At 51.4% G+C, this 113,363-nt stretch carries 115 protein-coding genes (2 of these 115 running past the window's edge); 66 read left to right on the top strand and 49 right to left on the bottom strand.

Translation table 11 applies throughout. The features are described from left to right. Positions 1–2: a 2-nt sliver of a potassium channel family protein gene (locus EDD53_RS07995; RefSeq protein WP_123792711.1), read on the bottom strand. It extends 661 nt beyond the left edge of the window; just 2 of its 663 coding nucleotides fall inside the window; only part of the start codon is in view: it crosses the left edge, with 2 bases visible at positions 1–2; its stop codon lies beyond the left edge, outside the window. A gap of 375 nt (positions 3–377) precedes the next feature. On the opposite strand from EDD53_RS07995, the gene EDD53_RS07990 reads away from it, so the two are divergent. Next, positions 378–1,163: an HAD-IIB family hydrolase gene (locus EDD53_RS07990; RefSeq protein ID WP_123792710.1), complete on the top strand. Its 786-nt coding sequence runs from the start codon at positions 378–380 to the stop codon at positions 1,161–1,163. Positions 1,164–1,175: 12 nt separating this feature from the next. Further along, the gene (locus EDD53_RS07985; RefSeq protein WP_123792709.1) at positions 1,176–2,396 is read left to right on the top strand and encodes a glycosyltransferase family protein; all 1,221 of its coding nucleotides are present in this window, start codon (positions 1,176–1,178) and stop codon (positions 2,394–2,396) included. Positions 2,397–2,451: 55 nt separating this feature from the next. Here the strand turns inward: EDD53_RS07985 and EDD53_RS07980 are convergent, their stop codons facing one another. The 4 genes from EDD53_RS07980 to EDD53_RS07965 all read right to left on the bottom strand — a co-directional run bounded on the left by EDD53_RS07980 (position 2,452) and on the right by EDD53_RS07965 (position 7,416). After that, complete coding sequence (locus EDD53_RS07980; protein ID WP_123792708.1) at positions 2,452–4,200, bottom strand: sugar phosphorylase; 1,749 nt, start codon at positions 4,198–4,200, stop codon at positions 2,452–2,454. A 192-nt stretch (positions 4,201–4,392) separates the two neighbouring features. Continuing rightward, the gene (locus tag EDD53_RS07975; RefSeq protein WP_123792707.1) at positions 4,393–5,412 is read right to left on the bottom strand and encodes an ABC transporter substrate-binding protein; all 1,020 of its coding nucleotides are present in this window, start codon (positions 5,410–5,412) and stop codon (positions 4,393–4,395) included. Beyond that, on the bottom strand, positions 5,391–6,758 hold the full coding sequence (locus tag EDD53_RS07970; protein ID WP_123792706.1) for a sensor histidine kinase: 1,368 nt from the start codon (positions 6,756–6,758) through the stop codon (positions 5,391–5,393). The genes EDD53_RS07975 and EDD53_RS07970 overlap by 22 nt, the downstream gene beginning before the upstream one ends. After that, entirely contained in the window at positions 6,751–7,416 is a 666-nt protein-coding gene (locus EDD53_RS07965; RefSeq protein ID WP_123792705.1) for a response regulator transcription factor, read from the bottom strand. The genes EDD53_RS07970 and EDD53_RS07965 overlap by 8 nt, the downstream gene beginning before the upstream one ends. 107 nt (positions 7,417–7,523) lie before the next feature. Between EDD53_RS07965 and EDD53_RS07960 the strand changes: the two genes are divergently transcribed. From EDD53_RS07960 to EDD53_RS07945, 4 genes are all read left to right on the top strand, one after another. After that, the gene (locus EDD53_RS07960; RefSeq protein WP_123792704.1) at positions 7,524–8,510 is read left to right on the top strand and encodes a Bug family tripartite tricarboxylate transporter substrate binding protein; all 987 of its coding nucleotides are present in this window, start codon (positions 7,524–7,526) and stop codon (positions 8,508–8,510) included. Between the two features lie 71 nt (positions 8,511–8,581). Continuing rightward, on the top strand, positions 8,582–9,064 hold the full coding sequence (locus EDD53_RS07955; RefSeq protein ID WP_123792703.1) for a tripartite tricarboxylate transporter TctB family protein: 483 nt from the start codon (positions 8,582–8,584) through the stop codon (positions 9,062–9,064). 1 nt (position 9,065) lies between these two features. After that, positions 9,066–10,577 carry a tripartite tricarboxylate transporter permease gene (locus EDD53_RS07950; RefSeq protein WP_123792702.1) on the top strand — a complete coding sequence of 504 codons (1,512 nt, stop codon included), beginning with the start codon at positions 9,066–9,068 and terminating at the stop codon, positions 10,575–10,577. Positions 10,578–10,798: 221 nt separating this feature from the next. Next, positions 10,799–11,932 (top strand): Gfo/Idh/MocA family protein, encoded by a 1,134-nt coding sequence (locus EDD53_RS07945; protein WP_123792701.1) that lies wholly within the window; start codon positions 10,799–10,801, stop codon positions 11,930–11,932. Positions 11,933–11,962: 30 nt separating this feature from the next. On the opposite strand, the gene EDD53_RS07940 is transcribed toward EDD53_RS07945, so the two are convergent. Beyond that, on the bottom strand, positions 11,963–12,766 hold the full coding sequence (locus EDD53_RS07940) for a helix-turn-helix domain-containing protein (RefSeq protein WP_123792700.1): 804 nt from the start codon (positions 12,764–12,766) through the stop codon (positions 11,963–11,965). A gap of 107 nt (positions 12,767–12,873) precedes the next feature. Between EDD53_RS07940 and EDD53_RS07935 the strand changes: the two genes are divergently transcribed. Then, entirely contained in the window at positions 12,874–13,617 is a 744-nt protein-coding gene (locus EDD53_RS07935; protein WP_123792699.1) for an aspartate/glutamate racemase family protein, read from the top strand. Continuing rightward, a complete protein-coding gene (locus EDD53_RS07930; RefSeq protein ID WP_123792698.1) occupies positions 13,614–14,462 on the top strand; it encodes an asparaginase domain-containing protein in 849 nt (282 codons plus the stop codon). The genes EDD53_RS07935 and EDD53_RS07930 overlap by 4 nt, the downstream gene beginning before the upstream one ends. 46 nt (positions 14,463–14,508) lie before the next feature. On the opposite strand, the gene EDD53_RS07925 is transcribed toward EDD53_RS07930, so the two are convergent. The 3 genes from EDD53_RS07925 to EDD53_RS07915 form a co-directional block, all read right to left on the bottom strand. Continuing rightward, entirely contained in the window at positions 14,509–15,879 is a 1,371-nt protein-coding gene (locus EDD53_RS07925; protein WP_123792697.1) for an aspartate ammonia-lyase, read from the bottom strand. 48 nt (positions 15,880–15,927) lie between these two features. Further along, positions 15,928–17,361, bottom strand: coding sequence for an alanine/glycine:cation symporter family protein (locus EDD53_RS07920; RefSeq protein WP_123792696.1), 1,434 nt, complete (start codon positions 17,359–17,361; stop codon positions 15,928–15,930). 262 nt (positions 17,362–17,623) lie between these two features. Beyond that, positions 17,624–17,914 carry a DUF2218 domain-containing protein gene (locus EDD53_RS07915; RefSeq protein WP_123792695.1) on the bottom strand — a complete coding sequence of 97 codons (291 nt, stop codon included), beginning with the start codon at positions 17,912–17,914 and terminating at the stop codon, positions 17,624–17,626. A gap of 87 nt (positions 17,915–18,001) precedes the next feature. On the opposite strand from EDD53_RS07915, the gene EDD53_RS07910 reads away from it, so the two are divergent. Then, positions 18,002–18,277, top strand: coding sequence for a sulfurtransferase TusA family protein (locus EDD53_RS07910; protein WP_123792694.1), 276 nt, complete (start codon positions 18,002–18,004; stop codon positions 18,275–18,277). Here EDD53_RS07910 and mobA read toward each other — a convergent pair. Next, the gene (gene mobA, locus EDD53_RS07905) at positions 18,246–18,920 is read right to left on the bottom strand and encodes a molybdenum cofactor guanylyltransferase MobA (protein ID WP_246002292.1); all 675 of its coding nucleotides are present in this window, start codon (positions 18,918–18,920) and stop codon (positions 18,246–18,248) included. The genes EDD53_RS07910 and mobA overlap by 32 nt on opposite strands. A 141-nt stretch (positions 18,921–19,061) precedes the next feature. On the opposite strand from mobA, the gene EDD53_RS07900 reads away from it, so the two are divergent. The 3 genes from EDD53_RS07900 (at position 19,062) to EDD53_RS07890 (ending at position 20,837) form a co-directional block, all read left to right on the top strand. Further along, entirely contained in the window at positions 19,062–20,027 is a 966-nt protein-coding gene (locus EDD53_RS07900) for a glycosyl transferase family protein (protein ID WP_123792693.1), read from the top strand. 129 nt (positions 20,028–20,156) lie between these two features. After that, positions 20,157–20,465 (top strand): hypothetical protein, encoded by a 309-nt coding sequence (locus tag EDD53_RS07895; RefSeq protein ID WP_123792692.1) that lies wholly within the window; start codon positions 20,157–20,159, stop codon positions 20,463–20,465. 45 nt (positions 20,466–20,510) lie between these two features. Continuing rightward, positions 20,511–20,837, top strand: coding sequence for a hypothetical protein (locus EDD53_RS07890; protein ID WP_123792691.1), 327 nt, complete (start codon positions 20,511–20,513; stop codon positions 20,835–20,837). A 21-nt stretch (positions 20,838–20,858) separates the two neighbouring features. Here EDD53_RS07890 and EDD53_RS07885 read toward each other — a convergent pair whose 3' ends face one another. The 11 genes from EDD53_RS07885 to ffh form a co-directional block, all read right to left on the bottom strand. Beyond that, complete coding sequence (locus EDD53_RS07885) at positions 20,859–21,671, bottom strand: division plane positioning ATPase MipZ (RefSeq protein ID WP_123792962.1); 813 nt, start codon at positions 21,669–21,671, stop codon at positions 20,859–20,861. A 207-nt stretch (positions 21,672–21,878) separates the two neighbouring features. Next, positions 21,879–22,100, bottom strand: a complete 222-nt coding sequence (gene rpmE / locus EDD53_RS07880) for a 50S ribosomal protein L31 (RefSeq protein WP_123792690.1) — start codon at positions 22,098–22,100, stop codon at positions 21,879–21,881. Between the two features lie 11 nt (positions 22,101–22,111). Next, positions 22,112–22,486 carry a 50S ribosomal protein L19 gene (rplS, locus tag EDD53_RS07875; protein WP_123792689.1) on the bottom strand — a complete coding sequence of 125 codons (375 nt, stop codon included), beginning with the start codon at positions 22,484–22,486 and terminating at the stop codon, positions 22,112–22,114. Positions 22,487–22,753: 267 nt separating this feature from the next. Next, positions 22,754–23,977: a DUF2254 domain-containing protein gene (locus EDD53_RS07870; RefSeq protein ID WP_123792688.1), complete on the bottom strand. Its 1,224-nt coding sequence runs from the start codon at positions 23,975–23,977 to the stop codon at positions 22,754–22,756. Positions 23,978–24,060: 83 nt separating this feature from the next. After that, on the bottom strand, positions 24,061–24,885 hold the full coding sequence (gene trmD, locus EDD53_RS07865) for a tRNA (guanosine(37)-N1)-methyltransferase TrmD (protein ID WP_123792687.1): 825 nt from the start codon (positions 24,883–24,885) through the stop codon (positions 24,061–24,063). Between the two features lie 39 nt (positions 24,886–24,924). Then, entirely contained in the window at positions 24,925–25,701 is a 777-nt protein-coding gene (locus EDD53_RS07860; RefSeq protein ID WP_123792686.1) for a hypothetical protein, read from the bottom strand. Between the two features lie 3 nt (positions 25,702–25,704). Further along, positions 25,705–26,214, bottom strand: coding sequence for a ribosome maturation factor RimM (gene rimM, locus EDD53_RS07855; protein ID WP_123792685.1), 510 nt, complete (start codon positions 26,212–26,214; stop codon positions 25,705–25,707). A 27-nt stretch (positions 26,215–26,241) separates the two neighbouring features. Further along, positions 26,242–26,880 (bottom strand): 5,6-dimethylbenzimidazole synthase, encoded by a 639-nt coding sequence (bluB, locus tag EDD53_RS07850; protein ID WP_281277946.1) that lies wholly within the window; start codon positions 26,878–26,880, stop codon positions 26,242–26,244. 5 nt (positions 26,881–26,885) lie between these two features. Then, complete coding sequence (rpsP, locus tag EDD53_RS07845) at positions 26,886–27,272, bottom strand: 30S ribosomal protein S16 (RefSeq protein ID WP_123792684.1); 387 nt, start codon at positions 27,270–27,272, stop codon at positions 26,886–26,888. 45 nt (positions 27,273–27,317) lie between these two features. Next, the gene (locus EDD53_RS07840) at positions 27,318–27,614 is read right to left on the bottom strand and encodes a chorismate mutase (RefSeq protein ID WP_123792683.1); all 297 of its coding nucleotides are present in this window, start codon (positions 27,612–27,614) and stop codon (positions 27,318–27,320) included. Then, positions 27,614–29,119, bottom strand: a complete 1,506-nt coding sequence (gene ffh, locus EDD53_RS07835; protein ID WP_123792682.1) for a signal recognition particle protein — start codon at positions 29,117–29,119, stop codon at positions 27,614–27,616. The genes EDD53_RS07840 and ffh overlap by 1 nt, the downstream gene beginning before the upstream one ends. Positions 29,120–29,449: 330 nt before the next feature. Here ffh and EDD53_RS07830 point away from each other — a divergent pair, with 330 nt between their 5' ends. The 3 genes from EDD53_RS07830 (at position 29,450) to EDD53_RS07820 (ending at position 32,083) form a co-directional block, all read left to right on the top strand. After that, positions 29,450–30,175 carry a hypothetical protein gene (locus tag EDD53_RS07830; RefSeq protein WP_123792681.1) on the top strand — a complete coding sequence of 242 codons (726 nt, stop codon included), beginning with the start codon at positions 29,450–29,452 and terminating at the stop codon, positions 30,173–30,175. 83 nt (positions 30,176–30,258) lie between these two features. Further along, the gene (locus tag EDD53_RS07825) at positions 30,259–31,146 is read left to right on the top strand and encodes a LysR family transcriptional regulator (protein ID WP_123792680.1); all 888 of its coding nucleotides are present in this window, start codon (positions 30,259–30,261) and stop codon (positions 31,144–31,146) included. Next, on the top strand, positions 31,139–32,083 hold the full coding sequence (locus EDD53_RS07820; RefSeq protein ID WP_342772300.1) for a DMT family transporter: 945 nt from the start codon (positions 31,139–31,141) through the stop codon (positions 32,081–32,083). The genes EDD53_RS07825 and EDD53_RS07820 overlap by 8 nt, the downstream gene beginning before the upstream one ends. 2 nt (positions 32,084–32,085) lie before the next feature. Here EDD53_RS07820 and EDD53_RS07815 read toward each other — a convergent pair whose 3' ends face one another. Beyond that, entirely contained in the window at positions 32,086–32,442 is a 357-nt protein-coding gene (locus EDD53_RS07815; RefSeq protein ID WP_123792679.1) for an ArsR/SmtB family transcription factor, read from the bottom strand. A gap of 230 nt (positions 32,443–32,672) precedes the next feature. On the opposite strand from EDD53_RS07815, the gene EDD53_RS07810 reads away from it, so the two are divergent. From EDD53_RS07810 to EDD53_RS07790, 5 genes are all read left to right on the top strand, one after another. Then, a complete protein-coding gene (locus EDD53_RS07810) occupies positions 32,673–33,053 on the top strand; it encodes an AtpZ/AtpI family protein (RefSeq protein ID WP_123792678.1) in 381 nt (126 codons plus the stop codon). A 2-nt stretch (positions 33,054–33,055) separates the two neighbouring features. Continuing rightward, a complete protein-coding gene (locus tag EDD53_RS07805) occupies positions 33,056–33,886 on the top strand; it encodes a F0F1 ATP synthase subunit A (RefSeq protein WP_123792677.1) in 831 nt (276 codons plus the stop codon). 61 nt (positions 33,887–33,947) lie between these two features. Continuing rightward, entirely contained in the window at positions 33,948–34,184 is a 237-nt protein-coding gene (locus EDD53_RS07800) for a F0F1 ATP synthase subunit C (RefSeq protein WP_123792676.1), read from the top strand. Positions 34,185–34,291: 107 nt separating this feature from the next. Further along, positions 34,292–34,816, top strand: coding sequence for a F0F1 ATP synthase subunit B' (locus EDD53_RS07795; protein WP_123792675.1), 525 nt, complete (start codon positions 34,292–34,294; stop codon positions 34,814–34,816). Positions 34,817–34,820: 4 nt separating this feature from the next. Next, the gene (locus EDD53_RS07790; RefSeq protein ID WP_123792674.1) at positions 34,821–35,378 is read left to right on the top strand and encodes a F0F1 ATP synthase subunit B; all 558 of its coding nucleotides are present in this window, start codon (positions 34,821–34,823) and stop codon (positions 35,376–35,378) included. Between the two features lie 73 nt (positions 35,379–35,451). Here the strand turns inward: EDD53_RS07790 and EDD53_RS07785 are convergent, their stop codons facing one another. The 4 genes from EDD53_RS07785 to EDD53_RS07770 all read right to left on the bottom strand — a co-directional run bounded on the left by EDD53_RS07785 (position 35,452) and on the right by EDD53_RS07770 (position 38,721). Beyond that, on the bottom strand, positions 35,452–36,219 hold the full coding sequence (locus EDD53_RS07785; RefSeq protein ID WP_123792673.1) for a FadR/GntR family transcriptional regulator: 768 nt from the start codon (positions 36,217–36,219) through the stop codon (positions 35,452–35,454). Positions 36,220–36,331: 112 nt separating this feature from the next. Beyond that, positions 36,332–36,982, bottom strand: coding sequence for a YiaD family glycine zipper/OmpA-like lipoprotein (locus EDD53_RS07780; protein ID WP_123792672.1), 651 nt, complete (start codon positions 36,980–36,982; stop codon positions 36,332–36,334). Positions 36,983–37,081: 99 nt separating this feature from the next. Next, positions 37,082–37,918 carry a methylated-DNA--[protein]-cysteine S-methyltransferase gene (locus tag EDD53_RS07775; RefSeq protein ID WP_123792671.1) on the bottom strand — a complete coding sequence of 279 codons (837 nt, stop codon included), beginning with the start codon at positions 37,916–37,918 and terminating at the stop codon, positions 37,082–37,084. Positions 37,919–38,013: 95 nt separating this feature from the next. After that, a complete protein-coding gene (locus EDD53_RS07770; RefSeq protein ID WP_123792670.1) occupies positions 38,014–38,721 on the bottom strand; it encodes a Hint domain-containing protein in 708 nt (235 codons plus the stop codon). Positions 38,722–38,864: 143 nt separating this feature from the next. Here EDD53_RS07770 and nth point away from each other — a divergent pair, with 143 nt between their 5' ends. Both nth and EDD53_RS07760 read left to right on the top strand, forming a co-directional pair. Beyond that, positions 38,865–39,512, top strand: coding sequence for an endonuclease III (gene nth / locus EDD53_RS07765; protein ID WP_123792669.1), 648 nt, complete (start codon positions 38,865–38,867; stop codon positions 39,510–39,512). 19 nt (positions 39,513–39,531) lie between these two features. Then, entirely contained in the window at positions 39,532–40,491 is a 960-nt protein-coding gene (locus tag EDD53_RS07760) for an adenosine kinase (RefSeq protein WP_123792959.1), read from the top strand. A 331-nt stretch (positions 40,492–40,822) separates the two neighbouring features. Here the strand turns inward: EDD53_RS07760 and polA are convergent, their stop codons facing one another. The 3 genes from polA to EDD53_RS07745 all read right to left on the bottom strand — a co-directional run bounded on the left by polA (position 40,823) and on the right by EDD53_RS07745 (position 44,485). After that, positions 40,823–43,636, bottom strand: a complete 2,814-nt coding sequence (gene polA / locus EDD53_RS07755; protein WP_123792668.1) for a DNA polymerase I — start codon at positions 43,634–43,636, stop codon at positions 40,823–40,825. A gap of 104 nt (positions 43,637–43,740) precedes the next feature. Further along, positions 43,741–44,163, bottom strand: coding sequence for a globin domain-containing protein (locus EDD53_RS07750; RefSeq protein WP_123792667.1), 423 nt, complete (start codon positions 44,161–44,163; stop codon positions 43,741–43,743). Between the two features lie 136 nt (positions 44,164–44,299). Then, positions 44,300–44,485: a zinc-finger domain-containing protein gene (locus EDD53_RS07745; protein WP_123792666.1), complete on the bottom strand. Its 186-nt coding sequence runs from the start codon at positions 44,483–44,485 to the stop codon at positions 44,300–44,302. Positions 44,486–44,667: 182 nt separating this feature from the next. Between EDD53_RS07745 and EDD53_RS07740 the strand changes: the two genes are divergently transcribed. Continuing rightward, a complete protein-coding gene (locus EDD53_RS07740) occupies positions 44,668–45,603 on the top strand; it encodes an ABC transporter ATP-binding protein (RefSeq protein WP_123792958.1) in 936 nt (311 codons plus the stop codon). Positions 45,604–45,667: 64 nt separating this feature from the next. Here EDD53_RS07740 and EDD53_RS07735 read toward each other — a convergent pair whose 3' ends face one another. Together EDD53_RS07735 and EDD53_RS07730 are read right to left on the bottom strand one after the other, a co-directional pair. Beyond that, positions 45,668–46,045: an HIT domain-containing protein gene (locus EDD53_RS07735; protein ID WP_123792665.1), complete on the bottom strand. Its 378-nt coding sequence runs from the start codon at positions 46,043–46,045 to the stop codon at positions 45,668–45,670. 17 nt (positions 46,046–46,062) lie between these two features. Beyond that, positions 46,063–47,640 (bottom strand): DUF5928 domain-containing protein, encoded by a 1,578-nt coding sequence (locus EDD53_RS07730; protein ID WP_123792664.1) that lies wholly within the window; start codon positions 47,638–47,640, stop codon positions 46,063–46,065. A 132-nt stretch (positions 47,641–47,772) separates the two neighbouring features. Between EDD53_RS07730 and EDD53_RS07725 the strand changes: the two genes are divergently transcribed. Next, positions 47,773–48,591, top strand: a complete 819-nt coding sequence (locus EDD53_RS07725) for a sulfotransferase family protein (protein WP_123792663.1) — start codon at positions 47,773–47,775, stop codon at positions 48,589–48,591. 53 nt (positions 48,592–48,644) lie between these two features. Here EDD53_RS07725 and EDD53_RS07720 read toward each other — a convergent pair whose 3' ends face one another. Both EDD53_RS07720 and EDD53_RS07715 read right to left on the bottom strand, forming a co-directional pair. Beyond that, complete coding sequence (locus EDD53_RS07720) at positions 48,645–49,403, bottom strand: hydroxypyruvate isomerase family protein (protein WP_123792662.1); 759 nt, start codon at positions 49,401–49,403, stop codon at positions 48,645–48,647. Continuing rightward, a complete protein-coding gene (locus EDD53_RS07715) occupies positions 49,403–49,975 on the bottom strand; it encodes a DUF1285 domain-containing protein (protein WP_123792661.1) in 573 nt (190 codons plus the stop codon). Before EDD53_RS07715 ends, EDD53_RS07720 begins: the two co-directional genes overlap by 1 nt. A 120-nt stretch (positions 49,976–50,095) precedes the next feature. On the opposite strand from EDD53_RS07715, the gene EDD53_RS07710 reads away from it, so the two are divergent. The 4 genes from EDD53_RS07710 to EDD53_RS07695 are packed head-to-tail and all read left to right on the top strand — an operon-like array spanning position 50,096 to position 56,815. After that, on the top strand, positions 50,096–51,082 hold the full coding sequence (locus EDD53_RS07710; protein ID WP_425464050.1) for an AAA family ATPase: 987 nt from the start codon (positions 50,096–50,098) through the stop codon (positions 51,080–51,082). Then, positions 51,079–51,981: a DUF58 domain-containing protein gene (locus EDD53_RS07705; protein WP_246002291.1), complete on the top strand. Its 903-nt coding sequence runs from the start codon at positions 51,079–51,081 to the stop codon at positions 51,979–51,981. The genes EDD53_RS07710 and EDD53_RS07705 overlap by 4 nt, the downstream gene beginning before the upstream one ends. Next, positions 51,981–54,752, top strand: a complete 2,772-nt coding sequence (locus EDD53_RS07700; RefSeq protein WP_123792659.1) for a DUF4159 domain-containing protein — start codon at positions 51,981–51,983, stop codon at positions 54,750–54,752. Before EDD53_RS07705 ends, EDD53_RS07700 begins: the two co-directional genes overlap by 1 nt. After that, positions 54,749–56,815 (top strand): hypothetical protein, encoded by a 2,067-nt coding sequence (locus EDD53_RS07695; protein WP_123792658.1) that lies wholly within the window; start codon positions 54,749–54,751, stop codon positions 56,813–56,815. The genes EDD53_RS07700 and EDD53_RS07695 overlap by 4 nt, the downstream gene beginning before the upstream one ends. A 6-nt stretch (positions 56,816–56,821) precedes the next feature. On the opposite strand, the gene EDD53_RS07690 is transcribed toward EDD53_RS07695, so the two are convergent. Next, positions 56,822–57,517 (bottom strand): DUF599 domain-containing protein, encoded by a 696-nt coding sequence (locus EDD53_RS07690; RefSeq protein ID WP_123792657.1) that lies wholly within the window; start codon positions 57,515–57,517, stop codon positions 56,822–56,824. Between the two features lie 492 nt (positions 57,518–58,009). On the opposite strand from EDD53_RS07690, the gene EDD53_RS07685 reads away from it, so the two are divergent. The 5 genes from EDD53_RS07685 to EDD53_RS07665 all read left to right on the top strand — a co-directional run bounded on the left by EDD53_RS07685 (position 58,010) and on the right by EDD53_RS07665 (position 62,007). Next, on the top strand, positions 58,010–58,813 hold the full coding sequence (locus tag EDD53_RS07685) for a trypsin-like serine peptidase (RefSeq protein ID WP_123792656.1): 804 nt from the start codon (positions 58,010–58,012) through the stop codon (positions 58,811–58,813). A gap of 121 nt (positions 58,814–58,934) precedes the next feature. Then, positions 58,935–59,408 (top strand): Hsp20 family protein, encoded by a 474-nt coding sequence (locus EDD53_RS07680; RefSeq protein ID WP_123792655.1) that lies wholly within the window; start codon positions 58,935–58,937, stop codon positions 59,406–59,408. 226 nt (positions 59,409–59,634) lie between these two features. After that, positions 59,635–60,849 (top strand): aminotransferase-like domain-containing protein, encoded by a 1,215-nt coding sequence (locus EDD53_RS07675; RefSeq protein ID WP_123792654.1) that lies wholly within the window; start codon positions 59,635–59,637, stop codon positions 60,847–60,849. A 235-nt stretch (positions 60,850–61,084) separates the two neighbouring features. Continuing rightward, positions 61,085–61,351, top strand: a complete 267-nt coding sequence (locus tag EDD53_RS07670) for a hypothetical protein (protein ID WP_123792653.1) — start codon at positions 61,085–61,087, stop codon at positions 61,349–61,351. Between the two features lie 11 nt (positions 61,352–61,362). Further along, on the top strand, positions 61,363–62,007 hold the full coding sequence (locus tag EDD53_RS07665) for a DUF1523 family protein (RefSeq protein WP_123792652.1): 645 nt from the start codon (positions 61,363–61,365) through the stop codon (positions 62,005–62,007). A gap of 59 nt (positions 62,008–62,066) precedes the next feature. Here the strand turns inward: EDD53_RS07665 and EDD53_RS07660 are convergent, their stop codons facing one another. Next, positions 62,067–64,400 carry an aldehyde dehydrogenase family protein gene (locus EDD53_RS07660; protein WP_123792651.1) on the bottom strand — a complete coding sequence of 778 codons (2,334 nt, stop codon included), beginning with the start codon at positions 64,398–64,400 and terminating at the stop codon, positions 62,067–62,069. Positions 64,401–64,450: 50 nt separating this feature from the next. Continuing rightward, positions 64,451–65,449 (bottom strand): deoxyribose-phosphate aldolase, encoded by a 999-nt coding sequence (gene deoC / locus EDD53_RS07655; protein ID WP_123792650.1) that lies wholly within the window; start codon positions 65,447–65,449, stop codon positions 64,451–64,453. 202 nt (positions 65,450–65,651) lie between these two features. Here deoC and rpe point away from each other — a divergent pair, with 202 nt between their 5' ends. Then, positions 65,652–66,353 carry a ribulose-phosphate 3-epimerase gene (gene rpe, locus EDD53_RS07650; RefSeq protein ID WP_123792649.1) on the top strand — a complete coding sequence of 234 codons (702 nt, stop codon included), beginning with the start codon at positions 65,652–65,654 and terminating at the stop codon, positions 66,351–66,353. Between the two features lie 60 nt (positions 66,354–66,413). Here rpe and EDD53_RS07645 read toward each other — a convergent pair whose 3' ends face one another. From EDD53_RS07645 to EDD53_RS07635, 3 genes are read right to left on the bottom strand one after another with little or no spacing between them, the layout of a single operon-like run. Continuing rightward, positions 66,414–67,316 carry a hypothetical protein gene (locus EDD53_RS07645; protein WP_123792648.1) on the bottom strand — a complete coding sequence of 301 codons (903 nt, stop codon included), beginning with the start codon at positions 67,314–67,316 and terminating at the stop codon, positions 66,414–66,416. A gap of 40 nt (positions 67,317–67,356) precedes the next feature. Next, the gene (locus EDD53_RS07640) at positions 67,357–69,585 is read right to left on the bottom strand and encodes a glycosyltransferase family 2 protein (RefSeq protein WP_123792647.1); all 2,229 of its coding nucleotides are present in this window, start codon (positions 69,583–69,585) and stop codon (positions 67,357–67,359) included. Next, the gene (locus EDD53_RS07635; RefSeq protein WP_246002289.1) at positions 69,578–70,585 is read right to left on the bottom strand and encodes a glycosyltransferase family 2 protein; all 1,008 of its coding nucleotides are present in this window, start codon (positions 70,583–70,585) and stop codon (positions 69,578–69,580) included. Before EDD53_RS07635 ends, EDD53_RS07640 begins: the two co-directional genes overlap by 8 nt. 248 nt (positions 70,586–70,833) lie before the next feature. Between EDD53_RS07635 and EDD53_RS07630 the strand changes: the two genes are divergently transcribed. Genes EDD53_RS07630 through aroQ form a run of 5 tightly spaced genes read left to right on the top strand, consistent with a single transcriptional unit; the run spans position 70,834 to position 74,746 of the window. After that, complete coding sequence (locus EDD53_RS07630) at positions 70,834–71,835, top strand: glycosyltransferase family 32 protein (RefSeq protein ID WP_123792646.1); 1,002 nt, start codon at positions 70,834–70,836, stop codon at positions 71,833–71,835. Positions 71,836–71,848: 13 nt separating this feature from the next. Then, a complete protein-coding gene (locus tag EDD53_RS07625; protein ID WP_170162717.1) occupies positions 71,849–72,619 on the top strand; it encodes a sulfotransferase family 2 domain-containing protein in 771 nt (256 codons plus the stop codon). Continuing rightward, complete coding sequence (locus EDD53_RS07620) at positions 72,620–73,528, top strand: phosphoadenosine phosphosulfate reductase (protein ID WP_123792644.1); 909 nt, start codon at positions 72,620–72,622, stop codon at positions 73,526–73,528. It begins immediately after the preceding gene. Positions 73,529–73,556: 28 nt separating this feature from the next. After that, complete coding sequence (locus EDD53_RS07615) at positions 73,557–74,270, top strand: GntR family transcriptional regulator (RefSeq protein ID WP_123792643.1); 714 nt, start codon at positions 73,557–73,559, stop codon at positions 74,268–74,270. A gap of 38 nt (positions 74,271–74,308) precedes the next feature. After that, a complete protein-coding gene (gene aroQ / locus EDD53_RS07610; protein WP_123792642.1) occupies positions 74,309–74,746 on the top strand; it encodes a type II 3-dehydroquinate dehydratase in 438 nt (145 codons plus the stop codon). 8 nt (positions 74,747–74,754) lie between these two features. Here the strand turns inward: aroQ and EDD53_RS07605 are convergent, their stop codons facing one another. Beyond that, positions 74,755–75,819 carry an AbrB family transcriptional regulator gene (locus EDD53_RS07605; protein ID WP_123792641.1) on the bottom strand — a complete coding sequence of 355 codons (1,065 nt, stop codon included), beginning with the start codon at positions 75,817–75,819 and terminating at the stop codon, positions 74,755–74,757. 295 nt (positions 75,820–76,114) lie between these two features. Between EDD53_RS07605 and nadA the strand changes: the two genes are divergently transcribed. The 9 genes from nadA to EDD53_RS07560 all read left to right on the top strand — a co-directional run bounded on the left by nadA (position 76,115) and on the right by EDD53_RS07560 (position 87,132). Further along, entirely contained in the window at positions 76,115–77,155 is a 1,041-nt protein-coding gene (gene nadA, locus EDD53_RS07600) for a quinolinate synthase NadA (protein WP_425464049.1), read from the top strand. Positions 77,156–77,163: 8 nt separating this feature from the next. After that, positions 77,164–78,738 carry an L-aspartate oxidase gene (locus EDD53_RS07595; RefSeq protein ID WP_123792639.1) on the top strand — a complete coding sequence of 525 codons (1,575 nt, stop codon included), beginning with the start codon at positions 77,164–77,166 and terminating at the stop codon, positions 78,736–78,738. Continuing rightward, positions 78,735–79,583: a carboxylating nicotinate-nucleotide diphosphorylase gene (gene nadC, locus EDD53_RS07590; protein ID WP_123792638.1), complete on the top strand. Its 849-nt coding sequence runs from the start codon at positions 78,735–78,737 to the stop codon at positions 79,581–79,583. The genes EDD53_RS07595 and nadC overlap by 4 nt, the downstream gene beginning before the upstream one ends. Before the next feature lie 177 nt (positions 79,584–79,760). Next, entirely contained in the window at positions 79,761–82,064 is a 2,304-nt protein-coding gene (locus EDD53_RS07585) for a molybdopterin-dependent oxidoreductase (protein WP_123792637.1), read from the top strand. Positions 82,065–82,224: 160 nt separating this feature from the next. Further along, on the top strand, positions 82,225–83,286 hold the full coding sequence (locus EDD53_RS07580; RefSeq protein ID WP_123792636.1) for a Hint domain-containing protein: 1,062 nt from the start codon (positions 82,225–82,227) through the stop codon (positions 83,284–83,286). A 273-nt stretch (positions 83,287–83,559) separates the two neighbouring features. Continuing rightward, positions 83,560–84,180, top strand: coding sequence for a 30S ribosomal protein S4 (rpsD, locus tag EDD53_RS07575; protein ID WP_123792635.1), 621 nt, complete (start codon positions 83,560–83,562; stop codon positions 84,178–84,180). A 176-nt stretch (positions 84,181–84,356) separates the two neighbouring features. Beyond that, positions 84,357–85,445 carry a histidinol-phosphate transaminase gene (gene hisC / locus EDD53_RS07570; RefSeq protein WP_123792634.1) on the top strand — a complete coding sequence of 363 codons (1,089 nt, stop codon included), beginning with the start codon at positions 84,357–84,359 and terminating at the stop codon, positions 85,443–85,445. Next, positions 85,442–86,362, top strand: coding sequence for a prephenate/arogenate dehydrogenase family protein (locus EDD53_RS07565; protein WP_123792633.1), 921 nt, complete (start codon positions 85,442–85,444; stop codon positions 86,360–86,362). The genes hisC and EDD53_RS07565 overlap by 4 nt, the downstream gene beginning before the upstream one ends. Then, positions 86,359–87,132, top strand: a complete 774-nt coding sequence (locus EDD53_RS07560) for an extensin-like domain-containing protein (RefSeq protein ID WP_246002288.1) — start codon at positions 86,359–86,361, stop codon at positions 87,130–87,132. Before EDD53_RS07565 ends, EDD53_RS07560 begins: the two co-directional genes overlap by 4 nt. A gap of 2 nt (positions 87,133–87,134) precedes the next feature. Here EDD53_RS07560 and EDD53_RS07555 read toward each other — a convergent pair whose 3' ends face one another. Next, complete coding sequence (locus EDD53_RS07555) at positions 87,135–88,136, bottom strand: DUF2125 domain-containing protein (RefSeq protein WP_123792632.1); 1,002 nt, start codon at positions 88,134–88,136, stop codon at positions 87,135–87,137. A 152-nt stretch (positions 88,137–88,288) separates the two neighbouring features. Here EDD53_RS07555 and EDD53_RS07550 point away from each other — a divergent pair, with 152 nt between their 5' ends. From EDD53_RS07550 to EDD53_RS07540, 3 genes are all read left to right on the top strand, one after another. Next, positions 88,289–88,837, top strand: coding sequence for a gamma-glutamylcyclotransferase (locus EDD53_RS07550; protein WP_123792631.1), 549 nt, complete (start codon positions 88,289–88,291; stop codon positions 88,835–88,837). Between the two features lie 77 nt (positions 88,838–88,914). Beyond that, positions 88,915–90,084, top strand: a complete 1,170-nt coding sequence (locus EDD53_RS07545; RefSeq protein WP_123792630.1) for a biopolymer transporter ExbB — start codon at positions 88,915–88,917, stop codon at positions 90,082–90,084. A 2-nt stretch (positions 90,085–90,086) separates the two neighbouring features. Further along, a complete protein-coding gene (locus EDD53_RS07540) occupies positions 90,087–91,730 on the top strand; it encodes a peptidoglycan -binding protein (protein WP_123792629.1) in 1,644 nt (547 codons plus the stop codon). Between the two features lie 2 nt (positions 91,731–91,732). Here EDD53_RS07540 and EDD53_RS07535 read toward each other — a convergent pair whose 3' ends face one another. The 3 genes from EDD53_RS07535 to gloB form a co-directional block, all read right to left on the bottom strand. Next, complete coding sequence (locus EDD53_RS07535; RefSeq protein WP_123792628.1) at positions 91,733–92,713, bottom strand: M23 family metallopeptidase; 981 nt, start codon at positions 92,711–92,713, stop codon at positions 91,733–91,735. A 10-nt stretch (positions 92,714–92,723) separates the two neighbouring features. After that, entirely contained in the window at positions 92,724–95,057 is a 2,334-nt protein-coding gene (gene clpA, locus EDD53_RS07530) for an ATP-dependent Clp protease ATP-binding subunit ClpA (RefSeq protein ID WP_123792627.1), read from the bottom strand. A 235-nt stretch (positions 95,058–95,292) separates the two neighbouring features. Then, a complete protein-coding gene (gene gloB / locus EDD53_RS07525) occupies positions 95,293–96,078 on the bottom strand; it encodes a hydroxyacylglutathione hydrolase (RefSeq protein WP_123792626.1) in 786 nt (261 codons plus the stop codon). A 63-nt stretch (positions 96,079–96,141) separates the two neighbouring features. On the opposite strand from gloB, the gene EDD53_RS07520 reads away from it, so the two are divergent. The 7 genes from EDD53_RS07520 (at position 96,142) to EDD53_RS07490 (ending at position 103,112) form a co-directional block, all read left to right on the top strand. Next, the gene (locus EDD53_RS07520) at positions 96,142–96,891 is read left to right on the top strand and encodes a class I SAM-dependent methyltransferase (RefSeq protein WP_123792625.1); all 750 of its coding nucleotides are present in this window, start codon (positions 96,142–96,144) and stop codon (positions 96,889–96,891) included. Between the two features lie 116 nt (positions 96,892–97,007). Continuing rightward, a complete protein-coding gene (locus EDD53_RS07515) occupies positions 97,008–97,742 on the top strand; it encodes a hypothetical protein (protein WP_123792624.1) in 735 nt (244 codons plus the stop codon). A 405-nt stretch (positions 97,743–98,147) separates the two neighbouring features. Then, positions 98,148–98,708, top strand: a complete 561-nt coding sequence (locus EDD53_RS07510) for a F0F1 ATP synthase subunit delta (protein ID WP_123792623.1) — start codon at positions 98,148–98,150, stop codon at positions 98,706–98,708. Continuing rightward, complete coding sequence (atpA, locus tag EDD53_RS07505; RefSeq protein WP_123792622.1) at positions 98,708–100,243, top strand: F0F1 ATP synthase subunit alpha; 1,536 nt, start codon at positions 98,708–98,710, stop codon at positions 100,241–100,243. Before EDD53_RS07510 ends, atpA begins: the two co-directional genes overlap by 1 nt. 21 nt (positions 100,244–100,264) lie before the next feature. Then, positions 100,265–101,137 (top strand): F0F1 ATP synthase subunit gamma, encoded by an 873-nt coding sequence (locus EDD53_RS07500; RefSeq protein WP_123792621.1) that lies wholly within the window; start codon positions 100,265–100,267, stop codon positions 101,135–101,137. An 18-nt stretch (positions 101,138–101,155) separates the two neighbouring features. Next, a complete protein-coding gene (gene atpD, locus EDD53_RS07495) occupies positions 101,156–102,580 on the top strand; it encodes a F0F1 ATP synthase subunit beta (RefSeq protein ID WP_123792620.1) in 1,425 nt (474 codons plus the stop codon). A 127-nt stretch (positions 102,581–102,707) separates the two neighbouring features. Beyond that, a complete protein-coding gene (locus tag EDD53_RS07490; protein WP_123792619.1) occupies positions 102,708–103,112 on the top strand; it encodes a F0F1 ATP synthase subunit epsilon in 405 nt (134 codons plus the stop codon). 147 nt (positions 103,113–103,259) lie between these two features. Here EDD53_RS07490 and EDD53_RS07485 read toward each other — a convergent pair whose 3' ends face one another. Both EDD53_RS07485 and EDD53_RS07480 read right to left on the bottom strand, forming a co-directional pair. After that, the gene (locus EDD53_RS07485; RefSeq protein ID WP_170162716.1) at positions 103,260–103,613 is read right to left on the bottom strand and encodes a phage holin family protein; all 354 of its coding nucleotides are present in this window, start codon (positions 103,611–103,613) and stop codon (positions 103,260–103,262) included. A gap of 11 nt (positions 103,614–103,624) precedes the next feature. After that, positions 103,625–103,951, bottom strand: coding sequence for an ElaB/YgaM/YqjD family protein (locus EDD53_RS07480; RefSeq protein WP_123792617.1), 327 nt, complete (start codon positions 103,949–103,951; stop codon positions 103,625–103,627). A 159-nt stretch (positions 103,952–104,110) separates the two neighbouring features. On the opposite strand from EDD53_RS07480, the gene EDD53_RS07475 reads away from it, so the two are divergent. Further along, entirely contained in the window at positions 104,111–104,284 is a 174-nt protein-coding gene (locus EDD53_RS07475; RefSeq protein WP_123792616.1) for a DUF1328 domain-containing protein, read from the top strand. Between the two features lie 197 nt (positions 104,285–104,481). Here EDD53_RS07475 and EDD53_RS07470 read toward each other — a convergent pair whose 3' ends face one another. Continuing rightward, the gene (locus EDD53_RS07470; protein ID WP_123792615.1) at positions 104,482–105,294 is read right to left on the bottom strand and encodes a response regulator; all 813 of its coding nucleotides are present in this window, start codon (positions 105,292–105,294) and stop codon (positions 104,482–104,484) included. 107 nt (positions 105,295–105,401) lie between these two features. On the opposite strand from EDD53_RS07470, the gene EDD53_RS14830 reads away from it, so the two are divergent. The 3 genes from EDD53_RS14830 to EDD53_RS07460 are packed head-to-tail and all read left to right on the top strand — an operon-like array spanning position 105,402 to position 107,879. Then, a complete protein-coding gene (locus EDD53_RS14830; protein ID WP_170162715.1) occupies positions 105,402–105,551 on the top strand; it encodes a NepR family anti-sigma factor in 150 nt (49 codons plus the stop codon). Next, a complete protein-coding gene (locus EDD53_RS07465) occupies positions 105,544–106,134 on the top strand; it encodes an RNA polymerase sigma factor (protein WP_123792614.1) in 591 nt (196 codons plus the stop codon). Before EDD53_RS14830 ends, EDD53_RS07465 begins: the two co-directional genes overlap by 8 nt. 2 nt (positions 106,135–106,136) lie before the next feature. After that, positions 106,137–107,879: a sensor histidine kinase gene (locus tag EDD53_RS07460; protein ID WP_123792613.1), complete on the top strand. Its 1,743-nt coding sequence runs from the start codon at positions 106,137–106,139 to the stop codon at positions 107,877–107,879. Between the two features lie 144 nt (positions 107,880–108,023). Here EDD53_RS07460 and EDD53_RS07455 read toward each other — a convergent pair whose 3' ends face one another. Further along, positions 108,024–108,626 carry an exopolysaccharide biosynthesis protein gene (locus EDD53_RS07455; protein WP_123792612.1) on the bottom strand — a complete coding sequence of 201 codons (603 nt, stop codon included), beginning with the start codon at positions 108,624–108,626 and terminating at the stop codon, positions 108,024–108,026. 204 nt (positions 108,627–108,830) lie between these two features. After that, a complete protein-coding gene (locus EDD53_RS07450; RefSeq protein ID WP_123792611.1) occupies positions 108,831–109,871 on the bottom strand; it encodes a LacI family DNA-binding transcriptional regulator in 1,041 nt (346 codons plus the stop codon). Between the two features lie 139 nt (positions 109,872–110,010). Between EDD53_RS07450 and iolG the strand changes: the two genes are divergently transcribed. From iolG to EDD53_RS07430, 4 genes are all read left to right on the top strand, one after another. Beyond that, positions 110,011–111,009, top strand: coding sequence for an inositol 2-dehydrogenase (gene iolG, locus EDD53_RS07445; protein ID WP_123792610.1), 999 nt, complete (start codon positions 110,011–110,013; stop codon positions 111,007–111,009). A gap of 103 nt (positions 111,010–111,112) precedes the next feature. Then, positions 111,113–112,033 (top strand): sugar ABC transporter substrate-binding protein, encoded by a 921-nt coding sequence (locus tag EDD53_RS07440; protein WP_123792609.1) that lies wholly within the window; start codon positions 111,113–111,115, stop codon positions 112,031–112,033. A gap of 71 nt (positions 112,034–112,104) precedes the next feature. After that, entirely contained in the window at positions 112,105–113,211 is a 1,107-nt protein-coding gene (locus tag EDD53_RS07435; protein WP_123792608.1) for an ABC transporter permease, read from the top strand. A gap of 1 nt (position 113,212) precedes the next feature. Next, positions 113,213–113,363: the beginning of an ATP-binding cassette domain-containing protein gene (locus tag EDD53_RS07430; RefSeq protein ID WP_123792607.1), read on the top strand. Its footprint extends 668 nt past the window's final position; the window shows 151 of its 819 coding nt (coding positions 1–151); the start codon lies at positions 113,213–113,215; the stop codon falls past the right edge of the window.

Here is a 113,363-nt window from a genome sequence, read left to right as displayed (position 1 = left end):
AATGCGTTGCGCCCATCCAATTCAACTGTCGCGGAACATTGCCGCAATACAAAAAGATGTCAATATGGGCTCGAATTCGACCTCGGTGGGGGGCCGCAGCCGTTCATCGCAGCTGAATTTAGTTTTTATCGCGCAGGGTGTCGGCGCAGGGGCAAGTCAGAGGCACGCGCATAAAAAGACTGCCACGAGGTGGGACGAAAAGGCCATGATGCGCACCCTGATTGATTTTGCTTCATGTCGGGTGCAGTTAAAAGAGGGCGGCCATTTGCCTTTAGTCTGTTTTTTACGCATTTGCTTGTATTTTACGCAAAATATTCGTGCTATCTGGCAGCGTATGCGCGCTTGTGGTCGCTCTAAGCCTATGTAAACATCCTCCTATGAAAGACAGGCTAAGCCTTTTGATCTTTACAGATCTTGATGGAACTTTGATCGACCATGACACATATCAATGGTCTCCCGCGTTTGACGCTTTGAATGCTTTGAAGGCAGCGCAGGCTGGTGTGGTACTGGCCAGCAGTAAAACAGGTGCTGAAATTTCTGTTTTACGTGATGAACTTGGCCTGAACGCATGGCCTGCGATTGTTGAAAATGGAGCAGGCTTATTGGCAGCTCATGCAACTGTGACGCAAACGAATACCGATTACCGCAAATTGCGTAACTGTTTAAATCAGATCCCGAAACAGCTGCGCCAATCGTATGTGGGCTTTGGTGATATGACGACCGACGAGGTGGTGCAGGCCACAGGCCTAGACGCAGAAAGTGCAAAACTGGCGCAGCAACGCATGTATTCCGAACCAGGCCTGTGGCATGGAACACAGGAAGATAAACATAGATTTTTGGCACAGCTCAAGACACATGGAATTTCTGCGCAACAAGGTGGGCGGTTCTTAACGCTCTCTTTTGGCACTAATAAAGTTGATCAAATGCAGCGCCTCACGGCAGATTTTATGCCGCGCCACACGATTGCTTTGGGGGATGCGCCCAATGATATTGCGATGATTGAGGCCGCGGATTTTGGTGTTGTCATAGCCAACCCTCATCGATCCGCATTAAAGCCTTTAAAAGGCGAGGCCGAGGGCCGTATTCGTAGAACGCAGGCGTCAGGTCCGCGTGGGTGGAATACGGCGATCCTTGACCTTCTCACACAACTCGAGCTGACGTAAGGATACTACTGAATGGCAGATTTTAACCAAAACGGTAACATAACGACACTTCATAACCTGCGTACACGTTCGGCGGATGATCTGGCGCAAGAACTCAATGCGTTTTCGTCCACGCGTAAAATTTCATTGATTTTGCCCTGTCTGTATTCAGAACTTGAAGGTGAGGCGATGCCCCATATTCTATCTGAATTGTCCAAAGTAAGTTACCTTCACAGGATCATTATTGGATTGGACCGTGCTGACGAACAGCAGTTTCGTCACGCCAAAGAATTTTTCAAAGGTCTCAATCAAAACCATATCGTGATTTGGAACGATAGCCCGCGTATGCTTGAGCTGGAAAAACGATTGGAAAAAATGGGTCTTGCACCAGCAGAACAAGGCAAGGGAAAAAATGTTTGGGCCTCTCTGGGATATTTGATCGGTTGTGCGGATAGCTCCGTGATGGCGATCCATGATTGCGATATTTTGACCTATGATCGCGAGATGTTGGCGCGTTTGGTTTACCCTGTGACCAATCCCGATTTCCCGTATCAAGTCGCCAAAGGGTATTACCCCCGCATTGGCGGTGACAAGTTGAACGGTCGAGTCACGCGCTTGCTGGTCAGCCCGCTGTTGATTGCGCTAAAGCGTGTGATTGGCGATCGCGACTATCTCGATTATCTGCGCAGTTTTCGCTATCCTTTGTCGGGCGAGTTCGCGATGCGCACTGCGATCCTACCCGATCTGCGTATTCCATCTGACTGGGGGCTGGAAATCGGAGTGTTGTCCGAGGCATGGCGCAACCTCGCGCCGAAAGCTGTCTGTCAGGTCGAGATTTCCGACGCCTATGATCATAAACATCAAAAACTTAGCGCGGATGATGCAGAAGCAGGTCTCAGCCGCATGTCTACCGACATTTGCAAAGCTATTTTTCGCAAACTGGCAGCAGATGGCACGATCTTTACGCCCAATGTCTTTCGCACTCTTAAAGCGACCTATTACAGAAGCGCCTTGGACTTGCTTGAAAGCTATTACAATGACGCCAAGATGAATGGGTTGACCATTGACCGCCATAGTGAGGAACGGTCGATCGAATTGTTTGCTGAAAATATCATGCGCGCTGGGCAAATCTTTATCGATAATCCGCATGAAACGCCGTTTATTCCAACATGGAATCGTGTGCATTCAGCAGACCCAAGCTTTTTGCCCGATATGCATGCGGCCGCGCGTGCGGATGACGAAGAATATGTTTAACCGCTTTTGAACAAAGCCCCAGCTTTTAAACAGGCTGGGGCTTTTGCCATTTTAACTAGTGCCTGTTGGTGATCCAGCGACATTGATAAGGCGCGAGCGATACGTGAGTTGCGCTCAGATCAATGGTCTCGCCTGTTAACAGGTCGACCCAGTCTTCGTCATCGATTAAGTTCATCTGCGTCAATGCGACTTGCATGTCCTTGGCGCTGACGTTGTGCAATGCAAAAATGGATTGGTGCCGATCTAAACTTTGACGCCAGATTCCAAAGACTTCATCGCTCAGCGCCATGGTGAATTGGGTTGCATTTGGATGGAATGCAGGCTGCTTGGCCCGAATTTTCAGGTATTCTGTCAGCCGACCAAGCACACGCGCATGTATTGTTTCAGGGTCATCCAACAAGGCGTTTAGCGTGGGGTAATCCCAATTGTGCCTGTTGATCCCTCGGTTCATGCCGCGTCGTTCGACTTGGTCTAAATCATTCGGGGTGGCCAACATCGCATGGATGTAAAAGGCAGGAATACCTTCGAGTGACATCACAATGGTTTGCGAACATATAAAGCGTTCAAAGTGATAATCGTCAGCACCGTTAAAGGTGTTTTTTGTCGCTTCGAAAAAGGTTGTGTTGATCTCGTAAGGGGCTTCCCCTCCATCAGGCAAGGCGCGCATCGAAACCAAGCCGCCGACATCTTTGACGGTTTCAATCATTTTGTCTTGCTCGCTATGCGGCAAAATCCCTTCGACAGGGCGCATGCCGATCCCATCGTGACTGGCGGTAAAGTTGAGATAAGCACACCCCAGCTGTGCGGGCGGCATGCCACTTTGCCATTGGCGCAGATAGTTGGCAGATCCCGACATCATTGCATGCAAAATCAACGGCGGTAGTGGAAAATTATAGATCGCATGCGCTTCGTCACGGTTGCCGAAATAACTCAGGTTCTCAGCTTTGGGCACATTGGTTTCGGTGAGCAAAATAATGGTCTCGGGCGCATAGTCGCATAGCATCCGCATCAGCTGAACAATCGCATGGGTCTGGGGCAAATGCACAGACGGCGACCCCACCTCTTTCCACAAAAATGCGACTGCATCCAAGCGGATGATCTGGACGCCATTATCGACGTGAAGCCGTATAATCCGCAAGAATTCACACAACACTTCTGGGTTGCGAAAATCCAGATCAATCTGATCGTGACTGAATGTACACCAGACATGGCGCGGCCCGTTGGTGGTTTCGATTTCTTGCAACAGCGGTGTCGTTCTGGGGCGGACCACCATACTCAGATCGTCATCGGGGGAGGCTTCAAAAAAGAATTTGTCATAGGGCGCTTGGCCCTGACGGTAGGCATTGAACCATGTTCCTTGACTGGACACATGGTTCAGGACCAAATCGGACATCAGATGAAACGCGTCCCCGATCCGATTGATATCGGCCCAATCACCCAGTTGCGGATTTACGGATCGAAAGTCCGATACGGCGAAACCATCATCGGATGTAAAAGGAAAGAACGGCAGAATATGGACGCCGTTGACCACCCCTTTCATCCGCCGCAGCAAAAAATCATTCAATAAATCAAGCGGCTTATGAGCTCCATCAATGATCGAATTCCCGTAGGTGATCAAAAGCGCATCCTGTTCGGTCCACAAGTTATTGCTGGGTTGGCGTCCTCGTTTACGTGGCTTTGTGCCCTCAGGCCAAAAGGCATCCACAATCATGCTGGTTAAAATGGATGTGTCCAGATCAGGGTAAATTTCACGCACAAGCGCAGAAAGGCGCGCGTTAAAGGCATTGGGGGAAGTGGAGGGCATAAAGTCTAAATCCGATGCGTTTCTGTGTCCTTTTAGACAAACATTTTTCAGCGCTGACCGCCCGTCAAAATTGGAAAAAACAGTGGCCTATGGCGCAGGGAAGATGCGTTTGCCTAGTCATTAGGCATTCCAGCTTCGGCAATTGCGGCAAAAGATCCCTTTGCTACAGTGTAAAAGATCGCGGCAGAGGTTTTAGTTTTGGATGATGGCGTTTGACCATTCTTGAATAAACGTAGCGCGTTTCAAATCGTCGAGATAGGTCATTAAAGCGGGCGTCAAATCTATCGTCGATTGGCCGTTTGGATCTTGCCGTGACATCAACGACGGCAAAGTGAGTGCATTTTCATATGCACCACCCGCTTGTATAGTCAGCAAATGCCGCAGAAAATTCTTTGCTTTTTCAGGGTTTTGCGCGGCGCGAGAGATTAATGCAGTTCGCATCATTGTCGTCGGAAAATCTGACGGAAGAATGATTTCTAAGGTTTTAGATGTCTTTGCGCGCGCTGCTGCATAGCTGCCCAATACATTATAGGCGACCGCGATTTTCCCGCTTTCCAAATCATCAATCATATCGCCCGAACAACAATACAATCGAGCTTGCAAGCTGCCCATCACTTCCATCAACCGCCAATATGTTTCTGATAGACGGGCGTCTTGCGTGGCAAACAAATACCCAACGCCGGATTTGCGCACGTCATAGGTTCCAATACGTTCGCGAAAAAAATCAGGACGTGCGCGCAGCGCAAGTATCAAATCTTGTCGGCTTTGCGGAATGGGCTGTGCGCTAAACGCGTTTTTATTGATAACAATCGCTGCGGGTTCAGTTGTGAAGGCAAATAGGCTTTGCTGCCATTGCGCCCAGTCGGGGTGCGGCAGATTCGCCACTTTCATCGCATACCCGTCATTTGTCAGCTTGAACTGCAAATCCATAGCGCTGGAAATAACGACATCAAATGCCTTGGGTGTCTGGCGAAAAATTGTATCCAGATCGGATGTACTTGAGACAAAGTATTCGACCGTCACGGTCGGATCATCCTGCAAATAGCTTTCTATTATAGGTTCAAAAAATGCAGTGTCTGTGCTGGACAAAATGCGCAGGACACGGCTTGGCGAGGCGCCTGAAAACACGCGTTGATCTTCCCAATCGACGGCCATAATTGGCGAGGCCAATAGGCCGAAAATGACTGTGGCTAAAAGGTAAAAGTAACGCATGCGCCCCCCTCGGGTTTATTGGATAACTCCAAAGTTCCACCATGCGCGGTCGCAACTTCTTGTGCGATGGTCAGGCCAAGACCCGATCCGATGATGCCATTCGCATTGCTTCCCCGTGCGAACCGTTTTGTAAGATCGCCGATTTGCGTCGCAGGAAAGCCTGGGCCTTGGTCTTGAAAGGTGATACTAATGGTCTCGCCCGTCTGAACGGTGATCGAAATTACGCTATCGTTGGGGGCGTATTTTAACGCATTGTCTATGATGTTGCGCATCGCATTTTGCAGTAGAATGGGATCGCCTGCGATTGAAACATCGCTATCGGTTTTCAGATCAAATGTCACATCGCGCATGTCAGCTATTGGGCTTAGATTGCGTACCATTTCGCGAACTTGTTCGACTAAATCAATCTCTTGCAAATCAATATGGTCGGCCCTGAATGTGATCATCGCATGATCCAAAAGTTGCCCTGCTGCGCGTGAACTTTCATCAATGGCATGTACCATGGATCGTAACGCCTGCCTGTTTTCTTCGCGGCTCACCCGTTGCAAAGTGGCCTCGGCATAGGCGCGTACGGTCGCAAGCGGCGTTCTGACGCGGTGGGCTGCCTCTGCAATAAAATCTTCGGACCGCTTCAAAGACTGATCCAAGCGCCCCATTAATGTGTTCAAAGACGTCACCAAAGGCACCATCTCAACGGGAACTGGTTTGTCGACTGGTGTTAAATCTTGAGGTCCGCGGCGCGTGATCGATGTGGTCAAACGGGTCAATTGGTCGATAGTTTTCGATGTCGCCCAAAACGACAAAAGTGCGGATAAAACAAAGAACCCCAAACCAAAAAGGGCAACGGTACGAGAAATCGTATTCAAGGTGACTGACAGCGCATCTTGAGTTTGGGCCACGGTGACGAAGACTTCAGTCCGCAGATTTTCCCCCACCAAAACACGGCTGATGCGGATCAGTCGCAGGGTTTCATCGCGGAAACGTTCTGTGACGATTGTCTTGGTGTCTTGAGGTTGGATGTGAGGTTGCGGTAAATTTTGATAGCCTGACAAAAGTGTGCCGTCGCGGTGAATGGCATAGAACACGCGGTCGTCTTCGGGGGTGTTTAAAATTGAAAAGGCTGAGTAAGGAAAGTCGATTTCTATCTGTCCATTTCTGATCACCGCCGCGTCTAAAATCGAAGCGGCTGAAGCGACCAAAATACTGTCTTGTCCTTGTTGCGCCACTTGAGCGGCATAGGCGCGCACGACAAAGAACAAAAGCACTGCCAGTATTGCAGCGCCGCCGATCAAGGTCACAGCCAATTGGTTGCGCAAAGATCCTGAGAGAGGCAGCACGCTAGACATGGTCCAGCCTATATCCCAACCCGCGCAATGTGGTGATTTGCAAGCTTGAGTCCTTTAGGTGTTTTCGCAATCGGCCGATGTAAACTTCGACCGCGTTTTCCGACACGTCGTCATCATAGGAAAACAAGCGATCAACCAATTTCTGTTTGGCGAATATCTGGCCAGGCGCATTGATCAAGACTTCAAGCAGGCGCAGCTCTCGATTGCGCAATTGCACTGTTTCTTCGCCAATTTGCAAGGTTCCTGCGACTGGGTCAAACCCGACATTTCCAATGCGAATGATGGTTTGCGAGGTGCCCCCTTTTCGCCGTAGAACCGCGCGGCATCGCGCCTCTAATTCGGCGTGATCAAAAGGTTTCGTCACATAGTCATCCGCCCCCAAATCCAGAATGCTGATTCGGTCCGATACCTGCGACCGCGCAGTCAAAACGATGACGGGTGTGTCTTTTTTTCCGTCACGGTGGCGCTGCAAAAAGTCACGGCCATCTCCATCGGGTAACATAATATCAAGCAAGATTAGGTCGTAGTCATCGGTCTGTGAAAAAGCCTGTGCATCTTGAATTGTACTTGCATGATCAATGACATGCCCATCTAGACCCATGCGCGAGCAGATTGCGTGTGCAAGTTGAATATTGTCTTCAATCAATAAGAATTTCATGGGTGTTTCTTAACTTTTTCAGATGGCGTCAGGTTTGTGTCAGGTTGGCGTGATTGTTTTGTTCAACTGAGCCGCTTGGCGGCCGGTTGTCAAATGGGAGGAATATTATGACAACTTTGAAACTGGGCCGTCGCGCCCTGATGCTTGGTGCTGTGGCAGCATTTGGTTTTGCAACATCAGCAATCGCAGATGACCACAAGAAACTCGACAGTATCCACTTCTTGATCCCTGGTGGTGCTGGCGGCGGTTGGGATGGAACTGCACGCGGAACAGGCGAAGCACTGACTGGTTCTGGTCTTGTTGGCACCGCATCTTATGAGAACATGTCAGGCGGTGGTGGTGGTAAAGCCATCGGGTATCTGATCGAAAACGCAGATAGCAACCACGGCACATTGATGGTGAATTCGACACCGATCATTATCCGTTCCTTGACTGGCGTCTTTCCACAAAATTTCCGCGATCTCACATTGATTGCTGGTACAATCGGCGACTATGCAGCCATCGTTGTTGGCAAAGACAGCCCCATCAATTCTATGGCTGACTTGCTTGCAGCATATGATGCAGACCCGTCTAAAACCGCGATTGGTGGCGGCTCTGTGCCAGGTGGTATGGATCACTTGGTGGCCGCCATGGCAATGGAAGCAGCAGGCAAAGATGCGCTTGGCGTGAAATACATCCCTTACGATGCGGGTGGCAAAGCGATGGCGGCCTTGCTGTCAGGTGAAATCGCAGCGCTGTCCACTGGCTTTTCAGAAGCAGTCGATTTGGATGCCGCAGGTGAAATCAAAATCATCGGTGTGACAGCCCCAGAACGGGTGGCTGCCGCACCTGATGCAATGACACTTGTTGAGCAAGGGATCGACACGACCTTTGTGAACTGGCGCGGGTTCTTTGGTGCACCAGGCCTGCCTGAAGACGATGTTGCGGCCTACCAAGAGGTGATCGAAAAAATGTATGACACCCCTGAGTGGGAAACCGTGCGCGCGCGCAACGGTTGGGTCAACATCCACAACTCTGGCGATGACTTCAAAACCTTCTTGGAAGACCAAGAAAAAGTCATCGGTGACCTGATGAAGAAACTCGGCTTTCTCTAAAAATAAGCAATGTTAATACTGCGGCAGGGTGATTGCGCTCTGCCGTTTTTCTTTGAATGGGGGAAGATGCAATGGCTTTGGATCGTTGGATCGCTTTGATTTTGGTGGGGATTTGCCTCGCCTACGGATATACCGCGTGGTTTACGATGGACGCAGGGCTGGCCCCGTTCATGAAACGCAACCCGATTTGGCCCAGCACGTTTCCAAAGGTGCTTTCCATTCTGGGATTGGCCGCGTCTTGCGTGATCTTGTTCAACTTAGAAAAGAATGAACCAGAAGTCGGCGATATCGATTACCGCCGCTTGCATGAATATAAATTGGGTCAAGCGGTGTTGTTATTGACGCTGATGGTCATTTACGCCCTGAGTTTGCGGCCCTTGGGATTTATCGGATCGACTATGGGGTTTTTGATCCTCGGCTCCGCCATTTTGGGCGAACGCAAGTGGCATATCATGGTGCTTGTCGCTGGGATTGCGACTTTTGTTGTGTGGTATTTGGTGTCTCAGGTTCTTGGCATCTACATGCGCCCCTTTCCCAGCTTTATAGGAGGTTAAGATGTTAGAAGGACTTCTTATTGGTCTGCAAACAGCCCTGTCGCTGCAAAACTTACTGCTTGTGATTGGTGGCTGCCTCATTGGCACATTCATCGGCATGTTGCCTGGTCTTGGCCCGATGTCGATCATTTCGATTATGATCCCTGTGGCGATCTCTATGGGCGACCCGTCTGGCGCGCTGATCTTGCTTGCTGGTGTTTACTATGGTGCGATTTTTGGCGGTTCTACATCGTCAATTTTGCTCAATGCGCCGGGGGTTGCGGGCACTGTTGCCAGCGCTTTTGATGGCTATCCCATGGCGCAACAAGGCAAGGCGGGTAAAGCTCTGACCATTGCTGCGGTCTCTAGTTTTGCAGGCGGCACGATTGGCGCCGTTTTGCTGATGATTTTCGCGCCTGCTCTGTCGTCTGTCGCTTTGCTGTTTCATTCGGCTGAATACTTTGCCTTAATGGTTGTCGGCTTGTCTGCGATCGCAGCTTTTGCGGGGTCGGGCCAAGTTGCGAAAGCGATGATGATGACGGTGCTCGGCTTGATTTTGGCCACTGTGGGCGAAGGTGCGCTGTTCAACCTGCCGCGCTTTACAATGGGAATTATGGATCTGCAGTCTGGCTTTGGATTTATCACTTTGGCCATGGCGATGTTTGCCCTGCCAGAAGCCATATTTTTGGTGCTGAAACCGAAAGTGATCGAAGGCGACGGTGGTGAAATCAAGGATCTGCGCATCACCAAGGATGAAGCAAAATCAATTGCCCCAGTGATCGGACGCCAGTCAATCCAAGGCTTTTTCATAGGTGTCTTACCGGGAGCAGGTGCAACGATCGCCAGCTTTTTGGGCTATGCGGTTGAACGCAACCTTTCAACCAAAGAAGAACAAGAAGAGTTCGGAAAAGGGTCAATCAAAGGTTTGGCAGCCCCTGAAACCGCCAATAATGCGGCCTGCACAGGGTCTTTTGTTCCGCTTTTAACACTCGGCATACCGGGGTCAGGGACAACAGCGATTTTGCTCGGCGCTTTGATTGCGTTAAATGTGACACCTGGTCCTCGATTGATGATCGATCAGCCTCAGGTCTTTTGGGCCGTGATCATGTCGATGTTCATTGGCAATTTGATCTTGTTGATCTTGAACCTACCTTTGATCCCATACATTGCGAAAGTGCTGTCCGTTCCGCGCAACTATCTGATCCCTTTCATCCTATTCTTTACTTTGATGGGGGCCTACATCGGCCAAAACAATGCGACTGAGTTGTTGATGTTGGTTGGTTTCGGTGTTTGCGCGACAGCGCTGCGCTTTGCCAATTACCCGCTGGCACCGCTTTTGATTGGCTTCATTTTGGGCGGTATGTTGGAAGATAACTTTGCCCGTTCCATGCAGCTATACGATGGTGTGGCCTTTATTTGGGAACGCCCAATGACATTGGGTTTGTTGGTCTTAGCTGTGATTTTGGTGATTTTGCCAAGTTTCCGCGCTCGCCGTGCAAAGCTAAAACGCAAAGGTGTTGCTGACGGCGATTGATCCGTCTTGCGTGTCGGTGATGAAAAACCAAAACGCCCCATGTGTCTTTTGACCGTGGGGCGTTTTTACTTCGATGATCTGCGTGTTTGGCTTTCTCAAGCGCCTTTATTGTTCAATTTCGGCAATATAGTTTTGCTACGTCACAGATCATAGGGCAGGGTGGCCAGATCAGGTCGCATTGACGCTGAAGGTTTGGATTGAAACATATGGGAGGTATGTGAATGGCGAAACTGAAATGGGGAATGATCGGTGGCGGTGAAGGCAGCCAGATCGGGCCAGCACATCGTTTAGGGGCCTTGGCAGACGGTAAGTTTGAATTTACTGCCGCAGCTTTGGATCACCGTGCAGAGATCGGGCGCGACTATGCGCAGCGTCTGGGCATCGTAAAAGATCGCGCTTACGGGGATTGGCAAGAGATGCTGGCGGGAGAAAAATCCCGCACAGATCGCATCGATTTGGTTACAGTTGCCACGCCCAATGCCACGCATTTCGAGATCACCAAATCCTTCTTGGAAGCGGGTTTCAATGTGCTGTGCGAAAAACCTATGACGATGACGGTAGAAGAGGGCGAAGATATCGTGCGCATCGCGCAGGCATCTGGAAAGATATGCGCTGTGAATTACTGTTATTCGGCCTATCCCATGGTGCGCCAAGCACGCGCTATGGTGCAGGCAGGTGAGTTGGGTCAGCCACGATTGGTTGTGACCAATTTCGCGCACGGGCACCATGCGGACGCCACCGATGCCGATAACCCACGCTTGCGGTGGCGTTATGATCCCGCTTTGGCGGGCGTTTCTGGTCAGTTCGCTGATTGTGGTATTCACGCGTTGCATATGGCCAGTTTTATCTGTGATGATGATGTCACAACCCTATCTGCGGATTTCGTTTCAACTATTCCCTCACGCGTTCTCGAAGACGACGCGATGGTTAATTTCCGCATGGGGCGGGGCACGGTGGGGCGCCTATGGACCTCATCCGTTGCGGTTGGCCGTCAGCATGGATTTGATATCCAAATCTTTGGCGAGACAGGGGGGCTACGCTGGGCTTCTGAGCAGCCGAACCAATTGATCTATACGCCTGTTGGGGGGCGCACGCAGATCATTGAAAAAGGCGAAGCTGGACTATGCGATGATGCAATGCGCCTGTCGCGTGTGCCCATTGCCCATCCAGAAGGTTTTCCTTTGGCTGTGGCTAATATCTATTGTGACCTTGCAGATGCCATCAATGGCGAAGCGCGCGATGCCTTGCCAAGTGCGACTGATGGCTTGCGGTCTATGATGGCGGTTCATACGGCCGTGAAATCAACCAAAGCCAATGGGGCATGGATGGACGCGCGCCCCCCGATGTTTCGGTAAGCGAGCAGTCTGATGAGCAAGGTTTGAGGCTTAGCGCGAATAGGCCTCAAACTTATGCGGCCCGCTGTGGGTGTTGTCGATCATGGCGAGCACATGTTCTGGAATATCTGGACTGTCAAAATCAAATAACCCGCAGTGCCGCAGCACTGACATCATCCGCATGGAATGGGGCGGTCGTTCAAAGACGACCCGCACGGCACAAGGGATATGGCTGCTGTCTGCTGAAACACCCAGTTTGATGCCATGAATTCGTGTCCAGCGCATCGCATAATCGGGGTATAAAACCGTTTGCGTCAGTTCCACTTCGGCGCTGTATTCGTAATCGGACATAAAGATACGGTCACCTGTCATCAGGGCTGCCCCTTGATAGCGAAAATGATGCTTGCACGGTTTGTTATGTGGCCCCATCCGTTCGAGCCTGCGGTAAAACATGTAGTGGTCGTTCTGTTCAAAAACGATCATGTTGCGAATGATCTTACCAGGTTGCGACATAGACGCGTAATATTCCCAAAACATCCCTGTCATATTCTGGATGCGGGGTTGATTGCGTGCCATGATTTTGTTGACATATTGGCGCATCAAGCGCCCCGTGCTGTCGTTATCTAATCCACGCGATTGGATCAATTCTTCAAAACTGCTTTGCGGCAACATCAACTCATGCAGTTCCACGCCGAAATAATCGCAAATCTTACGCATCAAACCCGTACGTGGCGTCGAGGTGCCCGCCAAATACCGATTGAGCTGACTGCGGTTCACGCCTAAATCCCGAGCGACTTGAGAGATTGAGGTTTTAAAGGAACATAAAAGACGTAGGTTTTGGGAAATCTCAGACAACAGGTTCGCTTTCTTGCTATTATAGCATCACAGTGCAACAGATCGCGTTGATTGACGTTATTGTCAAGTCTCGCATCTGTGTCCATTATCACCGCAAGGAGATATCAATGGAACAACGCGCTTATACGATTGGAATTATCGCTGGATCGGGCCCTGAGGCAGGGGTTGACCTATGGTCGAAAATTCTTGTGCACACACAGCAGATTTTGGGCCCCAAGTTCACGGGGGATGTCGATGCAGCCCGCGTGGTGATCGTCTCTGAACCGCAGCTTGGCCTATCTATGGATCTACGCGCGAATGAAGCCGAGACTTGGGCTGCAATGGAAAACGCCCTGTGCCAGATCGCGCCACAGGTTGATGTCTTTGCCATTGCTTGCAACACGCTGAATTGGTTCGAACCCCAGATCGAAGCCTTATTGAAAACGATCCCCAATGCGGGCAAGTTTTTGTCATTTACGTCCGTCTTGCGCGACGCGCTTGAATCGTCGGGCCAACAAAAAGCAGGGCTTTTGGCCGCGGGACCTGTTTTGGCCTTGGATGACTATTCTGTTTATACAGAGCTGTCACGGCACATTCATTTGGAAGTGCCTCAGGCAACCAGTGAATTGCACAAGTTGATCGAAGATGTGAAGCGCAACGATCAAGATCGTGCGGCGTTACGGGCAAGTTTTGTCGAAATTACGCAAAGTCTTGCAGCCGATTACGTACTTTTGGCATGCACCGAACTGCCCTTGATTGCCTGCCCTGTAGAGGGAAAAACGGTTATGGATGTGACAGATGTGGTGGCCCACAGGTTGGCGCAACTTGCCGTGGAAGCCCGTGCAGATGCACCGCAGAGAGTTGCTGTATGAACATTTTATTGATCCATACAGGCGGCACCATTGGCATGGCCGAGACCGCGCATGGGCTCGCGCCAAAAGCTGGTCTTGTCGAGGCGGCGATGACCGCGCGATTGAGCGCAGAACACAGTCTGGTGCAGCATGTATTTGCGCCTTTGATCGACAGCGCAGATATTGGGCCGCAGCATTGGAACAGGATGCTTGATCTGATTGACGCACATCCAGACGCGCCGGTGATCATCACGCATGGCACTGATACAATGTCGTTTACAGGTGCCGCTTTGGCGCAGGCGTTACATGGGGCAGCGCGCCGAGTTGTGTTGTGCGGATCGATGAAACCACTGGGATTTTCAGGGGATGCTGAGGGCAATCTGGATTTGGCACTCAAGACAGCGCTTACTGGCCCTGACCGTGGTGTTTTTCTATGTTTTGCAGGACAGGTTCTGCCTGCAGAGGGATTGGTGAAACAGCACAGCAGTGACTTGGATGCGTTTCAATCCATTCCACAAGCATCTTTGGATTTGCCGCAAACCCGTCGCTTTTTGCCTTTGGACTTGGCTATTCTGACGCTATCGCCTGCGATGTCATCCACAGCGCTGACCGCTATATTAGAGCATTTGGATGGGGCTGTTTTGCGCGTGTTCGGCGCGGGAACTGCTATGTCTGATCCTAAGGTCTTAGATGCGATCAAACGTGCTACAGCGCAGGGAAAACGCATTCGTGCTGTCAGCCAGTGTATGTTTGGCGGGTTGGAACCTGGAACCTATGCAGCGGGTGCCCCGCTTTGGGCCGCGGGCGTTGAAAATGGCGCAGCAGAAACACCAGAGGCCGCATTAATACATCTGTGGTTGAGCTAACATTCGAACGGGTTGGGTGAGCCAAATACAGCCCACCCAACATGCTTTAGGCAAGATAATCGGCCATTTCTTCCAAAGTGCCGATGCCCAGTTTGATGGCGGCTTCAGTAACACTCAGCCCTTCGCTCAATGCGGTTTTCGCGATCTTAGCTGAGGCTTCGTACCCGATATGAGGCACAAGTCGGGTGGCCAAAACCAGAGAATTTTCAAGCTGACCTTCGCATTGCTCCACATCGGCAGTGATGCCCGTGACACAGCGCGTGCAAAGTGTGTCCATTGCTTGCATCAAAATGCGCATGGATTGCAAAACGTTCAAAACGATCACTGGCTCAAAGGCATTCAACTGCAACTGTCCCGCTTCTGCCGCCATTGTGACAGTCAGGTCGTTGCCAATCACTTGGAAAGCCACTTGATTGACCACTTCGGGGATCACAGGGTTCACTTTGCCCGGCATAATGGAGCTGCCAGCTTGCACAGCGGGCAGGTTGATTTCATGAAAGCCAGAGCGCGGGCCTGAGGACAAAAGCCTAAGGTCATTGCAGATTTTCGACAGTTTCACAGAAATGCGTTTGAGTACCCCTGAAAAGGTAACATAAGCGCCTGTGTCAGATGACGCTTCGACCAAATCACTGGCCAATTGTGTCTCAAGCCCGCTGACTTTGCGCAGTTTGGCCACGGCCAGTTCTGCATATCCATCGGGGGTGTTGACCCGTGTGCCAATGGCTGTACCGCCCAAGTTTACTTCAAGCAGCAGGTGCGACAGCCGTTCGATGATCGCGATATCTTCGCGTAGGGTCGCGGCAAAGCCTGCGAATTCTTGCCCCAATGTCATCGGCACAGCATCTTGCAACTGGGTGCGGCCAATTTTGCGGATGTCTTTGAAAGCTTCAGCACGTTCGGCGAAGGCATCGACCAAGCGTTGTTGTGCCGCTTCAAAGGCTTCGCATTGCGATACAATCGCCAGACGCATCGCTGTGGGATAGACGTCGTTGGTGGATTGCGATTTGTTCACGTCATCATTTGGGTGCAGATGCGTGTAATCACCTGGCGCAAATCCCATTTTAATCAAAGCCAAATTGGTAATGACTTCATTTGTGTTCATATTGGTCGATGTGCCCGCGCCGCCTTGGATCATATCAACATTGAAATGTTGGTGGTGTTGACCTGCAATGATTTCGTCGCAGACCTCAGAAATCACATCGGCTTTTTTTGCATCCAAAACATGCAAAGAGCGGTTCGCCTGTGCTGCCGCTTTTTTGACCCAAGCCAATGACCGAATGAATTCGGGGAATAGATTTAGGGGTATGCCTGAAATCGGAAAGTTTTCAATGGCACGGGCTGTGTGAATGCCCCAAATGCAATCTTTAGGTAAGCTCATTGAGCCAAGGCTGTCGTGTTCTATGCGGGAATTTGTCATCGTGTTCTTTCTACATAAAAAGGGCCGCCCGAAGGCGACCCAAAGTTTTTAGTCATTCCAGCGCTTGGTGTCCCAAGCTTCTCGATCCAAGTTCAAGTCTTGGAAATCGTCTGGGTTAAACACAGGCCGTTCAACGCCGTTGCGCAACTGTTTACGGAAGTCATCGACAACGCGCATCGCAGTTGGAAAGAGCATCATCAAGGCAACCAAGTTGACCACAGCCAAGATGCCCATCATCGGATCAGAGAAGAAGAACACTGATGTCGCATTCGGCGCAACAGCGCCCAAAAATACGATGCCCAAGATGGCAACACGCAGACCGATGATTGCTTCTTTTGACTTGGTGATCGCAGCCATCGCATTTTCACCCAAGTATGTGTTGTAGATCACAGATGAGAAAGCAAACAGCAAGATCGCAAAGGTCAAAGCATATTGTGACCATGTGCCAAAATGGCTGACCAAAGACTGGGTTGTCAAAACAACGCCATCAATGCCTTCAGCGCTTGGCACATAGACATCGCCCAAAAGGATGATGAAAGCCGTACATGAGCAAATCAGGATTGTATCGATGAACACAGAAAACGACTGCGTAATACCTTGGCTGACGGGGTGACGCACAAGGGCTGTCGCTGCCACGTTTGGCGCTGACCCCAGACCTGCCTCATTCGAGAACAAACCACGGCGCAAACCCTGCGCGATTGCAGCGCCCATACCGCCTGCAACAGCTTCGTTAAAGCCAAAAGCACTTGAAACGATGTCGCCGAGCACGCGTGGCACTTCGGTGATGTTCAAGATAATGGCCAAGACCGCGAGTGAAATGTAGCCAAGTGCCATCACAGGTACGATTACGTCTGCCGCTTTCGCGATACGTTTGATCCCACCGAAGACAACGAAACCTGTCAAGACGACAAGCGCTAGTCCTGTGTAAAGACGTGGAACGCCAAAGGATTCTTGTACCGCGCCAGCAACTGTGTTGCCTTGGAATGCGTTGAAACCCAAACCGAATGAAGCCAACAAACAGATCGCATAAATTACAGCCAACCAGCCGTAACGCGCGCCAAGACCGCGACGAATGTAATCTGCTGGGCCGCCGCGGAATGCGCTGCTGCCATCAGATTGTTTGTATACTTGCGCTAAGGTACATTCGATCAATGCAGTCGCCATGCCGACAAGGGCAATCATCCACATCCAGAAAACAGCGCCTGGTCCGCCAAGGGTGATCGCAACGGCAACACCAGCGATGTTACCACCGCCAACGCGGCCACCAACAGACACAAGCAAAGCCGCACGTGCAGAGAGCGCATTTGGGTCTTGGTTTTGGTTGTCACCTGATAAAACGCGGAACATGCGCTTGAAAAATTCGATTTGAACAAAGCCGGACATAAGCGTCATAAAGACACCGAAGACGACAAGAATAGGGATCAGTGACCATCCCCATGTGAGATCATTGATGACCCCAAAAAAAGTTTCTAGGTTTTCCATAGTCCCTCCAGACAGAATTTTGGTCTTATGTTATTGGCGTGGCCGCTTGAAATCTCAGCTGAAAACGGATTTTTTCACCCTACGTAGCCTCCAATCTATTGACCAGTCACGAAGGCTGCAACAGGTGATGTAAATTTGTGCGCTTTGCGATACGAAAAGTATCATATGGCCGAGTTTGGTGACGCATCTATGTGAAAAAGCCGCTCTGCCCAAATGAGGACGAGCGGCTTATGCGCATGGGGAGGCCAGTGAGCCTATGGGTTTAAGATTCCCAAGGCATGTTTTTAAACTCTTCACGAAAGGCAAAGCGTTCGAGGTGGCGATCGACCACATCCTTTGCGCGCGCAATGCCCTCCGCGTCTGGCGCGTTGACTTCAATCCAAAGGGATGCAGCATCGGCTTTCAAATTTACAGGCCCAAAGGGAAAGATGATCTTGCCTTCTTCAGGTGTAAAGGTGATGTCCAGCGTGCCTTTGTGGCCAAAGTGCTTGCACAGTTGCTGCAAGTATTTCGACCCATTTTCGGTTTTCAATGTCGCTTGTGACGTTTGCATAATTTATCCTATCGTTTTAATCAGAATAGACCTTTGACGTTTTTTCCGCAATAGACAACCTGAGCACAGGCACCTATGCATAGATGTATGACTTGGGATCAAAATATCGATGCAGTGGGCCTGTTGTGCCCTTTGCCCGTGCTTAAGGCGCGTAAAGCTTTGATGAGTATGCAGGCGGGGCAGGTGGTGCGGCTCGTTGCCAGCGATCCTGCCGCAGTGATCGACGTGCCGCATTTTTGTCATGAGGCGGGGCATGAATTGCTGTCTCAATCACAAGCAAGCCCAGAAGAAGCAGCCCATAGCCCCACGGGTGCTGCACAGGCTTATGTGATTAAATGCGGTCCTGTTCTTGCATCAAAATAGTCTGCGCCAGCGCTAAATCTTCAGGTGTGTTGATGTTGAAAAACGGATCTTGTGTGCCTGTTTTAAATTGGACCGATGTTACGCCTTGAGATCGCGCCCAAGTTATGACCTTACGCGCGCCAGTTTCTAAATCGTCGCGCAATGTATTTCGCAGATCCGTGGCCCATAGGCCGAAAGTCGGCTGTGGCCAGACATGCCCTTGCGCATCCACCGTCGCGGCCATCGCAATCGGCATGTCTGTGCGCTCAGCCACTAAACGTGCGGTTAGATTTTTGGGAAAAAATGGCGTATCGACCGCAATGGTCATCACCTGTGCATGACCTAAATCACAGGCCCAGTCCATTGCCGCCAATATGCCCGCCAAAGGGCCATAATCCGCGCCAATAGTGTCAGCAATAATCGGCAGACCGAAATCCGCATAGTGCCGCGCATCGCAGTTGCTGTTTAGTGCTACGGGGCCGATAGGGCTGTCACCGTTGACATCCTCTTGGTCTTTCAGTCTGCGTAGGCAGTGCTGTACCAAGGGATCCGCATTCAAAATGCGCAGAGCCTTGTCACTGCCCCCTAGGCGCCTGCCACGCCCCCCCGCCAAAATAACGGTAGCAGTGCTTGATGTGGCTTTATCCATTTGCTTTTCTGGCATCATTTATTCCATTCACGCGCCACTGTGACTTTCTCGTTGGTTGAACTCAAGGCGAATATGGCTTTGCCTATGGTCATCACCCGAGAGCTGTCTATGCTTAGCACTATCTTAATGTAATCTTCGCAACTCAAAGGTCACAGCATGTCTATCGCTCCATACGTTCGCCATTTGGGCCGTGGTCCTGGTCGCTCTCGGTCATTGACGCAAGCTGAAAGCTACGATGCCATGCGGTTGATCCTTGCTGGGCGGGCAGCACCTGAATCCGTGGGGGCTCTGCTGATGCTCATGCGTATGAAGGGCGAAGTTGCCGAAGAAATAGCGGGCTTCACCCAAGCGCTGCGCGATCACCTGCCTTTGGTGCCGACACCTGATTTGGATTGGCCAAGCTACGCTGCGGGACGCACCCGTGGGTTGCCTTATTTCTTGTTGTCGGCGCGGCTGGTCGCGCGCGCTGGGTACAGTGTTTTGATGCACGGTTTCAATGGCGAAGGCGAGGCTGCGCAGAGTATTCGTGATGCTTTGCCTTATGCGGGCATTGCTGTTTGTGAAAGTCCAGCTGCCGCAAAAAGCGAACTCGCGAAATCACGTATTGCCTATTTGCCTTTGGAAAACTTCGCGCCAGACCTGTTGCGCTTACTGCAATTGCGCCGCGATTTCGATCTGCGCTCTTGTTTGAACACTGTCAGTCGGATGCTTAACCCAGGTGGTGCGACAGCCAGTGTGCAAGGGGTGTTCCATCCGTCTTATCGTGATCTTCAATCTGATGCATCCAAGCTGCTGGCACTAGATGCTTTGACGGTGATTAAGGGCGGCGGTGGCGAATTTGAGCGAAACCCATCGAAAGACATCGTCGCATTCGGATTGCGCGCGGGGCAAACTTGGGAATATCGCTTTGATCCAACAATTGATGAAACCCGCAAGTTGAATGACGGACATCGTGCCCCCGCACGTCTGGCAGCTCTTTGGACGGGTGATGATCACGATGATTTCGCCGCAGGTATTGTGACGAGCACTGCTGCCTTGGCGCTTGAAACCTTGGGGGTTTCTAAAGCCGATGAGGTTGCGCAGCAGCTATGGGATGACCGCTTGGCTGATGGGATGTCTTGATTTTAAATATGACGTCTGCTGTGAGCCCTACTCAATTTCCCACATTTCTTTCCGTATTCCCGCCCAATTCCTGCCGCGTTTTTTGTGAAAGTTGATCTTAGGTTAATTATCCAATGTGCAGGACATAGAATGAATATTTTTTTACAAGCTAAACATGCATTTTTAACATGGATGAACGAATTGAGCGCGGCTGACAGTGCGCTACTTGGCATTATTGGCTTTGGTCTCATGATCTTTTCTGTCTCGGCATTATTGGTTCAGCGTCATCTTGAAAGTCGTCCAAAGAGCCCGCATTCGGATGCGCACCAGATCAAATCGTCATTACCTTTGCCTGGTTTGCGGGTGGGGCGCCCTCAAGAGCGCCAACGCAAATTTAACGCCTCATGGTTAAAAGCAAAGCAGGATCCATTTCTAACGCGGCTCGAACGTTTGAACTAAGCCAGACATAGTTCTGAACGCGTGAATTAAGGTATAGGTATTTTAATGATTAAGGTTGTTTTGCAGGCCGTCTTATTTTCAGGGGCTGCTTTGTTTTTTGTTTTTGCCAAATCCGACGGGTTGCGCACAGCGTCACAAACTGGCGATATATCTGCGCTGGCAGAGCCTAGGGGCGCAGAAATCCACAAAGGTGCAGGCATAAATTGGGCGCAATATGATCCAAGGGCATTATGGAACAATCGCCCCAAATTCGCGCGCCTCAATGTCAAAACAGTTCAGGCCACCCCAGCAGCAACCGTGCAGGATCCCACAGCGCTTTTAGCTGCGAAAGGTATCAACCCTGCCGAAGTGACGATCATCAAACTCGATTGACCCGGACGTTGTCATCTGACTTTAGAAATTCAATTCGACGCCCGGAAGGTCGAGTGTTTTCATCAAGTCACGTAACTCTTGGCGCGCCGCGACATTGGAAATATTCAGCGCATTTTTGACGCCGATTTCTTTTAGATCCAACAGCGTTAAACCGCGTGGAAAGAGTTCGCGAAAGATAACGCGCTCTGAAAAGCCGGGTGATACACGAAAGCCGATCCGCTTTGATAGATCTTCCATGGCATCGCCGATCTTTTTCTTGTTGTGCATATTTTGCGCCCCCAGACGATTGCGCAAAACAACCCAATCGATGGGTTTCAGTCCAGCGGTGGCACGCAATTGACGCGCGCTCCAAACCATTTCTGCATAGACAGATGGCCCAAGAATCTTGTTCGTTTCCGGATCAACTCGCGCAAGCAAATCGAAGTCGATAAAGCTGTCATTCATCGGGGTGATCAGAGTATCCGCCAAGGAATGCGCGACTTGGCTTAGACGTGTATGTGACCCTGGACAATCGATCAAAATAAAGTCGCAGCTCTCTTCCAAACTCGACACAGCCATCGACAGACGGCGGTCGTAGATGTTTTCACCCTCTGCCAAATCCTTGGGGTCGATGTCAGGGAGTTCGCGGTACTCAGGTGTCGGTAAATCAAAACCTTCACGCAAGCAAAATGCCAAGCGATTTTCCAAGTAGCGACCCATGGTTTTCTGACGCAAATCGAGATCAAGGGCACCAACGCGATAGCCCGAACGGGACAAGGCTGTCGCGACATGCATGGACACGGTTGACTTACCTGCGCCGCCTTTTTCGTTTCCAACAATGATAATATGCGCCACGTTTGGTCCACCTTGTCTTCGCGTGTCTTTTTGCACGCCTGTGTTTCGCTTGGCGTATATATGCCGTTGTTGGTTGGCGCGGCGCAAGACCAATTGCGCGCTGGGCGATAAATCAAATGCACCTGTGGCGCGCGGGTTGTGACGGCCCATAAAAAAACGCTGCTCCGAAGAACAGCGTTTCTTTTAATACAATTGAGGATGTTTGGCTTAGAAACCAAGACCTGCGTATTTGTTTTTGAACTTGGAAACACGGCCGCCTTGGTCGAGAAGGCGCGAGCTGCCACCGTTCCACGCTGGGTGCGCAGATGGGTCGATGTCGAGTGCAAGCTGGTCGCCCTCGGAACCCCAAGTGGATTTCATTTGAACAATAGAACCATCGGTCATTTTGACGTTGATCATGTGGTATTCTGGGTGTGTATCTTTTTTCATGACAGGTCCCCTTACGCCTTAGGCGCTTTGTAGTTGGTGACTTCTGCGATACGCGCAGATTTACCGCGACGATCACGCAAGTAGTAGAGTTTCGCACGACGTACACGACCACGACGGATCACTTCGATGTGATCGATGTTTGTGGAGTGCAGCGGGAACACACGTTCTACGCCTTCACCAAAAGAAATTTTGCGAACTGTAAAAGAACCCGCGATGCCTTTGCCGTTTTTACGTGCAATGCAGACGCCTTCGTAGTTCTGAACACGAGAGCGCGTGCCCTCGGTTACTTTGTATCCAACGCGGATGGTGTCACCCGGTTTGAAATCTGGAATAGTCGCGCCAAGGGCAGCAATCTGCTCGGCTTCCAGCTGTGCGATAAGATCCATCGCTAATCTCCAATCTATGCTCACGGTTTGCCGTGAAGGTTTGCGCGGCCTCAGAACTCTTGGTTTTCTTCCGGGTCCATCATTTGATGCCCGCCAGAGGATCAGGTCGTCTTTCATTTGGTATGTTTGTGGTCCAACCTTGTATTGCACCGAAAAAAGCACAACGACCGAAACACAAAACAGTCCAGTGACTGATTCCAATCCCGAACAGGCGGTGTATAGGCGCGATTTAACGTTGGAGCAAGGGGCAGTTGTACTTAGACTGCGTTAAGTTTTAGCGGCCGCAGGGGCGTCAGTCGTGGTGCCTGTAAAAGCCTTGTGCATTTTGCGCGCTGCTTCAGCAAAATCGGGATCAGGGCAGTTTTCCAAATTGGACAGACCTTTGTACAAACAGTCTTCGACCTCGGAAAAACCTTTTCCATCGCGTGCGATTGCTTCGAAAGCGCGTTCAAAGATCCTGTCGGAATCGACGGTTTTCAATATCACATTCTGTGCACAGGATTCGGGTTCATCCGCTTTGATATGGCTGGCCTCCCATAGCAGTTTGCTGAGGATATTTAGAACTTGCACAGCGGTGCCGGGATCATGAGTTCCCGGCGATAAGGCGCGTGAGGCGATTTCAGACAGGACTTGTAGACCAAACAGTGGGTCTTGTTCAAAACTGCGTTGATCACCGATGGTGAAATTTTCTAAAATCGCACTTAAAGCATCGTCGTCCTGCGTGCCTGAGACCTGCGCCAAAACTGTGTTTTTTAAAACATGGTGACCGGGCCTGCGCAGCACATATGTCGTTGCGCGCTCAGGCGTGCTATTGGACAGGCCATGCACGTCGATGAGTTGTATATATCCAGACTGAGGTGCCAAAATATCAGTACAGGTTTCAGGGATCTGCACATCATCCGCCAGCGGCAATGCGCCATATGCGGGTTGATTGCGGAATGCGGATAGGCGCCGTTTGGTGCGGTCACTGACAAAACGCAATGTGTCATCAAGACTGCCAAGCGTACTGAGATGTTCGATCCAGCGCAGCATCGCGCCGATGACCAACGCAACCACCAAAACCGTGACCACCATGACCGCCAGCAGGGCTTCTTCGGAATAAAATTCCATATTCGTCAGCACGATTGAGGTCAAAGCATAGACAAAAGCGCCGATAAATACGCCCAAAACGGATTGCGTTGTGGTGTCTTCTAACAGCAGGCGGTGCACGCGCGGTGTTGTGTTTAGCGCCGCGGACCGATGCGCTGAAACCATAACATTCAAGGAAAATGTAGACACTGCCAACATGGATGAAGCTAAAATCGTCAGAACCGGTGTCACCGCATCTGCTGATAAAGTCTTTGACCATGCGCTTGGCAATAGGGCTGCACCCCATGGGCCAATCACCGCGATCAAAGCCGCAGCTAAGGCATATAAGCCAACGCGCAGCCAAAGTTTGCGATATAAACGCATCAAAAGCATCGCAGGCACATTCAGAAAACTTAAGGTCATAGAGCACTCCACAGGGCTTTTGCGCGCTGGCTTAGGCGACTATCGCAAGGCAGGCTCAGATGCGCAACTGATGCAATAGTGTCTTAGGTGTCGTTTAAAATGCGCCACATATCCGGCCTGCGCTCTTGGGTGAGTTGCTTGGCCATGTCTTCGCGCCATTTAGCGATTTTACCGTGATGGCCCGACATGAGCACGTCAGGAATTTTATGCCCACGCCACTCGGCAGGGCGTGTGTATTGCGGATGTTCCAGCAAGCCGTTTGAATGGCTTTCCTCTTCGATGCTCTCGGCATTGCCTAAAACACCGGGCAAAAGACGAACGGTGGCATCAATCATCGCTTGTGCCGGAATCTCACCACCCGTTAACACAAAATCACCTAGAGACACTTCTTCGATGTCGAAATGGTTGATGACACGTTCATCTAAACCTTCAAAGCGCCCACAGATCATGGTGATCCCTTCGGCTTTTGACCAGCGTTTGGCTGTGGCTTGATCAAAGCGCTTGCCGCGGGGTGACAGATATACCAATGGCCATTTTTCGCGGTCTTGCGGCAGGCCGTTCATCGCGAAATCTACCGCTTTGCCCATAATATCGGGACGAAGCACCATACCAGCGCCACCGCCTGCGGGCGTGTCATCGACATTGCGATGTTTGCCCTCGCCAAAAATGCGCAAATCAATTGGCTCGATTTGCCACAGGCCATCTTGTAGGGCTTTTCCCGTTAAGCTTTCGCCAAGCATGCCAGGAAAAGCAGTCGGTAGAAGCGTGATGATTTTAGCTTTCCATGTGCCTGCAATATCTGGTGTGTCCACCATCAGGTCGCGCGGCTGCAAGGTCGGGCGTATAGCAATGCGACCGTGTGATTTGGAAAGCGTTTTTTGAGGCTTGTTATCGGGTTGATCTGTCATGGGGCCATATAGCCTGAGCCTGAGCAGAAGGAAAAGGGGTCACGGCTTTTGGCGTAAAATCGCAGCGCGGGCTTTTTTATAGTCTTGCCCCCAAATTTTCTGTCGGTTCAGCGCCAGCAAGTCTGCGCGCGCGGTTTCCCCCAAAGATGTGTTGGCGTTTGGCGGAATGTCTAACTGGGATTTCAAATGCCCAAGATTCAGAATTTCTAATACGGGGTCGACGGGATGAGGCATGTCTTCCAAAGCTTGGGTATGAACGAACTGCGCCCCAAGGCGGGTTTTAATGGTATCAATAATCGCACCGTGGTCAGCTGCCTGTGCGTATTTTTCGCAATACTCCGATAGGCTTAGCATGTTGCGGTTTGTCTTGAGGCGCTGCCAGTGGCAGGATGCCAGCCAGCCTGAGCGGCGCGTGGAATAGTAGACCTCGAAACTGTTCTGGTCCCCTGTTACCTTTGTCCAAGCGTCACGGATCAAGTCTATCGCAATCGGCGCAGGGCCGTATTTGGCGACACCAGCTGAGCCTGGAAAATGCCCTGACAGGCTTTCACTGCTGACAAAAATTGGCCTTGGGTCCGTCAAATCCATCAAAGAGAAAAACAATTCGGCTTGTTCGCTGACCACGGCCTTGGTGTCTTTACAGCGATTGCCCGAAAAACTGAGCACGGCTTGGGCTAAGGATGAAATCAATGCACCGCCTTGCAAGTAAATTTCCACATGGGGCAGCAAAAGCGCGGTGTTTATGCTAAGGGTTTCTTGCAGCGTTTTCGTGCCAGTTTTGTGAAATCCCGCATGGATGATGATCCGTCTGGCCATGCGCTAGTCGAACAAGCCTTCTGGGGGATCGGCGATGATGCGTTTTGCTGCCAGATCGACCGTGGGAACTGCAGCTTTGGTAAAGGGCAGCAGTGCGGGTTCTTTTAGGTTGGCTGTATGCACTTCCAGCAAATCACCCGCGCCATGATCAACGACCAATTGAACCACCCCCAATTTGGTGCCGCCTGTGTCATAGACCTCAAGCCCCACCAGATCGGCGTAGTAAAATTCATCATCAGGCAAGGATGGCAATTGATCGCGGTCGGCAAACAACGTCACGCCTTTTAGGGCGTCTGCCTCTTCTTTGGTCTCAATGCCTGATAGGCGTACAGCAAAGCCATTTTTAATGGAGCGTTCCAAGGTCACTTCAAAGCTGCGGCTGCCGTCTTCTGTGTACAGCGGGCTGTAATCGGCAATGTCTTCAGGCGTGGCGCAAAAGGATTTTAGGCGCACTTCGCCGCGCACGCCAAAGGATCCTGCGATGGCCCCTACGATGATTTTGCTGTCGCTCATGGCTTACTCTCTTTTGGTTGGTTTAGATTACCGCGTCTCAAGATCAGGGCAAGGCAATCGTTCTTCCCAGCCCAGTTTTTCCAATTCAGGATCGAAACCGTCTTGCTCAGGCCAGCCGATACACAGATAGCCAACAAGCTGCCAGTCCTTAGCGATATTTAGATCGGTCTTGAGCTGTTCTGGGTCTAAAATCGACACCCAGCCCAATCCCAAACCGTAACTGCGAAGGGCCAACCAAAATTGCATGATGGCGCAGACAACGGAATAGCGGCGCATTTCAGGCATGGTGCCCGCGCCCAAGCCTTTGCCTTTTTGCGTGCTTTCGTCGCAAAAAACCGCCAGATGAACAGGGGCTTCACGCAGTCCTGCGAGTTTCAAGGTCGCATAGGTTTCGGCATCCGAACCTGTATAACCGCGAAGCGCCCGCGCATTGGCGGTCTCGAAATTATCGAGAACCGCCGCGCGGGCGCTATCACTTTTGACGTTCACAATCTGCCAAGGCTGAGACAGTCCGACAGAGGGGGCCAAAGAAAAGCTCGCAAGGCAGGCGGTCACAAGTTTAGGGTCCACAGGATCAGTGCGAAAGCGACGTACATCACGCCGCACACGCATCAATTTTTCAAACGCATCGCGTTCGGTGGCCGAAAAGGATGTTGCGCCTGCCAAGGGGCTTATTCCTCAGCAGCAGCCTCAGCAGGTGCTGCGGCAGCTTCAGCCGCGTCAGCAGCTTTTTGAGCTTTTTCTTCAGCGCGATCTTGTGCTTTTTTGCCTGGAACAGCTTTTTTCGGGTTGTTGCGCTCAGTTTTCGCGACAACGCCAGCAGCTTCCAACATGCGAACGATACGGTCAGTTGGCTGTGCGCCTTCACCCAACCAGTATTTTACGCGGTCGATATCCATGATCACGCGCTCTTCGGAATCTTTCGGCAAAAGCGGGTTGTATGTGCCGAGTTTCTCGATGAAACGACCATCGCGTGGCATACGTGAATCCGCTGCAACGATACGGTAAAAAGGACGTTTCTTAGAGCCACCGCGGGCAAGACGAATTTTCATAGACATAGTGAATTCTCCTAGGGTTTAATCGATACCGAGCCAGTTGGTCGGTTATTCTTGGTGTTTTTCGTGATGATGAATGACTTCCTGAATGATGAATTTCAGGAAAGCTTTTGCGAATTCCGGATCAAGGTCCGCGCGTTTTGCGAGGTCTTCGAGACGGGCAATTTGTGCGCCTTCACGTGTAGGGTCGGAAGGCGGAAGATCATGCGTGGCTTTCAGTTTGCCAACAGCTTGGGTGTGTTTAAAGCGCTCACCAAGTGTGTAAACAAGGATCGCATCCAAGCGGTCAATGCTTTCACGGTGTTCTTTTAAAACCTCTTGGGCAAAATCAACTGGATTGGTCATTACTTTTTCTTCCCAAACCCAGACAGGCCAGGGGGCAAAGCGCCACCACCCAGACCAGGCAAACCCATGCCGCGCGGCATAGAGCCTTGCAGTGCTTTTGTAGCTTCAGCCATTTTCGCGGGATCCATATCTTCCAGACCTTGCGGGCCGCCTTTGCCGATCATGCCTTTCATGGCCTGTTTCAGCATGCCACCTTTGCCCATTTTGCCCATCTTTTTCATCATGTCCGCCATCTGGCGATGCATTTTCAAAAGCTTGTTCAATTCGGACACTTCAAGACCCGCACCTTTGGCGATGCGTTTCTTGCGCGAAGCTTGCAGCAACGCGGGGTTGGCGCGTTCGCGTTTGGTCATAGATTGGATCAAAGCGATCTGGCGTTTGATTGTTTTGTCTTCGAAGCCGCTGTCTTTGACCTGTTTGGCCATTTTACCCATGCCTGGCATCATCCCCATGAGACCTTCCATGCCGCCCATTTTGAGCATCTGCTCGAGCTGCATTTTCATGTCGTTCATGTTGAACTGGCCTTTGGTGAAGCGCTTCATCATGCGCTCGGCTTGTTCGGCTTCAATCGTTTCTTGGGCTTTCTCAACAAGCGCTACGATGTCGCCCATGCCCAAAATACGACCCGCAATACGGTCAGGCGTGAACTCTTCAATGGCGTCCATTTTTTCGCCAAGACCGACGTATTTGATCGGCTTGCCAGTGACGGCACGCATAGAAAGTGCTGCACCACCGCGTCCGTCACCATCCATACGGGTGAGAATAACGCCAGAAATACCAATGCGGTCGTTAAAGTTTTCAGCTGTATTCACAGCATCCTGACCGGTCAGACCATCAACCACGAGCAATGTTTCGCGCGGGTTGGTCACATCACGGACAGCTTCGACTTCAGCCATCAATTCGTCGTCGATTGACAAACGGCCCGCGGTGTCGAGCATGTAGACATCATAGCCGCCCATGCTTGCCTGCTGCTTGGCGCGTTTGGCGATGTCAGCGGGTTTTTGACCCGCAACGATTGGCAAGGTATCAACGCCAATTTGCTGACCCAAGACTTCAAGCTGGTGCATCGCCGCTGGGCGGTAGACATCGAGCGAGGCCATAAGCACGCGCTTGCCTTGCTTTTCTTTCAGGCGTTTCGCGAGCTTGGCAGTCGTTGTGGTTTTACCACCACCTTGCAGGCCGACCATCAAGATCGGGGCAGGGGGATTGTCGACTTTTAACAGCTCGGTGTCTTCTGTGTCGCCCTTAAGAACATTGACCAATTCGTCATGAACGATTTTCACAACCTGCTGGCCTGGTGTCACGGATTTGGTAACAGCTTGACCCGTTGCACGCTCTTGCACAGCTTTTACAAAGTCGCGCGCTACAGGCAGGGAAACATCGGCCTCAAGCAGGGCCACACGCACTTCGCGCAGGGCTGTTTTTACATCGTCTTCAGACAGAGACCCTTGGCTGGTGAGTTTATCGAAGACACCGGACAGGCGTTCGGATAGATTTTCAAACATGCCGGTCCTCCTAAGACCTTAAAAACTGATCTGCCTCATATGGGAATGAGACGGCGATTGTCCAAGGCGTATTAGCCAAACGATGAGCGCCCCCGTGGGCGCAACGCGCTGACGGAGGGCGATCCCGGCTAAAGCCATGGGACCGGAAGGCACAAAGCTTCCGGAAAGTTGCGACTGCATTACGCTGCGCGAAACATAGAGTCAAGACCTGCGCGTCAGGGCATGCCGTCAATAGAGTCAATAGAAAAGCCAGCGACTGTGCTGGACTTTGCAATCGCGCGGGTTAGCTATGATAAATAATTGGTGGTCAGGGAAATTGAGGGATAACTCATGACGCAAATTTTGATTGTCGGTAGCGCCCCAAGTGCGCCGCAAGTCGCCCTATGGGATGTTTCTAAATTCGATGCTGTGGTTGTTATCAACAACGCATGGCGGGCTGTGCCCCAGTGGACCCACTTGATCCATCCTGAAGATTTCCCGCCTGAGCGGCGCCCAGAAGTGATCCCTGCTGACCGTCAAATTATCGGCGCTGATCAATATGTCCCTGCGCAGAATTCATACGGTGGTTTCGTTTATGCGGGCGGCACGATGGCCTTTACCGCCGCCTATTGGGCTTTGGCACGCTTTCGCCCAACAGCTTTACATTTTTACGCCTGCGATATGGTCTATCCAAAGTCTGGCCATACGCATTTTTATGGAACAGGGGCTGCCGACCCTTTGCGCCGTGATCCAACTTTGGTGTCGCTTGAGGCCAAGGCGCGGCGATTGCAGATATGTGCGGCACAACAAGGTTGCGCTGTGATCAATCAAAGTACCACAGCGTCTGTATTACCTTATCCGCGCAGCACACAGAAAGGCCCGCTGAAATCAGTCCCGATTGAGCGCTATGATTTAGATGTGGCAGTCGAGGCTGCGACCTTAGAGCAAAAGGCAGGATATTTCGTGCCCTCTGGTCGCTATTGGGATCATTCGGATCAATTTGATGCCGCGGTGATCGCGCAAATTGACGCAACTTGGCAGCGCGCCTTTGAGCCCGCGCTTGACTTTGCGGAGTAGCTTTTAAATTGCCAACGCCTTTTTGAACGCTTAAAGCATTTGAATAAGATATTGTTCGCAAGTGCACAGAAGGCGGGGCCGCTATGAGTTTAGACAATTGGGATGAAGTTCGTACCGCTTTTCAAGTGGCCAAGATGGGAACTGTGTCAGGAGCCGCGCAAATACTTGGTGTGCACCACGCCACTGTTATCCGTCACATCGACTCGTTGGAACAAACGCTAGGGGTAAAACTGTTTCAACGGCACGCACGCGGATACACCGCAACAGAAGCAGGCAGCGACTTGCTGAAAGTTGCCCAAACCACGGATGACCAGTTTTCTCAACTTGTCAGTCGCATCAAGGGCCGCGGCGATGATGTGAGCGGAGAACTTATCATCACGTCACTGCCAGATCTGTCCCGTCTGATAGGCCCAGTGTTGGCTGATTTTCAAGCGCAGCATCCTAAGCTGATCGTGCGTTATCTGACGGGTGAGCGCGTGTTCCGCCTTGAATATGGCGAAGCCCATGTGGCTGTCAGAACGGGCAATCCCCCGCAAGAGCCTGATAACGTTGTGCAGCCTTTCTTTCAGCAAGGTTACGGCCTTTATGTGCACAAACGCTATTTGGATCGTTTTGGCCCGTTGGACACAGCAAACCCGATCAGAGATCTGCGTTATGTTGGATTGGATGATCTGGGGCACCGTGCGCCGACGATGCGTTGGCTCAGTGAAAATGCGACACCAGATCAAATCACTTACCGTGTCACGTCCTTTGAGGCGGGAAGCGAGGCTGTGAAAGCGGGGATCGGCGCAGGTTTTTTGATGACTGCTGATGCTATAGATAACGATGATCTAATTCCGCTTTTGACCAACCAAGAGGGATGGACAATGCCTAACTGGCTGGTCACCCATGTGGATCTGCATCGCACGCCTAAGGTGCAAGCTGTGTTGAGTTTCCTCAAACAACACTCAAAGGACTGGTCGATTGACTAAACGACTTATCGCGTCAGAGCGCCGCAATGGTCACTTGGCGATGCTTTTGTTTTCCTTTTTGGTTGCTGGCAGCTTTTCGCTGGGTGGTGTGGCGATGAAGGCGGATATAATTTCACCATTGGCCATCACATCTGTGCGTTTCATTATTGCGACACTCGGGGTCGGACTATTGGCCATGGCAACGGGCGGCATCAGCAAATCTGCGATGCAGGCACCTTGGCGGTACGGCATTTTGGGCGCATTGTTTGCCTTGTATTTTATTATGATGTTCACGGGATTGGAAACGGCCAGTGCCATTTCAATTTCTGCCATGTTCACGCTGACCCCCGTTTTGTCTGCAGGCATCGCGTATATTTTATTACGTCAAATTACGACGCGGCGGGTGGCCACTGCTTTGTCAGTTGGTGCGCTCGGCGCCCTGTGGGTGGTGTTCGAAGCGGATATATCTGCGCTTTTGGCGTTTGAACTTGGACGCGGTGAAATGCTGTATTTCATCGGGATCGTTGCACATGCCATATACACCCCGCTTGCTTCACGCTTTAGCCGAGGGGAGCGCGCGCCCGAGTTTGTGTTCTTTATTATGATTGCGACGACCGCGATTGTTTTGGCTGTCAGCATTCCAGATATCATGGCCACCGATTGGTCGGCTTTGCCAATGCTTGTCTGGTTTGTCATCTTATATATAGCACTGGTTGCGACCACTTTGACGGGAACAATCTTGATTTACGCAACGATGCGTTTGGACAGCGCGAAGGTGATGGCCTACACCTATCTCACACCCTCATGGGTGATCTTGTGGGAAATCGCATTGGGCCAAGGCGTTCCACCCGTTATGATCTTTGGTGGCATCGCATTGACGACACTCGCACTCTATCTTTTGTTGAAACACGAAGAAAAACCCGCGCCCATCGCGGTCGTTCAAGGGGCGGGGTCTTGAGTTTAGGGATCTAGCTCTGCAGATCCACTCAATTCATGTTCCAAAAATCGTTCAAGACCTTCCAAGTCAAGTGCTTCGAACTGACCAAAGCCTTGCATCCAAATGGATGACGCGCGCATGGCATCTGGTTGCAATTTGCACCATTTCACGCGCCCGCGCTTTTCTTGCGCAATCAGCCCCGCGCGCATCAAAATGGTCAGATGTTTGCTGATAGCGGCCAGTGACATTTCGAATGGTTCCGCGACGTCCGTGACGGCCATGTCATCTTCGAGCAGCATTTCCAAGATCGCGCGACGAGTTGGGTCGGCGAGGGCTGCAAAGATCAGGTCCAGACTGGGGGCTGTGGTATTGTGGCTCATAGCATCACGATTACGGGGCAGTTCGGCTTTGGTCAACCATTTGGTTGAATATAGCTTGCGGTCATGCTGTGGGTGGATTGGCTTGCCCGAGCAAAAGTTTGAATCATCTTGCCTGTTTTAATTTAATAAATTTCAATAACTTATGCGTGGTCGCGAAAAATTTATCCTATATTGACTCTAAGCGCCCCTCCGCCTAGTTTGCCGCCAAGTTACCAAAGGGGCTTTCAACGATGACCGACCCGCATGATCCAAAGCGACTAGAGGCATTGGATGCGCGATTGGAAGCGTTGAAACAGGCGCAAGCGCCGAAAAGCTCTCGCGGTGAGGAACACTTTTCTCAGGCCAATATGGCATGGCGAATGGTGATAGAATTAGTGGCTGGTCTTTTGATCGGTTTCGGCATGGGATGGGGGCTGGATAAGCTCTTTGGCACAACGCCCATCTTTATCGTGCTGATGGTTGGATTTGGTTTAGCGGCTGGCGTCAAAACAATGATGCGTACCGCTGCAACGATCCAAGCAGAACAAGAGGCGGAAGCTTCAAAACTAAATGCGCAGGCAACTGCGGTAGATGATAACGCGGCCAAGGCTGCAGATGACGAGAGAGATTGAACATGTCTGATCAAGCTAAAAAATCAGGTGGTACAGGCAAGGTAATCTTCTTTGCAATCCTCGCCCTTATCCTTTTGTCGATCTTTATCGTGCCAACTGGCGGCGAAGGATTGTCATTCCACCCAATGGATCAATTCCAAATCAAACCTGTGTTTGGTGATGGACCTATCCACTGGTACACAGTGACCAACGCGACACTTTGGATGGGCTTGACTGTTCTGGGTGTGGTTTTGTTGCTGATTGTTGGCTCTAGCGGACGTGCGATTGTTCCTTCCAAAGGTCAGTCCATCGCTGAGTTGACCTATGGTTTCGTTTACAAAATGCTCGAAGATGTGGGCGGCAAAGACTCGGTGAAGTATTTCCCATATGTCATGACGCTGTTCTGCTTTATTGCATTCTCAAACGTTCTGGGCCTTTTGCCAGCCTCTTTCACACCTACAACACATATCGCTGTGACTGGTGTTCTGGCTTTGCTCGTCTTCGTTTTCGTCACGGTTCTTGGCTTTGTCAAAAACGGTGCAACATTCCTTGAATTGTTCTGGGTGAAATCTGCACCACTCGCGCTGCGCCCTGTCTTGGCAATCATCGAATTGATCTCATACTTTGTGCGTCCTGTAAGTCACTCTATTCGTCTTGCAGGTAACATGATGGCCGGTCACGCTGTGATCAAAGTTTTTGCGACATTCGCAGCCATCAAACTAATCGCACCCGTTTCTATCGCAGCAATCGCAGCGATGTACGGACTAGAAATTCTCGTAGCCTTTATCCAAGCCTACGTGTTCACAATTCTTACCTGCGTGTACCTAAAAGACGCGCTGCACCCTGCACACTAAGCTCGGTCAGGTTCGAACTCTAACTACTTTTCAGCCAATTCCAACGTAAGGAGATACCCCCATGGAAGGCAATATCGCAGAACTCGGAAAATACATCGGTGTAGGCCTCACAGCAATCGGCATGGGTGGCGCAGCTATCGGTGTTGGTAATGTTGCTGGCAACTACCTCGCAGGCGCTTTGCGCAACCCATCTGCTGCTGCATCACAAACTGCTACACTCTTCATCGGCATGGCCTTTGCGGAAGCTTTGGGGATCTTCTCGTTCCTCGTAGCACTTCTCTTGATGTTCGCAGTCTAAGCTAGACTCATTACATCCTTACGGCGGGGTGGGTTCTTGGATCCACCCCAGCGTAAAATGGCTCCCTCCAACACTTGGTGGGACTGACTTAAAGCCAGGAGGACACCATGGCCACAGAGACACATGGGGCAACTGAAAGCGTCGCGGGCATGCCGCAGCTTGAACTTGCACATTTCCCAAACCAGATTTTCTGGCTTCTCGTCACGCTTGTCGTGATCTATTTCGTGCTGTCCAAAATTGCACTGCCGCGCATTTCTTCCGTGCTTGCAGAACGCTCTGGTACAATCATGAATGATATTTCTGCCGCTGAAGAGCTCAAGCTCAAAGCGAAAGATGCAGAAAACGCATATAATAAAGCGCTCGCCGAGGCCAAAGCCGAAGCTCAGCGTATTTCTGGCGAAACTCAAGCAGCGATCCAAGCTGACTTGAATACAGCCTTGGCGAAAGCCGACGCAGAAATTGCAGCGAAAGCCGCAGAATCTGAAGCAGCAATTGCCGAGATCCGTGCAAACGCAGCTGACAGCGTTAAGGTTGTTGCAAAAGACACCGCAAAAGAATTGATCGCCGCGTTTGGTGGTAAGGCTGATGCAAAAACTGTCACAGCCGCGATCAACGCGCGCTTGAAAGGGTAGAAACATGAAAACGCTTCTCACTCTCACAACCGCACTTGTTGCGACACCCGCCTTTGCAGCTTCTGGTGCGTTCTTCTCCTTTGCCAATACGAATTTTATCGTAATGCTTGGTTTCTTGGTTTTCGTCGGCATCTTGCTGTACGCGAAAGTCCCTGAACTTTTGACTGGCCTTTTAGACAAACGCGCCGAGGGCATTGAACTTGAATTGACTGAAGCGCGTGCCTTGCGCGATGAAGCTCAAACGATTTTGGCCTCATACGAGCGTAAGCAACGTGAAGTTCAAGAATTGGCTGATGCGATTGTTGTGCAAGCTAAGGCAGATGCCGATGCTGCCGCTGTTCAAGCAAAAGCTGACATCAAAACATCTATCGCACGCCGCTTGGCTTCTGCGGAAGATCAAATTGCCTCTGCTCAGTCTGCGGCTGTTCGCGAAGTGCGTAACTCTGCTGTGACCGTTGCAATCGCCGCAGCGCAAGATGTGATCGCCAAGCAGATGTCTGCCGCTGACGCAAACAAATTGATTGATGATGCGATTTCTGACGTAGGCGAAAAGCTTCACTAATCGGACCTGTCAAACAAGATTTTACCCCTGAGAGCACGGCTTTCGGGGGTTTTTCTTTGCGAATTTAACGGCCCTATTTGGCAGTTTGATGATCAAGCCTAAGCTTTGCAATATTTTCGTTGCGCTCATACTTTTGTTGATCTCTCAGCGCATTTTCCACATAGGTTAAATGCGCTGTAATGGCATTCTGAGCAGCCTGAGGATCACGTGCTTGTATCGCGGAATTGATCGCGCGATGCTGTTCTAAAAGCTCTGCGCGATTGCTGCGCTCTTTGAACATAACGGACCGCTGATAAAACACACCATCGCGAAGCAGTTCAAAAGTGGCGTGCATCAAGTGCAACATGACAAGGTTGTGGCTGGCTTCCAAAATCGCAAGGTGGAACTGGGCATCCAGCCTGCCTTCATCGGCAGGATTTCGTTTTGGATGTGCTGCTTCCATTTCTTTAAACAGTTGATCAATGACCTTTAGGTCCGTTTCGGATCCGTGCTCAGCGGCGCGCTGTGCTGCCAAACCTTCGAAATCACGGCGGAACGCAAGATAATCAAAGACAGCTTCATCGTGATCCGCAAAAAGCTTTATCAGCGCAGGGGAGAAGGCTGACCCCAAAACATCCGCGACAAAAACACCAGAATTTGTGCGGGTTTCAATAAGGCCCTTCTGAGTTAATTGGTCCAGTGCCTCACGTAATGACGGTCTGGAAACACCAAGCCGACGCGCCAAGTCACGTTCGGCGGGCAGGCGTTCACCGGGGCGTAGGATGCCACGCAGGATTAACAGTTCGATCTGCTTTGTGACAGATTGCGCCAGTTTTTCAGGTTGGATTTTTTGAAAAGGCATTTGTCATCCGCAAGCTCATGGCAATTGGTCAATTAATAGAACCATGCAGCGGTTGATGCCATAAAAAAGGCTGGACACAATGCCAGCCTTTTTCGGGGAAGGTTAGGTCAGATTACGCTGAGGGTGAAATAATGATTTCAACGCGGCGGTTTTGCGCGCGACCTTCTGCGTTTAGGTTTGTGGCGATCGGTGCATCTTCACCACGGCCGTAGGATTTGATGCGGTAAGACGCAACACCATTGGCTGTCAGGATGGTAGATACGGATGCCGCACGACGGGCTGACAAGTCTTGGTTGTAGCTTGCAGAGCCCGTGTTGTCGGTGTGACCAACCACTTCAACCGTGGTTGATGGATAGTCTTGCAAGTTACGCGCAAGGGCGCCCAAATCAGACTGAAGACCAGAGCGGACAACAGCGCTGTCAGTTGCAAACAAGATGTCTTGCGGCAGGGTGACGATCAATTCTGAACCGGTATTGACGATGGTGACATCGTCATTGCCCAAGTCTTGGCGCAAATCAGCAGCTTGTTTGTCTAGAAGACTGCCGATGCCAGCACCCAGAGCACCACCGATTGCAGCACCTGCTGCAGCTTTGCCGAGTTTGCCGTCATCTTGGGACAGGCCAATAATGCCGCCAACCAATGCGCCTGCGATAGCGCCTTGTTGGGTTTTAGAATTTGGGTCGCTCATCTGCCCTGTTTCTGTGCAGCCAGCCAAAACGACGGTTGCAACAAGGGGGAGAGCAAAAAGTGTACGGGTCTTCATGAGACTGCCTTTTTCAATTAAGTTTGAACCTATTATACCGCACGCGTGGGCAAGGTGCAGTCACATCCCTGTTAAGTCGTTAAAATGGCGGAAAAGTGCTTATGGTGTTAGGGCATCGTGCTGGATGGCTTCATAGGCCAAAAGCGCGCGTTTTGTTTCGAGCCCCCAGTGATATCCGCCCAGTGCGCCAGTTTTACGCAGAACACGGTGGCAGGGGATCAGCCACCCAATAGGATTCTTGCCCACAGCAGTGCCGACAGCGCGCACCGCTTTCGGCGATCCGATAACATTGGCGATATCGCTATAGGTGGTGACCTGTCCTGATTTCAGCGACAAAAGTGCTTCCCAGACTTTGATCTGAAAAGGCCCCCCCATAAGGTGCAACTTTACTGAGCCGCCGCGGATCGCGGCATCGATGTAGGGCTGCACTTTGGCGGTGTTCTGTGTGAACTTGGCATTTGGCCAGCGCGCAGATAGATCCGCTAAATTGGCTTCACGACCTGAGGCATCGATGAAGGCAACACCGCATAATCCGCGTGGAGTGGCCATTGCTAGCGCTTCGCCGAAGGGGGTGTCGCACCAACCATAGGCAATTTCTAGGTCCGCCCCTTGGCGCGCATATTCCCCGGGCGACATGGCTTCCCAGCGTAAAAACAAATCATGCAACCGCCCTGAAGAGGACAGCCCTAATTCGTTGGCGACGCCGAGTGTTGTGTGTCGGGTTTTCATCAAATGTTTGGCGTGATCAAGAGCAAGATATTGTTGGTATCGTTTGGGCGATACGCCCGCCCACTTGGAAAATATCTTTTGAAAATGCGGCGGACTCATCCCCATATCTTTGGCGAGTTCATCTAAAGACAAAGGGCGTTGTGCCGAATCTATCCGTGTGATGGCACGGCGGATGACGTTATAGTGATATTGATCTTCAACAGGCATTTGGCGCTCACTGATGTTTTCGTCAGTCTAGCCAATCAATGTAAAAAGGCGACCCGAAACCTGTTCAATCATCGGCATCGATGCGTCATGTCGGATCAAGCTGCTATCGTCCGTCGTGCCGCTACGGCTTGACGCGGTTTCAGCACCACGGCTTCCCCTTTGTGCAGACACATTCGCGCTGTTTTGCTTGTTGCAAAATCTGGCCCTAGACGTTCCGCGATGATGTGCGCGATGTCAGGGCCAAGAAAATTAAGCGTTTCTTCGTTAGGAAACAGGCTTTCGATCCAGATTCCTTCGCTCAGAATCACTTCATGCTGCGCAAACAGGATATGGCAGTATGCATAGTTGGATTCTGGGGCCTCAAAATTTATTTCATCTTCTGTGGCAATGTCGCTGGCGGGGGCAAGGACTTCATCATTGCCAAAATATAGATCCACAAGAGGAGAGTTGAGCAAGATTTTGTGATTTGGTGACACGACCAAATCATGTGCGGGTGTATTGTGCCCAAGAGCGCCGGAGTTGACGCGTAAAGGGGGCAGAGCGCCCGGATCGTTTAAACTGCTGCGCCCGACCCAAACGACAGGTTGATAGCCGTTGTCGCGGGTTAAAACCAGATCGCCGCTGCGCAGCCACTCGGCGGGTTGCGGCCCCTCCGCTGTTTCGATCATCACATTGGGACCACAGCCAGTAAGACCCGCGGGGGTAGAGGGAAGCTGGGCAGTTGGACTTTCGCTGTCGGCGTCCCAAAGGGCAAGCGTATCGCCAGTGTCTGGTTGCTCAAAAGTTCCAAATGAAGAGTGCATGTTCCGCCATCCCGCTAATACTTGATAGGTTCACCTTGCACCGAATTACTCAAGGGTGACTTAATTGTTTTTCACAATCTATCTGCAATTTTATGAAAACCTGATGCTTGCTGTTAAAGGCGCAAACGGGCATTAATCCCTTTATGGTTAAACAACTTGATTATCATCAGATCACCGAAATCTTTACACGGTTTCAATCCGTTGACGCGGAACCGAAGGGCGAATTGGACCATACCAATGCCTATACTTTGGTCGTGGCCGTGGCTTTGTCTGCGCAGGCCACAGATGTTGGCGTTAATAAAGCCACCAAAGAGTTGTTTAAAATTGCAGATACACCGCAAAAAATGCTCGATCTTGGCATCGAAGACTTAACCGAACATATCAAAACCATTGGCTTGTTTCGCCAAAAGGCCAAAAACGTCATGAAGACTGCGCAAATCTTGGTTGATGAGTTTGACGGGACTGTGCCGTCGTCGCGGGCCGCCTTGGAAAGCCTGCCGGGTGTCGGGCGTAAAACGGCCAATGTGGTTTTGAATATGTGGTGGCATGTGCCCACACAAGCTGTCGATACGCATATCATGCGCTTTGGAAATCGCTCTGGCGTGGCTGTTGGCAAAGATGTTGTCGCGGTTGAGCGCGCCATCGAAGACCATATTCCCGCGCCATTTCAACAACACGCGCATCACTGGATGATATTGCATGGTCGCTATACCTGCAAAGCGCGTAAACCTTTGTGCAGCACCTGTTTGATACGAGACATCTGCGCCTTCGAGGAGAAGAACTTTGACTAAAAAATACCAAGTTGTCGGCATGGGGAACGCTGTTGTCGATGTCATCGCGCAGGAAAATGATAATTTTCTTGAACTCATGGGCATTGAAAAAGGCATTATGCAGCTTGTCGAACGTGAGCGTGGTGAAATGCTTTACGGTTCCATGACAAACCGTGTTCAGGCACCAGGTGGCTCTGTTGCAAATACGCTCGCGGGTCTTGGTAATTTGGGCTTGAAAACAGGCTTTATCGGCCGTGTACATGACGACGCTTTGGGCCAGTTTTACGCCAAAGAAATGGAAAATGACGGCACGACTTTTGTGAACCCACCTGTTGCGGGGGGCGAGCTGCCGACATCACGGTCTATGATTTTTGTCTCTCCAGATGGCGAGCGTTCGATGAACACATATCTTGGAATTTCGTCCGAAATCTCAGCTGACGATGTGTCCGCCGATGTCGCCGAAGACGCCGATATTTTGTTCCTTGAAGGCTACCTATACGACAAAGACAAAGGCAAACACGCATTTGATCAAGCCGCAAAACTGACCAAAGCGGCAGGCGGCAAAGTTGGTATTTCACTGTCTGATCCATTCTGCGTTGACCGGCACCGCGATGATTTTCGCAAATTCGTCAAGGAAATGGACTATGTGATCGGCAACGAACACGAATGGGCCAGCCTGTATGAAACCGATCTTTCAACTGCCTTGGAAACAGCAGCTTCTGAATGCGGTCTGGTCGTTTGCACATTGGGCGGGGAGGGCGTTGTTTTGGTGCAAGGCGACGAAACAGTCACCGTAAAAGTCGACCGCGTACAACCTGTTGATACTACGGGCGCAGGCGATCAATTCGCTGCAGGTTTCCTCTATGGCTTTGCCACAGGCCAGACATTAGAAACTGCGGGCCGTATGGGCTGCGTCGCTGCTGCAGAAGTGATTTCCCACATTGGCCCTCGCCCAGAAGCGGATTTGAAAGAGTTGTTTGCGGAAAAAGGACTGATTTAAATCCTTTCGCTAGACGAGCCATGAAGACAAAGCCCCCAGACTAACCTGTGCGTTTTGTGTTTCTAGGAAAGTGCGGGGGGAAGTCTGCAATGTGGCTTTTGCAGATTGAGCGCCCCCCGAAATTCTGACAGTGACGTAATCTACGATTTTCAGTCTGCTGATCTTCGACGAGAAGAAAATCAGAGACGTCGAAACGCAAACAGCATGCGCCAGAATTTAAGGCGCATGTCGCGCTGGCAGGACAAGGCAGCCTTAGGTGTTGATCTTGCCAGCGCTATTTAACCCAGATTACGGATCATCTCATCTGAACTTTTAAAGAACAGTGATAGTGTTAATGTGCCTCGGCCCAGTTGTCGCCGATGCCTGCGTCCACTTCAATTGGTACGTCTAGGTGCACGGCAGGTTCCGCTGCGTTTTCCATAACGTCTTTGACGGCTTCGATGACCGCATCGCAGGCGTTTCCATCGACCTCAAAAATCAATTCATCGTGCACTTGCAGCAGCATTTTTGCAGGCAGGTCCGCAATCGCGTCGGGCATACGGATCATCGCGCGGCGGATGATGTCGGCGGCAGTCCCTTGGATCGGTGCGTTGATGGCCGCGCGTTTGGCAAAGCCCGCTTGCGGACCTTTTGCGGCGATCTCTGGCGTGTGAATTTTGCGGCCAAATAGTGTTTCAACATATTTGTGCTCTTTAGCAAAGGCCACAGTTTCGTCCATGTATTCTTTGATACCTGGAAAGCGTTCAAAATAGCGGTCGATAAAGCCTTGGGCTTCCTTGCGCGGAATGCGCAGATTACGTGCCAATCCAAAGCCTGAAATGCCGTAAATCACGCCAAAGTTGATGGCTTTCGCTTGGCGGCGCACCATTGGGTCCATGCCCTCGATCGGCACGTCAAACATTTCTGATGCGGTCATGGCGTGAATGTCATGACCATCTTTAAAGGCCTGTTTCAGACTGTCGATTTTGGCGACATGGGCCAAAATACGCAGCTCGATTTGTGAATAATCCAGAGAAATTAGTTTTTTACCGCTGTCTGCTACAAAGGCTTGGCGAATTTTACGGCCTTCTTCCGAGCGCACTGGAATATTTTGCAAGTTCGGATCACTGGATGACATCCGCCCAGTGACAGCGCCCGTTTGAATGTAAGACGTATGCACACGGCCTGTGTCTGGATTTATAAAGGTTTGCAAAGCATCCGTGTAGGTCGATTTTAGCTTTGACAACTGACGCCAATCCATCACGCGCGCGGGCAATTCATGACCCTCAGCAGCAAGGTCTTCCAATATGTCGACCCCCGTGGCGTAAGCCCCTGTTTTTCCCTTTTTACCACCGGGCAATTCCAACTTATCAAAAAGGATTTCACCCAATTGCTTGGGCGATCCCACGTTGAATTCTTGCCCTGCGAGCTCTTGAATTTCGGCCTCAAGCCCCGCCATTTTTTGTGCAAAATTATTGGACATGCGCGATAGAACGTCGCGGTCGACTTTAATGCCGTTGCGCTCCATTTGGGTCAGTACGGGCGATAGGGGGCGTTCCAGCGTCTCGTAAACAGTGGTCACCTGTTCTGCGTGGAGTTTTGGTTTGAAGATCTGCCACAGGCGCAAGGTGATGTCGGCGTCTTCGGCCGCGTAGCGGACAGCTTTGCCGATCTCGACCTTATCAAACGTAATCATGGACTTACCTGACCCCAACAATTCCTTCGTTGGGATCGGCGTATGGTTCAAGTACCGTTCTGACAAAGCATCCATGCCGTGATTGTGCAGGCCTGCATGCAGGGCGTATGACAAAAGCATCGTGTCGTCATAGGGCGCGACTGTTACGTCGTAGCGGGCAAAAATCTTGGCGTCATATTTCATATTCTGGCCAATTTTCATGATGCTCGGGTCTTGCAACATGGGGCGCAACGTATCGATGACCAAATCAAGCGGCAGTTGCCCTTCAACCAAGCTGTCGCCACCAAATAAATCGTCATCGCCAGCTTTATGCGTCAGGGGAATGTAACATGCCTTTCCTGCCTCGACACACATTGAAACCCCAACAAGATCGACCTGCATGGCATCAAGGCCCATGGTTTCCGTGTCTACGGCCACATAGCCACGTTCGTAAATATCGTCGATCCAGCGCTCTAACGCGCCCATATCACGGATATGTTCATAGGCATCCAGATCGAAAGGTTTCGTTTCAGGCACTGCGGATTGTGTTTGCGGGGCTGCACCGCTGGCTGATGCTGAGGCATCTGGCAGGTCGGGGGCTTCAACGCCGTAGCGTTCTGTCGCCCGTTTGACCATAGTTCTGAATTCCATTTTCGCTAAGAATTCAACAAGTTGATCTGCATCAGGCCCTTTGACTTCAAGGCTGTCCAGCGTAAAGTCTAAGTCCATATCACAATCCAGTTTCACCAGATCACGCGAAATGCGGATGAGTTCTTCGTTGTTGATCAGGCTTTCACGGCGTTTGGGCTGTTTGATTTCTGAGGCGCGGGACAACAAAGTATCGAGGTCGCCGTATTCATTGATCAAAAGCGCAGCTGTTTTGATGCCAATCCCAGGCGCGCCAGGTACGTTGTCAACGCTGTCACCTGCCAAGGCTTGCACGTCGACCACACGCTGTGGCCCAACACCGAATTTTTCGGCAACCCCATCTGAATCGATGCGTTTGTTTTTCATCGGGTCCAGCATTTCAACGCCATCGCCGATCAATTGCATTAAATCTTTGTCTGATGAAATGATCGTCACGCGCGCGCCCGCATCGCGGGCTTGGCAAGACAGCGTGGCGATGATGTCATCGGCCTCAAAGCCTTCGACTTCGATACAAGAAATGTTGAAAGCACGCGTCGCGTCGCGCGTCAGAGGAAACTGCGGGATCAAATCTTCGGGCGCGGGGGGGCGGTTTGCTTTGTACTGTGGATAAATATCGTTTCGAAAGCTTTTGCCTGAGTAGTCAAAAATCACAGCCGCGTGTGTCGGGGCGTCTGGGCCTGTGTTGCCTTCGATATAACGGTACAACATGTTGGAAAATCCAGACACAGCCCCAACGGGCAGGCCATCGGATTTGCGCGTAAGTGGAGGCAGGGCGTGATATGCGCGGAAAATAAAGGCTGAACCGTCGATGAGGTGAAGGTGATGTCCCTTGCCGAATGCCATAATACGTGCCGCCCTGTGTCTGATTATCTCGGGCTTTGATAACACGAATGTCACCCCTATCCGCAAGCGCAGATCGGGGTAAAACTGTTGAAAGCGTCAGCCACTTAGGCTGCTCTTGCGTGTTTTGCGCCTTCGATCATGGTCTTTGAAATGAATTCCAGCAAGGCGCCCCATGCCTGCGATGTTTCAGCCGTCCAAAGATCGCCAGCTTCTGCGGCTAAGGTGTCAAGCAACACTTCGCTGACCGTTATATAGTAACAGTCTTGCACGCCGATTTTTGCGTGGCGTGCACCTAAAGCGTGTAGGGGGGCAATCAGGGTTTCTGGGGCCCCAAGCGTACTTAGGGCCACTTGCAGTGTCGCTTCCAATTTCGTGGCTTGGGTCGTGACGTCTTGGGGAAACATATCGCGCAGCTGTGGGGCGGTTATAAACAAGCGCGTGTAAAAATCTGTCGCCATTTCAGGTCGCGTCGCCATCACAGCCGCGAAACTGCTGCGAATAAGATCGGTCTGAATTTGAGTAAACATGGGGATAAACTTTCAGTTTTTGCGCATATCTTCATGCTAAAACTGAAAGTTTAAAAAAAGATCAAAGACTGTCCGCGCGCCGCATTTAGCGCGACACGCAAAGGGCATCATTGCGATGCGCTAGATTTGAACCATTTTAGGCTTCGTCGGCCATTCTTGATGATGTGTGGATGAATTTCTTATCGCAATATCCACATTCAACATAGCCCGTGTCATGAGGCAAAACAAGCCAGACGCGCGGGTGACCCAACGCCCCTTCTGCGCCATCACAAGAGACTTTCCATGTTGATACGATTTCAGTTTCTGGGGCGGTGTTGGTCATATTCGTCGCTCACTTTTGGCTATACGCCGTCTGTTGATTTGATGCACAGGTGGTGCGCAGGCAGTCACTGTTGCCGAAGCGGTTTGTTCGGCTTATGTCAAAGTCCTATGATAGCGATCCTCACAGTACGAGCAAGGGGTTGCGACGCTATATGCGCATGAAACGGCGATAGGGGAATGACGATGACAAGCAACGCGATTGAGATCAAAGGCCTACGCAAAACATATCGTAGCCAAGGATCTGCGCCCGACAAGGAAGCGTTGAAGGGCATCGATTTGGACATTCCCAAGGGGTCAATCTTTGGATTGCTTGGCCCAAATGGCGCAGGAAAATCAACCTTGATCAATATTTTGGCGGGTCTTGTCGTTAAAACGTCTGGACAGGCTAAAATTTGGGGGTTCGACCAAGATGTTAACCCGCGTCAATCCCGCGCAGCGATTGGCGTTATGCCACAAGAATTGAACCTTGACCCTTTCTTTACGCCACGTGGCGCCTTGGAAGTTCAGGCGGGCTTGTATGGTGTTCCTAAAAAAGACCGTCGATCTGATGAAATTTTGGCCCTGATCGGTTTGACCGACAAAGCAAATGCTTATGCACGCACGCTGTCTGGCGGGATGCGCAGGCGTTTGCTCTTGGGTAAGGCTTTGGTGCACAATCCGCAAATTCTGGTGCTTGATGAACCGACCGCGGGCGTTGATATCGAGTTGCGTCAGATGCTGTGGACCAATGTGCGTCGCCTGAACGAAGAACAGGGCACGACGATCATTTTGACCACGCATTACTTAGAAGAAGCGCAAGAAATGTGTGATGAAATCGCGATCATCAATCACGGCGAAGTGGTCGCGCGAGACACCACTAAAAATCTGATTGGCGCAATGGATGCGAAAACCTTGGTGATTGAGCCTGATGGAGGCGCGCCTGATAAGTTTGACTTGCCAGAGGGGGTGGTCTTGGATCGCAGGTCAGACGGCAGTTTGGCGTTTTCATATTCTCGCGGTAAACATTCGGCGAATGTGATCTTGGATGCAGTGAAAGCCGCTGGCGTTGTTATCGGTGATGTGCGGACCGTGGATCCTGATTTGGAAGACGTGTTTGTCGATTTGACCTCGGGCAAATAACGGCCAAGCAAGACAGCACTCGCTGTGTTGTAAAAAGCCCCGCACTGCGGAGCTTTTCGTTTTTCTAGGCTGACGTTAAAGGCCCACAAGCTTCGCCGCCCAGCAAATGCACATGCAGATGTGGCACCTCTTGGTGCCCGTTCGCGCCTGAATTGCTGGCCAGCCTGTACCCGTTGCCTCCATGTTCTTCACACAGGCCCATATCCTTGGCGATCAGAGCAACTGAGCGAAAGAAATCAAGCTGTTCTTCGGCGCTGGCTTCCATCACAAAGTGATCATAGCAACGGTACGGCCCCTTTGGGATCACCAAAATATGTACCTTTTTTTGCGGTGAAATATCAGGAAAGGCCATGGTGTGATCGCTTTCAAACACAGGCGTAGATGGAATTTCACCGCGTAAGATTTTGGCGAAAATGTTTTGATCGTCGTATGTATAGCCCATGGGGATTTTCCTTTGGCTTAATCGTAGAACAGATAGTCAGTTTTGGCGATTTTCAGCGCGTCTTCTTCGGAAATTTGTAAAAAGCGTGCAATTGGTGCCGCGTTTTCTTCAGGAGAATTTGATTGCGAGATACGTTCGTAGTTTTCAAATTCTTCATCACGAATGACATCATATTCATGATTGATATCAGATCGAATGGTTGGCAAAAGCCGCTCCATTGCGTCTGCGGGTGTTTGGTCGCCCGCCAGCCCAACCCGCTTGGCATGACCATCTAGATAGTCATCGGAAAATTCACATTCGATTTCCAGCAATCGCGTGCTGGAGCGGTCGTTGTAAAAATCACGTATCAATTCAATGCCGTCGGAATCCAAACACACGACCATGCGGTCAGTTTCGAAGTAGTCAAATAGCATCCGCACCCAAGCCCGCCTGTGACGTGTGCGCTTTTCCAAGCTTTTTTCAATACCGCCCAAATCGGGCAGGGGCGTGCTTTCTTCGCTGAACAAATATTCGACGCAAGGCAGGTCTGTATGCTCTTTAATCTTAGCAACAAGCCTTTTTGCAACGTGCCACTTCTTACAAACGATCATCAGAAGTTCGCGGTCGCGACCGAGTGAACTTTCTGTCTGCCAAAACCTTTGGGAAAACCGACGTCCATTTCGTCCGCGCCCCGTGAGGAATTTGAACAAAGAACGGCCTTCGCCAGAAATCTGAAATTTCACATCCTTTGCTGCAAAGAGATCACCCAGACGTTTTTTCAATTCGGTCGCGTCGGGCGATATTTTTCGTGCGAAAAGAAAGTCTTGCGAGACAAGTAAATCGTAATGATCATTATACATGACCACGGGCATGCCGTAATCTGTGAACATCAAAAAGGTTAAAGTCCGCGACTGAATCTCATGTTCGGGCACCAAGTGTCGCACGAGTGTTTGGAAAAACGTCTCGTCAGGAATCCACGTGGTGCGGAAGAATTTCATCACATCTTTGCGGGTGCGCGTGAAGTCAAGAATCCACTCAACGGTACGCCTGCGCAGGCACCACCACTGAGACCCGATTTGCACCTGAATATCGGCGGGAATTTCGCGTTGTAGACCAAGTTTGCGTTGTAACCAAAAGCTTTGATAAAACAGCCATTTTTGCGATCTTTCATTGAACCAATGGCGATATATCAGGCGTTCTTCTTTGATGCCTGTTTTAATCCAATCAGATTCGAAGAAATCAAAGCTTTCGACGAAGTCAAAATCGTTGTCATCCAAGAAATCATGCATGTATTCTGCTGATTTCACCGACATACAATCCCCTGAGACCATGTAAAAATGTGTCGCACGTGGAAAGGCTGCCTCGGCTGCTTCAACGGCATAAAGTGAGGCTTGTACCAAAGACCATTCACCCCACCCGCATTTGATGCGTTTGGTGGCATAGGTGACATTTGGATTGTCTTTTAAACCCGCGCGGATCAGGTCAAATTTGTCTTTGCCGCTGCGTGCATCAAAGTGAATGGATATATAATCACCAGCCGCAGTCAGTCTGCGAGCTTGGTCAATGATGGCCTCTGGATCTTTGTGGCACAGTAGAATGAAGGCAATTCGTGCCATTTTGGAAACCGTATCCTCATTTTTGCCGCATTGTTTGCATATAATCGTAACGAGTTATTGAATAAACAAGCTTAATTTGCTTTTAAAGCGCAAAACGTGGTTTGTGTGCAGTGTTGAGGAGATAAGGGCTATATGGGCTTTCCAGGAACTTGGATGACCGAAAGTGAAAGCGTGGTTTACCGCGTTGTGCCGAAATGTGCATGTTCGACCATTGGTCAAATCATGTTTTATTCCGATCATGGTGAATTCTTCGACGGGGATATTCACGACAGTAAAGATCGGATGCACAAATGGGCGCAAGAGCATAGCCAGCCTTTGCTAGAATCGAATATTCAAGCGCATAAATCCTATGCCTTTACCTGTGTGCGCAATCCGTACACGCGCGTGCTGTCGTCCTTTTTTGACAAGGTTTGTGGCATTCAACGCAATGGCAAGCGCTACCGTGGCAATCTTGTTCCGCAGTTGATCCAAAAATACGGGATCGAAGTTGGCGGCGTTGATGGCAAACAAGAATTCGATCAAATCGCATCCTTCCGCCGCTTTCTTTTGTTCGTGCGCGATACCATTCGCTGGCGTCGTCCGATGGATCCCGATATCCACTGGTCAGCCATGTCTGGCCATGTGTCGACCTTTATCGCCAATGGTGGTCGCTACGATAAGATTTTCTACACGGAAAATTTCAATGAAGGCATGCAAGAGGTGCTCGATTCGATCGAAACCAAGCACAGTGTGGATTTGGCGAACATCCCGCGTTTCAACGAATCAGAGGGGCATGGTCCCAAACGCCTTCACCCTGTTGAAGATTACTTTGATGATCTGTCGAAACATCTTGTGTGGGAAATTTACAAACGTGATTTCCAACTGTTCAAATATGATTTCGAAAACCCAGGCAATAAGTTTGCGACAGGTGAAATCGATCTAGATGAGGTCCACGCCAAACTCGGCGATTGATGCCTCATAGCACCGATTTTTCACAAACGCGTCACCCATAAGGTGGCGCGTTTTTATGTGGGCATTTGCATCCAGTCTAAGCCTTCTGTCGTGCGTTTTTTGGGTGTGTACTCCGCTGAAACCCAGCCTGTGTATCCGCTGTAATCAATGTGTTTGAAAAACGCAGGGTAGTCTATTTCGCCCTTGCGCGGCTCTGCGCGCTCGGGGGCTGATGCTATCTGCACATGGCGTATATAGTCTTTGCATTTGTCCCATGTTTCGAACAGATCGCCTGTAATCATCTGCGCATGATATGCATCGAATTGCAGGCCTAAGTTTGGGGCGGAAATGTCATCTAAAATTTCCAACGCCATATCAAAGTTATTTAAAAAGTAGCCTGGCATATCGGTTTCGTTCAAAGGCTCGATGACCAAGCTCATCTCAGGGGCTTCTTTCGCGGCCCATGCTAAATTGCGCTTATAGGTTTCCAGCGCCACCACGCCTTTTGCACGCCCTGCCATCAGGTGCATATGCTGTGCGCGCAAGAGTTTGGCAAAGCGTATCGAGCGGATAAAATCCTTACGAAAACGGTCCTCGGTTGCGGGCATAGCTGCGAACCCGCGTTCTCCGCCTGCCCAATTGGGGGGCGGCATGTTGATCAGCACCATATCCAATCGGTGGTCCGCCAGTTTGCGCGCGATTTCAGAGGCGGCTTCGTCGTAGGGAAACAACACTTCTACCGCATCAAACCCCGATGCTTTCGCCTCGGCAAACCGTTCAATAAAAGGGTATTCCTTGAAAAGATAAGACAGATTTGCGGCAAACTTTGGCATTATGCGTCATCGCTTTCTAGCATCGCGCCAAATGGGAAAAACACACCTGACGACCAGACGCCCATTTGTGTTTTCCCACCAACGCAATCTTGCGTTGCGAGGTCCACCAAGCGGTAAAAACTTTTGCGGTCGATCAGAGCCTCAAGTCCGCGGCGTATTTCAATATAGGGCGCAGGTTCGCCGTTGGGGCGTGTGCAAAAGCGCAAAGGATGCGCAGCGCCTGCCGCAACCTGATCGCCCATTGATGTGTGAAAGGTCAAAACCTGTTCCTGCCCTTGGCCTGCTTCATCGAAATCAATGGCCAAAAATGGAGCGTCTTCAACTGTGATTCCGACCTTTTCTACGGGTGTAACCAAGAAATAGTCATCGCCTTCTTTTTTAAGAATTGTCGAAAACAAACGCGCCAAGCGCACGCGCCCAATGGGGGTGCCCAGATAAAACCAAGTGCCATCCTTGGCGATCCGAATATCCAAGTCACCACAATAGGGCGGATCCCACGCTTCGACAGGGGGCAATCCGCGTCCTTTTGCGGCCTTTATCGCGTTTGCAATGCTATCTGCGGTGACGGTCACGAAAAATTCACTCCCCTATCCATGAGATAACCCTATTGTTTGTTTGTGCTTTCGCCCAGACCTGTTTCTAATAGTGCGAGCAATTATTTAGATGGTGAACCTATGTCGCGAAATGACCTGATGAGCGAAATCGATGCGTTAAGCGCGAAATTGACGCAAGCGAAAGAATCGGTCACGCGGCGGTTTATTGGCCAAAATCAGGTCGTTGATTTGGTGTTTTCAGCGCTTTTATGTGGTGGTCATGCGCTTTTGGTGGGCCTGCCCGGCATGGGGAAAACACGGCTTGTTGACGCTATGTCGACAGTGATGGGTTTGCAGGGCGCGCGGGTGCAATTCACGCCTGACCTGATGCCTGCCGATATTTTGGGGTCAGAGGTCTTGGAAACCGCCGTGGATGGTACGCGCAGTTTTCGCTTTATCCAAGGCCCTGTATTTTGTCAGTTGTTGCTGGCCGATGAAATTAACCGCGCATCGCCGCGTACGCAATCAGCGCTGTTGCAAGCCATGCAAGAAAAGTCAGTGACCATAGCGGGCCAAGCCCATAAGCTGACGCCGCCGTTTCATGTTTTGGCAACGCAAAACCCATTGGAACAAGAGGGCACATATCCCTTACCCGAAGCACAGCTTGATCGTTTTTTGGTGCAGGTCGATGTGGAGTACCCTGACCGCGACACAGAGCGCGCTATCCTTTTGGCCACAACAGGGACGCAAGACGGCGATGTGCATGCGGTTCTCACGGCTGACGAATTGATCGACGCGCAGGCACTTATTCGCAAGATGCCCGTAGGCGACTCTGTGGTGGAATTGATCCTTGATCTGGTGCGCGCCTGTCGACCCGATACGGATGAGGCATCAAACTTGGTGTCGACCCGTGTGGCATGGGGGCCTGGCCCAAGGGCTGCGCAGGCTTTGATGTTGATGGTGCGCGCACGCGCCTTGTTGGACGGGCGTTTAGCCCCATCGGTGCAAGATGTCGTAGACCTTGCAGGCCCTGTGCTGATCCACCGCATGGCGCTTACCTTTGCGGCACGCGCTGAAGGGCACTCTTTAAACGCTTTGATCGCACAGGTCGCGCAAGACAGGTTGCAAAAAAGAGCTGCTGCGTGAACCAGTCAACCGCAGCTTCACAACAGGGCCAAGATCCGCAAAAGATGCAGGCCGATGCACAAGGTTTGGCGGCAAACCTGCCCGCATTGATGGCACAAGCCCACCAATTGGCGCGCACGGTGTCACTGGGCTTTCATGGGCGCAAGCGCGGCGGTGCAGGAACGGAATTTTGGCAATATCGCCCTGCAACAGTCGGCGATCCCGCTCAAAGTATTGATTGGCGCAGATCGGCCCAATCGGATGACATCTATGTACGTGAACACGAATGGCAAACGGCGCAAACAGTACATATTTCCTGCGATAACTCTGCGGCTATGCACTTCGCGTCCAGTACGAAATTGCCCCGCAAGTCAGACCGTGCTGCAGTTTTGGCACTGGCCAGTGCGATTTTGCTGATGTCTGGAGGAGAACGCGTGGGACTTGCAGGGCTGGAACGCCCCGCATCAACTGGACCGCAGCATTTGAATTTAATCGCGGCTGCACTGGCGCATGCGGGAGAGAAAGACTATGGCGCAGCGGATGTCAGCGCGGCCCCCGCGCAGTCGCGTGCTTTGATATTTTCTGATTTCTTTGCCCCGTTTGATCAGATCGAGGCAGCAGTAGGCGAGGCTGTGGATAGAGGTCTTCACGGTGTTTTATGTCAAATTTTAGATCCAGCCGAGGAAAGTTTTCCCTATTCTGGCCGCACTGTCTTTACCTCTATGGGGGGCAGTTTATCTCATGAAACGCTACGGGCAAATGATCTAAAAGATCGATATATGCAGCGCTTGGCAGAGCGAAAGGCGGCATTGAAAGACTTGGCCAGACGCGCGGGCTGGCGATATTCTTGTCATCACACGGATGCGCCCGCAGCAGTTGCTTTGCGCTGGGTGCATGAAGCCGTGGCGGGGGCGCACTGATGCTGATTATTGGTCCCATAGGGTTCACGACAGCTTGGGTGCTCTGGGCCTTGGCGCTTTTACCTGTGATGTGGATCGTGTTGCGCGCCGTGCCGCCAGCGCCGCAACGCAGACGCTTTGCAGGTGTCGCTTTGTTGTTGGGGTTGGACGACAGTTCTGTTCAAGCAGCGCGCACCCCTTGGTGGCTTTTGATGCTGCGCCTTGCCGCGTTGGCTGCGCTTATTTTTGCCTTTTCAGGGCCTGTGTGGAATCCCAAAGCCGCGTCTTTGGAAACAGAACCTTTACTGATCGTCGTGGACGGCACTTGGGCGGATGCCCCCCAGTGGTCAGCGCGTGTTGATCAGGTGTCCACAGCTTTGGATGATGCGGACCGCTCTGGGCGTTTGGTCAGTCTTATCACGTTGACTGACCTGCCCGCTGGGGATTTGCAGTTTTTACCTGCGCGGGCTTGGCAAAGCATAATTGCCGCGCAAACCCCCGCAGCAAACACACCTAATGCAGATGCGGTCATTGCGGTTTTGCAGTCACTGGATCGCCCAACGCAAACGCTATGGTTATCGGATGGGCTGGCCTATGCAGGACGCCAAGACATCTTGGCCATACTGCAAGATAACGGTCCTGTGCGTGTTGTTCAAAACCCACAATCAATTGTTGCGCTTGGCCCTGTTCAGCCGAGCGAAGCAGGGGCTGAGACAATAATCCACGCCCTCAACACCGATATACCGCGCGAGGTCACAATGCGCGCCTTCGGGCCTGATCCAAATGGGATCGAACGCATTTTAGGGTCGACCAAAGTGACCGTGCAAACTGGTGTGACGCCCGTGGAGATTGATCTTTTGGCCGAACTGCGCAACCGCGTCACCTACTTTGATATTGAAGCCGTACGATCTGCAGCGGCAGTGCAATTGGCTGGCGACAGCCTGAAGCGGCCCAAAGTGGCTTTGGTGTCCAGCGAAAGCAAAGAAAACTCATCAGGACTGCTGTCAAACCTACATTATTTACGCACGGCTTTCCAAGACGAGGCCGACGTGATCGAAGGCGCTTTTTCGGACAGTCTTTTGGCCAACCCTGATGTGATCGTTATGGCAGATGTTGCACGTTTGGCGCAAAGCGAAGCGGCAAAAGTGCTGGATTGGGTGACGCAGGGTGGGCTGTTGTTGCGCTTTGCGGGGCCAAGATTGGCGGCCTCTGATGTGGGGCGTGATCAGGTTGATCCATTGATGCCTGTACGCTTGCGCATTGGCGGGCGATCTTTGGGGGGCGCAATGAGTTGGGGCAACCCAAAGCAATTGCGGCCCTTTGATGAGACATCCCCCTTTTATGGTCTCGATATTCCTGATGATGTCACTGTCTCGTCGCAGGTCTTGGCCGAACCAGATCCTGATCTTGCACAGCGTGTTATTGCGACTTTGGCCGACGGCACGCCTTTGGTGACACGCAAAGCTGTGGGGCAGGGGCAGGTTGTTTTGTTCCATGTCACCGCAAATGCGGACTGGTCGACATTGCCTTTGTCTGGCTTGTTTTTATCAATGCTGGAACGCCTATCTGCTGCGGGCAAAGGCCCATCCCGGACCGCGGAAGAATTTATCAATGATCTTACGGGGCAGTCTTTATCGGTTGTCAGCACGCTTGATGCCTTTGGCACGTTATCGCCTGTGTCAGTCTTGCCCCCTGTGGCGGGGGTGGATTTTGCACGCCAGCAAGCCTCTAAGGTTACGCCTGCGGGGCTCTACCTGTTGCGCGATCAAAGCTATGCCCTGAATGTGTTTACTGATCAAAGCCGTCTTGAACCTGCGAACTGGCCAAGTGACGTGGAGTTGATCCGCCAACAAGAAACGTCAGAGCGCCCCTTGATAGCCTTCTTTTTGGTCACGGCTTTTGGTGCTTTATTGATTGATGTCATCGCGACCTTGGGGTTGGCTGGGCGTTTGCCGCGGTTTCTCGGTCTTATTTTGGTCGCAAGCCTTTGCTCGAATGTGACCGCCCCACAGGGGGCTGCCGCGCAAGATGGTGTGGATGCTCTGTACCTGACAGCCAGTTCCGATGTCACTTTGGCTTATGTTCTCACGGGTGACGCCGATACAGATTTTACATCGCGCCAAGGGCTTATAGGTCTGTCTAAAGTGCTGCGCGATCGCACATCTGTTGAGCCAGCAGACCCCGTTGGTGTAGATCTTGAAAGCGATCCGTTGGGGGTCTTCCCAATTTTGTACTGGCCAATTTCTGATGCCCAAACTCCGATTTCTGCCGAAAGCTACGCAAAACTTAACACCTATATGCGCGGCGGCGGGATGATCTTTTTCGACACCCGTGATGGCGATATCGCCACAGGGGCGCAAGTCACGGCGCAGGGCACGAAACTGCGTTCTATTGCCAGATATCTAGATGTACCGCCTTTGGACGTGGTGCCCCAAGATCACGTGATCACTCGGTCCTTTTACTTGCTCGACAATTTTCCAGGTCGCTACGCCAATGGCCAACTTTGGGCACAAAAAACAGTCGATGCCGATGACGCGCCACAAGGCGTGCCCTTTCGCAATCTGAACGATAATGTCAGCCCAGTGATGATCGGCGGCAATGATTGGGCCGCTGCTTGGGCAATAACTGACGATGGGCGTCCGTTGCGCCCTATTGGCAGTGGCTATGGCGGCGAACGTCAGCGCGAAATGGCCAAACGCTTTGGTGTAAACCTCATCCTTTATGTACTCACGGGCAGCTATAAATCCGATCAAGTGCATGTGCCTGCATTGCTGGAAAGGCTGGGAGAATGATCGAACAGATCGCCTTTTCGCCGCTGATCCCATGGCCTGTTTTTATCGGGCTGGCTTGCGCATCTATTGCGGTGATTGCATTTGCCGCTTGGCGTAAAATGACGGGAAGTGTTTTGCGCTTTGTCGCGTTTTTGGGATTGCTTTTGGCTTTGGCAAACCCCGTTGTTTTGCGTCAAGAACGGGATGCTTTGACTGATATCGTCATCTTGGTCGTGGATGAAACAGCCTCGCAAACCTTGTCTGACAGGCGGCTGCAAACAGAGCAAGCCGAGGCTAAAATCGAGGCGCAGGTCGCACAGCTTTCCAATACCGAATTGCATAGGGTGACCTTGCAAGATGCATCGGATGATCGCGGGTCTTTGTTGCTCACACGCGTGGCTGACGCAATGGCGGATATTCCACAGGGACGTTTGGCCGGGGTTATTTTGTTGTCTGATGGGCAAATTCATGACGCAGGATTGGTGCCTGATCTGCCCGCGCCTTTGCACCTGTTACTGACTGGTTCGCCATCAGATTGGGATCGCAAGCTGCGGGTTGAAAACGCACCTGCCTTTGCGATCTTGGATGAAGAAATTACATTGACCTTGGCCATCGAAGACCAAGGCGCAGTGCCGCAAGGGTTGCCGCAAGTCTCGCCCTTGATCGTGTCGATTGATGGGGGCGAGGATATCGTTTTGCAAATGCCTGTCGGGCGCTCTGTGCAAGTTCCGCTGACCCTGCCGCATGGTGGTATGAATGTGTTGCAATTCTCCGTGCCGATGGTCGAAGGCGAATTGACGGATCGCAATAATTCCGCCGTCATTCAGATCAACGGTGTGCGGGATCGTTTGCGCGTTTTGCTGGTCTCAGGAGAGCCGCATAATGGCGAACGTACCTGGCGCAATTTGCTAAAATCCGATCCTTCGGTTGATCTGGTGCATTTCACCATTTTGCGCCCGCCAGAAAAACAAGACGGCGTGCCGACCAGTGAATTATCATTGATACCATTCCCAACCCGCGAGCTGTTTCTAGACAAGATTGATGACTTTGATCTGATCATTTTTGATCGGTATAAACTGCGCGGTATTCTGCAACCCAGCTACCTAGAAAATATCGCCCGATACGTCGAAGATGGCGGCGCTGTATTGTTTTCTGCGGGGCCTGATTTTGCCTCGGCGGACAGTTTGTATCGCTCAAGCCTCTCTCGTATTATTCCTGTTCAACCCACAGGGCGCGTGATCGAACAAGGCTATGTGCCGCAGATCTCCAATCTTGGGTCACGCCACCCCGTTACTCAGGGCTTAGGGGGCGTAGCGTCATCCGTCGATGCGCCACCCAATTGGGGGCGCTGGTTCCGCCAAATCGAACTGTCTGCACTGTCGGGGCAAGTCATCATGACAGGCGTTGATGACAAACCGCTTTTGGTGCTGGATCGGGTCGGCGAAGGCCGTGTGGCTGTACTGGGGTCTGACCATGCGTGGCTTTGGTCGCGCGGGGTCGAAGGGGGCGGGCCGCAGTTAGAATTGCTCCGCCGTTTGGCGCATTGGATGATGAAAGAACCTGAGCTGGAAGAAGAAACACTTTCGGCCACAGTTCAAGGATCGACAATCACCGTTCTGCGTCGAAGTTTGACCGATGACCCACAAAATCTGACCGTGACCGCCCCAGATGGCACAACGCGTACGGAAACTTTTGCCAAGGCCAGTCCCGGCCGTTTCGAAGCTACCATTACAGGCGAAGATATGGGGCTTTATAGATTGCAAGCTGGCGATCATGAGGCGGTTGTCGTACTCGGGCCAGCCGCGCCGCGCGAGTTTGAAAACACAATCGCCACCGATACACTTTTGGCAGGGGCCGTGCGACCAACACGCGGCATGGTTAAGCGCCTTTCAGATGAGACCCCTGATATTCGGCTTGTGTCCCAAGGTCGCTTAGCAGGCGGGCGCGGGTGGATCGGCATCACGCCCAGAAACGCCTATACCACCCTATCATCCTCAACTGCGCCCGTGATCCCGATGTGGGGCTGGCTTGCGATTTTAATGGGGTGGATCAGTTTCGTTTGGATACGCGAAGGGCGTCGTTAAGGCGCTTTAGATTTCGTCACCCAGCAGCACAGCGCGCGATGACGAGGCAAACTCACGGCGGACCAAAATGAAAATGGTGAACAGCGTAGTGCAGATCAAAGCCTCTGGCCCCAAAAACCACCCCAAAGTTCCAAGCGCGAAATAGATGCTGCGCAACCCACGGTTAAATGCGCGTGCGGCTGAAATGTTCAATTCGCCTGCTTTTCTCGCACGGGGCAGGGCTTCGGGTGAAGACACATCATTGGGCACAGATGCCATGACAACGCCGCAGTAACCAAACAAACGGTTGGCCCAAATGAATTTCAAAAAGGCGCTGGTGATCACGGCAAGTGCTACAAGAATTTTGACTTCCAGAATGATCTCTGGCGTATCTATGGCTAAATCTTGGGCGACGCCGCGCAACCGTTCTGCATTCGATATTGCTGCTAAGCCACCGCCGATAGCGATCATGCAAGCCGATGCGAAAAATGCTGTCCCTTGGCGTAACGTGTCCAAGATTGTCGCGTCAAAAATGCGCGGTTGACGGGTGATCATCTGCACCATCCATTTGCGGCGATATTCAGCCATAATCACTGATGTCGAAATACGTGATTTGGGAGGAAATTCAATGAAATGCCCAAGGATAATCCACGACAATAGTAAAAAGGCGACGGCAATTGCATCGAGTAAGGTGAAAAAGCTCAGTTGATCTAAAAGTTCCATAGCGCGCCCTGTTCGTGTTTCTTAGTCTGTCCCACAGGCTGTGCCCTCGTAGCAAGCTTTTGTCATCCAATTTCAGTGCATAGCCGCTATGAAAGCATTGGATATGATCATGATTCTTATCTGGCGCGGTTCTGTCGAGACCTTGCTGCGCCTTTTGGGGGGCGGCTCTGTTATGTGTCAAAAAGCCAAAAATGACCTTACGTTAACCAAAGGAGTCTCGTCACAAAGTGTCGCTATTTTTATAAATTTTGCCAAAATTGACAAAAAAATCACATAGTGAAACCCAATGTACCTACTCAACATATGGTAGAAACATTTACATCGACATGCTTCATACGGTTGATTCTGGCGCAGATTTTTTGAAGAAATTTTCCAGCACATAATTTAGATTCGTCTAGTGGGAGAAAAGCGCCCCAATTGTCCACGAATCGGCCATAATCATGCCTAGAACCGCCGGTAACTATTAGTCCAGATTAGGACTTGGGGACGAATATGAAATACTTACTGACCATCCTCTTCCTTGCGTGCATTGCAGGGCAAGCTCAAGCGGATAGCCAGTTGAAGACGTTTAAGACAGGGGACGACAGTCGCGGGTGGGAAGCGGTCGGGCGTCTTGATTTTGGTGGCAGAAGTTTCTGTACGGGATCACTAATCTCACCTTCTCTCGTTTTGACTGCCGCACATTGTCTGTATGACATCGATACGAAAAAGCTTCACAAAACCAACGAAATTCAGTTCCGCGCTGGCTGGCGGAATGGCCATGCCCAAGCTTACCGAAGCGTCGCGCGCTATTTCGTGCATCCGAATTTTGCATTGGACAATGGCAATCGCAACGACCGCCTGACGAATGATATCGCTTTGGTCGAATTGGATCGCCCCGTCAACGATGGCACGGTCTCTCCATTCCCTACATCTGGCCGACCGAATAAGGGCCAAGCCGTCGGTGTTGTGTCATATGCTCACGACCGTGCGAACAGCCCATCTTTACAAGAGACCTGCCATGTATTGGCGCGCCAAGGCGGCGTTTTGGTGACATCTTGTGATGTTGATTACGGATCATCTGGCGCACCGATATTTTCCATGGTTTCGGGTCGACCTAAAATCGTTTCAGTTGTCTCTGCCAAAGCAAACTTTCGGGGGCAAAAAGTATCGGTTGGCACCTCACTAGATGGCGCGTTGGATCAGCTATTGTCGATGGCGAAATCAGGTCGGAAGCATTTCAAAAAGGCGTCTTACAGCCCTGTTGTCGATGAGCTGACCGATTTGCAAATCGTTGTGGGTGCAATCGAAGACTAAGGTCTTGAAAGCTAAATTCTCTATCCCCAAATAAACAGTGTCGGGCGCTACAAAGTGGGTCCGACACGAGCCTGTCCCACTGGGAAGGCGTTTTATTTGGATCGCTCAATGGAGGATACCCATGCGAAATTTTGACCTTACACCAATGCACCGCGCGACTGTAGGCTTTGATCAAATCACGGATTTGATGGATCGCGTTTTACGCCAAGATGTCAGTCAGCCGAGCTACCCACCCTACAACATCGAAAAAACGGGCGATGATGCATGGCGCATTTCACTGGCCGTTGCGGGCTTTGCGACCGATGATATTGTGATCGAACAGCGCGAAAATGCTGTGATTATTGCAGCACGCAAAGCGGATGAGGATACGTCTGAAAAGACCTACTTACATCGCGGAATCGCCACACGTTCCTTTGAGCGCCGGTTCCATTTGGCTGACCACGTGAAGGTGGTAGAGGCCAGTCATGAAAACGGTATGCTGCATGTGGATTTGCTGCGCGAGGTGCCAGAAGCGCTCAAGCCACGTCGGATCGAAATCGCCTCGACGCCAGTGCTTGAAGCGGAAAAGGCAGTTGAGAAAAAGACGCTGTCATAATTCCGATGAGATAGACGTGCCGCATGTTGTTTCACTGGTGTGAAGTTGCGGTATTAAACGACGAAAGGGCACGTGCAGTCGTGCCCTTTTTGCCTCCGCAGTTGATCCCGTGTCTGTGGATTTGACCGTGTCGATGGTCGAGAATGTTATCAGCATTGCATTTATGTCAATGGTGTTGACATAATGGGTGACCTCATGCATTGCTGCACGGTGAACGGAGAATGCCATGCAGACTACTGACCTATTTGCCAAGCGCACAGATGCGATGAAAGCCTCGGAAATTCGCGAGCTTTTAAAATTGCTGGATCAGCCTGACATTATATCCTTTGCGGGTGGTATCCCTGACCCTGATTATTTTCCGCGCGAAGCTTTTACGCAGGCAATGCAGATTGCGCTGGGTCAAGATATGGCTGCGACAAGTTTGCAATATGCAGCATCCGAAGGCTATGCGCCGCTGCGAGCATGGATTGCAGGCTATATGAAAGAACGCGGCGTAGACTGCGATCTCGATAATATCCTTATCACCGCAGGATCACAGCAGGCTCTTGATTATATTGGTAAACTTTACCTTGATAAAAATGATACTGCCTTGATTGAATGGCCGACCTATTTGGGCGCTCTTGGGGCGTTTAAAGCGTATGAGCCTATATTCGATCGGTTGAATGCGGGTGAAAACCGTATGCCAAACGAAATCGCCCAGACCGCCGCTTTAGCGGGTGGGCGCGTGAAGTTTTCGTATCTATCCCCCGATTTTGCCAACCCGACGGGAAAGACCATGTCACAGGCTGAACGCTTGTCTGTGCTGGCGCAAGCCGAGGCGTTGGACATCGCGGTGATCGAAGATGCAGCCTATCAATCGCTGCGGTATGCAGGCGATGATGTGCCATCTATACTGGCGCTTGAGATGGAACAAAAAGGCGATATTGATGCCTGCCGTACGATCTTTTGCGGTTCATTTTCTAAAACACTTGCGCCCGGCCTGCGTGTGGGCTGGGTCGTTGCAGCAAAACCTGTGATTTCCCAAATGGTCTTGCTGAAACAAGCGGGTGATTTGCAGACCGCGACGATAAATCAAATTGCGGTTAATCATGTTGCGCGCTCTGTGTTTGATGAACATGTGACCACGCTGCGTGCTGTGTATGGGGCGCGGCTGCAAGCGATGCTGCGCGCCTTAAAAGACTACATGCCCGAGGGGGTCACTTGGACTGAACCCCAAGGCGGTATGTTTGTTTGGGTGACTTTGCCCAAACATCTTGATGGAAAGCTGCTGCTTGAACAGGCTTTGGCACAAAAGGTTGCTTTTGTTCCGGGGGCTGCCTTTTACGCCGATGGCGATACGCGCAACACCATGCGGTTGAATTTTACGATGACCGATGATCAAGCCATTCAAACTGGGATTGCCCGCTTGGCCAATGTGATTCAAACAGCGCTATCGTCTTAACGGCCTGTGCCATTGATGACGTTGAACTTGGCGTCAAAGGTCAAAGGCTTGATATCAAAACGCAGCTAGAGCCGCGTGCGAGCGCGGTTCTGAGACCAATAGATCGGCCACCAAATTGACGCAGTTTGTGGACACAGGCGAGAAATATTCGCCCATGCCCCTCGTGTTGGCTCACACATCGCGCTAAGCTGCGACAAAAGGCTGATCTAGGTATGGCTGGCGCAAGGGGTGTTCAATGCTTGGCTTTCTTAAGTTTTTTATCCTTGGCTTTCTGGGGTTGTCTCTCTTGTATGGTTTATTGACCATTTATGTGCGCTCACTCACCAAAGAACGATTGGAAAATGAATGGGCCGAGATGGGTTCCATTGGCGCGCGCGATGACTATGTTGAGCAGGGATTGCAAGACTACAAAAAATCTATGCGCCCAAAGCTGTTGCTTGGGGTCTATATCTTTCCGATGATCATTTTTTGCGTGGTCTTCTATATGACAAACTATATGTGAGGCCGCCGAAAATGCGCTACGTTAAATGGACTTTGATTGCTTTAATCGTTTTGGTGGTGGGCGGTTTCATACATTATTCGCTGCCCCAACGAGACATCGTGCGGGTTGTCGGCACCAATACCGAACGCACCACGATTCCAAGCAATCGTGCGATTTTTTGGTCTGCGGGGGATCCAACCCGCGATGTGCAATATATCCAAACTGTGCAAGCCAATGGCAAGACTATGGAATATCGTAATGAGGATACGGGTTGGGGATGGCCGCCCTATTTCAAGTTCGATACATCAAGTCTTTACACAGAGGCCACGGATGCCGTTTCAAACAAAGCCAACCCCGAATGGTATTCAATCTCTCACTACGGCTGGCGCAGTGAATTGTTGTCGATCTTTCCCAATGCCATTGGAATCAAGCCTGTAGCAGGGCCAGAAGACACATCTTTTCCTTGGGTGAATACGATTATTTTGGCGTTCTTGGGTGTTCTGCTTTTGCTGATCTGGCGCATGTGGGTGCAGTTTCGCGAACGCACCATTGATCCATTGGTCGAAGATGCAGGCGATGCATGGGATGCCGTCGATGATCGCGCTGATGCGTTAAAAGATGGCGCACGCAATAAGGCGCAGGGCATCAAAAATTGGTTTGGCTCGCTGCGCAAATGAAGCACGTGAACTCATTGCATTGAAACATGGCCTGCTCCTACTGGGGCAGGCCATTTTCTTTACTCGCCGTAGGGCACCCAGACCGTTTTTACCTCTACCGACTGGGCCAACCAGTCGCGGGCAGAGTAACCGCGATCCATACCATTGTTGACCCAAGTGCGTTTGAGGTTGCTGGCACTTTCAAATTCGATGTGTTTGGAAATATCACTGCTGGAAAAGCTCCAAACCGCATCAATATCCATATGGCCAGCCATGGTTTCGGCCAAGGCGTCATGCGGCCCCGTTATGATATTCACCACGCCTGCAGGCAAATCCGATGTGTCCAACACTTGATAGAAATCGGTCGCAGCCAATTGGTAGGCATCGCTGGCAACGGCAACGACACGGTTGCCCATGGCAATCGCAGGCGCGATCACTTCAACCAGACCCGCCAAGGGGCGATCATCACAAAATGCGCCGATCACGCCCAAAGATTCGTTCATGGCCAAGGCAACACCGCGCATCGGTACAGGTTTTGCCGCGCCATCCAGCTTGTCGCACCAAGCCGCAAAGGTGAACAATGTCTCGATTGCATCGGTGACCTCTTGCACAGCTTTACCTGCTGTGGTGCCTGTCATGGCCTGAATGCGGGCGGCAAATTCATCGCTGCGCGCAGATAGGTTTTCGCCAATATAGTAAAGTATTTGGGCGCGCAGATGTGCGGATGCTTTCGCCCAGCCGGCAGCCCCACGCGCAGCTTCTACAGCGTTGCGGATATCTTTGCGCGATCCGATCCCAACATGGCCAAGTAGCTTACCTTTTGAGGAATAAACTCCCTTGCTATAGCCGCTGTCAGGGCGGGCTTGTTTGCCGCCGATGTACATTTTCGCGGTACGGTCCAAACCTTCGACTTCAAGGACTTGCGGCTTATCAAAAGCCTTAGGGGCTTTGACAGCTTTGCCTTTGACAATCGGTTTAGTGTAGGCCTGCAAGCCTTCCCAGCCGCCCTCGCGCCCGAAACCACTTTCGCGCAGACCACCAAAACCCGCGGCCGCATCAAACATATTTGCCCCATTCACCCACACGACGCCTGCGGCAAGTTTGGGGGCGATATCAAGCGCCAGATTGATGTTCTCAGTCCAGACACTCGCAGCCAGTCCAAAGCGGGTGTTATTGGCGACCTGAACCGCTTCTGCTTGGGTGCGGAAGGTTGTTGAAACCAAAACAGGCCCAAAGATTTCTTCTTGCATCAAACTGTCAGAACCATGCAGCCCCGTGATCAAAGTGGGGGGATAGAAACACCCCTCAGGGGCAGCAACAGGCTGGTGTACTTTGCCCGATTGAGCGCTTGTTTCAATCATCTGTGTGATGCGGCTGAGCTGCGCAGGGTCAACGATTGCACCCACATCAATGGATTTGTCCAGCGGATTGCCAATGCGCAGCTTCGCCATGCGGGCGATCAGGCGGTTATGGAAATCCTCGGCAATGCTTTCTTGCACCAAAAGCCGCGATCCCGCACAGCACACTTGGCCTTGATTGAAAAAGATCGCATCGACCAAGCCTTCGATGGCGCTGTCGATGTCTGCATCCTCAAACACCACATATGGGCTTTTTCCACCCAACTCTAAGGTCAGTGATTTTCCAGACCCTGCCGTGGCTTGGCGAATGCGTCGCCCAACAGCTGTGGACCCTGTGAAAGCGATTTTATCAATGTCATTATGTGCAACGATCATTTCGCCGACCGCGCCGTCACCTGTCACAATGTTGACCACACCTTTGGGCAGGCCCGCTTCGGTACAGATTTGCGCAAATAGCAGCGCGGTTAGGGGCGTATATTCGGCGGGCTTAAGCACAACGGTATTACCCATGGCGATGGCTGGCGCGATTTTCCATGCCAACATCAATAGCGGGAAATTCCAAGGAATGATCTGACCACAAACACCCAAGGGCGCACGATCTGGCAGTTCCTCATCCATGAGCTGCGCCATACCTGCGTGGTAATAAAAATGGCGTGCGACCAGTGGAATATCTGCATCGCGCGCTTCGCGGATCGGTTTTCCGTTGTCCAAACTTTCCAATACGGAAAATAGGCGGGCATGTTTTTGCACCAGACGCGCAAGCGCATATAGGTATTTGGCGCGCGCCTTGCCGCCGATTTTTTCCCATTTTTTTTGTGCGGCTTTCGCAGCTGCGACCGCTAAATCTACATCCGCTTGCGAAGCTTGGCTGATATGCGCCAAAACCTCACCAGTTGCTGGATTGCGGCTTTCAAATGTTGTGCCGACCTCGGTCGTTTGGCCACCGATAAAATGGCCAAAGCGGCTGCCGTTATCGACCAACCAGCGCAAAGCCTCAGCGGCACTTTCAGGGGCGTCACCATATTCCATTGTTTCGAATATCTCTTTAACTGTCATTTTTGGGCCTCGGTGGCTGTCATGCTATTTTGGATGTTAAGATCGTGATCTTAACCAATGGGGTGGCGATACGCGGCGGAGTAGTGCCCCGTGACATGGTGCTCAAGCTGGCGTTCGATATCGCCCAACAGGCTTGATGCGCCAAAGCGGAACATGTGGGGTTGCAACCAATGCGCGCCCAATTCTTCCTTAATCAGGCTGAGATAAACCAGTGAATCCTTAGCTTTTGAAATGCCGCCTGCGGGTTTGTACCCCACGCGGAATCCCGTGCGCGCATGATAATCGCGGATGGCACGGATCATGGTCAAAGACACGGGCAGGGTTGCGTTGACACTTTCCTTGCCTGTCGATGTTTTGATGAAATCTGCCCCCGCCATCATGCAAATATATGAAGCGCGCGCCACGTTGCGCAAAGACCCTAATTCACCTGTGGCCAAAATGGCTTTGACATGCGCTTCGCCGCAGGCCTCACGGAATGCGCGCATTTCATCGTAAAGGGCTTGCCAATTGCCCGACAAAACATGGCGGCGTGAAATAACGATATCAATTTCGGTCGCCCCTGCTTTAACGCTTTCTTGGATTTCTTGGATGCGTAAATGCAACGGGGATAGGCCTGCGGGAAACCCAGTTGAAACTGCAGCTACGGGAATGCCCGTGCCTTCAAGTGCTGTTACGGCTGTTTCGACCATATCGTGATACACACAGACCGCGCCTGTGGTGATCGGCCCCATGTCCAGCGCATCTAAAATATCGCGGCGCACTGGATTGGCGGCTTTTGCGCAAAGACGCTTTACACGTTCAGCTGTGTCGTCGCCAGATAATGTGGTCAGATCGATCATCGTGATCGCTTTGAGCAACCAAGCCGCTTGGTGATCTTTTTTGACGGAGCGGCGAGCGGGTAAGTTGGCGCAACGCCGTTCAATTGCCGAAGTATTGGCCTGTGCGCCAAGCGCCCAATCCAAATCCAACGGCACGCCTGTATTGCGCGGTTCATGCACCTGAGGCAAATGCGCATTGACTGAGGCTGTGGTGATATCCGTGGTCGTCATTGATTGGGCTCCGTCTGACTGCACATATAAGGTCTCACTTTGTGATCGTTTTGGCAATGTTTGACTTTTTGGTCAAATGCTTTGCGCAGCAACCTTACGTGACTTGTAAAACTGGCGGGGGGATCAATTCAGCCTTTGGGTGACAGGGCTGGAAAAACCGAGTAAAGCCAGCCTCAGAGAGCTTAAAACCAAAGGTGGCACCATGTCCAATCCCAATTCATTTGATCGGTCTATCAAAATCGCACCCTCAATCTTAGCGGCTGATTTTGCTAATTTCGGCCAAGAAATCGAAGCCGTTGAAGCGCAAGGCGCGGATTGGATTCATGTTGATGTGATGGATGGGCATTTTGTGCCAAATATCACCTTTGGCCCGCAAACCTGCAGCGCCATTCGCCCGCATATCAAATCGGTTATGGATGTGCATTTGATGATCGCACCTGTTGATCCTTATATCGAAGCCTTTGCCGAAGCTGGCGCAAATTTCATCACGGCGCATTTGGAAAGCGGTCCCCATATTCACCGTACATTGCAGGCCATTCGTGGGGCAGGGGCCAAAGCGGGTTTGGCACTCAATCCAGCCACACCTGTTGAAGATGTCGCCTATCTTTTGGATATGGTCGATCTTGTCTGCATCATGACGGTGAATCCTGGTTTTGGTGGACAGAAATTCATACACTCGCAGGTGGAAAAAACACGCAAGCTGCGGGATCTGATTGGCGATCGCCCGATCCATATCGAAATTGATGGCGGTGTCGATCCGACAACTGCACCACTTGTGGCTGCTGCGGGTGCAGATGTCTTGGTGGCGGGCTCTGCGGTGTTCAAGGGCGGGTCTGTGCAAAACCCCGCACCCTATGGCGACAACATTGCAGCCATTCGCAAGGCAGCTCAAGCCGCTCAGTAGGCTGCATCACGTCACGGGGTCAAATTTAAACAGGAGCCACAAAATCTACGTGGCTCCTTTTTATGCAAGATCGTCTTGGGTATAGGGCAAGATAAAATCGATCCCTTCACGCTTGCTCAAAGCCGTAATATCGCCTTCATAATTTTGCGACAGATCGTACACGGTTTGCCCGGTCCAGCCAGGTACACTGCACGCAGCAGACATTACTGTTTCATCCGCATATTTATCTAAAAACGCCAAGATGCTGCGCTCATATTGCTGCGGCGTGCTGAGTGTATGGTTGCGCAAAAAGGTTCGAAGGCGCGCCACGCCTTCTGGCTTCAGGGCGTCTTCGATTGCAAGCAGTGCGCCTCTGACTGGGGCATCCTCTGGCAGCCCCGCGATTTTCCGTAGGATGCGCGGCCAAATCAAAGGGGTGTCTTCTTCGCACCACATGGTGATCTTGGCGTTGGGCAGCACTTTTTGCACCTGATCCACGGGGGCTTGCCATGACAGATCCATTGGGTCGTTTGACTTCAAAAACCACTTTAGCGAAATGGGTGGTACTTTAACCGTTTGCGCAGCATTGATCAGGAATGCAGGGTTTCGGATCGCCATCGAAATACGCAGCTCGTGTTTCGAAAACAATTCGGCCACGCGCTGCACCGTTTCACCGATATTGGTATAAAGCTGCGCGCCTTTAAACATCAGCGCGCGTTCGCCCGCCCAATCTTCGTTGATCATGATCAGATGCTCCGCATCCGTCTTGTCCCCCAAAATCTCAGCCAAAACGGCGTCTTCCTCTTCGTCAATGGGGGGAAGACCATCCAACTGGGAAAGCGCTTTGCTGATAATAGGGCGGTATGATGCTGGGCCTGGAGCAAAGATATTTTCGCGCGCGAAGGCTTTCTTCCCAGCGTTGATCGCAGATACAAGCCGCGGGGTTCGTGTATGATGTGCGCCGATGTGAAGCGTGATACGCATGTCGGTCCTATCTATTGTCGTCTTGTGGCTTGGCTGCGTTTTAATGCGCTGTTTCCCCGCGCTCAACCGTGAAGAAAAACTTTTCGTCATGATCGGCATTGACCACGTCATCTGGAACAGTTTGCGGCCCCATCAAAAACACGTTGGCGCCAAAATGATGATGCATACGCGCCAGTTTTTCCATGCGCGGCCCTGTCAATTCTTCGTAAAATTTCGCGTAGTTTTCCGTTGCACGCAGGGCGTCGATTTTTTCTCTATGGGCTTTCACGCAGGCCTCGTGATGGGCGCGGATGTCAGGGTCGGCCAGCATTTTATCGAATTCTTCTTGCAGTTTCGGGATCATCCGCTGGATGGAGCGTTCCTCGACATAGTTATTGTTCATGCGAAACCAATAGGCCAAGCCCTGATCGCGGTCGACGTGGTTCACGCGGCCACGGTCGCGTTTGACCAAAAAGCTTTCAGCAGAGCGCACAGCGTAGTGATTGAGCTGCACCATATCATAGCCATATGTATCGGCGTTTGACCGCCACGCATTGCGATATTCTTCGCGCGGCATGGGTTTGCCAGAACCGTTATACCAGCGAATTTTATCCCAGATTTGCGGCTTTAGGCCCTTGGGGCGATGGACCCCAAGTTTTTTGAACAGTCCGACATTTTTGAAAAGGGTCTTAAACCCCCAAGCTTGGTGCGGTTTATTGGCAAATTCGGGCGCGCAGTTGGTGAATTGATCCAACAAAAATGCGTCTTCATATTCGTGCACATCGTTGTTGCCGAAGAGGCGCCAAGTGCAGGAAATAAGATTGGCATCGGGCAGGGCATCAAACAAAGCAGCCATTGTGCCATCACCGACTTTAATATCGATGAATTCATCAACATCCATCGAAATGGCCCAGTCAGAATTCTTATAGACGTCTTCTTTTTCTGCCTGCTGCAAAGCGTGGTGTTGCGGCTTTAGCCCTGTGCCGTGAAAGGCATTATCGCGATGCTGCAAATAGCCTTTTTCTTGCAAAAGTTCCAAAAACGTATCGGTGCCATCGGTGCAGTCATTGGTATAGACCAAAAAGCCCTCAACCCCGATTGCACGGTGATAGGCAACCCATTCCAAAATAAACGGGCCTTCGTTTTTCATACAGGTGACAATCGCCACAGAATTATCGCCGCGCGGTGGGGCTGCCACGTCTTCTTTCGGCATGAAAATAGGCTTATAGTCCCATTCCGTCTGAGACAGATTGATCAGTTCTTCGCTTTCGATCAAAGACGCTTTGGGTACAATTTTTGAAACCGTTTTAGCCACGTGACGCAGCCCCATGAAACGGAAAAATGGATAGCCCAGTTTTGCCTCAGCGCCGCCAATGCGGATCAGGCGAAATACCGAATTCGCGGGCAGCTTTGCAGGGGCCACACACCAGCGCCCGCGTTTCTTTTTCTCATCGAACTGCACACAGATATGATCCGCAAAGCGCACCGCATCATGATCACGCGCACGCCAAGGGTAACATTGGCTGCCGACAAGTTGCACAACGCCGTTCTCTGCTGTCTGCGCCAGATCAAAAATTGTCGTGTCTTGCTTGCGGGGGACAAGGTCGTAAACCTCAATATTGGCCACAGCACGCGCCGTTTCCAAATAGCGCCTGCGCAAGATCTCATAAACCAAAACATCTCCAAGCGGTGATGCCCAAGGCGCAGGATTGGGCACGCCCATACGGTCTTTTCCCGGCGCACCAGGCGTGGCGAAGGGGTGACTTTCGGCGGGCGACTTTCGATTGCCCAACGGCACAGTTGCATCCACAACAAGCACAGTTAAATCGACCCGCATCGCGGCCAAGCCCAACTCCAACTCGGTGTAAAAATCATGATCAGTCTCAGGCTCTGCGCGGTTCAAAATCACAGCACCCGTTAGGTCTTGATGTGTGACATGAAAAGACAACCATTCCAAAACTGCCGCAGCGGTTTCACCATTGCGCGTGGCCAGCGCTACATTGCGCCCCGCCATCAAATCGTTTTCGGGTGAAGACAATGCGATATCGCGTGCCACACCTGCAAGCGTGGCCGTGACGGTATCAGATGTCGGCGTGCCGACAATCCACGGCGCATTGCCGACAGAGCTAAATTCACCGTCTTCGAATATATCCGTGGCGATTGATTTGTTTAGAAAACTGGTGTGATCAAAAAACAATTCAGCCTTGCCATTGGGAGATTTTATCGCATCCAAAAGGGTGATGTTTCCAAAAACCTGTGCGTCAATACGGCGGGTGATTAGGTCAGCCATTTTTATCCTCAGAGGGTAAAGATTTTAAACGTGCAATATGATCAGCAAGCTGGACTGCGCTGGGCGGTGTTGACCCCGCCATCAATTCAAGTTGCCACATGAATTCAAGGGTTGCACGCTGTTGCTTGAGGCGCACAAAATCGGCTTTGTGATGCGCCAATGACGCGTGGTGTAAATCATCAAAGGCCGCCAATAAATTGCGGTGGGGTTCCGTTTGGGATGACATTTGCGCGATACGCGTATCAATGACGGTGTTGAAATTGCGTTCGGCCCAATAGCCTGTCGAGATGGGTTTGCTCATATGATTGGGCAGGCCACGCGCTGACTTTAGCACGAATTCTTCGATGGAACGCACGGAATAATGATTAAGCCAAGCGCGTTCGTTGTCTTGTCGCAGGCCAAACAGATTTATGCGCGACTGCTGTGTCGCAAAACTGTCCGGCAAGGCCGCGCCAGATGCGCTGATCCAAGTTGCAGTCTTGCCTTTGGGGCGATGAATGCCAAGTTCGCGAAAGGCTTTGGGACGGTGTAAGGTTTTGAAAAAATGCGCGAGCGGCAGGTTGATGCCATCAGGCGCCTTATGGGTAAAGCGTTGTGTGACGGGCGCATCAACCCATGCACTGTGACCACTGTGGCCAAACAGATGCCAGCGCAAAGGCACTGCATCGGCCTTCGCCATTAAGTCGTCCAGCGAAATTCCATTTAACACCAGATATTCATCAACATCGAAAAACAGCGCAAGATCGGCAGACTTATAGCGTTTCTCACGGCTCAAAACCTTCATCGCTTGCCATTGAACGGATAGATCGCCCGTAGGCTGAAAGGGAACATGCGTGATGATACCCGCGTCATTCAGTGCTTGAAGCAAGCTGTCCGTGCCATCGGTACATTCATGCGACGCAATCACAAAGTGATCAAACCCCGCACCAAGATGGTGCGCGATCCAATCGAGAAGCCAAGGGCCCTCGTTACGGATGCATGTAATCGCTACTGCTGTCACACCAATCTACCTCAGATGCTCATGTGGCCCATTGGGGTCCACCATCAAACTTTTCGTTTGATATTATTACAAAGTTGCTCTCATACCCCCTTGTTCAAGTCAAGGTTTGCTGGATTTTTCCCCCTGTTTCGGTGCTGGACGGATCGTCACTGTATGTTTAACATTCATAATTAGAGCAGTCAGGGGCGAACCGTCTTGGTTTAAGCCACTATGAATAAAAAAGCGGTTTGCGCTTAAGGGTATAGGTTATGTCAGAATTACCAGAAATTGCGTCACTGTGGATTGGCGGGCGTTTAAGTTGGCTTGAACAGTTGTGTTTGAAAAGCTTTGCCGATGCGGGGCATCACACGACCCTATATTCCTATGAACCCATCCCCAATGTTCCCGAAGGCGTGCATACTGCAGATGCGGCTGACATTTACCCTGCAGAACCCATGCTGCGCCATGCGCGCACAGGCAGCCCCGCGATCCATGCGGATATGTGGCGGCTAAATCTGTTAAAGCAAACCGATAAAATTTGGGTCGATGCTGACATGTATTGCTACCGCCCTTTTGATTACACGTCGCCCTTTGTATTCGGTTGGGAAAAAGAAGGCTTGGTATGTAATGCCGTTTTGGGCTTGCCGCGTGACAGTAAAACTTTGGATGCCTTGCTTGAATTTTTCAAAGATGAATATGCCATCGCGCCTTGGTTTAAAGACTGGCAGATCAAAGAACTTGAAGCCGAACGCGACGCGGGGCGTCCTGTGCATATGACCGCGCAAAACTGGGGCTTTACCGGACCAGCTTCTGTGACGCATTTTCTGATTGAGACAGGCGAAATCGAACATGCTTGGCCCGAACCCGCCTTTTATCCTGTGAGCTTTCCTGACCGCAATCACATGATCCAAAGCCGCTTTAATGTGGAAGAACGCTTTACAGAGGACACGCGCGGTGTGCACTTTTGGGCGCGCCGCATGAAGCCGCGTTTGGAAGAAAAAGAAAACAACACGCCGCGTCGTGGGTCTTTCATGCATGGGTTGATTGCCAAACATGAGATTGATCCTGCCGCAGCGCCGATCCCTGCGAAAAAGCCGAATGCGAATGCGAAGGCACCTGTCGATGATCCGAAATTCCAAGCCGAAATCGGTCTTGCCGCTCTGAAAGGCGATGCATCCATGGATAAGCTGTGTCGGGATTTCTTGGTCGACAAGCAGTTCATTAAAAAATGCCGCGACACGATCAAAGCCAACGCAGTTAAATTGTTTTAAGGTGGGGCAGACTATGACCAGTTTTGATGACCTCGTTGGAAACTACCTGCACAGAAAACACTTCTTGCAAACGGTGAACCTACCGACTGTGGCCCCTAGCGGTCGGTCGTTTTTGTACATGAAAAATCACAAATGTGCCTGCACAACTGTGATCGCCACCTTGATGAGCCTCTTGGCCAAAGAACAAGGCATCACCGAAGAAATTTCGATGGATACGGTACATGCCCCGCCAAAAACCGTTTTGCTGACGGGGCCGCGTGGCCTTGGGGATCAAAAAGTCATGGCGGCGATCAAAGACCCTGATGTTTTTAAATTCTCGATCATCCGCGATCCGATCACCCGCACTGTGTCTGCCTATGCTGATAAGATTGCCGCAAACGACAAGCAAAAGGGCAAGTTGATGCGCTATCTGGGCAAACCCGCAGATAGCAATATTACCCTTAAACAATTCATTGCGCTTTTGGCCAGCGATGAAGGTGCGCGCGATGTTGATCGTCACTGGCGTCCCCAGCATCAAGAAATTTCCTACGGGCTGATCCCCTTTGATTACATCGGCACAGTCGAAAATATCAAACCTGCGATGGATCACATCGTCGGCACAATCTTTGGCGCCGATGCTGTGGGGCAAACTGTCGATACGCGCAGGTCTATGGGGCATAAAACATCCTCAAAAGAATTGATCGAAACGCTGACAGACCGCGATTTCAAAAACCTTGAAAAAGCTTTTGGCCCCGATTTTGAAATGTACGAAACAGTCAAAGCCAATTTGGCGAAGGTGACTTAAATGGACGGTGAGCCCCATACTGTTTCAAAGTCTGATTGGCGTGATGATTTGCGCAAGCTTGGCGATGCCGAAGGCTTTTACCAAGAACTTGGTGCCAAACACACAGCCTTACATATCAAGCGCGGCGATACGTTGATCGTGACTTTTGAAAACCTTGATCACGTCTTTGAAGATGGCGAAGGTAAGATGCCTTGGGGGTTTGATTTCGTCACCAAACGCGGCTGGTCTATGTTGGGTCTGATGGCTCATGATTGGACATGGTACCGCGACCAAGATGTCTATGATTTCTTCGATCGTTTGAAATCAGAGGGCTTTTTTGACGATTTCAAACGCGTGGTATTTTATGGCGCCTCAATGGGCGGCTATGCGGCCGCAGCATTCAGTGCGGCCTGCCCAGGGGCAACCGTTGTGGCCATTTCTCCGCAAGCCACTTTGGCGCGCCAAGATGCCAGCTGGGAAACGCGATACCGCAAGGCATGGAAGCGCGATTTTTCAACACAATACGGGTTTGCCCCCGATATGATCAAATCAGCGGAAAAAGTTTATATCTTTTATGATCCCTTCGCGCCCCTTGATGCGATGCACGCTGCCCTGTTTCGGGGTGACAATGTGGTCAAACTGCGGTGTCGGTATTTCGGGCACCGCATTGCCTCCATGTGGATCCGTTTGAGCATATTAAAGCCGATCGTTGAGCAGTCCATCGCAGGGACATTGACGGAACCCGCATTTTACAAAATGCTACGCGGGCGCAAAGAAGATCTGCGCTATCAACGTGAAATGCTTGAGCGGCTGGAACGTAAAGGTCGACCTTGGTTGATTGCACGCTATTGCGAAGCTGTGTTGGCGCGACGGGGAGCCCCCAAATTTCGTAAAGCCATGAAACAAGCATTGAAAAAAATGGGCGCATAACCTTTCAGCGCTTTTGTGCAAATCGAGGATGCCGGTGCAAGACGACTACACAGCCTATATTCGACGCACAGCTCAGCAACCGGTGAAGAACGCGACACGGGCTAGCATTCTGACCGCACGGCTTCGTGCCGCCATAATTCGTGGGGATTTGAAACCAGGCCAAAAGGTAAACCTTGATCAGTTGCGGGCCCAGTACAATGTGTCGTTGTCGCCATTGCGCGAAGCAATTTCACGCCTTTCTGTAGATGGCTTGGTCAAATCCTTGGATCAGCGCGGTTCAACCATCGCACCGCTTACGCTTGTTGAGCTCAATGAAATCGTTCAATTGCGCCGCGAAGTCGATGTTTACGCACTGCGCGAAGCGATAAAAAGGGGAGGAGACAATTGGAAGGCGCGGCTGCGCGGGGCGGCTGTCGTTTTGCATTCAGCCGCCACCGCGAAAGCAGGGCCTGAGTTTGAAGAAAACTGGTCTGTTGCACATACGGCGTTTCATTCCGAACTTATCTCAGGATGCAAAATGCCTTTGCTGATTGATTTCTGTCTCAACCTACATGACTTGCAAGACCGCTATCAGCGTCAACTGGCGCCGCAGCTTGCACGATGTGTCGAGGTCTGGCGCATCCATGCCGCGATCGCAACCCATGCGGTTAATGGCGAAGCAGATAGCGCGGCGCTTGCATTTTTGACGCATTTCGACAAAGAAATAGTGACAGTTACTGAACAGCTTAGTCAGTTGCGATAATTTTTGGCCTTTTGGCCGCACACCAAAAGGCGCGCGTGATGACAAAACAAATTCTAATCCTGAACGGACCTAACCTAAACCTTCTGGGCAAGCGTCAACCCGAGATCTACGGCCATGACACCCTAGAGGACGTCGTGGCGAACTGCTCTGTTTTGGCGGAAGAGTTGGGCCTGACAGTGACAGCCGCGCAATCCAATCACGAAGGTGACATCATCGACCAGATTCACTCAGCGCGTGACACCGCAGCAGGCATTATCATCAACCCTGCTGCTTTCACACACACGTCGGTGGCCATTCTTGACGCGTTGAATGCCTTTGACGGTATTGTACTAGAAGTTCACATTTCGAATGTGCACAAGCGAGAAAGCTTTCGCCACCAGTCTTACGTGTCTTTGCGTGCCGATGGCGTTATCGCTGGATTTGGTGTCGAGGGCTACACACTCGCTCTGCGGCGCATGGCGAGTGTACTGACTTAGGCCAAATTTCACTGGCTAAGTTTACGCGCAATCCATGTGAGAAACGTGGGCGCAATGGCCAGCAACAGCACGATCCGCGCCAGATGGTGCAGGGCGATATAAGCCACATCAGCATCCATCGCGATTGCGACCAAAGACATTTCTGTCAGGCCGCCTGGTGCATATGCCAGTAAGATTTGCTCTGTGGTTTGATGAAACATCTCGTGCAATCCGATGGCGAATCCCAATGATAAGGCCAGCATCACCATCGTTGCCCCAGCGCTGAGCGCAATCGTTTCAATAATCAAACGCGGCGTCGCGCCCATAAAACGACAGCCCAGCATGGTGCCCAAAATGACTTGCGCCGTGATCACCAAGACAGCAGGGGGGGCAGACTGGGTAAGACCCGTCATATGGGCCAAAGCCGATAGGATCAGCGGCCCCAACAGGCCGCGCGCAGGAAAGCGCAACATTTTGCCCAGTCCTGTTCCTAAAATCGCGCAGGCCAATAAAATGCCAGCATTCTTAAGATCCAGCGTGGCTTCTGCGCCTTCGGGGGCCAAGACACCCGACACCTCATAGCCCAAAACAACCCTGAAATAGGCGGCGATCAAAGACACAGTGATCACAATGCGAGCGGCATGTGACAAGATGATCCGTTTTTCGTCACCGCCAAGATCGCCGCCGATGATGGTCATTTCGCTCAGGCCTCCTGGCATTGCCGAGAAAAAGGCGGTCACAGGATCTAGCCTGCCGATTTTGATATAAAAGGGCACAACCAGCGCAGCAGCCAAGGCAACATAGACCACGAGACCCAGTAACGAGAGACCCCATTCCAGCAGGTGTGAAAACGTCTGCGTGTCGAAACTCGCGCCCAGCATCACACCAATGACTGGTATAATATAGGGCCGCAGTACGCCCGGATCTTTCATTGGCATCTTGCCCATTGATGCCAAGAAACATGCCAACATCGATCCCAACATCCAAGGTAAGGGCATGTCCAGCAAAGACAGCGCCAACCCACCAGCTGATCCAATCGCAAGGGCAAGGGCCATATTTGGTGTTTCAGGGGGCAGGGATAGAGCGCGTTTCATTCGGGATCCAAACTTTTAGCGGCGGTTTTAATATCGATCCAGCAAAGGCTAGACCCTTTGCGCAACGATATATGCCAAGTAAATTCAAGGCCATGATCAATTCAGCCTAGGTCATAGGCTAAATTTGCAAGCCCAGCCGTTTTTAGAAAGAAACGTCACTCTCTTGCCTTAACCTATGTGCATGTGGCACATCTGGCGCGCTTATTCTTTTCCGCCCAGACAAGACGGCTCACGACGGGGCCATCTGTCATGTCTGTTCGGATTTGCCCATAACGGAGACATTCCAGTGCTAGATATGCCAAAAGTTAAAACTGTTCTTGCCGATCATTACGATCTTGCACCCTCCCCAGAGTTGGCGGAAAGCATGCAAGACATCTACGCTAAAATGTCCCGCGTTGTCTCGCCTGTGGATTGGGCCATCTACGCCCCCTATGTCAAGGCGATCAATGAATTGAAAGCCAAACGCAATGCGGTGATCTTGGGGCATAATTATATGACGCCAGAAATTTTCCATGGTGTCTCTGACTTCGTTGGCGATAGTTTGCAATTGGCGATCAAAGCCACCGAGGTCGAAGCTGATGTGATCGTGCAGGCTGGTGTTCACTTTATGGCTGAGACTTCAAAAATCCTCAGTCCTGATAAAATTGTTTTGATGCCCGATATGGATGCAGGCTGTTCTTTGGCCGAAAGCATTACGGCTGAAGGCGTCGAAGAAATGCGCGCAAAATATCCCGGCGCGCCAGTTGTGTCATACGTGAACACAACTGCTGAAGTGAAAGCTGCCTCTGACATCTGTTGCACATCATCAAATGCTGTTCAGATTGTCGACGCGATGGAAAGCGACACTGTGATCATGACGCCAGATCAGTTCTTGGCGCAAAACGTGGCAAATAAATCCAAAAAGAAAGTCGTCTTCTGGGAAGGCTCCTGCATCGTGCATGAGCTGTATAAAGCGGATGATCTGCGCGCCTACCGTGAAAGCGATCCAGAAGTCAAAATCATCGCCCACCCTGAATGCACGCCCGAAGTGGTGGCGGAATCTGATTTCACAGGTTCAACCAGTGGCATCATTAAATGGGTGCATGACAACAAACCCGCCAAAGCGATGTTGATCACCGAATGTTCCATGGCGGCGAATATTGCCGATGAATTGCCAGAAGTTGAATTTGCAAAGCCCTGCAATGCGTGTCCTTACATGAAAAAGATCACACTTGAAAAAATCCTATACGCTTTGCACACCATGGAAGGTCAGGTCGAGATTGATCCTGATATGGCCGAAAAAGCCAAATTATCTGTGACGAAGATGATTGATCTGTCCCGCGAATTGGGTCTGTGAGAAGCCTCATGAAAGAGATCCAAACAGATCGTGTCGTCATTGTCGGCGCTGGCCTTGGCGCGCTCTATGCTGCGCTGAAATTGGCGCCGCGTCCCGTTTTGATGATCTCGCCTGAAGTCTTGGGCGAAGGGGCTAGCTCTGCGTGGGCGCAAGGTGGGGTGGCCGCTGCAATGGACGCAAAAGACGACCCCAAAAATCATGCAGCAGACACCGTGAAAGCGGGCGCTGGTACTGTCGATCCTGAGGTGGCCGATTTGGTGACGCGACATGCACGCGACTACATCTTGGATCTCACGCGGATGGGCGCGCCTTTTGATCGCACGGATGATGGCGGATATGTTTTGTCGCGTGAAGCAGCGCATAGTTTTGCACGCGTTGTGCGCGTCAAAGGCGATCAGGCTGGTGCTGAAATCATGAAGGCGTTGATCGAACAGGTGCGTGAAACGCCTTCGATTCAAGTGCTCGAAGGTACAATGGCAGTTGATCTGGATGTCACAGACGGAACGGTCACGGGGATCGCGATCCAAGATTCTGACACCAACAGGTCGCAACCGATCATGCTGCGCGGTGCGGCCTATCTTTTGGCGGGCGGCGGGTCTGGCGGTCTATATGCGCTCACCACCAATCCCCCTCGCATTCGTGGCCAAGTGATCGGCATGGCTGCACGCGCAGGCGCGATGATCACCGATGCAGAATTTGTACAGTTTCACCCAACCGCGATGGATGTGGGGGAAGATCCTGCGCCGCTCGCAACCGAAGCTTTGCGGGGTGAAGGCGCGATTTTGATCAACAAGAATGGCGAACGCTTCATGCAGGCTGTGCATCCCGATGCGGAACTTGCCCCGCGTGATGTCGTGGCGCGCGCTATTTTTTCACAAACCCAAGCAGGTCTACGCCCTATGTTGGACACGCGTGCAGCGCTGGGCGAAGATGTTAAAACGCAGTTTCCTGCTGTGGCCGAAGCCTGCGCCCGCAATGGGATTGACCCCGCTGTTGATCCAATTCCAGTGGCAGCTGCGGCGCATTATCACATGGGCGGCATCGCGACCGATACCCATGGGCGCGCCAGCCTGACAGGGCTATGGGTCTGCGGCGAGGCTTCATCGACAGGGCTGCATGGGGCCAATCGTTTGGCGTCAAACGGTTTGCTGGAAGCGCTGGTCTATGCACGTATCTGTGCAGAGGGCATTATCTTGGAGGTGGCAGATACATCCACAGCCGCGCCGCAACCGCTTGACGTCACATTTGATGCGGGCGGTAATGCTCCCAATCCCGCGGCAGTGATGGCCTTGCGCGAAACGATGACCACTTTGGTTGGCGTTGTGCGTGAAGAGGCGGGGCTGAAACAGGCCTTGCGCAAAATTGACGCGCTTGAAAATACCAATGCCGACAGTCCATCTTTCATGAATATGTGCGCGACAGCAACATTGATCGCCGCCTGCGCTTTGCTGCGTCAAGAAAGCCGAGGCGCACATGAACGTTCCGATTATCCAGAAACTCTGGCAGGTGAAGGGCGGCGTTCTGAAATTTTATTAACTGATGCGCTGGCGTTGCGTGCACAGATTGCAAAGGATGCAGCATGAGCTTTTCTACCGTTCCCGACTTGATTTTAGAACCTATGGTGCGGGGCGCGCTGTTGGAAGATTTGGGCAGCTATGGTGATGTGACCACCCGCGCAGTAATCCCAGCCAGCGCAACTTATGATGCCAATATCAACGCGCGTGCTGATGCGATTGTGTCAGGGATGCAGGTGGCGGCACTAGCGTTTCGGTTGGTCGACCCCAGCCTTGAGGTGCAGATCCTGATCCAAGATGGCCAGCCTTGCAAAAAAGGCGATGCCTTGATGACAATCAAAGGCTCTGCGGCTTCAATTTTGTCAGGCGAACGCGTTGCGCTGAATTATGCAGGGCGCTTAACAGGTATTGCCACCAAAACCGCTGGTTTTGTGGCTGAAGCAAAAGGCACCAAAGCGCGCGTGACCTGCACACGTAAAACGACACCGAACATGCGTTTGGTTGAAAAACTGGCGGTGCTGCATGGCGGTGGGTTTAATCACCGATATTCTTTGTCCGATGCGATTATGATCAAAGACAATCACATCGCAGCCGCTGGCGGCATTCGTCAGGTGCTGGAGGCCGCGAAAGCACAAGCCAGCCATATGATGGCGGTGGAAATCGAAGTGGATCGTTTGGATCAACTGTCAGAAGTGCTTGAGGTCGGTGGCGCCAGCGTTGTCTTGTTTGATAACATGGACAACGACATGCTGCGCGAGGCTGTTTCGATCGTCGATGGGCGGATGAAAACCGAGGCCAGCGGCAATGTGAAGCTTGATCGCATCGCCTCAATCGCGGCGACGGGCGTGGATTACATTTCCTCAGGCGCTTTGACACATTCTGCTCAAACCGTCGATCTGGGGCTTGATTTTTAACAAAATCGCGTGACCCAGCATAGCTGCTGACTGATGCCGTAAACGGTGCTGCCGCGGCAAAAAGATGCCGCGTTTGGGGGTGTGATCCCTTGGCTGTGAACCGTGCTATAGTGGCTATTGATCATTTGGAAAACCTTGCATACTGACAAGAAAATCCGTCATCAAAGGCATCGGCTCATGGTCAAAAAATATACAGCGTCTCATTGGGGTGCATATGAAATTCAAGGGGCCGATAAGGATTTAACGCTTGCACCATTTGCCACTGATCCCGATCCCGCGCGGATCGGTCGTGGGTGGTTAGATGCCATGCAAGACACTGAAACGCGGATTGCCCGCCCGTCTATTCGCAAAGGTTGGCTGGAAAACCGCGATCACGCGCGCAGCGGAAATGCCGAATTTGTGCAAGTGCCATGGGATGAAGCACTGAACTTACTGGCCCAAGAGGTCACGCGTGTCCGTACAGATCACGGTAATAAAGCGATTTTTGCAGGCTCTTACGGCTGGGCCTCTGCTGGGCGGTTCCATCATGCGCAATCGCAATTGCGGCGTTTTCTAAATCTGATTGGCGGCTACACTGGAGCGCGTGACACCTATTCTCATGCGGGGGCAGAAGTGATTTTACCCCATCTTACAGGTATGACAAATCGGGTGTTCCAAGATCAAATGACCAGCTGGCCTTTGGTGGCCGAGCACTGCGAAACATTGGTGTCATTCGGCGGGCTTTCCAAGCGCCCTGCGCAGGTGGCCTCATCGGGGACATCAAAGCACGAAACCCAAATGTGGTTGGACAAGGCGCAAAACAACGGCTGTCGGATTATCAATATCTCCCCGCTGAAATCCGATGTTGCACCGCATTTGTTAGCAGATTGGATTGCCCCGCGTCCAGGTACGGATACGGCGCTTATCTTGGCTTTGGCTTATGAGCTATTTGACAAAGGGTATGCCGACCGCGCATTTCTCGAGCGCTACACCAATGGTAGCGACCAGTTCGAAGCCTATGTCACGGGCGTCTCAGATGGCCAACCAAAGACCGCGGATTGGGCGGCTGACATATGCGATATCCCTGCTCAGATCATTAAAGATTTGGCGCAACGGATGGGCACCACAAAAACCATGATCAATATGGCATGGTCCTTGCAGCGCGCCGATCATGGCGAAGTCACCGTTTGGGCGGGGTTGGCACTGGCAGCTATCCTTGGTCAAATTGGCCAAGCTGGGACTGGATTTGCTTTTGGCTATGGCTCGACCGAAACTGTTGGGCGTCCGCGCAAGTTGATAAACTGGCCATCAATGCCGCAGGGCATGAACCCAATCGCAAGCTTTATCCCCGTAGCGCGTATCGCTGATATGTTGGAAAACCCTAATCAAAGTTTTTCCTACAACGGGCGCAGCTATACCTATCCCGAAGCCAAAATGATCTGGTGGTCTGGTGGAAACCCGTTTCATCACCACCAAGATTTGGCGCGCCTTGATCGCTTGTGGCAACGCCCCGATACAGTTGTCGTGATGGATCACAGTTGGACAGCCACAGCGCGCCGTGCGGATATTGTTTTGCCGACAACTTCGGCCTTGGAACGGGATGATTTGATGATAAATCGTCGTGACGAGACCATGGTTTATATGTCTGCAGCCATGCCCGTGATGGGCGCGGCGCGGGATGATTTTGATATTCTGGCAGATCTATCCAAACGGTTTGATGTGTTTGACTCTTTCACAGAGGGGCGCACTGCGCAGGAGTGGCAGCAGCAGATTTGGATCTCCTGTCAAAAGGTGGCCAATAGGCATGGGTTTGAATTGCCAGAGTTTGACCTTTTTAAATCCTCAGGTGTTTTTGAAGTTCCAAATGCAGAAGATCTGCGTATTCAGTTTTCTGACTTTATTGCCGATCCTGTAAAGAATGCACTGAAAACTCATAGTGGTAAAATCGAGCTGCACAGTCAGTCTATCGCCGATATGGGGCTTGCCGACTGTCCTGATATACCGCGTTGGATGCCGCCTGTTGAAAGTCTGATTGGGGCAGATGATGACCTATTGCATTTGATCTCAGGTCAGCCCGATACGCGACTGCATTCGCAAAATGACAACGGCTCTGAATCGCGCGCGAGCAAATTACAAGGTCGCGAAGTCTGCGTGTTGCATCCAGATGCTGCAAAACAACGTGGGCTCAGCGCTGGCGACATCGTTTTGATTGAAAACGCCCGTGGCGGTTGTCTCGCGGGACTCGCGCTCAGCGACAGTCTGCGCCGCGATTGCATCGCTTTGCCCACAGGTGCGTGGCTTGATTTGCGCCAGATCGATGGCAAGCCAATTTGCGTACACGGCAATCCGAACATGTTGACACGCGACAAGGGATCGACGCAGTTGAGCCAAGGAAACATCGCCCATACCGCTGTGGTGCGCGTATCGAAATGGTCCAAACCCTTGCCAGAAATCTCGATTTTTGATGCACCGAATTTGACCTCTACGGGCGCAAAAGACTAGTCAGCCTGTGCTGAAAATCCGTGCAGGTAAGCCACGGGTTAAAGTTTTCTGCACCGAAAGATTCGCGGGATGCAAAAAAATTGTTAACAGGCTGATTCGCATATGTTACCTTTAAGCCAATAAAAAACGACAAAACTAAAAATTGGCAGGCATACAGGCTATGAGAACGGGCTTTTCCGGCACGTTTGTCATTGCGTGGACACAGGTAGAGGTCGAAGGCCTCACTCGTGCACCGTTAACCGCTCTTTCGATCGGCGCTTCATGGCGTTGGACGGGTGAGGCGGTCTGCGTGGACGGGCCGCGTGATGTACTCGTGCTCGACGGCGCGATCGGTCAAGCAGAACTTCATCAACGGGCGGCACAATCTGTGCGGCGGTTGATCGGCTCTGCTATGGCGGGCGCTCCTATATATCACGACCCTGAGGCGCGAGATCGCCTTTTTGACGGCGGCTTTGATGTCACCGACGGGGTTAAACAATATGAGATCACTCTGATCGATACACCTGACTTGGGTGCTCCTTTACTGATGTTCATTGGCGAAATGCCTCCGAAAGATACCGATCTTTGGGTGGTCTCAAGCTATGTCGCGACAGCACGGGATGCGCGTGAAGATACGCAGGGGGCTGTGATTTGCTTTACTCCGGGGACGCAAATCTTAACCCCTGATGGCCCGCGTTTGGTCGAACATCTGGCAGAAGGCGATCTGGTGCAAACCAAAGACAACGGGCCGCAAGCCCTGCGTTGGATTGGTGGGCGCCGCATTTCAGGGGCGCGCCTTTACGCTATGCCTAAGTTGCGGCCGATCAGGTTGCGTGCTGACGCGCTTGGCATGGGCAATCCTGACAAAGATTTATTGGTGTCCCCGCATCACAGAATGCTTGTTTCGGGCAGCGCTGCGCGTGATTTGTTTAATGCCGATGAGGTTCTGGTCGCTGCTAAGGATTTGGTGAACGATTCCTCAATCGTTGTGGATCGCGCAACAAAAGAACTGCGCTATATCCATCTCTTGTTTGATGCGCATCAGGTGATCACCGCAAATGGATTGGAAACCGAAAGCTTTCATCCAGACGCGGCCGATCTTGATGATCTTGCTGGGGAGCAAAAGAAAAGTCTTTTACAGCGTTTTCCAGATCTTGGCGCGCGTACAGATGCATACGGCCCAGCAGCAAGGCGCACTTTAACAGGGGCTGAAGCTGCAATCTTAATGCATGATGTGGCCTAAGTTCTAAAAAACACGCGTTTCAAAGGATGCGCGTGTTGACTCCCTCTCTCACCACTATATAAGCCGCCCATCCCGTGGGCTGAAAAGCGCGCGGGCTAACATTGGTGTTGGTGGCCCCCGCAAGGGGATGCCTGTCGGCCGTAAGCGATAACTGTGCGCAATGCACATAGTTCGTGGAAAGCAAAGGACAGCACCTTTCACAGGCTGCCACTTGGGCGCATGACGTTCTGTCTTGCATTTCGGGTGGAGCATCACATTGAAAGGATCCAGATCGTGACCAAACGCACATCTGCCAAGTACAAAATTGACCGCCGCATGGGCGAAAACATTTGGGGCCGCGCTAAATCCCCAGTAAACCGTCGCGAATATGGCCCAGGCCAGCACGGTCAGCGCCGCAAAGGCAAATTGTCTGACTTCGGTCTTCAGTTGCGCGCTAAACAAAAACTGAAAGGTCACTACGGCGATCTGACAGAAAAACAATTCCGCCGCATTTACGCTGACGCTGTGCGCATTAAAGGCGATACAGGTGAAAACCTTATTGGTTTGCTCGAATCCCGCTTGGACGCTGTTGTGTACCGCGCAAAATTCGTGGCAACTGTCTTTGCTGCCCGTCAGTTCGTAAACCACGGCCACGTGACAGTGAACGGCAAACGCGTAAACATCCCTTCTTACCGTGTTAAAGAAGGTGACGTTGTAGAAGTACGTGATCGTTCCAAGCAAATCGCAGTTGTTCTTGAAGCAACTCAATTGGCTGAACGCGATGTTCCTGACTACATCGAAGCTGATCACTCCAAATTGAAAGCGACATTCGTACGCAAGCCTGGTCTTGCGGATGTTCCATTCGCTGTTCAAATGGAACCAAACCTCGTTATCGAATTCTACGCTCAGAACTAATCTGAGCCGTCTCGATCAAAATTTAAAGGGCCGTCCATTTGGGCGGCCTTTTTTCTGTTGTGGGAAACGCGACAAAACAGCCGCGATACACAAGATTTTGACCTGTGTGGGCAATCAGACTTTCCTTGCGGGGCAGGCGCTTGTATGAGTGATCTACCTTACCGAGAGCTGCCCAAATGACCCGTGTGATTGAACCGCAACCGAAAATTCTCGACATTACTTTGTACCAAAGCGGCGCAAGTAAAATCGAAGGACAAGATAACGCAATCAAACTGTCGTCAAACGAAAATCCGTTTGGCACGCCTGATTCTGCGAAAACTGCTTTTGCAAAGGCGGCTTATCAATTGCACCGCTATCCCAACACAGATCACGCGAGTCTGCGTCAAGCGATTGGGGATGTTCACGGGCTTGATGCGCAAAAGATCATCGTGGGCGTTGGTTCTGATGAGATCATCACATTCTTATGCCAAGCCTATGCAGGTGTCGGTGATGAAGTTATTCACACGGAACACGGGTTTTCGATGTACCGTATTTCGACTTTGGCCGCAGGAGCGACCCCTGTTTGCGTTCCCGAACGTGAACGTGTCATTGATGTGGATGCGATCCTTGCAGCCTGTACCGAGAAAACAAAATTGGTGTTTATCGCAAATCCCGCGAACCCAACAGGTACGATGGTTGGTCAGCGCGAAGTATCGCGTTTGGCGGATGGATTACCTGCGCAAGCTATTCTCGTGCTGGACGGAGCCTATGCCGAATATGTCGAAGGCTTTGACGGCGGCGCGGCCCTCATTGAGACACGCGACAATGTGGTCATGACCCGAACGTTTTCCAAGATGTATGGCCTTGGTGGCGCGCGTATCGGATGGGGCTATGGCCCGCAGGAAATCATCGATACTTTGAATCGTGTGCGCGGTCCATTCAACATGTCCGAGCCCCAACTCGCGGCGGCTGAGGCAGCTGTCAAAGACCGTGAATGGGTTGAAAAATGCCGCGAAGATAATGCGCGTTTGCGTGCGTGGTTGGCAGAGGCACTGATGGAACATGGCGTGCCCTCTGACACCTCCTGCGCAAACTTCATTTTAGCACGCTTTATCAACGAAGCCGAAGCAGAAGGCTGTGATGATTTTCTAAAAGCGAACGGGCTTTTGGTGCGCCGCGTTGGCGGGTACGGCCTGCCCAATTGCCTGCGGATCACAGTGGGGGATGAATCCTCATGCCGCCGTGTCGCGCATACCATCGGACAGTTTCTGGAGCAAAACCGATGACCATTCTCTACAACCGCGTGGCGCTCATCGGCCTTGGGTTGATCGCGGGATCGATGTCTTTGGCGATGCGCCGTGCTGGGGTTGCGGGTGAAATTACGGGCTATGCTCGTTCCAGCGAGACTCGCAATACTGCGCGCGAAATCGGCCTAGTTGATCATGTGTGCGACACAGCGCTTGACGCGGTTAAGGATGCTGATTTGGTCGTGCTCGCTGTGCCAGTTGGCGCTATGGGCACCGTTATGGCCGAAATTGCACCAGCCCTAAAACAGGGCGCTGTTGTGACAGATGTGGGGTCGGTAAAAGGCGATATTTTTGCCTCTGTTTTACCGCATCTTCCTGAACAGGCTGAATTTATTGGCACGCACCCAATGGCTGGGACCGAACACTCAGGGCCGAATTCGGGTTTTGCAGAACTGTTTGATAAGCGTTGGTGTTTGATCGTTCCGCCTGAGGGCGCATCGGAAACTGAAATCCAGAGATTAGAAAAATTCTGGCGCGCACTTGGGTCTGATACCAAGCGGATGGAAGCAGAACACCACGATCTGGTGTGCGCTGTGGTATCACATACACCGCATTTAATCGCCTATACGATGGTGGGTGTCGCTGATGATTTAAGCCGCGTGACGGACCAAGAGGTGATTGAGTTTTCTGCGGCAGGGTTTCGCGACTTTACCCGTATAGCTGCATCAGATCCGACCATGTGGCGTGACGTGTTTTTGTCAAACAAAGACGCGACTTTGGAAATACTTGGACGATTTACCGAAGAATTGTTCGCCCTTCAGCGCGCCATCCGAATTGGCGATGGCGACCACTTGCATGATTATTTTACCCGCACACGAGCCATTCGTCGTGGAATTATTGAGGCGGGCCAAGATACTGATGCGCCGAACTTTGGGCGCCATTCTGACGCGACATGATAGCTGAGCGTGCCACATATGCGATCTGTTTTCTAATCGTTTCGCTGACTGTGCCGCAAAAAGCGGTTTTCGCGACTGAGCTTGCCAAGTCGATTGTACCGCAAGCCAGACCAGTTGCTGCGCCTCTAAATGTGTCGACCGCGCAGCAAGGTAACACAGTGTCTGAAATGGCCATATCTATCTTGCCAACAGCCCGTCCAAAAGGGCTGACAGCGCCAACTGTGCAAGCTGTGAAGTATCGGTCAAAAGGATCTGTTTGTGGCGTCAAAGAGATCCGTGGCACGCTGTCCACAGCGATCCCCGCCAAGTTACAAGGCTGCGGTTTAGATGGGCCTGTTCATGTGACCGAAATTTCAGGTGTTACATTGTCACGCCCTGCGACAATCGATTGCACTACGGCAAAGGCCTTGCACAAGTGGGTCGAAAAAGGTGCAAAACCTGCTGCCAAACGTATCGGGGGCGGGCTGAGTTCACTCACGGTTGTGGCCAGTTATGCCTGCCGACCGCGCAATAATATTCCAGGCGCTAAAGTGTCTGAACATGGACGTGGGCGTGCTATTGATATCGCAGGCGTCACATTCAAAAATGGCGATGTTGCGACTGTTTTAAAGGGTTGGAATAGCAGGGCTTACGGCAAGATGTTTAAGAAAATGCACAAGTCTGCTTGCGGTCCCTTTGGTACGGTGTTGGGGCCCAATGCCAACAAATATCACAAAGACCATTTTCACTTTGACACGGCACGCTACAGATCTGGCAGTTATTGCCGCTAGATTTAGCGAATGATCAAGCGCGGGGCAGGGCCAAGTGGAATAAATCCAAAGGCGATCGACCCACCCGAAAGGCTAAGTTCGGCATCGATGGTATTCGCATTGCCTTTCATCTTGGCCAAGATTTCGCCCGCACGCAGGGCAATGGATTCCATAGATTGCGGAATAACCCCAGATGCAGTGCCAAGCGCAATCAATTCGCGCCAATTCGTGGCTTGAATTTGAATTGTGCCGTTTGGATAGCCTTGCTTGTCGACATCAAATTCACCTGCGATGTTCAAATTAACGGCCCCCCAAATGGCTGATGCTTTGTGCAAGACCACATGTTTGGGTTGCGGGCGCGGACCTTCGAGCGCTGTGATATCCCAGTCTTTGTCAAACTTTATGGTCGTATCGATTTGCAAGCTGTCAAATGTATCTGACAGCACGCCTTCGGGGTTCAGCTTTGACAGCAGTCCCGATGAGGGTTTGAGGCCTGTTAGTGAAAACTGTGTTTCATAAGTAAACGGGGTATCTGGGTTACGGACAGCTTGCGCCTGAGCCTCGTTTAAAAACAATTCCCATCCCGCAGATGATTGTGCTGTGATCTCGCTAAAATTAAACGCGGCTTGATGCACAGTGAGAGATGGCCCAACGCCCAAAACCAATGTGCTGTTTATCGTTTCATTGGTGGCATTGATTGTTTGCAGCGGCGTTGAAACACGCAGGTCTTGTGCAAGAGTGGCCTCGACCCGTGTGGGTGTGAAGCTGCGGCTTTTTAGTTCAAACTGCGATGTTTGATATGCCACGCCTGTTTTGGGGTCAGCAATCGCCAAATCCTGCAACACTGTGTGAAAGCTTAAAGGATACCCGCCTGTGTCCAGCGCTGCATAGTCTGCCTGCCACCCTTCGGCTTGACGCGCTGAAAGCCATGCGGCGATGCTGCGTTCTGTTGTGCGCGCGCCGATCAGCCAATACCCAGAATACAAGACGACAGCGATTAGAAACAGAAAGATAAGTTTGCGCATAGCAGGTCCTTTCACGAACTCTTTGAGCAAGGGCGTAAGATGTGTTTAAACGCAGTTACTGAACTTGGCCAGAGTGCCAAAAAACACTGAGCGAAATACGGAACATGGCACTGCGTGGGTCTTTGGATCAGCGCACAGACGGGACAAGGCAAATGATCGACGCAGAAAATGGGTTTTGGGTTTTCGGTTACGGATCATTGTTGTGGAACCCCGAATTCGATTATATCGAACGCACACCTGCTGTACTTGATGGATATGCGCGCTCTTTTTGCATGTGGTCAATTCATCACCGCGGCAGCGTCGAGGTGCCAGGCTTGGTGCTTGCTCTTGATGCACAGCCAGACGCCAGTTGTCAGGGGGTGGCCTTTCGCATCGGCCCTGATTTTGCAGAAAAATCACTTGCAGATTTACGCGAACGCGAATTGGTGTCCTCTGCATATGTCGAACATCTTGTGCCTCTGCGCAGGCCTGATGGGCGTGAACTACAAGCACTGGCCTATGTGATTGATCCAGCGCACCCGCAATACACAGGGGCGCTGACCTTGGACGAACAAGCTGATATCATCGCTAAAGCAACCGGCGGGCGTGGGCCGAATTGTGACTATTTGTTCAACACAGCATCCCATTTGATCGAACTGGGGATGGAAGATCACGATCTTACGGAATTGTCAGAAAAAGTGCGCCAGCGTCTTTGTGCGTAAAGTAAATCCTGTGTTGGCATGAGCAGCTTCCTCGCCTATCGTGACAGCAATAGAAACAACAGGTCAGGATGAGGTCAATGGACCAACCCGATCGCGAAGCAGTACAATCTTTTTCACAACCCGTGAGGCAGATCACCCTAATGCTGATCGTCTTAGGGCTGGTGTCCTTTGGTGGTTACGTGGCCTTGCCGCGGGTTTTGCCTGTATTTTTGGCGAATCCGTTCTTAAACGGCTTCATCGCCTTGGTGTTTGTCATCGGTGTCGTTGCCTGTTTTTGGCAGGTCATTCAACTGGTCGGTTCGGTCAATTGGATTGAACGTTTCATCGGTGTGCGCCCGCAACAGCAGGGCAAACGGGCACCACGTTTGCTGGCCCCTTTGGCGGGTTTGATGCGCGAACGGGGCGCGCAGTCACAAATTTCTGCTTCGTCATCGCGCTCTATTTTGGATTCGGTCGCTACCCGCATTGATGAAGCCCGCGACATCACCCGCTATATTTCGAACCTTTTGATTTTCTTGGGGTTGCTGGGCACGTTCTACGGACTTGCTACAACTGTACCCGCGCTCGTCGATACCATTCGCGCGCTGTCCCCGACAGAAGGCGAAGGGGCCGCAGATGTGTTTTCACGTTTGATGACGGGATTGGAACAACAGCTGGGCGGTATGGGCACGGCATTTGCGTCGTCGCTCTTGGGCTTGGCTGGGTCTTTGGTTGTTGGCCTGCTTGAACTCTTTGCGTCTCATGGCCAAAACCGGTTCTTCCGCGAACTCGAAGAGTGGATGTCATCCATCACGCGCATCGGATTTTCAGGCAATGACGGCGACGGCGAAATGTCTGGGGCCGTGGGTGTTTTGGATCACATGAGCCAACAGATGGATGCTTTGCAGACCCTGTTTACCCAATCAGCTGTTGCGCGATCTGCGGCTGATGACCGAATGGATCAACTGGCACAGTCCATTGATCGTTTGGTCGCGAAAATGGACGATAATGACGGTTCAACGCGCGCGCTCGACAGCCTTGCTGAAACGCAGATGCGCCTTGTTACCGTACTAGAAAAAAAATCGGATGGTGGAGCGCCTTTTGGCGAAGACGCAGAAGGCCGCATGCGCTTGCGTTCGATTGATGTTCAGCTTTTGCGCATTTTAGAAGAGCTGTCAGCAGGGCGGCAAGAAAGCACCAATGCGCTCCAGTCAGAACTGTCGGCACTCACGCGCGCCTTGCGTGATCTGTCGGGGCAGGACACGTAAACATGGCTGTTTTGCGTCGGTCTTCGCAGCGGATGTCTGGGTCAATTTGGCCCGGGTTTGTCGATGCTATGACCGCTTTGCTTTTGGTTCTTATGTTCGTGTTGACCATTTTCATGGTGGTCCAAGCCATGCTGCGCGACACAATCACGGGGCAAGAAAGCGAATTAAACGCCCTGTCCAGCGAAGTTGAAGCACTGGCGCGCGCCCTTGGTCTTGAGCAGCAAAAAACATTTGGTCTGGAAGAGCAGCTTGGAAATATGCGCGCAACACTCAGCGAGGCACGCAATATCGCTGATGCGCAAACCGCACTGATCACATCCTTGCAAGCAGACAATGCAGCACAGCTTGCGCATATTTCATCCTTTGAAGCGCAGGTTGCCAGCCTTCTTGCGCAACGCGATAGTGCAGTGGGGCGCGCAGAGGAATTGACTGCAACCGTGGCAGAACTGGAAGCGGCCAAAGATAGAATTCTAAGTGATCAAGAAGCGCTGCAATTGGCGTTGGCGCAGGCGCGCGATGAAATAGATGCGGCCGCTGAACAAGCCCGTTTGGCAGCTGCGCGCCGCGAAGCTTTGGATGCTTTGGTCGCGCAATTGCAATCAGAAACCGCAGAAAAAGACGCCGCATTGGCCGCAGCCCTTGTTGACACTGAGCAAGCGACCACAGCCCTCAGTCAAGCCGAACAGGATCGGTTGTTGGATCAAGCGGCTTTGCAATCCTTGCGCGACCGTTTGGCCACATCACAAGATGAATTAACGGCCATGACCCTTGCACTTGAACAAGAACGCAAAGAGGCTGAAGAAACGCTTACGCTCTTGGCCGCAGCAGAAGCCGCGCGAAAATCGTTGGACCAATCGGCACAAGAACAATTAAGCGAGGCGCAAAAGCAAGCAGCGCTCTTGGCCACCGCCAAAGCTGCCTTGGCGACAGAGACCGAAAAATCCGCAGCTGCATCGCGCAAATTGGCGTTGCTCAATCAACAAGTGGCCGAATTGCGCAGCCAGCTTTCCTCACTTCAAGCGATCTTGGATGATCGTGCGTCACGAGATGCAGAAGCAAATGTTCAAATCGATGCACTAACATCACGGCTCAATTCTGCCTTGGCACAGGTCGCAGCCGAAGAGCGCCGCCGTGCAGAATTGGAAGAAGCAGAGCGTAAGCGTTTGGAAGCTGAAGCTAAGCAGCTGGAAAACTACCGCTCCGAATTCTTTGGACGGTTGCGCGAAATCCTAGGCGACCGCGAAGGCGTGCGGATTGTCGGTGACCGTTTTGTGTTCAGTTCTGAAGTTTTGTTTGATCAAGGCTCCGCCACTTTGGCCAATTCAGGGCAGGCGCAGATTGCGCGTGTGGCACAGATTTTGTCGGATGTGTCCAAAGACATTCCTGCCGAAATTGATTGGGTGATCCGCGTTGATGGGCATACTGATCGCGCGCCACTATCGGGAACAGGCGAGTTTAAAGACAACTGGGAACTCAGTCAGGCGCGTGCACTTTCTGTGGTGCGCTATATGACGGATGCATTGGGATTTCCCGCGGGTCGTTTGGCTGCTGCTGGTTTTGGTGAATATCATCCGATCGCGCAAGGCAATAGCCCCGCAGCATATGCACAAAACCGCCGCATCGAGTTGAAACTGACAGAAAAATAGTTTTACGGGATCAAGTCAATCTGATGTGACATTGAGCTGATGACAATGCCATTTCGTTCGATTTCAACCTGTGCTTCATACGTGCCTTCGGGCCAGCTCTGCGATGATTTGCGTCCTGTGGCGTTGAAAAACTGTGCTTGGTTTTTCGTTGATGTCACATCGCGCTGCGCGACGATCCCTTTTGGTCCGCGTAATGTCAGGCGCATGATGTCGTTCGTTTGACCACCAAAGGCAAAGCCATAGACCACAAGTGCAGGGCTAGAAACGGGCAAGCTGTCGACCAAGACCGTGCCTGCTTTTATCGCAGCGTACTCGGGCTCCGAGCTTGCGATACCAACCTGCAAAAGACTGGTGCTTTGATACGCAATCGGTTGATCCCACAGGCTGTCAGTTGGCGTGGTCGTGCATGCATTGGATGTTTTGGACGCGAATGGATTAAACGGGTCGATCACTTTACCATCTTTACGCGCAACGATATGCACATGTGGAAACTCGGTGCGCCCAGACAGTCCGACTTGCCCCAAAGGAGCACCGCGTTCGATCTGATCGCCTTGTTTCACAATCAAAGATCCGCGTTTCATGTGACAGTACTGCGTTGTCCATCCACCGCCGTGATCAAGTACCAGCCCATTGCCGCATTCGACACCGCTTACATTTGGCGCATTTGGAGATTTTTGCGAGATGTCGGCCATGCCATCACGTGTGGCAACAACGCGACCAGCGGCAGAGGCTAGAACATTAACGGGCTTGAGCATGTCGGCCTGTGTGGGCAGTGCAAAATCAACCCCCTTATGGCCGTTGTAGGTCAGCGCGCCACAGGTAAAATCTTGGGCTGCTGAACTGGGGTCTGTGTCGACATAGTTTTGGATATAGCAATCGCTGCCTAGGGTGCAGTCGATGGGTTGGCTTAAACGAATGTCCCCCGCAAGCGCAGGGCTTGCGAGGGACAAAATTGACAAGAGTGATGTCAGAACAGATCGCATACTTACGGCCTTAGTCCGCCGTCAGCAAAGGCGGCTTTTTGCGTGAACCGATACGCTTGTCGCCAATCTCTTGGATACGCAAATCGATTTGGCCATCTTTAACGCCCACTTGCACCACACCACCTTTGGCCAGCTTGCCAAACAGCAATTCTTCGGCGAGCGGTTTTTTGATGTGTTCTTGGATTACGCGCCCCAAAGGACGCGCGCCCATTTTGCTGTCATAGCCTTTGTCACCCAGCCATTCAGCTGCAGCACGCGTAAGTTCGATATGTACGTTGCGATCCATAAGCTGTGCTTCGAGTTGCAGAACAAACTTTTCAACAACTTGGAAAATCACATCTTTTGGCAGCGGAGCAAAGGAAATCACAGCATCCAAGCGGTTGCGGAATTCAGGGGTAAAGGTCCGCTCAATCGCTGCTGTGTCTTCTCCTTCGCGGCGATCACGGCCAAAGCCGATTGCCTCTTTTGCTTGTTCTGATGCGCCAGCGTTTGATGTCATGATCAAAATAACATTGCGGAAATCCACGGTGCGACCGTTGTGATCGGTTAGTTTGCCGTTATCCATGACTTGCAACAAAATGTTGTAAACATCAGGGTGCGCTTTTTCCATTTCATCGAGCAAAAGCACACAATGCGGGTGTTGATCGATCCCGTCCGTCAGCATGCCGCCTTGGTCAAAGCCCACATAGCCGGGAGGCGCACCAATGAGGCGTGAAACGGCGTGTTTTTCCATGTATTCAGACATATCGAAACGCAAAAGTTCGACACCCAAAGTGTCTGCCAGCTGTTTGGCCACTTCGGTTTTGCCGACACCTGTCGGTCCTGCGAACAGGTAGTTGCCGATAGGTTTCTCTGGCTCACGTAGGCCAGCACGTGCAAGTTTGATCGCTGATGACAAGGCCACAATGGCTTTGTCTTGACCAAAGACCACGCGCTTGAGCGATCCTTCGAGATCCTTGAGAATCTCTGTATCGTTCTTGGACACGCTTTTCGGCGGGATGCGCGCGATTTTCGAAACAACTGCTTCGATTTCTTTCGGGCTGATGGTTTTGCGACGACGACTTTCCGACAAAAGATGCTGGGCTGCACCAGCTTCATCGATGACATCAATCGCTTTATCTGGCAACTTGCGGTCATGGATGTAGCGTGACGACAATTCCACAGCGGATTTGATCGCATCGTTGGTGTAGCGAATGTCGTGGTGATCTTCGAAATAGGGTTTCAGCCCCATCAAAATTTTCACAGCATCATCGACTGACGGCTCATTCACATCGATTTTTTGGAAGCGGCGCACCAAAGCGCGATCTTTTTCGAAATGTTGACGGAATTCTTTATATGTTGTCGAGCCCATGCAGCGCAGTTTGCCGCCCGCCAAAGCAGGTTTCAGCAAGTTCGACGCATCCATAGCGCCACCAGATGTGGCACCCGCACCGATAACAGTGTGGATTTCATCAATAAACAAAATCGCATCTGGGTGGTCTTCGAGTTCTTTCATGACCGCTTTTAGGCGCTCTTCGAAATCACCACGGTAGCGCGTGCCCGCGAGCAATGCGCCGAGATCGAGCGAATAGATGATTGCTTGGGACAACACTTCAGGCGTTTCGCCATCGACAATCTTGCGAGCCAGACCTTCCGCGATGGCCGTTTTACCCACACCAGGATCGCCCACAAGCAAGGGATTGTTTTTACGCCGACGGCAAAGAACCTGAATGCAACGTTCAACTTCATGGGCGCGGCCGATCAAGGGGTCCACATCCCCTTTGGCGGCTTTCTTATTGAGATCGACACAGTATTTAGCCAAGGCGGATTCTTTTTCGTCACCGCCTGAAGTTGCACCGCCCAACTGGTCTTGGTCATGTTCATCGTCCGCGCCTGTTACAGGGCGCGTTTCTTCATAGTTTGGATCTTTGGCAACGCCATGCGCAATAAAGTTAACCGCATCATAGCGAGTCATGTCTTGTTCTTGCAAAAAGAACGCCGCATTGGATTCGCGTTCAGCAAAAATCGCAACCAGTACATTTGCGCCTGTCACTTCGGTGCGACCAGAGGATTGTACATGGATCGCAGCGCGTTGAATGACGCGTTGGAACGATGCGGTGGGCACAGCTTCTGACCCATCGACATCCGTAATCAGGGTCGTCAAATCGTCTTCAATGTAATCGACAAGCGTCTTGCGCAATTCTTCGAGATCAACATTACAGGCCTGCATAACGCGGCCCGCATCGGGTTCATCAACCAAAGCAAGCAACAAGTGTTCAAGCGTTGCAAGTTCATGTTTGCGTGCATTTGCAAGGGCCAATGCTGCGTGGATGGCTTGTTCTAGGCTATTGGAAAATGATGGCACTGTGGGGGTGCTCCTTTCATTCGGGTCTATATTCGGCCTGCGGTGGCCTTAGGTTCACCGTGGTCTCATACTCTTAAGGTTCGATTGAAACCTGCGCACTTCAAGAGAATTTTTGGTTAACACTCGTATTTTTTCTACGAGCTTCCATTTTTTATGCTGTGAAACGCGCGTTACGCATCCCTTTGTTTATATGATGTATGTTGCACGCCTGCCTTTGCAAGTCCCAAATGCGTGATCAGAACCTGTCTTTTCTGGCGCGAATTTCTGTAAAGACATCTAAATCCGTTGCATTGATCATATTCACGGCACTTTTCACCCCGCTCGTATCTGCGCGTAGAAACGGATTTGTGTCTTTCTCAAGTTTCAAGCGGGTGGGCACAGTGGGCAGATCGCGGGCACGCTTTTCCGTGATGTCTTTGACCCGTTTTAAAAGTGCGGAGTTCTCAGGATCGACCGTGATGGCAAAGGCAGCATTACTGGCAGAGTATTCATGGCCAGAACACACAAGAGTGTCATCGGGCAGGGCGCGTAGGGTTAACAGGCTATCCCACATTTGCTGTGGCGAGCCTTCGAACAACCGACCACATCCCAAAGCCATCAAACTATCGGCACTGAATAGAATTTTGTCCTGCACTACGAAGTATGCGATATGGCCAATGGTGTGACCAGGGACATCCATGACCTCGACCGTTTGATTTGCGAATTGAAACTGTTCACGCGGGGACAAGGCTTTGGTTACAAGATGCGCAGGTAAGCGGTGCATGTCAGCGGCAGCGGCCATAACGGCAGGAGTCCAGCCGCGCGCAGCGCAAGCGTCAAGCAGAGGCGCAAGGCCATCAATGTGGTCCCAATGGTGGTGGGTGAGCCAAATATCGGTCAAAGCCCAGCCATGTTTGTCCAGCTCTGCCAAAATAGGCGCATGGTCTGCCACATCAATACAAGCTGTCGCTTTTGATGCTGGATCATGCAAAAGATATGCGTAGTTATCTTTGAGGGCGCAAAAGGTCGCGAGTTCTAGCATGGTGTTTGTCCAAAGTTTAGGGCATCATCTTTATAACACTTGACCAAGGGTACAGGTTTTACAATGCATCTTGACGTTGTTGATTTGAAAAACTTCTACTACCGCACGGGCCTTGGGCGCGCAGCGCAGCGCGTTATTCGCGACCAAGTCGTGTCCTATTGGCCTGATGCCTCTCGTCAAACTGTTGCAGGATTCGGATTTTCCGTGCCCTTGTTGCGCCCCTATTTGGCCGACGCGCGCCGCGTTGTGGCCCTCATGCCAGATCAGCAGGGCGTTATGCCTTGGCCTGCGGGGATGGAAAACACATCTACGCTGTGTCACGAAACCGCTTGGCCGTTGCAAACAGGCCTCGTGGACAAGCTTGTGGTGATGCATGGCTTGGAAACGTCAGATCACCAATCCGCGTTGCTTGACGAATGTTGGCGTGTGCTGGGGCCTGGCGGCAAAGCTTTGTTTATTGTGCCCAATCGTGGCGGTGTTTGGTCGCGCACAGACAGCACGCCCTTTGGCTTTGGGCGCCCATATTCTTTAGGGCAATTGGAAACGCAATTGAAACGCGCGAACTTCGTTCCAGAACGCCATAAGGCCGTGCTGTTCCAACCGCCGTCTAATAAGAAATTCTGGCTGCGCTCGGGCCCTATGTTGGAACGCATCGGACGCCAAGTCACGGATCATCTCGCTGGGGGTGTTTTGATGATTGAAGTGTCAAAGCAAGTCTATGCACAAACGGGTACAGGCAGTCCTCAAGCAATCAAACGCGCCAAAGGCGTTTTGGGCGGATTACGCCCCGTGCCCGAGGCAAAGCCTGCTTAGACTTCGATTTCTGTACGCGATGGCTGGCTGTGATTTTAGCAGCGCTTAACCAAATTCAAATAAGATCCCTTTAAACCTGCCGATACTCAAATTTCGTTTTAGGCGATGGGGACTATATGTTGGAAATTTTATGCCTCACGATGATGGGGATTGGACTTGGTGATATCCTGCAAGGGCTGCTGGATGAGGACGATCAGGACGACTCCGATGAGGCGGCTGATGAAAATTTCGATCCCATTGTCGAAGATATTCCTATCGACTCTGTGTTCGATGACGCCCCCGTTGATGTCGCGCGTGATGATGCGACTATCGTGACGACCGACAGCACAGTCACTGTTACACAAGCCATGATTGATGCTGAAGATGATGATGATATCGTTTCCGAATATGTTCTGACCGAAGGCGCGAACCTTGCCATCAATATCGATGACGATGTCGATGGATATGTGCATTTGGTGCACACGGGCTACACAGATGCCGAAACCGTGGATGATCTCGATGGTTTCACCTACGGCGTGAGCTTGGATATTTTGGTGGTTACCGATTCCCCACTTTCGCCATACCTGTCTTCAATCTCAGGCGATGCCGAAGGGTATGAATTTGACTTTGCGACAGATGTGACCGTGTTGAGTGTGGTGGAAACATATAGCGCAACACAGGCTGAGACAGGCGATGTGCCATATATCGAAAGCTTGGGTGGCTTTGTCCAAACAGGCTCGGGTCAGATTGACACCTTTTCAAATCAGTATGACCCGACAGTTGATGCGCAATACAACGGGGCCACCCCTCCTAAGACCCCGTGGTGGGAAGCAATGGTCAGTGAGGCAAATACACAATCCACCGTGGGATAAGGCCCGATGTGAAGCGGGTGCTTCAAGCTGAACAAATTGTATTTGCATAGATTGCTCGACGCCTCAGGTGTGTCTTCACAGGGGGCACCATAAGATTACAGCGCGAGAGCAGGCTGTTTTGGCAAGGATTCGTCGAAACAAGCAAAAGTTTTACTAGATGTTATAACTTTTTTTAGGCCTTGTTTTACTCTAAATCACGTAAGTCATTGATAATAGGTAAATGCGCCTGCGACATCTTCGCAGGAAAGCGCAGTAACACGGTTGCGAGCTCGCAAATGCTCCGCTATACCCATCGCGATTTTTGCTGCCTGTGCATTCGCACGGGTTTCTCAATATGCCCGACCTTTGAAGTTCATGTATAAGTGAATTGAAAGGGAAAGGCCCAACGACATCGGAAGGGTGGACGTGTCCGAACCAGCTTCGATTTCCCGCGGTATTGCCGCACGCTACGCCACGGCCTTGTTTGATCTGGCCAAGGAAAGCAAAAAGCTAAAAGCGCTTGAGGACGATGTTGCGTCTCTCAGCTCGGCCTTGGCCGATAGTGCTGACTTGAATGCAGTAATTGCATCACCTGTTGTTTCTCGTGAAGAACATGGTGCTGTTGTTTCAGCTATTTCGAAAAAAGCGAAATTTTCGCCAATCATGGCCAATACTTTGGCCTTGCTTGCGCAAAACCGTCGCCTCTTTGTGTTGCCACAATTCGTGGACGCATTGAACGCTATGCTCGCAGACGAGCGCGGCGAAGTGACTGCTGACGTCACCTCTGCAAAGGCTTTGACCAAAACACAGAGTGACAAATTGGCTAAGACATTGTCAGCCCAATTTGGCAAAGACGTTACAATTCATGCGACCGTTGATGAGTCCCTCATCGGCGGTCTTATCGTTAAAGTGGGTTCGAAGATGATTGATACGTCAATCGCCTCCAAGCTCGCTTCCCTCCAGAATGCAATGAAAGAGGTCGGATAATGGGAATCCAAGCAGCCGAAATTTCTGCGATCCTCAAGGATCAGATCAAAGACTTTGGCAAAGACGCCGAAGTTGCTGAAGTTGGTCGTGTACTGAGCGTTGGTGATGGTATCGCCCGCGTCTACGGTCTCGACAATGTTCAGGCTGGTGAAATGGTTGAGTTCCCCGGCGGTATCCGCGGGATGGCACTTAACCTCGAAGCCGATAACGTAGGTATCGTTATCTTCGGGTCTGACAAAGACATTAAAGAAGGCGACACAGTTAAGCGTACGAACTCCATCGTGGACGTTCCTGCGGGTGACGAACTTCTTGGCCGCGTTGTTGACGGTCTTGGCAACCCAATCGATGGCAAAGGTGAAATCAAAACCACCAAACGCCTCGTTGCGGACGTAAAAGCGCCAGGCATTATCCCACGTAAATCTGTTCACGAACCAATGGCAACAGGTCTTAAATCTGTTGACGCGATGATCCCAGTTGGCCGTGGCCAGCGTGAGCTTATCATTGGTGACCGCCAAACTGGTAAAACAGCTGTGGCGCTCGACACGATCTTGAACCAAAAATCCTACAACGATGCAGCAAAGTCTGAAAACGACAAATTGTACTGTATCTACGTGGCGATTGGTCAAAAACGCTCCACAGTGGCTCAGCTTGTTAAAAAGCTCGAAGAGTCTGGCGCGTCCGAGTACACAATCGTTGTTGCTGCGACGGCTTCTGATCCTGCACCTATGCAGTTCTTGGCTCCATATGCTGCGACTGCAATGGCTGAACACTTCCGTGATAACGGCCGTCACGCTTTGATCATCTACGATGATTTGTCAAAGCAAGCTGTGTCATACCGTCAGATGTCACTTCTTCTTCGCCGCCCACCAGGTCGTGAAGCTTACCCAGGTGACGTTTTCTACCTTCACTCCAGACTTCTTGAGCGTTCAGCGAAACTCAATGAAGACTACGGTTCAGGGTCTTTGACAGCTTTGCCTATCATTGAAACTCAAGGTGGTGACGTTTCTGCGTTTATTCCAACAAACGTGATTTCGATCACTGATGGTCAGATCTTCCTTGAAACAGAACTCTTCTACCAAGGTATCCGCCCTGCGGTGAACACTGGTTTGTCTGTTTCTCGTGTTGGTTCATCTGCGCAAACAAAAGCGATGTCTTCTGTTGCCGGTCCGGTGAAATTGTCACTGGCTCAATACCGTGAGATGGCCGCCTTTGCTCAGTTCGGTTCTGACCTTGATGCCTCCACTCAGCAATTGCTGTCCCGTGGTGCTCGCTTGACTGAATTGATGAAGCAAGCTCAGTACGCGCCTTTGTCTAACGCCGAAATCGTCTGCGTTATCTTTGCTGGTACAAACGGCTACCTCGATAAAATCGAAGTGTCCGATGTAGCGCGCTTTGAAAAAGGTCTTCTTGAGTTCTTGCGCGGCAAGCACAAAGATCTTTTGACTTGGATTTCCGATGAAGATCCAAAAATCAAAGGCGATGCCGCCGATAAGGTGAAGGCTGTTCTGGACGAATTCGCAGCAACCTTCGCTTAATCCCGGGAAAAGGACAGTCTAATGCCTAATCTCAAGGACCTAAAAAATCGGATCGCGAGTGTGAAATCCACACGCAAGATCACGAAAGCCATGCAAATGGTCGCGGCTGCAAAATTGCGCCGCGCCCAAGAAGCAGCTGAAGCGTCACGCCCCTACACAGAACGGTTCAATGCTGTTCTTGGTGCGCTGTCTGCATCAGTTGGTGGCTCTGATAGCGCGCCCCGGCTTCTTGCCGGGACGGGCAAAGACGATGTGCAATTGCTTGTCGTGATGACTGCAGAACGCGGCCTGTGTGGCGGCTTCAACTCTTCTATCGTGAAGCTTGCAAAAGCCCGCGTCGAAGAATTGAAAGCGGCTGGCAAAACAGTAAAAGTTCTTACTGTTGGCAAAAAGGGTCGTGAACAGCTGAACCGTGAGTTTGGTGACCTTTTGATCGGCCATGTCGATCTAAGTGGCGTCAAGCGCTTGGGCTATACTGATGCGCAAAGCATCGCCAAGGATATCCTTGCGCGTTTTGATGCAGAAGAATTCGATGTTGCTACGATCTTTTATTCAAAGTTCGTCAACGTTGTGTCCCAAATACCGACAGCTTTGCAGGTTATCCCAGCAGCATATGAAGCAAGCGAAGATGACGGCGGGGCGCTCTACGATTACGAGCCTTCCGAAGAAGCCATCCTCGCAGATCTTCTGCCGCGCGGCGTCGCCACGCAGATCTTTGCAGCTCTTTTGGAAAATGCTGCCTCCGAGCAAGGTGCGCGGATGTCCGCTATGGACAACGCCACACGCAACGCAGGCGACATGATCGACAAACTGACAATCGAATACAACCGCTCACGTCAGGCCGTCATCACCAACGAGCTTATCGAAATCATCTCGGGCGCTGAAGCGCTCTAAGAACCGGAGTAACGAAACATGGCACAAGCAAAAGGCAAAATCACGCAGGTGATTGGCGCCGTTGTTGACGTTCAGTTCGACGGCGAATTGCCGGCGATTTTGGACTCACTTGAAACAGACAACAATGGCAACCGTTTGGTTCTCGAAGTCGCTCAGCACCTTGGTGAGAGCACTGTACGTACCATCGCTATGGACGCAACTGAAGGCCTCGTACGTGGCCAAGCTGTGACAGCCACTGGCAACCAAATCTCTGTACCAGTTGGTCCAGCAACTTTGGGTCGCATCATGAACGTCACAGGTGACCCTGTTGACGAAAAAGGTCCAGTTGACACAACTGAGCGTCGCCCAATTCACGGTGATGCGCCTTCATTTGACGAGCAGTCCACAGAAACTGAGATCCTTGAAACAGGTATCAAAGTTATCGACCTTTTGGCCCCCTACACTAAAGGTGGTAAAATTGGTCTCTTCGGTGGTGCCGGTGTTGGTAAAACCGTTTTGATCATGGAACTTATCAACAACATCGCGAAAGTGCACTCTGGTGTGTCTGTGTTCGCGGGTGTGGGTGAGCGTACACGTGAAGGTAACGACCTTTACCACGAGATGATCGAATCTGGTGTTATCGTTCCTGACAACTTGGTCGATTCTAAAATCGCACTTGTTTACGGTCAGATGAACGAGCCTCCCGGTGCGCGTATGCGTGTTGCTTTGACTGGTTTGACACTGGCCGAGCAATTCCGCGACGAATCTGGTTCAGACGTTCTGTTCTTCGTTGATAACATCTTCCGCTTTACACAGGCCGGTTCCGAGGTATCTGCGCTTTTGGGTCGTATCCCATCTGCGGTTGGCTACCAGCCAACATTGGCGACCGACATGGGCGCGATGCAAGAACGCATTTCATCCACTAAAAACGGTTCTATTACATCGGTTCAGGCCGTGTATGTTCCTGCGGATGACTTGACTGACCCTGCACCTGCGACATCGTTTGCTCACCTTGATGCGACAACGGTTCTTGACCGTTCGATCTCTGAAAAAGGTATCTACCCTGCGGTTGACCCACTTGGTTCAACATCACGTTTGCTAGATCCTTTGATCATCGGTGAAGAGCACTACAAAGTTGCAACTGACGTTCAGCAAATCTTGCAGCGCTACAAGTCACTTCAAGACATCATCGCCATCCTTGGTATGGACGAATTGTCAGAAGACGACAAAATGACTGTGACACGTGCGCGTAAAATCGAACGTTTCTTGTCCCAGCCATTTGACGTTGCGAAAGTGTTCACTGGCGCTGACGGTAAACAGGTTAAGCTCGAAGACACTATCAAATCGTTTAAAGCTGTTGTGGCTGGTGAGTACGATCACCTTCCAGAAGGCGCTTTCTACATGGTTGGTGGCATCGACGAAGTACTTGCTAAAGCCGAGAAAATGGCAGCAGACGCTGCTTAAGTCTGACACCTCAAGCGGTCCACAGTTGCACGCTTAGCGTCTGATTTTGGACCGTTCGCCCCCCGCAAAACATGGCAAGCCCATATGCGCGGGGGGCACGGGGCCAATCGCTTTTAAGGAGGCCTTCATGGCTGATACTGTCCAATTCGATCTCGTCTCTCCAGAGCGCAAACTTGCCTCTGTTGTGGCAACCGAGGTGCAGATCCCTGGTGCAGACGGTGATTTGACTGCGATGGCTGGCCACGAGCCGACCATCTTGTCTTTGCGCCCAGGATTCTTGACCGTAAATGGTCCAGCGGGCGAAGAGCAGTTTGTTGTAACAGGTGGTTTTGCTGAACTTTCCGCAAATACTATTTCTGTACTGGCTGAGACAGCTTTGCCAACAGGTGAAGTAACACCTGAAATCATTGCCGATCTTGTGGCCGCTGCGTCTAAAACACATGATGCATCATCACCTGAAGTTCAGCAGCAAACGCAAAAGGTCCTCGCAGATCTGATGCAGATCGCTGAAACTCTTGGTGTGAGCGTTTAATCACTGGTTACAGTGCTGAGACACATTAAAAAGGTCCTTTGGTTCGCGCCAAAGGGCCTTTTTTCATGCCTTATCAGTGTCGTTTCGCGTCACCTTTCATTCGCTGATCAACCAAGATCAGCTGCGAGGGGGGCAGCTGATGTTGGTTTACTTGCGAAAGGTTTTGGCGGATTGCATTCCTGTCATGAATGCTGCTGCCATACGCTCGAATGTGTCATCGCTGCGGGCATGTGGGGTCAAGGGCTCTGGGTGGTGCTCAGGGCCGACATGGCGGCCTGAATGATGGCTTGACGAAGTGCCAATCACCACGGCGATACAGCCGATACCTGCATAGGATAGTCCAATGATGAGGGCCGCGAACTGCGCGTCTTTCACGGCACTCAAGACCATCCAAGCGGCGGCTGTCAAGAAAGCCACTCCGACACAAAGCATCGCTGTGCCCAGCGAAATCCAAGCCGCGCGTTTCGCGCCTTGGACTGTCTTTTCCTTTAGGGTGCTCATTGCCATATCCCTTAGCGGCGCGATGCCACAATACCCGTAACAAAACCTGCCAGTGCTGCTACGCCAACTGCCGCGCCAGGATTTGCGCGCACAGTCTGTTCGGCCACTGCCACTGCGTCACGTGTTTGTTGACGTGCAAGCTCAGCGGTCTCGACGCCCTTTTGACGTGCTATATCTAAAGTTTCTGACGCAGCTTCGCCCAATTGGTTGGATTTCGCTTTGGCGTCGGCTTTCATCGCAGTTGCCAACGCGGCAACATCTTTCGTGAGCGTTTCAATCTGTTTTTCCAAATCAGCGGTTGTTTTTTCGGCAGCTTTTGCTGTGTCTGTACGTGCCATGATGTGGCTCCTTTGTATTTGGTTTCACAGACTCAACGCAGAGAACCGCGAAAATGTTCCGAGAAAATTATTTATAAACTTTGGAACCTTTCAAGCGGAGTGCGCGTTGACTCCCCAGAAAGCGCCAGATCGGCGCGTAAAACTTAAAGGAGTACAGCTATGTTAGGTTGGGCACTTACCTTTTTTATCGTCGCATTGATTGCAGGCGTGTTTGGATTTGGCGGGATCGCCAGTGCATCCGCAGGGATCGCGCAATTGTTGTTTGTGATCTTTGCCATCTTGTTTGTGATCGCAATGGTTGCCCGTGCAGTGCGCGGCAAGCCACCCGTCTAGTCCCAGACGGTCATATTTTCTCAGCGTGGGCACTCGTTTCCTCCCGCTCCTCCCTCGTGTAGGGTGTCCGCGCTGAGAAAATCTCATTGATCTCAAACGAAAAAAAACGCCCCCGAACATTAGCTGTTCAGGGGCGTTTTTATATCTAAGCAATCTCGCGCCCAAGGTGGGTGTCAGGCAACAAGGGTGGTGAAACGCTACGCGTTTAGCGTTTCAGTGCTTGAGAAAAACATCGCTTGGCTCACAGCTGAGGTCACTTGCTCTTCGCTGTAAGGTTTGGTGATGACGAAGGCAGGCTCAGGACGATCCCCTGTCAAAAGACGCTCGGGGAAGGCCGTGATAAAGATGACAGGAATATCAGGGTGCTGTTTCAAAATGTCATTTACAGCGTCGATGCCGTTTGAACCGTCTGCCAGTTGGATATCTGACAAAATCAAATCTGGCTTGTCTTGGGAAAACAAAGCCTGCGCTTCGGTGCGGGTCGTTGCGACGCCAGTAATCTTATGTCCCATGTCAGACACAATGCCCTGCAAATCAAGGGCGATGATCGCTTCGTCTTCGATCACCATCACACGACCGCAAATGCTGTCAGACATCTCATCTTGTGCAACAGATAACAGGTGTTCCACGTCGTCCTCATCAGTCGCCATAATGGCTGCAATTTCATCTAAGGAAAACCCTTCGATCGTGCGCAACAAAAGTGCCTCGCGTGTGTTCACTGTTAGGCGGCGAAGGTGCGCTTGGGCGCGTTTGGCGATACCTGTTTCATCTTCGCCAGTCGGCGCGCCCGCACTGGACCAAATCAAATGAAAAGCATGAAAGAGCGCGACCTTCGGGCTTTCGATTTGTTCAAAGACGCTGCGGTCGTTCAAAAGTGCCTCAAGCGTAATTGCCGCGTATTTATCTCCAGTGTCTTGATCCCCCGTCAAAGCGCGTGCGTAGCGACGCAAATATGGCAAAAGGTTTGCAACGACCGTGGCCAAAGACGTTTGCGTAGTAGCTGTCGACATTTTTTTGTCCTATTTTTTGTTTTCTCGGGAACTTAACGCCTATGGTATGCGTTAAGTTCCGTAAGATGTAAAAAAATGTTAAATCAAGGTAGGAATTAGGCGGAATAATGGATCAAGATGAACCAAAAACTCCTCTCGAAGAGCAAATCGAAGAGAACCTGCGCAAAGTGTATCAAAAAACGCTGGATGAGCAGGTGCCTGATCGGTTCTTAGACCTGCTTGAACAGTTGCGTCAACAAGATGCAAATCATGGATAATCTCGTTGATGAGGGTCAAGCCGTGGCCGATCCATCTCAAGAAATCGTCATGCATTTGCCCGCGATGCGCGCTTTCGCCCTAAGCTTGACACGCAATTCCAGTCAGGCCGACGACTTGGTTCAAGATGCCATCATGAAAGCATGGGAAAACCTCAACAGCTTTCAGGCAGGCACAAATATGCGTGCTTGGCTTTTTACAATCCTACGCAATACATTTTACTCAGATCAACGCAAACGTAAGCGTGAAGTTCAAGACACTGATGGCGTTTTCGCCGCAGGCCTTTCAGAAAAACCAGACCACGACGGGCGCCTTGCTATGGCAGAGTTCGAGCAGGCGTTTGTTCAGCTAAAAACCGAACAGCGCGAAGCTTTGATGCTGGTTGGCGCGATGGGATTTTCGTATGAAGAGGCGGCAGAAACGTGTGGTGTTGCACTTGGCACCGTCAAAAGCCGCGTGAACCGTGCCCGTTTGAAGCTGGGTGAAATGTTGGATCTCAACGAAGGCGAACCCTTGGATCTAACAGATCAACAAACAAAGGCCGTTTTGGGCGCGCAAATGCCAGTATCCGGAGAACGTCAGTGAAGATGAAACTAAGCTTGCGCCTTATTCATAGGCTATGGTTTCGTATCGCAGTCCTGTTATCGCTTGCTTTATTTCCGATAGGATTGATTTCTGTTTCCCTTGCACACCAATTTGCGCAGGCCGCCGATCAACGTGCAGAAGCGGCTTTGTTGGCCCTTACATCTCAAGCAGCACAACGTGAAGAGGCCTTGATTCGCGCTGGTTTTGGCAGTTCGAATGCTTTGGCGGCTGTCATGGGGGCCGTTTTAAAAAGCACTGATGCCTGCAGCGACATTTTTGCGGATTTCATCGAAGACAATCCAGATTTTTCATTTTCGGGTTTTGTTGACGTGGATGGCATTTTGCAATGCGGTTCTGACATGGATGGGTTCGATTTTTCTGAAAATCCTGTCTACCAAGGAATGCGTGAAAATCCCGCTGTGCGCAGTGATCTTGTGCGCTTTGGGCCAATTAGCAAAACCACGGTGATCGTGCTTTCGACACCTGTTTTCATCGACAATATTTTCCAAGGCTATGTGGCCGTGTCCTTGCCCAGCCGTGAAATGAATATCGACTTTGAACAAATTCCTGATGGTCGTCCTGTGACGCTTGTGACTTTTAACAAAGACGGCGATGTTTTGAGCGCCGAAAGCGGATTACGGGACGTGGGTAAGCACTTGCCTGTAGGGCGATCACTGGCGGATTTGGCTCAAAAACAACGGATCGCGTTTTCAGGTGAAACAAGAGAGGGCGAAAGACGGGTCTTTGCCGTTGTTCCCATCTTGCCCAACCAAATCTATGCAATCGGCAGTTGGTCTCGCACGAACCTATCGGTCGCCCCTGGATTGGCAATGGCGACACCGATGATTTTTCCGATTGTGATGTGGTTGACCTGTCTTGGGGTTGCCTATTTCGCGGTGGACCGATTGGTTATCAAACACATCCGCCGATTGGGGCGCGATATGTTGCGGTTCACGCGAACGCGGCGGCACAATGACATACCCGTCGACAACAGCGCGCCGATTGAAGTGCGTGAAATTGATCTGGCATGGCGCAATTTGGCTGAGCAGATTATTCGAGATGAGGCTGAGCTTGAAGGCACCATTCACGATAAAACGGTCTTGCTGAAAGAGGTACATCATCGCGTAAAGAACAATTTGCAATTGATCGCCTCTATCGTGAATATGAAAATGCGCAAAGCGCGCAGCCCTGAGGCCCGCGTTGCGCTGAAAGAAGTGCAAGGGCGCGTGATGAGCATCGCGATGGTCCATCGTAATCTCTATGAAACCAGTACCGAAGGGCGCGTGCGCGCTGATGAACTGTTGAATAGCATCATCGGAACTTTGTTGTCTGCTGGTTTGCCCAATGAAGTACGACTGGATTCCAAAGTCAGCTATGATCCGATAACGCTTTATCCCGATCAGGCGGTGCCTTTGTCGCTTTTGGCGGCGGAAAGCATTACGAATGCCCTGAAATATCTTGGCTACACCAAGGGCGAGCGCCCCCGCATCGTCGTGACACTTGAAAAACTCACGAAGGACCGTGGCATCCTGATCATTGAAAACAGTAAGGGGATCCCACTGACCTCGCCAGACCAAGCAAGCGGCACAGGTTTGGGGCAGGGGTTGATAGGTGCTTTTGCACGTCAAATTGGTGGAACGCTCGAAGTCTTAGACACTGAACACCTTTACCAAATCAAAGTAGAATTTCCGCTTGCTACCTTTGATGAGGAGCACTCTGAAAGCGATTTTACCGAGCTGAGCTAAGGTGTCTTGATCCACATAAGGTGTCAGATAGGGCTGCAGATCTTGATCTGCGGCCCATTTATTTGGGACTTGCTGGGTATGGACACTTGGGTGCTGTTATGGCGAAATCTGGGGGCAGGTGGGCCTTAATGGATTGGTGTGCGCTTAGATCAAAAGCCCTGTGACCGCGACAGCAAGGCCGCTGGCCATCGCGACCAAGGCAAATCCCGCCATGATGAACAGGCCATCACGCATCACCAGACCCACCGCAAAAAGACTGGTCGCGCCGCCCAAGACTGAGGAACTAAAGGGAACCAATTCTAGAAATGGCATCGCTGAACCTGATAGAAAACACAAGAATTCGGGCAAAATTGACCCCGGCGCTCTGACCAAAACTTGCAGGCGAGGGCGGCTGATTTTGTCGAGCCATCGTGCGACACCATTTAATCCATTCACCGCTTTTTCTAAGCGATCAGACGAAATTTTGCGTCGTAGAATCCAATCGGGAAGCCAAAGCGTATCGCGTCCGCGTAGCAGTTGGAGGCTCACCAATGCGATGATGATCCCACATACAGATGAGAGGCCAGGAATGCCGCTGAGAGGGGTGACAACGGCCAAGGCTGGAAACAAGAGCATCGGTAAAAGCACTTGTTTCCCCAAGGTATCAACAATGTCCGACATGCAGACCTCGTCTTGCTGGCGCGCTAATGTTGCACCTTTTTCCATGAGGTCGCTGACGGTCTCTTGGGGGCTTGTATTGGCTGTCATGGCAAATCCTCTCGCGTCGCACGTCACATGAATTATGCTCTAGGCACTCAGGTAGAACGTCTTAGGGCGAGAAAAGTTCCCTGTTTTGCTGCAAAACTGCGGGTCAGTCACCCTTTGTCTGTCGCGCTTTTGCAGGCGCATGTGTTGGGGTGTAGGATCTTAAAATGAGCTCTGCGTGGGGCGTCGTTGGTGGCAGCTTGGTGCCTAAGCGCTTTCGCGCGAAATTAACGTGCCAACGAACTTATCTAAGGTTTCGCCCGTATCATCACCCTTCAAAATCGTGACCAAGGCTTCCGCCATTGCGGTGATGGGTTGACGATATGATGTCAAACGATACTCAGGCCCACTGGCTTGCGGGATGTCATCAAAGCCAGTGACGGCGATATCTTGCGGTACGCGCAGGCCGACTGCATATCGAATTGCATTGATCGCGCCCATGGCCAAAGCATCATTTTCGCAGACAATAACATCGGGGCGCATTTCTATAGGTAGATCTTCTAAGTATTCTTTCGTGCGCTCATAGGCGCGCACTGGGTCATAGATCGGCACAGAAATAAAATCCGGCGTTACATTGAACTGGGCTTCCCAAAGTCTGGAAAATGTTTCCTTACGCCCCAGATGTGCTGAAATCGTTTGTGGTCCAGCAAGGAAAAGTGGCCTTTTATACCCTTTTTCAATCACATAGTTGGTGATTGTTGTCATCGCAATTTGGTCATCGCAACAGATAGAAATCGTATCAGGGTTTTCAGATGTTCGGGCAAAAACGATCAGTTTGTTGACGCGCTGTGCCGAATGGGCTGCGCTCAAGGCGTGATCATTAAAACTAATCCCAATAAGAACTGCAGCATCAACGCGACGTTGGCGTGCATTGAGCAGGGCGGCCGAGGCATCTTCTTCGTTGTTGGTATTGACCAGCAAAGTGTCCCATCCGTTTTTGCGTAGGATGCGCGTTAAGCGTTCCATCATGATCAATTTGTGGGGGTTCGAAAAGTCATCCACCAACAAGCTCACAAGGTTGCTCTTGTTGGTTGCGAGACTGGCCGCAAGTAAATCTGGAACATACCCAAGCTGATCAGAGGCCGCCATAACCTTATCGAGGCTGGTTTGCGAAATGGAGGCATCTTTTTTAAACGCTCGGTTCACAGTCCAACGTGACACGCCCGCAAGGCGTGCAACATCATCTGCGGTAATTGCGCCTAAATTTGTTTTGTCTGCCACCAATATCGCCTCCGTTGCATTCGTCATAGCAAACTTTTTCCTTAAGTTCCATCCCCTTGCACTCGCGTGCATCTTGGTTCTTGCACCCGCGTGCACAAATTGCTTGCACGCGGGTGCACATCGAGGTTAGATTTCATAGAGCCCACGATTCGGGTAGGGAGAGAACATGTATAAAGTAGGCCTATTGGGCGCAGGACGTATCGCAGGGGTGCACGCCGCAGCGATTTCGTCTAACCCGCACAGCACTTTGGTGGCTGTATCCGATTTCATTCCTGAGAATGCGCAAAGACTTGCATCAGAATATGGTGCACAGGCGCGTACGACAGAAGAAATCATTGCTGATCCATCTATCGACGCCGTTTTGATTGCGACATCGACTGACACGCATTCCGGCTTGATTGAGGCTGCGACTGCAGCGGGTAAAGCTGTTTTGTGCGAAAAACCCGTCGATCTTAGTCTTGAACGGGCAAAGGCCTGTCAAGCAGAAGTGGCCAAAACGGGTCAGCCGGTAATGATCGGTTTTAACCGTCGTTTCGATCCAAACTTTAGCGCAATGCAGGCGTCCTTGGCGGCTGGCGAAATTGGCAAGCCAGAGCTTTTGTCCATCACGTCATTCGATCCAGCGCCACCACCCGTTGAGTACATCAAAGTTTCGGGCGGCTTGTTCCGCGACATGATGATTCACGATTTCGACATGGCTAACTTTATGATGGGCGAAGCGCCTGTCAGCGTGTCTGCTTTTGGCAGCTCGATTGTTGACCCAGCGATTGGCGAGGCGGGCGATGTTACAACGGCTGTTGTGACCCTGACTTATGCTGACGGGCGTATTGCAGTGATCAAAAATTCACGCCGCGCTGTCTATGGCTATGATCAACGTGTTGAATTGCTGGGATCAGAAGGTCTGTTGCAGGCGCAAAATATGCTGGAAAACACAGTGGTGAAATCCACGACATCTGGCGTGTCTTCCGCAAAGCCAACTTATTTTTTCCTTGAGCGCTACATGCCGTCTTATGCGACTGAATGGGCGGCTTTCATCGAAGCTCTGCGTGGCAAAACTACGATGCCTGTAACCTTGGACGAAGGCGTTGCAGCGCTTGCAATGGCGGAGGCTGCGACTTTGTCAGCAAAGACGGGTCAGCCTGTTGCCTTGAAGGATATGCTTTAACGCGCTGCGTTGAAGCCAAAAGAATTCGACTTTGGTCGAATGTGACGGTGGGGCGCAAAAGTCCCACCAAATTTTCAAAACTGCCCCATGGGAGGAGCATACTATGAAAACTATAATGAAAGGCCTGTTGGCCGCCACTGCCATCGCTGTTGCTGCGCCTGCGCTTGCACAAGATATCATCGTTGTCGCGCACGGCCAAGCAAACGATCCATTCTGGTCTGTTGTCAAAAACGGCGTTGAAGAAGCTGGTAAAGACACAGGCGTGAATGTTGATTACCGTTCCCCTGAAACATTCGACATGGTTGCGATGTCACAGTTGATTGATGCGGCTGTAAACCAAGAGCCAGACGGCTTGATCGTATCTATTCCTGATGCTGATGCACTGTCCCCCTCAATTGAGCGCGCTGTGGCTGCTGGCATCCCTGTGATTTCAATCAACGCAGGCTCTGACGTTTCCAAAGGTTTGGGTGCTTTGTTGCACGTTGGCCAAGACGAATATGACGCTGGTAAAGCGGCTGGCGAAAAGCTTGCTGAAATGGGCGGCACCAATGCGATCTGTGTGAACCAAGAAGTTGGCAACGTGTCACTTGACCTACGTTGTGAAGGCTTCGGCGAAGGCTTTGGCGGTTCTTACACTGTTTTGCCAACAACAAACGATCCTGCTGAAATCGAGTCTAAAGTGGCTGCGGCTTTGTCATCTGACGAATCCATCGACACAGTTATGGCGCTTGGTGCGTCAACTGCGGGTGAACCTTCTGTTGCAGCTGCAAAGGCATCTGGCCGTGACATCAATGTTGCGTCTTTCGACCTTTCAGCAAGCTTCTTGCAGTCCATCGTTGATGGCGATGCAGCATTTGCAATCGACCAACAGCAATTCTTGCAAGGTTACTTGTCTGCAAACTTCCTCGCATTGCACGCGAAATACGGCTTGATGCCAGGTGGCAACGTGCCTTCCGGCCCGAACCTCATCACATCTGACAAAGCGGCTCAGGTTATCGATCTGTCTTCAAAGGGCATCCGTTAATCGCATAGGCAGCAAATATATTAAGGCGGACGGCGCATCAGCGCCGTCCGCGATTACCTTGGGAGGCTAAAATGACTAATACTGCGCAAGTGGTTGAAGATGAACGGATTAAATCCGAATCGTTCTTCTCCAAACTTATGAAACGACCAGAGTTGGGTGCCATTGCTGGCGCGATCCTTGTTTTTATCTTTTTCTCAATCACTGCTGATGCGTCAATGTTTACATTGTCTGGCGTGATCAACTTTATGACACCCGCGTCTCAGCTGGGCATTTTGGCGATTGGCGCTGCGATGCTGATGATCGGTGGCGAATTCGACCTGTCTATCGGGTCCATGGTTGCTTTTTCAGGACTTTTTTTCGGCGTTTGTGTTGTGACTTGGGGCTTGCCTCTGATCGTTGCAATTCCGCTAACATTTGTGTTTTCCGCTTTTGTAGGTGCTATTAACGGCACGATTGTTATTCGTTCTGGTTTGCCGTCCTTTATCGTGACGCTTGCCTTCTTGTTTGTTCTACGCGGCCTCTCGCTTGTTGGGCTCAAAGCTGCGACCGGTGGCTCCACGCAATTGCGCGGTGTTCGCGAAGCGGTCGAGGGTGACGGGCTCGCATCTTTCTTTTCTGGCGATGCTTTTCCTGGCCTGTTTGAATGGTTGGCCTCAAAGGGTTTGATCGAGACCTTCAAATCTGGGGCACCAAAAGTCACAGGCATTCCTGTAGAAATCATCTGGTTCTTTATCATCACAGGCGCTGCAACTTACGTGCTGTTGCGCTTGCCTGTCGGAAACTGGATTTTTGCCACAGGTGGCGATAACACAGCCGCATCAAATTCAGGCGTGCCAGTTAACAAAGTCAAAATCTCACTCTTTATGCTCACAGCCTGTTGTGCTGCTTTGGTTGCCATCATCACGGTGATGGACGCAGGTTCAACAGATGCGCGTCGCGGGTTCCAAAAAGAATTCGAAGCTATCATCGCGGCTGTTATCGGTGGTTGTCTGCTAACCGGTGGATATGGCTCTGCGATTGGTGCTTTCTTTGGTTCCATCATCTTCGGCATGGTTGTGATCGGGCTGACCTACACAGATTTCGACCAAGATTGGTTCCAAGTCTTCTTGGGCGGCATGCTTTTGATCGCGGTTCTCTTCAACAATGCCATCCGCAAACGTGTGACAGGGGAGCGCTAAAATGACTGTTGATACAACATTCCATCACGGTGACGCTGGCTCATCCGAACCTATCGTTCAGATGAAAGATATCGAAAAACACTTTGGCAATATTATCGCTCTGGCAGGCGTCAGCTTTGATGTGCGCCCCGGTGAATGCCACTGTCTTTTAG

The organism is Pacificibacter maritimus (assembly GCF_003814915.1).
Taxonomy (GTDB): Bacteria; Pseudomonadota; Alphaproteobacteria; order Rhodobacterales; family Rhodobacteraceae; genus Celeribacter; species Celeribacter maritimus.
This window is presented reverse-complemented; position numbering and strand designations above follow the sequence as displayed.

What these genes read in the sequence shown, in the direction of transcription:
- EDD53_RS07455 (WP_123792612.1), bottom strand. Translation starts at nt 108,626, where the DNA reads ATGACAGCCAATACAAGCCCCCAAGAGACCGTCAGCGACCTCATGGAA.
- EDD53_RS07740 (WP_123792958.1), top strand. Translation starts at nt 44,668, where the DNA reads ATGACAAGCAACGCGATTGAGATCAAAGGCCTACGCAAAACATATCGT.
- EDD53_RS07550 (WP_123792631.1), top strand. Translation starts at nt 88,289, where the DNA reads ATGATCGACGCAGAAAATGGGTTTTGGGTTTTCGGTTACGGATCATTG.
- EDD53_RS07625 (WP_170162717.1), top strand. Translation starts at nt 71,849, where the DNA reads ATGACCAGTTTTGATGACCTCGTTGGAAACTACCTGCACAGAAAACAC.
- hisC (WP_123792634.1), top strand. Translation starts at nt 84,357, where the DNA reads ATGACCCGTGTGATTGAACCGCAACCGAAAATTCTCGACATTACTTTG.
- EDD53_RS07915 (WP_123792695.1), bottom strand. Translation starts at nt 17,914, where the DNA reads ATGCAAACGTCACAAGCGACATTGAAAACCGAAAATGGGTCGAAATAC.
- EDD53_RS07970 (WP_123792706.1), bottom strand. Translation starts at nt 6,758, where the DNA reads ATGTCTAGCGTGCTGCCTCTCTCAGGATCTTTGCGCAACCAATTGGCT.
- EDD53_RS07890 (WP_123792691.1), top strand. Translation starts at nt 20,511, where the DNA reads ATGATTAAGGTTGTTTTGCAGGCCGTCTTATTTTCAGGGGCTGCTTTG.
- EDD53_RS07580 (WP_123792636.1), top strand. Translation starts at nt 82,225, where the DNA reads ATGAGAACGGGCTTTTCCGGCACGTTTGTCATTGCGTGGACACAGGTA.
- EDD53_RS07640 (WP_123792647.1), bottom strand. Translation starts at nt 69,585, where the DNA reads ATGGCTGACCTAATCACCCGCCGTATTGACGCACAGGTTTTTGGAAAC.
- EDD53_RS07935 (WP_123792699.1), top strand. Translation starts at nt 12,874, where the DNA reads ATGGAACAACGCGCTTATACGATTGGAATTATCGCTGGATCGGGCCCT.
- EDD53_RS07725 (WP_123792663.1), top strand. Translation starts at nt 47,773, where the DNA reads ATGGGCTTTCCAGGAACTTGGATGACCGAAAGTGAAAGCGTGGTTTAC.
- EDD53_RS07785 (WP_123792673.1), bottom strand. Translation starts at nt 36,219, where the DNA reads ATGCCTTTTCAAAAAATCCAACCTGAAAAACTGGCGCAATCTGTCACA.
- EDD53_RS07910 (WP_123792694.1), top strand. Translation starts at nt 18,002, where the DNA reads ATGACTTGGGATCAAAATATCGATGCAGTGGGCCTGTTGTGCCCTTTG.
- EDD53_RS07520 (WP_123792625.1), top strand. Translation starts at nt 96,142, where the DNA reads ATGCATCTTGACGTTGTTGATTTGAAAAACTTCTACTACCGCACGGGC.
- EDD53_RS07805 (WP_123792677.1), top strand. Translation starts at nt 33,056, where the DNA reads ATGTCTGATCAAGCTAAAAAATCAGGTGGTACAGGCAAGGTAATCTTC.
- EDD53_RS07955 (WP_123792703.1), top strand. Translation starts at nt 8,582, where the DNA reads ATGGCTTTGGATCGTTGGATCGCTTTGATTTTGGTGGGGATTTGCCTC.
- EDD53_RS07500 (WP_123792621.1), top strand. Translation starts at nt 100,265, where the DNA reads ATGCCTAATCTCAAGGACCTAAAAAATCGGATCGCGAGTGTGAAATCC.
- EDD53_RS07605 (WP_123792641.1), bottom strand. Translation starts at nt 75,819, where the DNA reads ATGAAACGCGCTCTATCCCTGCCCCCTGAAACACCAAATATGGCCCTT.
- EDD53_RS07535 (WP_123792628.1), bottom strand. Translation starts at nt 92,713, where the DNA reads ATGCGATCTGTTCTGACATCACTCTTGTCAATTTTGTCCCTCGCAAGC.
- EDD53_RS07690 (WP_123792657.1), bottom strand. Translation starts at nt 57,517, where the DNA reads ATGGAACTTTTAGATCAACTGAGCTTTTTCACCTTACTCGATGCAATT.
- EDD53_RS07695 (WP_123792658.1), top strand. Translation starts at nt 54,749, where the DNA reads ATGATCGAACAGATCGCCTTTTCGCCGCTGATCCCATGGCCTGTTTTT.
- EDD53_RS07810 (WP_123792678.1), top strand. Translation starts at nt 32,673, where the DNA reads ATGACCGACCCGCATGATCCAAAGCGACTAGAGGCATTGGATGCGCGA.
- EDD53_RS07685 (WP_123792656.1), top strand. Translation starts at nt 58,010, where the DNA reads ATGAAATACTTACTGACCATCCTCTTCCTTGCGTGCATTGCAGGGCAA.
- EDD53_RS07775 (WP_123792671.1), bottom strand. Translation starts at nt 37,918, where the DNA reads ATGCCTGTTGAAGATCAATATCACTATAACGTCATCCGCCGTGCCATC.
- EDD53_RS07945 (WP_123792701.1), top strand. Translation starts at nt 10,799, where the DNA reads ATGGCGAAACTGAAATGGGGAATGATCGGTGGCGGTGAAGGCAGCCAG.
- EDD53_RS07460 (WP_123792613.1), top strand. Translation starts at nt 106,137, where the DNA reads ATGAAACTAAGCTTGCGCCTTATTCATAGGCTATGGTTTCGTATCGCA.
- EDD53_RS07440 (WP_123792609.1), top strand. Translation starts at nt 111,113, where the DNA reads ATGAAAACTATAATGAAAGGCCTGTTGGCCGCCACTGCCATCGCTGTT.
- EDD53_RS07450 (WP_123792611.1), bottom strand. Translation starts at nt 109,871, where the DNA reads ATGACGAATGCAACGGAGGCGATATTGGTGGCAGACAAAACAAATTTA.
- EDD53_RS07480 (WP_123792617.1), bottom strand. Translation starts at nt 103,951, where the DNA reads ATGGCACGTACAGACACAGCAAAAGCTGCCGAAAAAACAACCGCTGAT.
- EDD53_RS07830 (WP_123792681.1), top strand. Translation starts at nt 29,450, where the DNA reads ATGACGCAAATTTTGATTGTCGGTAGCGCCCCAAGTGCGCCGCAAGTC.
- EDD53_RS07860 (WP_123792686.1), bottom strand. Translation starts at nt 25,701, where the DNA reads ATGGCCAGACGGATCATCATCCATGCGGGATTTCACAAAACTGGCACG.
- EDD53_RS07700 (WP_123792659.1), top strand. Translation starts at nt 51,981, where the DNA reads ATGCTGATTATTGGTCCCATAGGGTTCACGACAGCTTGGGTGCTCTGG.
- iolG (WP_123792610.1), top strand. Translation starts at nt 110,011, where the DNA reads ATGTATAAAGTAGGCCTATTGGGCGCAGGACGTATCGCAGGGGTGCAC.
- rpmE (WP_123792690.1), bottom strand. Translation starts at nt 22,100, where the DNA reads ATGAAAAAAGATACACACCCAGAATACCACATGATCAACGTCAAAATG.
- rpsP (WP_123792684.1), bottom strand. Translation starts at nt 27,272, where the DNA reads ATGTCTATGAAAATTCGTCTTGCCCGCGGTGGCTCTAAGAAACGTCCT.
- EDD53_RS07815 (WP_123792679.1), bottom strand. Translation starts at nt 32,442, where the DNA reads ATGAGCCACAATACCACAGCCCCCAGTCTGGACCTGATCTTTGCAGCC.
- mobA (WP_246002292.1), bottom strand. Translation starts at nt 18,920, where the DNA reads ATGCCAGAAAAGCAAATGGATAAAGCCACATCAAGCACTGCTACCGTT.
- EDD53_RS07670 (WP_123792653.1), top strand. Translation starts at nt 61,085, where the DNA reads ATGCTTGGCTTTCTTAAGTTTTTTATCCTTGGCTTTCTGGGGTTGTCT.
- EDD53_RS07985 (WP_123792709.1), top strand. Translation starts at nt 1,176, where the DNA reads ATGGCAGATTTTAACCAAAACGGTAACATAACGACACTTCATAACCTG.
- EDD53_RS07825 (WP_123792680.1), top strand. Translation starts at nt 30,259, where the DNA reads ATGAGTTTAGACAATTGGGATGAAGTTCGTACCGCTTTTCAAGTGGCC.
- EDD53_RS07435 (WP_123792608.1), top strand. Translation starts at nt 112,105, where the DNA reads ATGACTAATACTGCGCAAGTGGTTGAAGATGAACGGATTAAATCCGAA.
- EDD53_RS07660 (WP_123792651.1), bottom strand. Translation starts at nt 64,400, where the DNA reads ATGACAGTTAAAGAGATATTCGAAACAATGGAATATGGTGACGCCCCT.
- EDD53_RS07565 (WP_123792633.1), top strand. Translation starts at nt 85,442, where the DNA reads ATGACCATTCTCTACAACCGCGTGGCGCTCATCGGCCTTGGGTTGATC.
- EDD53_RS07620 (WP_123792644.1), top strand. Translation starts at nt 72,620, where the DNA reads ATGGACGGTGAGCCCCATACTGTTTCAAAGTCTGATTGGCGTGATGAT.
- gloB (WP_123792626.1), bottom strand. Translation starts at nt 96,078, where the DNA reads ATGCTAGAACTCGCGACCTTTTGCGCCCTCAAAGATAACTACGCATAT.
- EDD53_RS07675 (WP_123792654.1), top strand. Translation starts at nt 59,635, where the DNA reads ATGCAGACTACTGACCTATTTGCCAAGCGCACAGATGCGATGAAAGCC.
- EDD53_RS07925 (WP_123792697.1), bottom strand. Translation starts at nt 15,879, where the DNA reads ATGACAAATTCCCGCATAGAACACGACAGCCTTGGCTCAATGAGCTTA.
- rpe (WP_123792649.1), top strand. Translation starts at nt 65,652, where the DNA reads ATGTCCAATCCCAATTCATTTGATCGGTCTATCAAAATCGCACCCTCA.
- EDD53_RS07615 (WP_123792643.1), top strand. Translation starts at nt 73,557, where the DNA reads ATGCCGGTGCAAGACGACTACACAGCCTATATTCGACGCACAGCTCAG.
- atpA (WP_123792622.1), top strand. Translation starts at nt 98,708, where the DNA reads ATGGGAATCCAAGCAGCCGAAATTTCTGCGATCCTCAAGGATCAGATC.
- trmD (WP_123792687.1), bottom strand. Translation starts at nt 24,885, where the DNA reads ATGACAGATCAACCCGATAACAAGCCTCAAAAAACGCTTTCCAAATCA.
- polA (WP_123792668.1), bottom strand. Translation starts at nt 43,636, where the DNA reads ATGGCATTCGGCAAGGGACATCACCTTCACCTCATCGACGGTTCAGCC.
- EDD53_RS07800 (WP_123792676.1), top strand. Translation starts at nt 33,948, where the DNA reads ATGGAAGGCAATATCGCAGAACTCGGAAAATACATCGGTGTAGGCCTC.
- EDD53_RS07895 (WP_123792692.1), top strand. Translation starts at nt 20,157, where the DNA reads ATGAATATTTTTTTACAAGCTAAACATGCATTTTTAACATGGATGAAC.
- EDD53_RS07720 (WP_123792662.1), bottom strand. Translation starts at nt 49,403, where the DNA reads ATGCCAAAGTTTGCCGCAAATCTGTCTTATCTTTTCAAGGAATACCCT.
- EDD53_RS07965 (WP_123792705.1), bottom strand. Translation starts at nt 7,416, where the DNA reads ATGAAATTCTTATTGATTGAAGACAATATTCAACTTGCACACGCAATC.
- EDD53_RS07645 (WP_123792648.1), bottom strand. Translation starts at nt 67,316, where the DNA reads ATGCGTATCACGCTTCACATCGGCGCACATCATACACGAACCCCGCGG.
- EDD53_RS07770 (WP_123792670.1), bottom strand. Translation starts at nt 38,721, where the DNA reads ATGCACTCTTCATTTGGAACTTTTGAGCAACCAGACACTGGCGATACG.
- EDD53_RS07750 (WP_123792667.1), bottom strand. Translation starts at nt 44,163, where the DNA reads ATGTTTACTCAAATTCAGACCGATCTTATTCGCAGCAGTTTCGCGGCT.
- rimM (WP_123792685.1), bottom strand. Translation starts at nt 26,214, where the DNA reads ATGAGCGACAGCAAAATCATCGTAGGGGCCATCGCAGGATCCTTTGGC.
- nth (WP_123792669.1), top strand. Translation starts at nt 38,865, where the DNA reads ATGGTTAAACAACTTGATTATCATCAGATCACCGAAATCTTTACACGG.
- ffh (WP_123792682.1), bottom strand. Translation starts at nt 29,119, where the DNA reads ATGTTTGAAAATCTATCCGAACGCCTGTCCGGTGTCTTCGATAAACTC.
- EDD53_RS07900 (WP_123792693.1), top strand. Translation starts at nt 19,062, where the DNA reads ATGTCTATCGCTCCATACGTTCGCCATTTGGGCCGTGGTCCTGGTCGC.
- EDD53_RS07560 (WP_246002288.1), top strand. Translation starts at nt 86,359, where the DNA reads ATGATAGCTGAGCGTGCCACATATGCGATCTGTTTTCTAATCGTTTCG.
- EDD53_RS07555 (WP_123792632.1), bottom strand. Translation starts at nt 88,136, where the DNA reads ATGCGCAAACTTATCTTTCTGTTTCTAATCGCTGTCGTCTTGTATTCT.
- EDD53_RS07950 (WP_123792702.1), top strand. Translation starts at nt 9,066, where the DNA reads ATGTTAGAAGGACTTCTTATTGGTCTGCAAACAGCCCTGTCGCTGCAA.
- EDD53_RS07595 (WP_123792639.1), top strand. Translation starts at nt 77,164, where the DNA reads ATGAAAGAGATCCAAACAGATCGTGTCGTCATTGTCGGCGCTGGCCTT.
- EDD53_RS07680 (WP_123792655.1), top strand. Translation starts at nt 58,935, where the DNA reads ATGCGAAATTTTGACCTTACACCAATGCACCGCGCGACTGTAGGCTTT.
- EDD53_RS07515 (WP_123792624.1), top strand. Translation starts at nt 97,008, where the DNA reads ATGTTGGAAATTTTATGCCTCACGATGATGGGGATTGGACTTGGTGAT.
- EDD53_RS07975 (WP_123792707.1), bottom strand. Translation starts at nt 5,412, where the DNA reads ATGCGTTACTTTTACCTTTTAGCCACAGTCATTTTCGGCCTATTGGCC.
- EDD53_RS07980 (WP_123792708.1), bottom strand. Translation starts at nt 4,200, where the DNA reads ATGCCCTCCACTTCCCCCAATGCCTTTAACGCGCGCCTTTCTGCGCTT.
- EDD53_RS07540 (WP_123792629.1), top strand. Translation starts at nt 90,087, where the DNA reads ATGGCTGTTTTGCGTCGGTCTTCGCAGCGGATGTCTGGGTCAATTTGG.
- EDD53_RS07490 (WP_123792619.1), top strand. Translation starts at nt 102,708, where the DNA reads ATGGCTGATACTGTCCAATTCGATCTCGTCTCTCCAGAGCGCAAACTT.
- EDD53_RS07485 (WP_170162716.1), bottom strand. Translation starts at nt 103,613, where the DNA reads ATGAGCACCCTAAAGGAAAAGACAGTCCAAGGCGCGAAACGCGCGGCT.
- EDD53_RS07870 (WP_123792688.1), bottom strand. Translation starts at nt 23,977, where the DNA reads ATGACCTTAAGTTTTCTGAATGTGCCTGCGATGCTTTTGATGCGTTTA.
- EDD53_RS07795 (WP_123792675.1), top strand. Translation starts at nt 34,292, where the DNA reads ATGGCCACAGAGACACATGGGGCAACTGAAAGCGTCGCGGGCATGCCG.
- EDD53_RS07470 (WP_123792615.1), bottom strand. Translation starts at nt 105,294, where the DNA reads ATGTCGACAGCTACTACGCAAACGTCTTTGGCCACGGTCGTTGCAAAC.
- EDD53_RS07630 (WP_123792646.1), top strand. Translation starts at nt 70,834, where the DNA reads ATGTCAGAATTACCAGAAATTGCGTCACTGTGGATTGGCGGGCGTTTA.
- EDD53_RS07990 (WP_123792710.1), top strand. Translation starts at nt 378, where the DNA reads ATGAAAGACAGGCTAAGCCTTTTGATCTTTACAGATCTTGATGGAACT.
- EDD53_RS07840 (WP_123792683.1), bottom strand. Translation starts at nt 27,614, where the DNA reads ATGACCAATCCAGTTGATTTTGCCCAAGAGGTTTTAAAAGAACACCGT.
- EDD53_RS14830 (WP_170162715.1), top strand. Translation starts at nt 105,402, where the DNA reads ATGGATCAAGATGAACCAAAAACTCCTCTCGAAGAGCAAATCGAAGAG.
- EDD53_RS07920 (WP_123792696.1), bottom strand. Translation starts at nt 17,361, where the DNA reads ATGGAAAACCTAGAAACTTTTTTTGGGGTCATCAATGATCTCACATGG.
- EDD53_RS07475 (WP_123792616.1), top strand. Translation starts at nt 104,111, where the DNA reads ATGTTAGGTTGGGCACTTACCTTTTTTATCGTCGCATTGATTGCAGGC.
- EDD53_RS07585 (WP_123792637.1), top strand. Translation starts at nt 79,761, where the DNA reads ATGGTCAAAAAATATACAGCGTCTCATTGGGGTGCATATGAAATTCAA.
- EDD53_RS07930 (WP_123792698.1), top strand. Translation starts at nt 13,614, where the DNA reads ATGAACATTTTATTGATCCATACAGGCGGCACCATTGGCATGGCCGAG.
- aroQ (WP_123792642.1), top strand. Translation starts at nt 74,309, where the DNA reads ATGACAAAACAAATTCTAATCCTGAACGGACCTAACCTAAACCTTCTG.
- rplS (WP_123792689.1), bottom strand. Translation starts at nt 22,486, where the DNA reads ATGGATCTTATCGCACAGCTGGAAGCCGAGCAGATTGCTGCCCTTGGC.
- nadA (WP_425464049.1), top strand. Translation starts at nt 76,115, where the DNA reads ATGCCAAAAGTTAAAACTGTTCTTGCCGATCATTACGATCTTGCACCC.
- EDD53_RS07960 (WP_123792704.1), top strand. Translation starts at nt 7,524, where the DNA reads ATGACAACTTTGAAACTGGGCCGTCGCGCCCTGATGCTTGGTGCTGTG.
- nadC (WP_123792638.1), top strand. Translation starts at nt 78,735, where the DNA reads ATGAGCTTTTCTACCGTTCCCGACTTGATTTTAGAACCTATGGTGCGG.
- EDD53_RS07665 (WP_123792652.1), top strand. Translation starts at nt 61,363, where the DNA reads ATGCGCTACGTTAAATGGACTTTGATTGCTTTAATCGTTTTGGTGGTG.
- EDD53_RS07790 (WP_123792674.1), top strand. Translation starts at nt 34,821, where the DNA reads ATGAAAACGCTTCTCACTCTCACAACCGCACTTGTTGCGACACCCGCC.
- atpD (WP_123792620.1), top strand. Translation starts at nt 101,156, where the DNA reads ATGGCACAAGCAAAAGGCAAAATCACGCAGGTGATTGGCGCCGTTGTT.
- EDD53_RS07465 (WP_123792614.1), top strand. Translation starts at nt 105,544, where the DNA reads ATGGATAATCTCGTTGATGAGGGTCAAGCCGTGGCCGATCCATCTCAA.
- EDD53_RS07545 (WP_123792630.1), top strand. Translation starts at nt 88,915, where the DNA reads ATGGACCAACCCGATCGCGAAGCAGTACAATCTTTTTCACAACCCGTG.
- deoC (WP_123792650.1), bottom strand. Translation starts at nt 65,449, where the DNA reads ATGACGACCACGGATATCACCACAGCCTCAGTCAATGCGCATTTGCCT.
- EDD53_RS07760 (WP_123792959.1), top strand. Translation starts at nt 39,532, where the DNA reads ATGGGGAACGCTGTTGTCGATGTCATCGCGCAGGAAAATGATAATTTT.
- EDD53_RS07745 (WP_123792666.1), bottom strand. Translation starts at nt 44,485, where the DNA reads ATGACCAACACCGCCCCAGAAACTGAAATCGTATCAACATGGAAAGTC.
- EDD53_RS07710 (WP_425464050.1), top strand. Translation starts at nt 50,096, where the DNA reads ATGAGCGAAATCGATGCGTTAAGCGCGAAATTGACGCAAGCGAAAGAA.
- EDD53_RS07730 (WP_123792664.1), bottom strand. Translation starts at nt 47,640, where the DNA reads ATGGCACGAATTGCCTTCATTCTACTGTGCCACAAAGATCCAGAGGCC.
- EDD53_RS07735 (WP_123792665.1), bottom strand. Translation starts at nt 46,045, where the DNA reads ATGGGCTATACATACGACGATCAAAACATTTTCGCCAAAATCTTACGC.
- EDD53_RS07780 (WP_123792672.1), bottom strand. Translation starts at nt 36,982, where the DNA reads ATGAAGACCCGTACACTTTTTGCTCTCCCCCTTGTTGCAACCGTCGTT.